Source organism: Thiothrix lacustris DSM 21227 (assembly GCF_000621325.1).
Taxonomy (GTDB): Bacteria; Pseudomonadota; Gammaproteobacteria; order Thiotrichales; family Thiotrichaceae; genus Thiothrix; species Thiothrix lacustris.
Genome location: NZ_JHYQ01000001.1, coordinates 57,672 through 173,014 on the forward strand (window position 1 = coordinate 57,672; position 115,343 = coordinate 173,014).

At 50.4% G+C, this 115,343-nt stretch carries 119 protein-coding genes (2 of these 119 cut by a window edge); 41 read left to right on the plus strand and 78 right to left on the minus strand.

The features are described from left to right. The 27 genes from Q394_RS0100245 to Q394_RS0100375 all read right to left on the minus strand — a co-directional run. On the minus strand, positions 1-502 hold the beginning of the coding sequence (locus Q394_RS0100245) for a phosphorothioated DNA-binding restriction endonuclease family protein (protein WP_156946702.1). The gene continues 1,913 nt to the left of window position 1, outside the view; the window shows 502 of its 2,415 coding nt (coding positions 1-502); its start codon is at positions 500-502; its stop codon lies beyond the left edge, outside the window. A gap of 6 nt (positions 503-508) precedes the next feature. Continuing rightward, positions 509-1,324 (minus strand): phosphoadenosine phosphosulfate reductase domain-containing protein, encoded by an 816-nt coding sequence (locus Q394_RS0100250; protein ID WP_028487506.1) that lies wholly within the window; start codon positions 1,322-1,324, stop codon positions 509-511. Next, complete coding sequence (locus Q394_RS0100255) at positions 1,321-4,767, minus strand: hypothetical protein (RefSeq protein WP_028487507.1); 3,447 nt, start codon at positions 4,765-4,767, stop codon at positions 1,321-1,323. Before Q394_RS0100255 ends, Q394_RS0100250 begins: the two co-directional genes overlap by 4 nt. Beyond that, on the minus strand, positions 4,764-5,690 hold the full coding sequence (locus Q394_RS0100260; RefSeq protein WP_028487508.1) for a DUF4007 family protein: 927 nt from the start codon (positions 5,688-5,690) through the stop codon (positions 4,764-4,766). The genes Q394_RS0100255 and Q394_RS0100260 overlap by 4 nt, the downstream gene beginning before the upstream one ends. Further along, positions 5,691-6,851 carry a cysteine desulfurase family protein gene (locus Q394_RS0100265; protein WP_028487509.1) on the minus strand — a complete coding sequence of 387 codons (1,161 nt, stop codon included), beginning with the start codon at positions 6,849-6,851 and terminating at the stop codon, positions 5,691-5,693. A 745-nt stretch (positions 6,852-7,596) separates the two neighbouring features. Continuing rightward, positions 7,597-7,899, minus strand: coding sequence for a hypothetical protein (locus Q394_RS0100270; protein WP_028487510.1), 303 nt, complete (start codon positions 7,897-7,899; stop codon positions 7,597-7,599). A gap of 134 nt (positions 7,900-8,033) precedes the next feature. Further along, positions 8,034-9,884 (minus strand): hypothetical protein, encoded by a 1,851-nt coding sequence (locus Q394_RS0100275; RefSeq protein WP_028487511.1) that lies wholly within the window; start codon positions 9,882-9,884, stop codon positions 8,034-8,036. 11 nt (positions 9,885-9,895) lie between these two features. Beyond that, complete coding sequence (locus Q394_RS0100280) at positions 9,896-10,243, minus strand: hypothetical protein (RefSeq protein ID WP_028487512.1); 348 nt, start codon at positions 10,241-10,243, stop codon at positions 9,896-9,898. Beyond that, complete coding sequence (locus tag Q394_RS0100285) at positions 10,240-10,440, minus strand: hypothetical protein (protein WP_028487513.1); 201 nt, start codon at positions 10,438-10,440, stop codon at positions 10,240-10,242. Before Q394_RS0100285 ends, Q394_RS0100280 begins: the two co-directional genes overlap by 4 nt. Further along, positions 10,437-12,122: a replication endonuclease gene (locus Q394_RS18530; RefSeq protein ID WP_051542543.1), complete on the minus strand. Its 1,686-nt coding sequence runs from the start codon at positions 12,120-12,122 to the stop codon at positions 10,437-10,439. Before Q394_RS18530 ends, Q394_RS0100285 begins: the two co-directional genes overlap by 4 nt. Beyond that, positions 12,119-12,310, minus strand: coding sequence for a hypothetical protein (locus Q394_RS0100295; RefSeq protein ID WP_028487514.1), 192 nt, complete (start codon positions 12,308-12,310; stop codon positions 12,119-12,121). Before Q394_RS0100295 ends, Q394_RS18530 begins: the two co-directional genes overlap by 4 nt. Next, on the minus strand, positions 12,307-12,513 hold the full coding sequence (locus tag Q394_RS0100300; protein WP_028487515.1) for a hypothetical protein: 207 nt from the start codon (positions 12,511-12,513) through the stop codon (positions 12,307-12,309). Before Q394_RS0100300 ends, Q394_RS0100295 begins: the two co-directional genes overlap by 4 nt. Further along, positions 12,510-12,815, minus strand: coding sequence for a helix-turn-helix domain-containing protein (locus Q394_RS0100305; RefSeq protein ID WP_051542545.1), 306 nt, complete (start codon positions 12,813-12,815; stop codon positions 12,510-12,512). The genes Q394_RS0100300 and Q394_RS0100305 overlap by 4 nt, the downstream gene beginning before the upstream one ends. After that, positions 12,812-13,048 (minus strand): hypothetical protein, encoded by a 237-nt coding sequence (locus Q394_RS0100310; RefSeq protein ID WP_028487517.1) that lies wholly within the window; start codon positions 13,046-13,048, stop codon positions 12,812-12,814. The genes Q394_RS0100305 and Q394_RS0100310 overlap by 4 nt, the downstream gene beginning before the upstream one ends. Then, positions 13,045-13,443, minus strand: a complete 399-nt coding sequence (locus tag Q394_RS22215; RefSeq protein WP_156946703.1) for a hypothetical protein — start codon at positions 13,441-13,443, stop codon at positions 13,045-13,047. Before Q394_RS22215 ends, Q394_RS0100310 begins: the two co-directional genes overlap by 4 nt. A 486-nt stretch (positions 13,444-13,929) precedes the next feature. Next, on the minus strand, positions 13,930-14,370 hold the full coding sequence (locus tag Q394_RS0100320) for a hypothetical protein (RefSeq protein WP_028487519.1): 441 nt from the start codon (positions 14,368-14,370) through the stop codon (positions 13,930-13,932). 128 nt (positions 14,371-14,498) lie between these two features. Further along, entirely contained in the window at positions 14,499-14,708 is a 210-nt protein-coding gene (locus Q394_RS0100325; protein ID WP_028487520.1) for a hypothetical protein, read from the minus strand. Further along, entirely contained in the window at positions 14,687-15,346 is a 660-nt protein-coding gene (gene gpM / locus Q394_RS0100330) for a phage terminase small subunit (protein ID WP_169735864.1), read from the minus strand. Before gpM ends, Q394_RS0100325 begins: the two co-directional genes overlap by 22 nt. Next, on the minus strand, positions 15,343-16,386 hold the full coding sequence (locus Q394_RS0100335) for a phage major capsid protein, P2 family (RefSeq protein WP_028487522.1): 1,044 nt from the start codon (positions 16,384-16,386) through the stop codon (positions 15,343-15,345). Before Q394_RS0100335 ends, gpM begins: the two co-directional genes overlap by 4 nt. Positions 16,387-16,412: 26 nt before the next feature. After that, positions 16,413-17,108 (minus strand): GPO family capsid scaffolding protein, encoded by a 696-nt coding sequence (locus Q394_RS18535; protein ID WP_169735865.1) that lies wholly within the window; start codon positions 17,106-17,108, stop codon positions 16,413-16,415. 381 nt (positions 17,109-17,489) lie between these two features. Continuing rightward, positions 17,490-17,792, minus strand: a complete 303-nt coding sequence (locus Q394_RS0100345) for an addiction module antidote protein (RefSeq protein ID WP_028487523.1) — start codon at positions 17,790-17,792, stop codon at positions 17,490-17,492. A 9-nt stretch (positions 17,793-17,801) separates the two neighbouring features. Next, complete coding sequence (locus Q394_RS21805) at positions 17,802-17,993, minus strand: Txe/YoeB family addiction module toxin (protein WP_084260288.1); 192 nt, start codon at positions 17,991-17,993, stop codon at positions 17,802-17,804. After that, a complete protein-coding gene (locus Q394_RS0100355) occupies positions 17,986-18,339 on the minus strand; it encodes a type II toxin-antitoxin system ChpB family toxin (protein ID WP_028487524.1) in 354 nt (117 codons plus the stop codon). The genes Q394_RS21805 and Q394_RS0100355 overlap by 8 nt, the downstream gene beginning before the upstream one ends. Continuing rightward, entirely contained in the window at positions 18,333-18,599 is a 267-nt protein-coding gene (locus Q394_RS0100360; RefSeq protein WP_028487525.1) for an AbrB/MazE/SpoVT family DNA-binding domain-containing protein, read from the minus strand. Before Q394_RS0100360 ends, Q394_RS0100355 begins: the two co-directional genes overlap by 7 nt. Before the next feature lie 68 nt (positions 18,600-18,667). Next, the gene (locus Q394_RS0100365; protein WP_028487526.1) at positions 18,668-19,201 is read right to left on the minus strand and encodes a ProQ/FINO family protein; all 534 of its coding nucleotides are present in this window, start codon (positions 19,199-19,201) and stop codon (positions 18,668-18,670) included. Positions 19,202-19,219: 18 nt separating this feature from the next. Continuing rightward, complete coding sequence (locus Q394_RS18540; protein ID WP_051542550.1) at positions 19,220-20,479, minus strand: tyrosine-type recombinase/integrase; 1,260 nt, start codon at positions 20,477-20,479, stop codon at positions 19,220-19,222. Between the two features lie 285 nt (positions 20,480-20,764). Further along, the gene (locus Q394_RS0100375; protein WP_156946704.1) at positions 20,765-22,282 is read right to left on the minus strand and encodes a class I SAM-dependent methyltransferase; all 1,518 of its coding nucleotides are present in this window, start codon (positions 22,280-22,282) and stop codon (positions 20,765-20,767) included. Between the two features lie 104 nt (positions 22,283-22,386). Here Q394_RS0100375 and Q394_RS0100380 point away from each other — a divergent pair, with 104 nt between their 5' ends. Then, entirely contained in the window at positions 22,387-23,958 is a 1,572-nt protein-coding gene (locus tag Q394_RS0100380) for an ATP-binding cassette domain-containing protein (protein ID WP_028487528.1), read from the plus strand. Between the two features lie 12 nt (positions 23,959-23,970). Here the strand turns inward: Q394_RS0100380 and hrpB are convergent, their stop codons facing one another. Beyond that, a complete protein-coding gene (hrpB, locus tag Q394_RS0100385) occupies positions 23,971-26,562 on the minus strand; it encodes an ATP-dependent helicase HrpB (protein ID WP_245606707.1) in 2,592 nt (863 codons plus the stop codon). A 103-nt stretch (positions 26,563-26,665) separates the two neighbouring features. Between hrpB and Q394_RS0100390 the strand changes: the two genes are divergently transcribed. After that, a complete protein-coding gene (locus Q394_RS0100390) occupies positions 26,666-27,487 on the plus strand; it encodes an SHOCT domain-containing protein (RefSeq protein ID WP_028487530.1) in 822 nt (273 codons plus the stop codon). Between the two features lie 14 nt (positions 27,488-27,501). Here Q394_RS0100390 and Q394_RS0100395 read toward each other — a convergent pair whose 3' ends face one another. Continuing rightward, positions 27,502-28,062 carry a protoglobin domain-containing protein gene (locus Q394_RS0100395; RefSeq protein WP_028487531.1) on the minus strand — a complete coding sequence of 187 codons (561 nt, stop codon included), beginning with the start codon at positions 28,060-28,062 and terminating at the stop codon, positions 27,502-27,504. Positions 28,063-28,256: 194 nt separating this feature from the next. On the opposite strand from Q394_RS0100395, the gene dbpA reads away from it, so the two are divergent. Genes dbpA through ssb form a run of 3 tightly spaced genes read left to right on the plus strand, consistent with a single transcriptional unit; the run spans position 28,257 to position 31,544 of the window. Beyond that, entirely contained in the window at positions 28,257-29,633 is a 1,377-nt protein-coding gene (gene dbpA, locus Q394_RS0100400; RefSeq protein WP_028487532.1) for an ATP-dependent RNA helicase DbpA, read from the plus strand. Positions 29,634-29,645: 12 nt separating this feature from the next. Beyond that, positions 29,646-31,010, plus strand: a complete 1,365-nt coding sequence (locus tag Q394_RS0100405; RefSeq protein ID WP_028487533.1) for an MFS transporter — start codon at positions 29,646-29,648, stop codon at positions 31,008-31,010. 33 nt (positions 31,011-31,043) lie between these two features. Next, positions 31,044-31,544 (plus strand): single-stranded DNA-binding protein, encoded by a 501-nt coding sequence (gene ssb, locus Q394_RS0100410; protein WP_028487534.1) that lies wholly within the window; start codon positions 31,044-31,046, stop codon positions 31,542-31,544. Positions 31,545-31,772: 228 nt separating this feature from the next. Here the strand turns inward: ssb and Q394_RS0100415 are convergent, their stop codons facing one another. Further along, the gene (locus Q394_RS0100415; protein ID WP_028487535.1) at positions 31,773-32,489 is read right to left on the minus strand and encodes a hypothetical protein; all 717 of its coding nucleotides are present in this window, start codon (positions 32,487-32,489) and stop codon (positions 31,773-31,775) included. Positions 32,490-32,595: 106 nt separating this feature from the next. Further along, positions 32,596-33,267: a RadC family protein gene (radC, locus tag Q394_RS0100420; protein WP_028487536.1), complete on the minus strand. Its 672-nt coding sequence runs from the start codon at positions 33,265-33,267 to the stop codon at positions 32,596-32,598. Between the two features lie 52 nt (positions 33,268-33,319). On the opposite strand from radC, the gene coaBC reads away from it, so the two are divergent. Genes coaBC through Q394_RS0100440 form a run of 4 tightly spaced genes read left to right on the plus strand, consistent with a single transcriptional unit; the run spans position 33,320 to position 36,759 of the window. Next, entirely contained in the window at positions 33,320-34,525 is a 1,206-nt protein-coding gene (gene coaBC / locus Q394_RS0100425) for a bifunctional phosphopantothenoylcysteine decarboxylase/phosphopantothenate--cysteine ligase CoaBC (RefSeq protein ID WP_028487537.1), read from the plus strand. Positions 34,526-34,538: 13 nt separating this feature from the next. Continuing rightward, the gene (gene dut / locus Q394_RS0100430; protein WP_028487538.1) at positions 34,539-34,994 is read left to right on the plus strand and encodes a dUTP diphosphatase; all 456 of its coding nucleotides are present in this window, start codon (positions 34,539-34,541) and stop codon (positions 34,992-34,994) included. 3 nt (positions 34,995-34,997) lie between these two features. Continuing rightward, on the plus strand, positions 34,998-36,398 hold the full coding sequence (locus Q394_RS0100435; protein WP_028487539.1) for a phosphomannomutase/phosphoglucomutase: 1,401 nt from the start codon (positions 34,998-35,000) through the stop codon (positions 36,396-36,398). Positions 36,399-36,432: 34 nt separating this feature from the next. Next, positions 36,433-36,759, plus strand: coding sequence for a DUF3144 domain-containing protein (locus tag Q394_RS0100440; RefSeq protein ID WP_028487540.1), 327 nt, complete (start codon positions 36,433-36,435; stop codon positions 36,757-36,759). 52 nt (positions 36,760-36,811) lie between these two features. Here the strand turns inward: Q394_RS0100440 and Q394_RS0100445 are convergent, their stop codons facing one another. Then, positions 36,812-37,993 carry an acetyl-CoA C-acyltransferase family protein gene (locus Q394_RS0100445; protein WP_028487541.1) on the minus strand — a complete coding sequence of 394 codons (1,182 nt, stop codon included), beginning with the start codon at positions 37,991-37,993 and terminating at the stop codon, positions 36,812-36,814. Positions 37,994-38,126: 133 nt separating this feature from the next. On the opposite strand from Q394_RS0100445, the gene argB reads away from it, so the two are divergent. Continuing rightward, positions 38,127-39,011, plus strand: coding sequence for an acetylglutamate kinase (gene argB, locus Q394_RS0100450; protein ID WP_028487542.1), 885 nt, complete (start codon positions 38,127-38,129; stop codon positions 39,009-39,011). On the opposite strand, the gene Q394_RS21810 is transcribed toward argB, so the two are convergent. The 3 genes from Q394_RS21810 to thiL all read right to left on the minus strand — a co-directional run bounded on the left by Q394_RS21810 (position 38,932) and on the right by thiL (position 41,362). Further along, positions 38,932-39,612 (minus strand): DUF4124 domain-containing protein, encoded by a 681-nt coding sequence (locus Q394_RS21810; protein ID WP_169735866.1) that lies wholly within the window; start codon positions 39,610-39,612, stop codon positions 38,932-38,934. The genes argB and Q394_RS21810 overlap by 80 nt on opposite strands. A 163-nt stretch (positions 39,613-39,775) precedes the next feature. Beyond that, complete coding sequence (locus Q394_RS0100460; RefSeq protein WP_084260290.1) at positions 39,776-40,339, minus strand: SPOR domain-containing protein; 564 nt, start codon at positions 40,337-40,339, stop codon at positions 39,776-39,778. 75 nt (positions 40,340-40,414) lie between these two features. Continuing rightward, on the minus strand, positions 40,415-41,362 hold the full coding sequence (thiL, locus tag Q394_RS0100465; protein WP_028487544.1) for a thiamine-phosphate kinase: 948 nt from the start codon (positions 41,360-41,362) through the stop codon (positions 40,415-40,417). Between the two features lie 141 nt (positions 41,363-41,503). Here thiL and Q394_RS0100470 point away from each other — a divergent pair, with 141 nt between their 5' ends. Continuing rightward, the gene (locus Q394_RS0100470; protein ID WP_028487545.1) at positions 41,504-42,160 is read left to right on the plus strand and encodes a hypothetical protein; all 657 of its coding nucleotides are present in this window, start codon (positions 41,504-41,506) and stop codon (positions 42,158-42,160) included. Positions 42,161-42,177: 17 nt separating this feature from the next. Here the strand turns inward: Q394_RS0100470 and nagZ are convergent, their stop codons facing one another. Both nagZ and Q394_RS0100480 read right to left on the minus strand, forming a co-directional pair. Next, positions 42,178-43,260 carry a beta-N-acetylhexosaminidase gene (gene nagZ / locus Q394_RS0100475; protein WP_028487546.1) on the minus strand — a complete coding sequence of 361 codons (1,083 nt, stop codon included), beginning with the start codon at positions 43,258-43,260 and terminating at the stop codon, positions 42,178-42,180. Positions 43,261-43,288: 28 nt separating this feature from the next. Next, on the minus strand, positions 43,289-43,927 hold the full coding sequence (locus Q394_RS0100480) for a class II aldolase/adducin family protein (RefSeq protein ID WP_028487547.1): 639 nt from the start codon (positions 43,925-43,927) through the stop codon (positions 43,289-43,291). Between the two features lie 32 nt (positions 43,928-43,959). On the opposite strand from Q394_RS0100480, the gene Q394_RS0100485 reads away from it, so the two are divergent. Genes Q394_RS0100485 through Q394_RS18545 form a run of 3 tightly spaced genes read left to right on the plus strand, consistent with a single transcriptional unit; the run spans position 43,960 to position 48,370 of the window. Beyond that, the gene (locus Q394_RS0100485) at positions 43,960-44,709 is read left to right on the plus strand and encodes a spermidine synthase (RefSeq protein WP_038139984.1); all 750 of its coding nucleotides are present in this window, start codon (positions 43,960-43,962) and stop codon (positions 44,707-44,709) included. 42 nt (positions 44,710-44,751) lie between these two features. Continuing rightward, the gene (locus Q394_RS0100490; RefSeq protein WP_028487549.1) at positions 44,752-46,329 is read left to right on the plus strand and encodes a peptide ABC transporter substrate-binding protein; all 1,578 of its coding nucleotides are present in this window, start codon (positions 44,752-44,754) and stop codon (positions 46,327-46,329) included. Between the two features lie 55 nt (positions 46,330-46,384). Continuing rightward, a complete protein-coding gene (locus Q394_RS18545) occupies positions 46,385-48,370 on the plus strand; it encodes a PHA/PHB synthase family protein (RefSeq protein WP_084260291.1) in 1,986 nt (661 codons plus the stop codon). A 22-nt stretch (positions 48,371-48,392) separates the two neighbouring features. Here Q394_RS18545 and Q394_RS0100500 read toward each other — a convergent pair whose 3' ends face one another. Next, a complete protein-coding gene (locus Q394_RS0100500) occupies positions 48,393-49,301 on the minus strand; it encodes a CPBP family intramembrane glutamic endopeptidase (RefSeq protein ID WP_028487550.1) in 909 nt (302 codons plus the stop codon). A 137-nt stretch (positions 49,302-49,438) separates the two neighbouring features. Next, positions 49,439-49,753, minus strand: coding sequence for an ArsR/SmtB family transcription factor (locus tag Q394_RS18550; protein WP_051542552.1), 315 nt, complete (start codon positions 49,751-49,753; stop codon positions 49,439-49,441). 137 nt (positions 49,754-49,890) lie between these two features. Here Q394_RS18550 and oppB point away from each other — a divergent pair, with 137 nt between their 5' ends. From oppB to Q394_RS0100520, 3 genes are all read left to right on the plus strand, one after another. Further along, a complete protein-coding gene (gene oppB / locus Q394_RS0100510) occupies positions 49,891-50,811 on the plus strand; it encodes an oligopeptide ABC transporter permease OppB (protein WP_028487551.1) in 921 nt (306 codons plus the stop codon). After that, complete coding sequence (locus tag Q394_RS0100515) at positions 50,804-51,649, plus strand: ABC transporter permease subunit (protein WP_028487552.1); 846 nt, start codon at positions 50,804-50,806, stop codon at positions 51,647-51,649. The genes oppB and Q394_RS0100515 overlap by 8 nt, the downstream gene beginning before the upstream one ends. A gap of 64 nt (positions 51,650-51,713) precedes the next feature. After that, positions 51,714-52,460 (plus strand): hypothetical protein, encoded by a 747-nt coding sequence (locus Q394_RS0100520; protein ID WP_084260293.1) that lies wholly within the window; start codon positions 51,714-51,716, stop codon positions 52,458-52,460. 12 nt (positions 52,461-52,472) lie between these two features. On the opposite strand, the gene Q394_RS0100525 is transcribed toward Q394_RS0100520, so the two are convergent. After that, positions 52,473-53,111, minus strand: a complete 639-nt coding sequence (locus Q394_RS0100525) for a TRADD-N-associated membrane domain-containing protein (protein ID WP_028487554.1) — start codon at positions 53,109-53,111, stop codon at positions 52,473-52,475. A 58-nt stretch (positions 53,112-53,169) separates the two neighbouring features. On the opposite strand from Q394_RS0100525, the gene Q394_RS18555 reads away from it, so the two are divergent. From Q394_RS18555 to Q394_RS0100540, 3 genes are all read left to right on the plus strand, one after another. After that, complete coding sequence (locus tag Q394_RS18555) at positions 53,170-53,940, plus strand: ATP-binding cassette domain-containing protein (RefSeq protein ID WP_051542554.1); 771 nt, start codon at positions 53,170-53,172, stop codon at positions 53,938-53,940. A gap of 64 nt (positions 53,941-54,004) precedes the next feature. Beyond that, positions 54,005-54,751, plus strand: coding sequence for a hypothetical protein (locus Q394_RS0100535; RefSeq protein WP_028487555.1), 747 nt, complete (start codon positions 54,005-54,007; stop codon positions 54,749-54,751). A 43-nt stretch (positions 54,752-54,794) separates the two neighbouring features. Continuing rightward, on the plus strand, positions 54,795-55,535 hold the full coding sequence (locus Q394_RS0100540; protein WP_028487556.1) for a TSUP family transporter: 741 nt from the start codon (positions 54,795-54,797) through the stop codon (positions 55,533-55,535). Here Q394_RS0100540 and Q394_RS0100545 read toward each other — a convergent pair. From Q394_RS0100545 to Q394_RS18560, 4 genes are all read right to left on the minus strand, one after another. Further along, positions 55,524-57,080, minus strand: a complete 1,557-nt coding sequence (locus tag Q394_RS0100545) for a methyltransferase regulatory domain-containing protein (RefSeq protein ID WP_028487557.1) — start codon at positions 57,078-57,080, stop codon at positions 55,524-55,526. The genes Q394_RS0100540 and Q394_RS0100545 overlap by 12 nt on opposite strands. Before the next feature lie 27 nt (positions 57,081-57,107). Then, positions 57,108-57,596 carry a hypothetical protein gene (locus Q394_RS0100550; protein WP_028487558.1) on the minus strand — a complete coding sequence of 163 codons (489 nt, stop codon included), beginning with the start codon at positions 57,594-57,596 and terminating at the stop codon, positions 57,108-57,110. 95 nt (positions 57,597-57,691) lie between these two features. After that, the gene (locus Q394_RS0100555; protein ID WP_028487559.1) at positions 57,692-59,065 is read right to left on the minus strand and encodes a leucyl aminopeptidase family protein; all 1,374 of its coding nucleotides are present in this window, start codon (positions 59,063-59,065) and stop codon (positions 57,692-57,694) included. A gap of 11 nt (positions 59,066-59,076) precedes the next feature. Beyond that, the gene (locus Q394_RS18560) at positions 59,077-60,759 is read right to left on the minus strand and encodes a hypothetical protein (RefSeq protein WP_038139985.1); all 1,683 of its coding nucleotides are present in this window, start codon (positions 60,757-60,759) and stop codon (positions 59,077-59,079) included. Between the two features lie 159 nt (positions 60,760-60,918). Here Q394_RS18560 and ndk point away from each other — a divergent pair, with 159 nt between their 5' ends. Genes ndk through bamB form a run of 7 tightly spaced genes read left to right on the plus strand, consistent with a single transcriptional unit; the run spans position 60,919 to position 67,499 of the window. After that, complete coding sequence (ndk, locus tag Q394_RS0100565) at positions 60,919-61,350, plus strand: nucleoside-diphosphate kinase (protein WP_028487560.1); 432 nt, start codon at positions 60,919-60,921, stop codon at positions 61,348-61,350. Between the two features lie 31 nt (positions 61,351-61,381). After that, on the plus strand, positions 61,382-62,485 hold the full coding sequence (gene rlmN / locus Q394_RS0100570) for a dual-specificity RNA methyltransferase RlmN (protein ID WP_028487561.1): 1,104 nt from the start codon (positions 61,382-61,384) through the stop codon (positions 62,483-62,485). Positions 62,486-62,491: 6 nt separating this feature from the next. Beyond that, positions 62,492-63,226, plus strand: a complete 735-nt coding sequence (gene pilW / locus Q394_RS0100575) for a type IV pilus biogenesis/stability protein PilW (protein ID WP_028487562.1) — start codon at positions 62,492-62,494, stop codon at positions 63,224-63,226. Between the two features lie 18 nt (positions 63,227-63,244). Continuing rightward, positions 63,245-64,381: a helix-turn-helix domain-containing protein gene (locus Q394_RS0100580; RefSeq protein WP_028487563.1), complete on the plus strand. Its 1,137-nt coding sequence runs from the start codon at positions 63,245-63,247 to the stop codon at positions 64,379-64,381. Between the two features lie 2 nt (positions 64,382-64,383). After that, positions 64,384-65,670 (plus strand): histidine--tRNA ligase, encoded by a 1,287-nt coding sequence (gene hisS / locus Q394_RS0100585; RefSeq protein WP_028487564.1) that lies wholly within the window; start codon positions 64,384-64,386, stop codon positions 65,668-65,670. Between the two features lie 31 nt (positions 65,671-65,701). Continuing rightward, entirely contained in the window at positions 65,702-66,328 is a 627-nt protein-coding gene (locus Q394_RS0100590; protein ID WP_028487565.1) for a YfgM family protein, read from the plus strand. Between the two features lie 10 nt (positions 66,329-66,338). Continuing rightward, entirely contained in the window at positions 66,339-67,499 is a 1,161-nt protein-coding gene (gene bamB / locus Q394_RS0100595) for an outer membrane protein assembly factor BamB (protein ID WP_028487566.1), read from the plus strand. 87 nt (positions 67,500-67,586) lie between these two features. On the opposite strand, the gene Q394_RS0100600 is transcribed toward bamB, so the two are convergent. Beyond that, the gene (locus Q394_RS0100600) at positions 67,587-68,798 is read right to left on the minus strand and encodes an iron-containing alcohol dehydrogenase (protein WP_028487567.1); all 1,212 of its coding nucleotides are present in this window, start codon (positions 68,796-68,798) and stop codon (positions 67,587-67,589) included. Positions 68,799-68,862: 64 nt separating this feature from the next. On the opposite strand from Q394_RS0100600, the gene Q394_RS0100605 reads away from it, so the two are divergent. After that, a complete protein-coding gene (locus Q394_RS0100605) occupies positions 68,863-72,492 on the plus strand; it encodes a hydantoinase B/oxoprolinase family protein (RefSeq protein WP_038139986.1) in 3,630 nt (1,209 codons plus the stop codon). Here the strand turns inward: Q394_RS0100605 and arfB are convergent. The 6 genes from arfB to Q394_RS22655 form a co-directional block, all read right to left on the minus strand. Then, complete coding sequence (arfB, locus tag Q394_RS0100610; protein ID WP_028487569.1) at positions 72,486-72,881, minus strand: alternative ribosome rescue aminoacyl-tRNA hydrolase ArfB; 396 nt, start codon at positions 72,879-72,881, stop codon at positions 72,486-72,488. The two genes, Q394_RS0100605 and arfB, sit on opposite strands and share 7 nt — an antisense overlap. 1 nt (position 72,882) lies before the next feature. Then, positions 72,883-74,487 (minus strand): AAA-like domain-containing protein, encoded by a 1,605-nt coding sequence (locus Q394_RS0100615; protein ID WP_028487570.1) that lies wholly within the window; start codon positions 74,485-74,487, stop codon positions 72,883-72,885. A 50-nt stretch (positions 74,488-74,537) separates the two neighbouring features. Continuing rightward, the gene (locus Q394_RS18565) at positions 74,538-75,710 is read right to left on the minus strand and encodes a restriction endonuclease subunit S (RefSeq protein ID WP_051542556.1); all 1,173 of its coding nucleotides are present in this window, start codon (positions 75,708-75,710) and stop codon (positions 74,538-74,540) included. Positions 75,711-75,910: 200 nt separating this feature from the next. Continuing rightward, positions 75,911-77,545: an HsdM family class I SAM-dependent methyltransferase gene (locus Q394_RS0100625; RefSeq protein ID WP_028487571.1), complete on the minus strand. Its 1,635-nt coding sequence runs from the start codon at positions 77,543-77,545 to the stop codon at positions 75,911-75,913. Next, the gene (locus tag Q394_RS0100630) at positions 77,539-80,592 is read right to left on the minus strand and encodes a type I restriction endonuclease subunit R (RefSeq protein ID WP_028487572.1); all 3,054 of its coding nucleotides are present in this window, start codon (positions 80,590-80,592) and stop codon (positions 77,539-77,541) included. The genes Q394_RS0100625 and Q394_RS0100630 overlap by 7 nt, the downstream gene beginning before the upstream one ends. A 161-nt stretch (positions 80,593-80,753) precedes the next feature. After that, positions 80,754-80,942: a hypothetical protein gene (locus Q394_RS22655; protein ID WP_211248768.1), complete on the minus strand. Its 189-nt coding sequence runs from the start codon at positions 80,940-80,942 to the stop codon at positions 80,754-80,756. A gap of 1 nt (position 80,943) precedes the next feature. On the opposite strand from Q394_RS22655, the gene Q394_RS22660 reads away from it, so the two are divergent. Beyond that, positions 80,944-81,198, plus strand: a complete 255-nt coding sequence (locus Q394_RS22660) for a hypothetical protein (protein ID WP_211248769.1) — start codon at positions 80,944-80,946, stop codon at positions 81,196-81,198. Between the two features lie 314 nt (positions 81,199-81,512). Then, complete coding sequence (locus Q394_RS18570; protein ID WP_169735867.1) at positions 81,513-83,324, plus strand: ATP-binding protein; 1,812 nt, start codon at positions 81,513-81,515, stop codon at positions 83,322-83,324. Here the strand turns inward: Q394_RS18570 and Q394_RS0100650 are convergent. The 14 genes from Q394_RS0100650 to Q394_RS0100715 form a co-directional block, all read right to left on the minus strand. Beyond that, complete coding sequence (locus tag Q394_RS0100650) at positions 83,321-84,019, minus strand: Crp/Fnr family transcriptional regulator (protein ID WP_028487575.1); 699 nt, start codon at positions 84,017-84,019, stop codon at positions 83,321-83,323. The two genes, Q394_RS18570 and Q394_RS0100650, sit on opposite strands and share 4 nt — an antisense overlap. A gap of 72 nt (positions 84,020-84,091) precedes the next feature. Continuing rightward, positions 84,092-85,849 carry a thiol reductant ABC exporter subunit CydC gene (gene cydC, locus Q394_RS0100655; protein WP_028487576.1) on the minus strand — a complete coding sequence of 586 codons (1,758 nt, stop codon included), beginning with the start codon at positions 85,847-85,849 and terminating at the stop codon, positions 84,092-84,094. Next, positions 85,846-87,624 (minus strand): thiol reductant ABC exporter subunit CydD, encoded by a 1,779-nt coding sequence (cydD, locus tag Q394_RS0100660; RefSeq protein ID WP_028487577.1) that lies wholly within the window; start codon positions 87,622-87,624, stop codon positions 85,846-85,848. Before cydD ends, cydC begins: the two co-directional genes overlap by 4 nt. 93 nt (positions 87,625-87,717) lie before the next feature. Further along, on the minus strand, positions 87,718-87,840 hold the full coding sequence (locus tag Q394_RS22945; protein WP_281169622.1) for a hypothetical protein: 123 nt from the start codon (positions 87,838-87,840) through the stop codon (positions 87,718-87,720). Between the two features lie 130 nt (positions 87,841-87,970). Continuing rightward, a complete protein-coding gene (locus tag Q394_RS0100670; protein WP_028487578.1) occupies positions 87,971-88,471 on the minus strand; it encodes an AAA family ATPase in 501 nt (166 codons plus the stop codon). Between the two features lie 502 nt (positions 88,472-88,973). Continuing rightward, positions 88,974-89,702: a hypothetical protein gene (locus Q394_RS0100675; protein ID WP_028487579.1), complete on the minus strand. Its 729-nt coding sequence runs from the start codon at positions 89,700-89,702 to the stop codon at positions 88,974-88,976. A 92-nt stretch (positions 89,703-89,794) separates the two neighbouring features. After that, on the minus strand, positions 89,795-90,007 hold the full coding sequence (locus tag Q394_RS0100680) for a hypothetical protein (protein WP_028487580.1): 213 nt from the start codon (positions 90,005-90,007) through the stop codon (positions 89,795-89,797). Positions 90,008-90,320: 313 nt separating this feature from the next. Further along, positions 90,321-91,004: a hypothetical protein gene (locus Q394_RS0100685; protein ID WP_028487581.1), complete on the minus strand. Its 684-nt coding sequence runs from the start codon at positions 91,002-91,004 to the stop codon at positions 90,321-90,323. Positions 91,005-91,974: 970 nt separating this feature from the next. Next, positions 91,975-93,135, minus strand: coding sequence for a phage/plasmid replication protein, II/X family (locus tag Q394_RS0100690; RefSeq protein ID WP_156946705.1), 1,161 nt, complete (start codon positions 93,133-93,135; stop codon positions 91,975-91,977). A gap of 110 nt (positions 93,136-93,245) precedes the next feature. After that, entirely contained in the window at positions 93,246-93,698 is a 453-nt protein-coding gene (locus Q394_RS0100695; RefSeq protein ID WP_028487583.1) for a hypothetical protein, read from the minus strand. A 121-nt stretch (positions 93,699-93,819) separates the two neighbouring features. Continuing rightward, positions 93,820-94,146 (minus strand): hypothetical protein, encoded by a 327-nt coding sequence (locus Q394_RS0100700; protein WP_028487584.1) that lies wholly within the window; start codon positions 94,144-94,146, stop codon positions 93,820-93,822. Next, entirely contained in the window at positions 94,143-94,385 is a 243-nt protein-coding gene (locus Q394_RS0100705) for a hypothetical protein (protein WP_028487585.1), read from the minus strand. The genes Q394_RS0100700 and Q394_RS0100705 overlap by 4 nt, the downstream gene beginning before the upstream one ends. Continuing rightward, the gene (locus Q394_RS0100710) at positions 94,382-94,882 is read right to left on the minus strand and encodes a hypothetical protein (protein ID WP_028487586.1); all 501 of its coding nucleotides are present in this window, start codon (positions 94,880-94,882) and stop codon (positions 94,382-94,384) included. The genes Q394_RS0100705 and Q394_RS0100710 overlap by 4 nt, the downstream gene beginning before the upstream one ends. A gap of 11 nt (positions 94,883-94,893) precedes the next feature. Continuing rightward, positions 94,894-95,073 (minus strand): hypothetical protein, encoded by a 180-nt coding sequence (locus tag Q394_RS0100715; protein ID WP_028487587.1) that lies wholly within the window; start codon positions 95,071-95,073, stop codon positions 94,894-94,896. A gap of 550 nt (positions 95,074-95,623) precedes the next feature. Here Q394_RS0100715 and Q394_RS0100720 point away from each other — a divergent pair. Further along, entirely contained in the window at positions 95,624-95,860 is a 237-nt protein-coding gene (locus tag Q394_RS0100720; protein ID WP_028487588.1) for a hypothetical protein, read from the plus strand. 328 nt (positions 95,861-96,188) lie between these two features. Here the strand turns inward: Q394_RS0100720 and Q394_RS0100725 are convergent, their stop codons facing one another. Next, positions 96,189-96,650 (minus strand): hypothetical protein, encoded by a 462-nt coding sequence (locus tag Q394_RS0100725; RefSeq protein WP_028487589.1) that lies wholly within the window; start codon positions 96,648-96,650, stop codon positions 96,189-96,191. A gap of 291 nt (positions 96,651-96,941) precedes the next feature. On the opposite strand from Q394_RS0100725, the gene Q394_RS0100730 reads away from it, so the two are divergent. From Q394_RS0100730 to Q394_RS0100745, 4 genes are all read left to right on the plus strand, one after another. Next, positions 96,942-97,397: a hypothetical protein gene (locus Q394_RS0100730; protein WP_028487590.1), complete on the plus strand. Its 456-nt coding sequence runs from the start codon at positions 96,942-96,944 to the stop codon at positions 97,395-97,397. Positions 97,398-97,474: 77 nt separating this feature from the next. Continuing rightward, positions 97,475-98,779: an integron integrase gene (locus Q394_RS0100735; protein ID WP_051542563.1), complete on the plus strand. Its 1,305-nt coding sequence runs from the start codon at positions 97,475-97,477 to the stop codon at positions 98,777-98,779. Between the two features lie 115 nt (positions 98,780-98,894). After that, positions 98,895-99,404 carry a hypothetical protein gene (locus tag Q394_RS0100740; protein WP_028487592.1) on the plus strand — a complete coding sequence of 170 codons (510 nt, stop codon included), beginning with the start codon at positions 98,895-98,897 and terminating at the stop codon, positions 99,402-99,404. Positions 99,405-99,819: 415 nt separating this feature from the next. Next, positions 99,820-100,170, plus strand: coding sequence for a hypothetical protein (locus Q394_RS0100745; protein ID WP_028487593.1), 351 nt, complete (start codon positions 99,820-99,822; stop codon positions 100,168-100,170). 131 nt (positions 100,171-100,301) lie between these two features. Here Q394_RS0100745 and Q394_RS18580 read toward each other — a convergent pair whose 3' ends face one another. After that, positions 100,302-101,738: an AAA family ATPase gene (locus Q394_RS18580; protein ID WP_342665147.1), complete on the minus strand. Its 1,437-nt coding sequence runs from the start codon at positions 101,736-101,738 to the stop codon at positions 100,302-100,304. A gap of 95 nt (positions 101,739-101,833) precedes the next feature. On the opposite strand from Q394_RS18580, the gene Q394_RS0100755 reads away from it, so the two are divergent. The 5 genes from Q394_RS0100755 (at position 101,834) to Q394_RS0100775 (ending at position 104,367) form a co-directional block, all read left to right on the plus strand. After that, positions 101,834-102,121, plus strand: coding sequence for a BrnT family toxin (locus Q394_RS0100755; protein ID WP_028487594.1), 288 nt, complete (start codon positions 101,834-101,836; stop codon positions 102,119-102,121). Beyond that, positions 102,118-102,345, plus strand: coding sequence for a BrnA antitoxin family protein (locus Q394_RS0100760; protein WP_028487595.1), 228 nt, complete (start codon positions 102,118-102,120; stop codon positions 102,343-102,345). The genes Q394_RS0100755 and Q394_RS0100760 overlap by 4 nt, the downstream gene beginning before the upstream one ends. Before the next feature lie 179 nt (positions 102,346-102,524). Further along, positions 102,525-102,836 carry an SMEK domain-containing protein gene (locus tag Q394_RS23035; RefSeq protein WP_028487596.1) on the plus strand — a complete coding sequence of 104 codons (312 nt, stop codon included), beginning with the start codon at positions 102,525-102,527 and terminating at the stop codon, positions 102,834-102,836. Then, positions 102,833-103,579 carry a hypothetical protein gene (locus tag Q394_RS0100770; RefSeq protein ID WP_028487597.1) on the plus strand — a complete coding sequence of 249 codons (747 nt, stop codon included), beginning with the start codon at positions 102,833-102,835 and terminating at the stop codon, positions 103,577-103,579. Before Q394_RS23035 ends, Q394_RS0100770 begins: the two co-directional genes overlap by 4 nt. 53 nt (positions 103,580-103,632) lie before the next feature. Next, positions 103,633-104,367 carry a sulfotransferase family protein gene (locus tag Q394_RS0100775; RefSeq protein WP_028487598.1) on the plus strand — a complete coding sequence of 245 codons (735 nt, stop codon included), beginning with the start codon at positions 103,633-103,635 and terminating at the stop codon, positions 104,365-104,367. A 52-nt stretch (positions 104,368-104,419) separates the two neighbouring features. On the opposite strand, the gene Q394_RS0100780 is transcribed toward Q394_RS0100775, so the two are convergent. The 9 genes from Q394_RS0100780 to bioH form a co-directional block, all read right to left on the minus strand. Then, positions 104,420-104,872 carry a hypothetical protein gene (locus tag Q394_RS0100780; RefSeq protein WP_028487599.1) on the minus strand — a complete coding sequence of 151 codons (453 nt, stop codon included), beginning with the start codon at positions 104,870-104,872 and terminating at the stop codon, positions 104,420-104,422. A gap of 36 nt (positions 104,873-104,908) precedes the next feature. Next, on the minus strand, positions 104,909-107,518 hold the full coding sequence (gene pepN / locus Q394_RS0100785) for an aminopeptidase N (protein WP_028487600.1): 2,610 nt from the start codon (positions 107,516-107,518) through the stop codon (positions 104,909-104,911). A 3-nt stretch (positions 107,519-107,521) separates the two neighbouring features. Continuing rightward, positions 107,522-108,388: an NUDIX hydrolase gene (locus tag Q394_RS0100790; protein ID WP_028487601.1), complete on the minus strand. Its 867-nt coding sequence runs from the start codon at positions 108,386-108,388 to the stop codon at positions 107,522-107,524. Then, entirely contained in the window at positions 108,372-108,821 is a 450-nt protein-coding gene (locus Q394_RS0100795; RefSeq protein ID WP_028487602.1) for a hypothetical protein, read from the minus strand. The genes Q394_RS0100790 and Q394_RS0100795 overlap by 17 nt, the downstream gene beginning before the upstream one ends. Before the next feature lie 57 nt (positions 108,822-108,878). Further along, the gene (locus Q394_RS0100800; protein WP_028487603.1) at positions 108,879-109,121 is read right to left on the minus strand and encodes a CDGSH iron-sulfur domain-containing protein; all 243 of its coding nucleotides are present in this window, start codon (positions 109,119-109,121) and stop codon (positions 108,879-108,881) included. Beyond that, entirely contained in the window at positions 109,118-109,990 is an 873-nt protein-coding gene (gene bioC / locus Q394_RS0100805; protein WP_028487604.1) for a malonyl-ACP O-methyltransferase BioC, read from the minus strand. Before bioC ends, Q394_RS0100800 begins: the two co-directional genes overlap by 4 nt. A 100-nt stretch (positions 109,991-110,090) precedes the next feature. Beyond that, positions 110,091-111,251 carry a hypothetical protein gene (locus Q394_RS0100810; RefSeq protein WP_028487605.1) on the minus strand — a complete coding sequence of 387 codons (1,161 nt, stop codon included), beginning with the start codon at positions 111,249-111,251 and terminating at the stop codon, positions 110,091-110,093. Positions 111,252-111,295: 44 nt separating this feature from the next. Beyond that, positions 111,296-111,841 carry a hypothetical protein gene (locus tag Q394_RS0100815; protein WP_028487606.1) on the minus strand — a complete coding sequence of 182 codons (546 nt, stop codon included), beginning with the start codon at positions 111,839-111,841 and terminating at the stop codon, positions 111,296-111,298. Between the two features lie 136 nt (positions 111,842-111,977). Next, positions 111,978-112,751, minus strand: coding sequence for a pimeloyl-ACP methyl ester esterase BioH (gene bioH, locus Q394_RS0100820; RefSeq protein ID WP_028487607.1), 774 nt, complete (start codon positions 112,749-112,751; stop codon positions 111,978-111,980). 30 nt (positions 112,752-112,781) lie between these two features. Between bioH and plsY the strand changes: the two genes are divergently transcribed. Beyond that, positions 112,782-113,405 (plus strand): glycerol-3-phosphate 1-O-acyltransferase PlsY, encoded by a 624-nt coding sequence (gene plsY, locus Q394_RS0100825; protein WP_028487608.1) that lies wholly within the window; start codon positions 112,782-112,784, stop codon positions 113,403-113,405. Here plsY and recD read toward each other — a convergent pair. Then, a complete protein-coding gene (gene recD, locus Q394_RS18585) occupies positions 113,357-114,946 on the minus strand; it encodes an exodeoxyribonuclease V subunit alpha (RefSeq protein WP_051542565.1) in 1,590 nt (529 codons plus the stop codon). The two genes, plsY and recD, sit on opposite strands and share 49 nt — an antisense overlap. Then, positions 114,946-115,343, minus strand: partial view of a UTP--glucose-1-phosphate uridylyltransferase GalU gene (gene galU / locus Q394_RS0100835; RefSeq protein WP_028487609.1) — the 3' portion only. Its footprint extends 508 nt past the window's final position; 398 of the gene's 906 nt are visible here — the last part of the coding sequence; its start codon lies off the right edge, out of view; it ends in the stop codon at positions 114,946-114,948. Before galU ends, recD begins: the two co-directional genes overlap by 1 nt.

The window sequence follows — 115,343 nt, forward strand, 5'->3', positions numbered from 1 at the left end:
CAGTCCCCATATCTTTTTTCACTCCATACAATGTATTGTGCGTCGTTGTATGACCTGCGTTTGGTAGCCCTACCGCTGCACGCAGCCCCTGATGTAATTCAGGCGCAAAATAACGCCCCAATAGCAAATCTGCCATTCTTAAAGTAAGGCCATCGTCAATCAATAAATTCCGATAAACCTCAAGAGTAAATCCACCCTTAATATTTCGCTGAATTAGCTCAGTTCTTGATATATCACCAGATGAGCTTTTAATAAGCTCATCATAATCTTCAACTTCCCACAATCCATCATTCACTAATCTTCCAAAAGGATACTGAACAGAGAAATCATCAAAATAATCTCTAAAAACAGCAAGTTCATTCTCATAAGAAAGAAAAGAAACTAACCGCTCTTTCTTATGAAAACATCTAGCCAATGCTACCAGCAGCAACAATGGCTTATGCACAGAAAAAAATCCTCCTGTTTTCTTAACTCTTAACCCATCAAAAAAACTTAAAATCATAATTCATCATAACCTACACATTAAACAACCCAAATCATCAGACTCATCAGAATCCCTATCTATAAGTTTCTTTTTTGGCTTCAGTTTTTCGAGTTCTTTTCCAAGCTGTTTGTTATTTTTTATTTCGTCAGCTCGCTTTAGCAAATCTTCTAAACTACCACCTTCAGACCAAGTATGATCACGTCCATGTGCCTTATGGAATTCTTCATAAGACATCGCTTTCTTATAAAGATCAGGATACCTTTCATGCAAACTAATCCATTCGTCTTTTCTTTGGAAAAAGCAAAAATAACAACCTGAACGACTACGCCACTGATAATAAGCTGGAAGACCCAACCCAGAACTTTCTAAAATCTCACGAATATCATTTATATCCTTACTATCTTCTACAAATGGGTAGCGTGCTGAAATATTAGGCTTTGTTGATATGTAACCTTGACGCTGAGGCTCATCCGCACGTATTCCAACATAAGTAATCGCCTCATCATTACCAACAAACTCTTCAAATGGCCTCAGTTTTAAATTAGTTGTACACCAACGCATTTTAGCGGTCGGCAGTATATTTCCATTCAGCTTAAAGTAGTGTTCAAATCCTTTCTCTGAATTAAGGCGAGTAATTTTTTTTCCAAAATATGCCTCAAGCTGATCCACAAATTCTAGCGTTTCGGGGAGTTCTGCTCCGGTATCCGAGAAGAAGTATTCCATTTTTTCGTGGATTTCGGGGTATTTATCACGAATGTAGATAGCCAAAGCCGAGCTATCTTTGCCCCCCGACAAACCCAGCAAATGCCGTACTGGTTTCTTTTCTGTTACATCATTCATGATTGAATTTCTCCATTTTGTTCTTTCTGTGATAAACGCCCAAGCAAACTGGCAATAATCGCCAATTGCTCTGATTCATTCAGATCATCCAAACCCTTAGCAATTTCCCCCACCCGTATTTCCACGGCTTGGCGCTGGGAATCCGATAATTGCACCACCCGACTCCTTTCTCCATGCGTGGTATCCACCCAGCGGATCAACACCGCATCCTGAGCCTTGTCAGGGTTAGGCACAGCCAAGCGTAATTTCATCAAGTCACGCAACTGCTGCCCGCGCTCTTCCAAGCGCAACGCTGCCTGCAAGCGGTTTTCATCCGTCCACTTTTTCGGCGGAATCCCCTCAACCAACGTAGCCATCGACTCCAGCCAAGCCTGATCAGAGTCATACCCCGCATCTCCAAGGCGACGGATAAATGCACCCAACACTTTCTGGTCAGTCGCGTACTTATCCAAGCCCTCATACCGCCGCGCCAGTTCTGCACGCAATGACGGTAAATCCGGCATAACCTCATCCAGCAATACCCGATTCAAGGTTGCCTGCCAGTGATCCAACAACACCCCATAAGCCGCGTTCAACTCACGTAACACAGCCACCAAACGCTGAATAAAGGTCTCAACGACCACGGTATCACCGGATTCAAACGCATCAGATGCCACCCCACAAGCCTGTGGCAATTCCTGAAATAACAACGCGCCCGGACTTTTCGCCTGTGTAAAAATCTTCCGTACCCGCTCTGCATCCGCACTCAACCCCGAACAACGCTTCGTGTAAGGTGGCAAGTTGGACATAAAGCGCACCAGCGGCCCCACAATATCCAACAAGGAAGCGTCGGCACGCACCTTACCCACCACCGTACTCATGTACTGGTCAAACAAGTCGCCACGCACACCTTTCAGCTCAAAGCGTTCCAACGCAAACAACTCTGGCCGACGACACAAGAGTTCTGCCTGCGCCAACGAGATCTCGTCAGAAAACACACCTTCTTGATACAAAGCCACTTCACGACGATACGTCAGGAAGTACGCAATCAAAATAATCGGCAAGATACCCAACTTGATACCAAAGGGTGGTTGACGCAGGGTGTTATAAATTTCTGTCAGCGGCACTTGCCTTGCGCCAGCATCACCCAAGGTTTTGGTAATCGTGTCCCACATGGGCTGCAAACTATTCGGGATCTGAAACAACAGCTTCCCATTATCAAACACATTGACGAGTGCGGGTTCATGAACTCCCCAACGCCCCTGTTCCTCTCGGTGCAATCCCGTCTCTTTGAGCAATGACAAATACAAGCTCATTTCCGCTGGGGTTTTCTCAATGCCAAGGTAGGGTTGGTCAGCCGAGGTGAGCATCGCATTGATCAGCCGCTTGCGCCCGGTATTGGCACTGGCTGACGGTTTATCCCAGTTAGCCAATTCGTTACGAAGCAATGGCGCTTTGTGGTAGCAATACGTCGTCATCCATTCAGACAACTTCTCTTGCAAACCACGGCGGTTACGCACCTGCCACACCTTGCCATTTGCTGACCATTGCAAAGATTCTGGTTCTTCCAATAAGCCCCGTAACAGCTTGCCTGTTTCCAGCTCGGCATTGTGTAACCAATCACGGTACTCGCGCTGTGCCACAGGGTCTTGATGCAAAGCTGCGTGATGTTTGGGTAATTCCTGCAATGCCAATTGGGTGATCACTGCTTCCCGCAAACGTTCGGTGGAAGTACACAGCGCGACCACATCGTATTCGCCAAATGTATTCACATCCGGCAATACTTCGCCCTCTTCCGCTAGGTAAAACACGATGCGGGGAGATGTTTGCTCCAACTTGGTTTTAGTGCGGGTCAGATGGGAAGCAAAATAAGGTGTAAAACTGCGTAATGTGCCCGTTTCAATCGTAGCGCGACGTGCCACTATTGACTTGAACGGCGCAAGCGCATTCAATTTGTCAGCCAATGGCAGGTTTTCAAACTCCACCAAGGCTTGTTGCAGGTTGCCAGCCAAATCGAAATCGCTGCCCTGCCAGACGCGATATTCTTTATTGAAACTGCGGAAATGGATAATGGAAGCATCCGCCAAACGCTGGCTGTGGGGCACAAAGGTTTCACCAAAAGCCAAACCCAAAATCGCCTGACTGGCTTTCAGACCACGTTGCCCACCCACCAGATTGAGCAGACCAATAGTTTTCAGCAAACTAACAGCGGGGTCATCAGGGGCAACATCAAAACGTTCTAATGCTGTCACCACCTCAACCCAACGGTGATAAGTCAGCGGGTCAGAGAAACCACCGGGATGATTCAGCATGAAGTAATCATACAAATCAGCAGGCATCACCCACTCACCCAAGCGCAATTGAGCAAGCCGGAAACGTAGCCCAAACGGTTCCTGGCTGCTGAGATAGGAAAACAGGGTGCGTTCGTTTTGGGCAACCTTCTGGCACAGTACCGGCAATATCAGCGTCGTCAGGGGGTGCAGCGGGTAACATTCCGCAAACAAGTCCTGGGCATTGTGCTTATCCATGCCATGTGGGAGCGCCCCTTCTGCGGCAAGTACCGCAACCCATGCTTCCAATTGCGCCTGAGTGTCAGGCGGTAACGCACAGCGACTATCAAACGCGGCAGCAACAAGCCGCAAGGATTGTTCAGCAGGTTCGAGGAAGGCTAGCGTATTGAAACGCCCTTGTATTTTCTGCCATTCATCGCGCAGGTGCTTGCCCAAACGCTGGGTATAATGCTCAAACGATTGGTGCAACATCACCATGATATGCAGCGGGGCATCACCGCCTTGGTGAGCATGTTCCGCCAACAATTGCAGCAAATGGATTTCACGGTTTTGCGGATGGTAGGCTTCGTATTCGAGGAACTTGCCTAGCTCGTCAATTTCAAGCAATACCCCGCTGCCATCCAGCACCGCCCATTCCAATTGAATCTCTTCGATCAGCGCCATGACGCGATTCATAGCCGGTGGCGTGGCTTCTTGGGAAGCCTTATGGATTTTTTGGCACAGCTTTTCATCCATGCCTTGCTGTGCCATCGCTTCGGCAAAAGCTGCCAGCAATTGCTTGCTCAACGATGCCGGAATCCCGTTAACCACGACACGCAGGAAGCCGCGCTTACCCGTCGTTGCTTGAGAAAAATGGGGCAGTAACGCTTTAACAGCTTCATGTTGCCCCAGCACCGCCATCGCCGCCCTGTGCATCGGGTCATCTGCCGCAGCCAGCAACGCCGAAAGGAATAAAGCAAAAGCGGATTTGCCCGAGCCATAGGGGCCAACCAAAGCCAAGGCGCGGTCGGCTGGTGCACCACCCAAGCTGAGAGCCACTTGCTCCAATGCCTGCAATGATTTGGCGGTCGGCAAATAAGCCTTTACCAATTCCAGATTGCCCACATCACGCTGCAAATTGACGGAACGGGTATAGCCTGCCCGAATACGGATTTGTTCGCTTAAACCACTCATGCAGCAGTCCCCTTGTAGTAATGGCTCAACACATCGTCAGGTTGCTGAGGTGGGGTTAAGCGGTATAGCTGGTTTAAGCCTGCGGTATCACGTAAATCATACATACGCGGGTAGTGTTCCATCACTTGGTATAAACACGTCATCAGCCCTTCTTCTGTCAAACGGAATACTGCCCCAGGTGCTGCCCAACCCGTTCCGCCGTAGAGCAATTCACGCACCGGAATCGCCGCTTCTTGAGTATTATTTTTTTGCCCTGCTTGCTCAGCAAAGCGTTGCTGCAAAGCAAAGTGGAGTGCCACAGGCGGTAAAAACGGGCGGGAAGTCCGCAAACTGCTGTAGCCATAGCCCTCTTCTGTATTCACCAATTGCAGCGATGCCAAGGGCGAATCCAGGTGTTCTTCCCCGCCTCGACCCGCCACGGGGGAATACATGCGTAACAGTGTGGAAAGATCCGATTTCAGGGTGGTATGCGCCCGCTTCAGACCTAACTCCTGTTCCACAAATTCTTCCAAGGCTTGCAAGGCATCCTTATCGCGGAAGCGTGGTGCAGAATAGTGATTGAAGAACCAGAAAAACCCCGTAGCCATTTCTGCATTGGATGCAATTAACCAATGCACAATCCACAGCGTGGCTTCATCTTCCAGATAAGGGTCGCCATCTTTACCCAGCAAAGCCTTGCCTAAGGGGGAAACGATGCCATCACCGTTCGTAAACGTGACCAAGCCTGTTACTTGTAACCAGTAATACAAGGCATTGACCATGTTGCGTCCAATACCTAACTGGGTCATGGCTTTCTCATGTTCACGCTCATGAAAAATGCTCTGATGTTTGCCCACAACGTCAACACCTTTGGTTAGCCAGCCATACCGCAAGGGGAAGGTCTCATGGCGTCCAAACGTCGTTTTGTTTTTATTCAATTTCATTCAGTCCAGTTCCTGCATCCGGCGTACAGCGGCAATGATGTGCTCTACCGCCTGTGAAATATCTGTCATTGTGTGATAACGGCTAAAGCTTGCTCTAACAGCCCCGTATAAGGCATCGCCCTCCACTCCCATTGCCCGTAATACATAGGAGGGGTCGATTGTCCCTGATGAACAAGCAGAGCCGGAAGACAAGGCTACTGTTGTTGCAAGTTGGTTGATCAGTGCATCACTGCTTATACCGTTGATGGAAAAGTTGACAATGTAAGCTGAACTTCGTTCCGTATCGCCGTTTATTTTTATAGCAGAACTTTGTTCGAGTTGCTTAATAAATTGCTTTTTGAGTGCGCTAACGTGTACGTAATCTTGTGATTGAGAGTGTGCCGCAAGCTGCAAAGCGGCAGTCATGCCAGCAATTTGGTGTGTAGCCAACGTGCCAGAACGCAGACCAAACTCCTGTCCACCCCCCGTCAACATCGGTTGCAAGCGCAACTGCCGCCGGTTACGGATGACCAAACAACCAATACCTTTAGGCCCGTGAAACTTATGTGCAGAAAGCGAGAGAAAATCAATCGGCGTTTCGTTGAGATTGAGAGGAAACTTGCCTGCGGCTTGGGCTGCATCAACGTGAAACAGCACACCTGCCTCCGCCAATACAGCGGCGATTTCGTCAATGGGCTGACAAACACCTGTTTCGTTATTGGTGTGGAGCAAAGAGACGAGGAGCGTTTCGGGGCGTAGTGCAGCTTTGACTGCTTCGGGTTCAATCCAGCCCCCAGCATTAGGCTTTAAATACGTGACTTCAAAACCTTCCTGCTCTAGGGCGTGACAGGTTTCCAAGACTGCTTTATGTTCAATCTGTGAGGTGATCAAGTGACGCCCATGACTCGCGTGTGCATGTGCAATTCCGCGCAATGCCAAGTTATTGGACTCGGTAGCACCAGAGGTGAAGATGATTTCTTGCGGTTCGCAACCCAGAATACCAGCGATAGTCGTGCGGCATCCACTCATGGCATCCGCAGCCACTTGCCCTGAACGATGCCCAGCCGAAGAGGGGTTGTAGTAGCAGCCGTCAGCACCCAAATAACGTAGCATTGCCGTTATTGCTTCTGGCGCAACAGGGGTTGTGGACGCCATATCTAAGTACAAAGGGGTATCTGACATTGCTTATCAACTTCCAAATTATAATACACAAGGTTTATAAAACGCGCAGCAAATAAGGCTTCATATGGCGCTGCACACACTGACAAGCTTGATTTTCTTGGCACTATGCAGGTAGGTAGACCATTACCGTATCGTAAACGTTCAACCCTTGTCTTACCAAAGGTTAGCAGTCATGCATCATCAATTTAGATAAAAAATATAGCAGCCCGTTGCCCACCCGAAGCCTACAATACATCCGCACCCTGTTAAAGTAGCGTTCATAATAGTATCAGATTAACAAATATTATTGGAAGAAAAATAACAATAGATCTTACTGATCTCTGCTTATTTCACAATCGCTTGACCCTAAACACATGAAACATATAGTATAAAAAACACGCTATTCATAGGCACAGAGGTTAGGAAAAAGAAACGCTACGTTATTGATTGATATAGGCCGTTTTAACGATCTTTAGGAAAAATGAACCAACTTAAATTATTGATTTAAATGATTTTTCAAACCGACTTAAAATCCCTCGGTGGCGACACCGTGCCGGTTCGATTCCGGCTCCGGGCACCAAATTTTTCAAGCACTTGCTAGATTTCGCCCTTCCCTGTTTTTTGCCCGTTTCGGTCGGGGTCATGTTGGGGTCATGCTTGCCCTGTTTTCGGGGTCAAAGTTCAAGGGACTACTGCCCTACCCCATCGGCACAAAAAAGCCGCAACGGGTGCGGCTCTGTCTTGATCGGGTGCTGGTGCTGGTTGGTCACAGTAGCGACATAAACCACGCTGCTGCTGATATGAACATACCTATAACCAATTGCTTGAAATCGCTGGTTGTCCTGCCATCGGGGTGTAATATTTCCAATCGCTTACTTTTTGGGAATATCAGGCCGATGGAAACGATATAAAACGTTAATTGTGTTAATGGTATCCATGCACCTGCATTTAATCCGTTAGCCCACCTTAAAAACTGTTCTATTTGTGCAGGTTGCACTAAGTAATAAACCACAATGGCATTAAATATCGAATAAATAAAACGTGCCCACTGGTTTTTATCTTCATACATAAATATTCATCTCTTTTTAAATCCTCTGCTAAATAGTCCAATTCTCTCACAACATAAAAGACAAAGCCGGGAACTTGCCCCGGCTTCGTTGTTTACTGGTGGCGGTCAGGTGCTACCCTTCCCGCCCGGTTCGATCAGGCCACCTTCAAGTATTTCAGCTTACGATTGCCGTCCTGATATTCGGGATTCAGCACCAGATAGCCTTCACGGGTAGCACGTTCACCGAATCCATCCCAAACGGGTTTTAATGCCCGTGCGCTGATTCCGTCCAAGTCGGTGTACTCACGCGCCAACTGTTGAAACGGTCTTTCCGCCGTGGTGATTTTGCCGCTAATGACCGCCGCCCGCCATACTTTATACAGACTTTCAATCGACTGCTTCACCGCTGCTTCACTGCCCTTTTGGTAGTCTGTCGCAGTGCCTGAAGCAGTCGTTGCAGCAGTCTGCTTCACCGCTGCTTCACCACCCTTTTGGTAGTCTGTCGCAGTGCCTGAAGCAGTACGGGGCAGTGATAGCGCGTAGTGCTCCTCAGCCGTCCCCAATACCGGGTTATGAATGCCCGTTGCACCTGATTTTTGATGGAACGGTGCGGCTGGTACAGTGGTCGGAATGGTGGCCTTGCTTGCCAACTTTTCCGCCATGCGTTCCAGTATCACATCATTGAGTGGGGCAGGGTTTGCCATGCCTGCATACGCATCAAATACCGCCGCCTGAATCGCCGTTGGTGAGTTCGCGCCGGATGCCTTCACACTGGCTTGTATTTGTTTAACGGTCGCTTCTACGCTCATTTGATTAGCTGGACGGGTATTTATAACGGGTTCATCTAATCCACCTGTCGATACTATTTTTTCACCTGCATTTAATGATTCACGCCATGTTTTAACAGGAGTAGGGTTTTTTAATTCCGATGCTTGGTTTAAACCGGTTTGAATACCGTCCAGTTTATTAGCCGCCACCGTGTAAACATTTTCACGGGCATTTTGAGCGCGTGCATATTCGTTGGCGATTATTTCAGGTGAAGATTTTAAACCCTGTTCAACTTTTGCCGCGAATTCTCCAACGGTTTGCCGTGCTGAATTAGCATTACTGTTGAATGAAGATACTGGCGCGGATTCATTGGCTTCATTGGAATAAGTGGTAACACTTCCATCATGCTTGCGGGGTGGCTGGCGTAGCTTGCGGGTCACGTCGTATCCATGCGCCATTAAATATTCACGGGATGCAGCAAATTGACCACCCAAGTAATGAAACGCATATTCGAAGAAGCTGATCAAGGTCAGGCTTAACAAAAAACTAGCCGCCGTTCCAGACGCGCCAAACACTTCGCGGATGAACTTTACCAGTGGGTGGTAATTGTTTTCGTCACGCTCCATCGTTTTGGCGGTGGTTGCCAGTGCTAAGGCTTTCGCCTGACTGGATTGGTCAGCCCCGGCTATCATCTTGTTGACCGCATCAACACGCGCTTTGCTACCTTCACAATGTTTTTCCTTGCCACGTGCCAAACGCTCTTCACACTGTGCCAACTTCATTTCAGCCGCCTGTAAATCGGCAGAGTAGGGGTTATAACTTGCGCCAGCCCCTGCACCAATGGCTTGCACAATGGCTTTGTATGTCGGTGATTCTTGGCTTTTTGACTCCATGCGGATGTTATCCCGCTCCATGCCTTGCCCGATCTCAGAGAGCAAACTAAATGCCACTGCGACAGATACCGCGATAATCGTAGCTTTCTTGCCGCCTTCGGTGTCCCCCTTGGAATAGAGGAAGTACTGATATGCAGTCATGACCGCAACCAGCCCCAAAGAGGGGATAGCTTGCGCCCACTGCGAGCCGTCCCACTCCATGATTCGCAGATGCCCGGCAAAGTAGCCCACGACAAAGTAAGCACTCATCAGAAAAGCCGTGATTGCCGCCACGGTGTAAGCAAGTTGACGCTGTTTGAATTCGGCATACGCCAGACCTGCGTTGAATGGTTTTTTGTTGTCCATGATTATTTTCCTCAGAACCAGTAAGCCAAAAGAAGTACGGAAAAGGTGAAGGCGATAGCCCTAACCCCGTGTTGTGATTGTGCTGCGACAGTTGCCGCCAGACAGAGGGTCAGCCCCATCAGGGTGTAGGCTACGTTGTTCATGGCGGGCATCATCCCGGCATAGTGCAGGCCGAACACTGAGGGAATCAGCAGGAAGAGTGCCCACCATAACCATGCCGCTAACACTGCCAGCCACGGAATCAGGGCATGGATTACACGCCAGTCGATACCGCTGCTTTGATTAGCTTCACCGCCACGTTGAAGACTGCCAGCGCCGATATAATCCTGCTCTTCGTGTGTCAGCGTGTGATTACTCATGACTTGCCCCCGAATATGGCTTTAATCCAGTGAACCATTGAAATGCATACCAACGCCATACCGACCGACAGTAGTACCAGTGCCAGCGGTGCGGATTCTGGCGACTGTTGCGCGAGTTCTGCCCACGGGGTCAGGATCATGGCTAACAATGCCGCCGGTGTAGCAACAATTGTCCATTTAGGAATAATGTGTTTCATCCCCAAACCTCCCGTTCGTCGGTTTGCGTACAGTTATTTACAGGACTCCAAGGGGCAGAGGAGGAGGAAGAGGAAGAGGGAGAAGGGGTCAGGATGTTGAAGCCTTCCACGTACTCCACCGCCGCATTGAATGCGTTTTCTGGTGCGGTTGCCCCGGCCTTGGCTTGGATGCGCCAGACGTGCAAGCGGGTTTTGATTTGCTGGATACCTGCCAGCAGTTCCACGCCGTCGGTCTTGGCGACGATTTCGCCGTATTGGTTGCTGATGATTTCCCCGGTGTCTTCGTTGATGCGCTCCACGGTGTACACCTTGAGGGGTTGATCTTTGCGCAATGCCAGCACACCGCCTTGCAGTTCTAGGTATGCGCACCAGTCGCCTGTATCAGCGGCTTGTCGTGCGGCTTCCAGCAGTCCATCGGGCAGGGTGTCACGCACGCGCCGCAATTCGCGCCACACGCCTACAGGTGCGCCGCCGATTTGTTGGAATTGGCGGATACCCCACAGTGACGCCCACGCACGGACGCGCTGCGAGCTGTCAGCAGAATCAACGCCGCCTTCAAAGTCTTCATCAACTGCATAGCCGTTGATGTTCTTTGAAACATACTTGGCTATATACCCGGTGGCACTGCCTTTGCTGGCGTCGATCTCCACGGCCTTGAAGCGGTATTTTTCCGCGCCGCGTTCGTCGCCGTCTTCGAGTAGGGCATAGTGTTGGATGATGGCGGTGACGGCTTCACGTTGCGCCGGATCAACAAAAAGCAGCATATGCCAGTGGGGGCAAGCGTCATGATGTGGTTCTGCTACGCGGAAACCGTAGGCGGTTAGGCTGTCACGCTTGAACTTTGAGCGCATACGCGCCCATAGTGCGGTGAGGTAGGCTTGTGCTTCCCGTGGGGTTGCCCCGGTGTACTTGGGGTTGGTGTCACTACCTGCTGTGTAGCGGTGAAACTTTGAGGGACACGTCAGGGTGTAGAACATGCCTACATGCCCGGCCTTGGTTGCTGCGTCTTCAAAGCCGCGCATTCTTACCATGAGTTCTACGCGCCGCACTTCGGGATTGGATACGCCAGACTTGAGCACTTGCAGCATATCCACGGTTTCGCCGGTGTCTTCGTTGATGGCTTCGAGTGCTGAAAGTGCACGTATGCTGGACTGGATACGCGCTTGCATGGTCATGAATAGGGATTCAGACACGTACAGGCCACGCCCACGACGAACCACGCCCAAATGGATGGCAAAGGCTTCCTGCTGGCGGTCTTGCCGCCGGGTCAACTTGCGCTTCCAGAATTCTGCATCAGACAGACGCCCGATAATGCCGGGTGCGTCATAGATTGCCATGCTTTGCGGGTCAAATCCGGCGGCCTCATAGAAGCCCATGCCAGTGGTGACGGCTTGCGCCGGGTCACGGGCAAGCCTGAACAGTTTGCGGCATTCGAGCGCCAGACGGTCGGCCTTGCGCCTGATTTCTTCATCGGACAGAGTGAAGACGTTTTGTGGGGCATGGTCTGCCAAGTCCATCAGGTACAAGTTAGCGTTGCGCCGTTTTTCGCCGTCGTGTTGGCCTGCTGTCTGGTACAGGTTGGCATATTCGCGCTGTATCGCGGCATGGTGCTGGAAGGGCAGGCAGGCAAGGCGGGATTGAATCCATCCTGCGTCTTGTGGGTTGTGGGTGGCTTGCATCATGGTTGCACCTCCATTGCGTCAAGTGCTTGGTGCAGGTCGTGCAACTCTGCCAGCAGCACCTTGCATTCAAGGCGCATTTTTTCGCGGTTGACAGGGTTAAGGTCAGCACTGACGGCACGCAGGGCAAACACTGACAAGCTGTCAGCACGGCGATAAATATCATTCAGCAGTTGGGTTAGGTCGTTCATGCTGTCTCTCCCTGATCTATCCAGCGGTTCCACTGGTTTGAAGCAAATTCATAGTGATTGCCGGGGTTGGCGGCCTGTTTGCGCCGCTGGATGTTGGCGGCAGTCAGTGCCAGACGCTCAAAAAATGATGCATCATCAACCAGATCAAACAGGTGAGGCGGCAGGTTCAACAAGGCTTTTGTGTTGGTGTTGGGGTGGCTCATTTTCTCACCCCGCGCCCGTCGGTGACGGTGTTGGCGTTGAGGTGGCTATCGAGCACTGAGCGGCGATAACGTACAGCCCAGCCGCCTACCTTGACGAATGCCAGACGGTCGGGGTGTGTTGATCTCCAACGGCTCAAGGTGGCAGGTGAGAGCGACAGATAAGCCGCTGCTTCTGCTTCGTTTAGCAGTGGGTCGCCGTTGATGGTGTATGCAGGGATGGCCTGCACGATTTGCGCCCGACGGATAGCATCACGGTTGCGCCGAAATTTGCGCTGCTTGGTGGTGGTGAGTGAGGTACTCATTTTGCACCTCCGTTTTCGATCAGAGTGGCGAGCTTAATATCATTGGAAAACACGAGCGTTTGTAGGGTGTCGTGGAGTGCTTCTAAGCGTTTTTCCAGCGTTTCAAACAGGTGGGCTAACTCGGTGACTTCTGCATCATCACTGAATGCAGCTTTCCGACCAATGGCAGACAAGTTAAACAATGCCCATGCTTCGATGGATGCGGTATGGATTTGTTCTTGTACCTTACTCATGCTGCACCTCCGTTAGTGGATGCTGCATAGCCTAACTCAGTGGAAAAACCACCTGCGTCATCTGTACGCTCAAAAATGGCACGTAGGGCATGTTGTGCTTGTTCGAGGGTGTCACAATCGAAGGTTTCTAGGTTGATGCCGTGGCGGGTTTTGCGGTGGTAGGCAACGTCCACAAAGCGGATGTGTGCAGGTTCATTGCCTATCTTGCCGACGTGGTGTCCTTCGACAATCCACGCGACGGGTGAGGCGTAACGGTAGGCGATTAACCCGGTTCTGGACGCCTTGAACACAAGGGTGTCGGGGGTTTTTCTTTTGGGGTGTGCAGGTGCAAACGGGATGTGTGGCATACGTGCCAAGGGAGAGCGGGCAGTGTTGCCCATAGTGATTGCTGTCATGATGACGGCTCCAAGTTGAGTTTTTACTTTGGGCAAAAGTTGCCGGGTACAGTAATCGCTCTCTTGGAACACGACGCGCTTATTTCGGTTTACACCGTTTTGTAGTCCACGCATACCCGGCATAAAGCCGCTTGCGCATTCTACAGACGTAAAAAAACCGCCTGCGTCGTGGTGGCGGTGTTGCCGCCAAGTGAGGGGATTACTGTCCCAGAATTTTGCTGTTTGTTGGTGATTTGCACCAACAGATTCAGTATGCCCATGAATCGCGGGCAAGGTCAACTTATGGGCGCATAAGTTGTTTTCTGTTTTTTGGGATGATTTCGAGAAATCATTCGATTTGTGGAAATGTTGGGTGGTTTTGGCTATCATATCGGCTGAACTTTTTTTCTAAGGCCAGCGGTATTGCTGGCCTTTTTTTATTGTGCCTTATGATTTCCTAATAATAGGGAAGATGCCCCAACATGCCCTAAGATGCCCTAAAACTGTTTATTTTTTAATCCCGATTGCCCTTTTTATTGAATCCACACTACACCCCGCCCTTTTCGCAGCTTCATCCAATAACACGCCCCTCTGAGCATACCGCCCAAACTCTTGAACAACCTCTTCATAGATTTTTAGGCGTTCGGCGTTTTTGTCGAGGGTTGATTGATGCTTTTCTGAGGGTGGTTTTGGTGTAACGGTGGGTGGTTTTGATTGTTGGGGTAGTAAACTTTTTTCCGGCACTGGCACGCAGTTTGCTTTGTAATTGGCGTGCCTATAGGGTGCTATTGCCATGAATGGCTGTAAGGCTAGCGTAAGCCGTCTTGATGGTTCAGTAATACGCTCAATCCGTTCACTGAGTTCGCGGAATGGCTTTAGCTTTTCACTAATACGATCAATCTGCTCACTGAGTTCTCGGTATGGCTTTCCGCGCTGGCTATCATCCATTCACACGCCCTTTGTGCTTGCCACCCTTGCAAAAAAATTGCCGGGAAGTCTGCAAAGGGCTTACAGATGTTCGGTGATCAGCCTATCCCGGCTAGGTGAATGTAACCTGATGTGGTGCTATTTTCCAGTTATGCCCCCACTTCGTTTACTGCGTGTTTCATGTTGGCCTGCACGTATGCCTTTACCGCTGATTCCTGATAGCGTCTTAACACGCGGTCACGCCGCTGTATTTCGATGTGAGGCAGTGGCAGTTCAATCAAGGTTCTTCGGCAAATTCCCAGCATACGCGCCGCTTTATAGGAACTGATAAGGCGGTCTACCCGCTGTTCGTTTTGCATAGTTGTTTCTCCAATCGGCTGATAGCCTGTTTTACTTTTGCGCCGTACTTTTGCGCGAGCTGGTAGCCCTGTAACGCCGCTTGCGGGTTACTGCGTTGGAGTGCCAGCCCTTGCGCCTTGTAAAATTTCGCGGTGATTTCATCGGCAATAGCACACTTATCCTTGTTGGTGAGTTCGCCTAAATGCTGCAACCTGTCGAGCATTTCACTAGGCTTTTCATAATCCAGCACGTAACCGCTGAATTCTTCCATTAGCAATTCCGGCAAGGTGCGCTTGAACCCTTGGGGTGAGTTCATGCGGTGTTGCAGTGCGTATTCTGCCAACGTCATGAAGTATTCCACCTGCATGGTATCCAATGCCCACAGGCAAATGGTCACGAGGGTTTCATTGTGTTTAGCGTCTCCGCTGTTAATGACGGTGGTTAGGTAGTCGGCATATTCAAACAATATCTCTAACTTTCTCACCTGCCTCTGAAACTGGCTTTTGATAGCACGTAAGTCGTGCTTGTCCTTATCCAGCTTCACGAGCATTAGTTTGTGATGGTTTGCCGAATGCTGGCTTGATGCGAGAGCGCGAGGCGCAACGCGCCCCGCCTCCACGTCCAGCCGATGCTTTGCAGCATAGCTTTGCAGGATCACACCCATTCACCCGCCGCGTTTTTGAGTTTGATAGAACCCGCACGTACCGCGCCGAATTTGCCGTAATCTTCCACGACATAGGCATCATTTGAGGAAAGATATTCTTCCACGCGGTCACGTTTGGGGTTGTCGATGATTGCCCGACGTACCGCGCCGGTTTGGAAGTAAATGCTCAAGTTGTCGTATGAGGTGACAACCAGACCACGCGCCGGGAAGAATGGGATGGTAACGGTAGGCAATCCGGCAATGGCTTCTTTAGCAAACCAGACTTGCAAGGCGTTTTTGTCGGTTGCGCTGCGGTTGTCGTTGTACAGGGTCAGCCCATGATTCACCCACAGTTCACGCCCGATAATCAGTACCAGGTCATCACCGCCAACGTGCCACGGGTCGAGTAAGCTGCTCATTACGTCGAATGCCAGCGCGTCCAGCGTGCCATACATGCCACCTTCACCAATGGTGAATTCGTCGGTGGTTTCCGTTCCGTCTGATGCGTACCCCATAAAGTTACCGGGTGCTGCCAGTCGGACTTTTTCAAGCCAGCCGATATTCACGTCTTGCAGCAATGGGTTAGCGGTGCGGTCGGTTTCGGTTGCCGCGCTTGTGCCATTCCACCCGACCATGATTCGATCAAGGGAAACGCGCTGCAATACTGCCTTACGATAGCGGCCTTGGAAGTCATCCAGCGCCGCCCATGCGTCCAGCGTGCGGTAACTGATATGTGTATCGAAGTTGGTTTGCTTGCATTCGTATGTGTCGGCATCCAGTGACCCCACGTAGGCGGTCGCCCGCTCTTTGGTGTCGGTGTTGGTACGGCTGGCAATGGGTGCGCCCACGCCTAACCCCAGTTTCTGCCCTTTCTGTTCGGTCACTGGGAAAATGTTGATGTTGTCGAGAAAGGCGGATGATTCGCCCATTCTGTCCACGATGGTCTGTTCAACTGAGGGTAACAGGGTGAATTTTTCGGAAACGTTGCCCACGTCGTTTGCGCCCGCAACCTCTTCTTTCATGCGGTTGAACCGTTCGCGTGTCTTGCCTTTCATAATTAATCCTTATGGTTTGGTGGTTTTTAGTAATCGTTTCTTTTGCGTTCTGAATCACCGCCGTTGTGCGGTTCGCGGTACTGTCGCGGATTTCCCTGTATTGGCGTTGCCAGCAGGATGATTTCGTCTTGCTTGCTTTCCATCGTTGAATAGTGGCTTTCCAGCTTTTCAAGCCTTGCCTCCATTGGCTTCATTGCCTCAGCTAGCAGTTGCTTGAAGTCTTCGCGGTTCATGTCGCGCTCCTTGGGTAAGTTGATGGGTGTCAGTTGTGGGGTAGAAAAAAGATTCGTTTGCCGTTCGGCTGTACTAAATTTCATGATGCCCGTGCCAAGGCTTGCCGGTGAGTCGGTCACACCCACGCCCACAAGGTAGGCTTTGCCCGTGCCTGCAAAGTCTGGCTGTATCTCAACTGATAGGTGCACTTTCTGACCATTGCGCACCATTGCGATTAGGTCTTGATGGGGTGCTATGCGGATGAATAAGGCCATACGCCCGGCAAGGCTTCCACCTTGGATGCGTTCGGCCTTGGCTTCCACCACGTCGCCCAATGCCTTGAACATGCCGTCTGGCATAACGCCCCGGATATGTTCAGGCCAGATTCTGGCGTTGTAGGTTTCTGGGTTGTAGGCATCAGCAATATCAACAATGGATTGTTCGGGAATGTCGCGCCCGTCGATGGTCTTACCTGCGACGGCTGCGCGTATCGGGTCAGTGATAAGCATGTTGTTTTGTTCCTTTTGGTCATCTAATTCAGATGTGGGAATCATTGCTTAGGGTTGTGCTTGGCTTCCACTGGTTGGGGTTAGGCCACGCGCTCACCTAACGCGCCCTGCCCGTGGCTTGAAAGAATGCGCTCAACTCCACGCCTGCCGGAAAATAAGTGCACTACTAATAAATGCACGCCAAAACGCACGGAAAGCCCGCGCCGCTTATGTTTCAGAGGGTTGGTAAGTGCAGAGTGCTGCACCAGATTTGCACTAGAAAAATGCAGTGTTGTGCAAAAGGTCTTTAGGCTGGCGTTCAGGTTTCGACTGAATGGCGGAATGGCAGGCACAAAAAAGCCGCAACGGGTGTGCGGCTGGTGTGTGATGTTGGTGTGGTGGCTAGGCCGCTTGCAAGTCGCTGCTATCCCGCTGGATAGAAAAGCGGAAACCTAGCCCATGAACAATGGCTGCCACGGTGTCGTATTGTGGGTTGCCCTGTTCTGACAAGGTTTTATAAAGGCTTTCCCGGTTTAGCCCTGTAATTTCTGCCATTTTTGCAATGCCGCCTTTAGCTATCGCGGCATTACGCAAGGCCAACAGTAATACGCGGCTGTCTCCGTCTTCCATTGCTGCATCAAGATAGTCGATGATGTCTTCATCGGTTTGCAGATAGTCGCTGCTACTGTAGGGTAGTGTCGGCATTCCACGCGCTCAGTAATGAAAACGGCATTGCAAAATAACAACTTCACCATTCTGCACGGTGTAAACAATCCGGTGCGTTTCGGTAATGCGCCTTGACCAACACCCCGAAAGATTGTGCCTCAGTGGTTCGGGCTTGCCTATGCCGTCGAATGGGTCACGCTGAATATCTTTGATCAACTCATTATTGCAGGGGTTATTCAATGATGCCCGCGAGTATTTCTAGGACTTCATCGACAATGCTATCAGGGGCGGTTTCTATGCGCCTTGCCCCCCTGCCCACTAGGTCAAGTGTCCGCACTGCACTAACCAGAACAACGCCCTGCGTTTCTGTGCCGCTGCCCATCAATGGCACGGCGAAACCCGCCACCCGCGCAAGGTTGCCGCCTTGGGTAATCGGTGCTACCAATGCAGTGCCGACAGTATTATTGAATTCACGGGTGGAAAGTACCAGTGCAGGGCGCATGTCGCCTTGCATCTCACGCCCCACTGTCGGGTTAAAGCTGACTCTCACAATGTCGCCGCGTTCAAATCCGCCACGCTTTACCATACTTCATTACCTGCCGCTGGCATGTTGTCCCATTCGGTTACTGCTGTTGGTATCGGTGCGGATGGGTCACACTTAGCTAACAGGTCGGCTAGTTTGTATTTTTTGCGCCTAGCCGCTGCTTTTGGCTGTAGGGTGAGTTTGCCGCCTTCGACACTTAGCTCTACTTTCGCGCCTGCTTCCAGCCCCAGCATAGACAACCATTGTCTAGGGATTACCACAGCGACGGAATTACCGACGGTGCGTAGTGTTGCGGTGGTCATTCGAGTTACTCCTTTCTGTATTGGTCGCTTCCATTATAGTGAAGTTTTCCATAAAGAAAACTCTATTTTCAGCCCTTACCCTGCAAGCGTTTTGCCAGCACTTCACCTGCATACTGTTGCTGGTACTCGGTCACGTCGCCCGCCTCTGCCCCGTCGAGGGTGTAGCGAGCGCCGCCGCGTTGGATGGCTTGCAGGTATAAAGCATGGTTGGTGTGCATCCTTAGCACTTTCTGCACGACCTTTTTCGATGCGCCGGGAAAGTGTTCATCATTCACCAGTTTGAACAACTCCTTTTCAATGCCGACGGCGAGCGGTTGGAACATTATCCAGATGTGGAAGGCGTTCAGGCGGTCGTTCAATTCGCGGGCTTTCAGGTCTGACGGTGGTGTGACCTGCTTTTTTGGTGCGGCTGGTTTGCGCGGTGGTTTTTTGGCTTTGGGTTTGGGTGGCTTGGGTGCTGGCACGCGCTGCACTTGGGGCAGTTCGTCACGCCTGATGATGCGCTTCCCGGTGCGTTGGATTGTGCCAACGGGTGAATTTACCGGGCCAGTGTTGGCAGGTTTGCGGGTAATGCTTAAGGTTTTCTTGGGTGTGTCGTTCATGTGTCCAAACTCCCTGTATCAGGTATTGCTTGCCGCTGGTGCGGTCTTGGATGTGGGCAGTTTACCCGATGTGAGGTTCAACAGCCTATCGGTGATGGTTTGCATAGGGTCACGCAGGCTTTCGAGGTCGGTGACGATGTAACCGCCGGTCACGTCCGCCGCGCCTGTTTTGTGGTTGATCAAGCGTTTCAGGGTGTAGCCCCGCACGCCGATATTTTCCGCCGTGGTGGTGAATGTTCGTCTCAGGTCGTGCATTGCCCATTGTATCCCGGTTTTTTCGCGGATGGCGTTTATGACGGCCTCCACGTTGGATAGTGGCGACTGGTTGTCGGTTGCCCGGAATACCAGCCCGCTGCCCTGCCCCGTCCATGTTTGCCACTCTGCCAGCAAGTTATGGGTAAAGGTGGTTAGCGGTAGTTCATGACTTAGGTGGTTCTTGGTGTCTTCGAGCCGTGCCACGCGGGTTTTCAGGTCGACATTTTCCCACAGCAGGCCGCTGCACTCGCTGCGACGGTAGCCGTTGAAGAGGGTCAGCAGGAAGTAAGTGCGGGCTTTGTGTGCCAGCCCGCCGCCGTACCATTCTGGCAGGGTGTCGACTGCCTGAAACCATGCTGGTAAGTTTTCATTGCTGATAATCGTCTTTTTGCGCTCCACTCTATTCCATGCCCGACTGTGTGAGAGTCGCTTGACCGGGTTGGTGGTAATGATCGGTTTGCCTGCCTTATCCAAATATTCCTCAGAGGCATAGTTGAATATGCACCTAAGCACGCGCATTTCATTATTAGCCCGTGCCTCAGAATGTTGGCTGCGTTCCCGGTGGCGAGTTTCCACCATTTCGCGGCTGATTTTGGAAAGTGGCAACTCTTGCCAGTCGGGGAACCCTACCCTAACTGAGCGTTCGTAATCCTTGATGGTGGTCTGCTTCAAATTCTTGTGTGATCGGGTGTAGTCCTGAAAGGCTTTCCCCAATGTCAGGTTATCGAACTGGCGAACCTCTGCCCTTTTTTGGTTGCTGGTCTGGTGCGTGCTGGCAATCTGCGAGAGTTCCGCCAATGCCTTTTCACGCGCTTGCACAACGGTCATAGCAGGAAACCTTCCCAACGTGACCCGCGCCGCCTTGCCGTCAATATGCTTGCGCACCTGAAACGAACGTGCGCCGGGTGGTGTGACCATGATCAGCAGGCCGCTGATTTTGGTGTCGTACACGTAGCGCCGCCCGGTGTTGGGTGGCTCAAGTGCTTCTAACACGGCTTTGGTGAAGTTGATTTTTTCCGGCATGGCTTGCCCCTTAGTGGTTCGGTCTGTGTTCGGTTTTGAGCATAGCAGAACGTTCGGGCGGGGTCATGTTGGCGCTGTTTACGGGGTCATGACTAAAATCAAGGGTCTGCTAAGGTCTGCTAGGGTTTGGCGGTTTGTGGGTGCGTGCAGGTTGTTTTTCATGCGGTTTTGCGCGTTATCTTGGGTTTATGAATCCCCGGCTCTTAAAATCCCTCGGTGGCGACACCGTGCCGGTTCGAGTCCGGCTCCGGGCACCAAATTTTTCAAGCACTTGCTGATAAATCGTTAGACAGGCTTCACTGCCATAAACGTCACAAACGCGGTATTAGCGTTAATCACCTCAATCTTTTCCAAGCCTAAGTTAGCCAGCACATTCAAATACCAAGTGAATGGATAAGTCACCAACACCCCCTCGATCTGCTGACGCTTCCTATCAATTTCTTCCTCTGTCACACCATTGGCTCGCTTATAGTCATAATACAGATCATGGACACAAGCACTGCTTGATACCTTATCAGACAGAATCAAAGTACCGCCGGGCGCTAATGAACGCTTAATCGCCTCCAAATACTCAAGCGGATTGCGGATAAAATGTAACGTCCAATTATTCAGTACATAGTCAAACGGACCCTGTATTTCCGGGAAACTGTCCGAATGAATGAGCGTTGCTTCTTGAAAAGACTTAGCCAACATATCTGCCGAGGCATCCACCCCATAGAGATTCCGGTAACCTGCTTGATACAATTGCCTTAATGTCTCACCAGTGGCACTCCCCACATCAATGATTTTGGGCTGCTTCAGCTTTCCCTTGCCAATCACACGCACACACAAATCGATAACCCGCAAATAGTCGGGAATTTCTCGTCGAGCAATACCATCAAAAACTTCCGCAACTTGCGCATCAAACCTCCATTCGCCCGGAGCAGCCGTGCTTGCCAACAAAATTGCTTGCTGTTGGTATTCAAGGGTTCTGGCAGCAGACACGGGATCATGTTCCCAAGAACGCTTCTGGCCGGACTGCTGGGGTAAATGGCTTTCCAAGGTCGTCAGCTTTTGCTGTTCATCACGGCCATAACGCACTGCAAAACGAATCGGCAAATCACTACTTCCCAGAGCACTTTCATCATAAATCACGGTATCGGGATTCAAGGGAAACGCCAGCTTATTTTCCTGATTGGTAAAACCATTCAGACGAAACAAAATATCCAATGCTGACAAAGAGGTAGTGGCGGAAATGCCCAGCATCGACTGATTACCGTGATCAAGGTTAACCTCTTGATCGGTGACGTACTCTGTAATCGCCATATCCAGCGGTAATTTCCCGGCACGCATACTGGGTGGGTAATTGGTTTCCACCACCACTTGCTGACTCGCTACGCGGCAAGCCTGATCAATAATTTGCTTGGTATCGACGAAGTGATACAACATACCCGCCAGCAAGACCAAGTCGAATGCCTGATCATCGGTTGCTAATAGATAGCTACGGACATCCTGATGAATGATTTCAACGCGATCCTGCCAATGCGCTAACAAGCGACGGGATTCACTCACGTAGTTTTGCTGCACCTCAACGCCCGTGTAACGCGCCGCGCCGTTGAACAACGCCCATTGCCCTGCCGCGCCATAACAGGAACCTAAATCAAGCACCGTCTTGCCTTGGAGTAGGTGCGCTGGCAGCAATGTGCCGAATTTAGCCTCCAAAAAGGCCTTGCTGGTTGGGTTAAAGCCTCGGTGACGGCGATTATCCTCTTGATAAAAAGCCGGGTAATCATCGTAGGCCAGTGTTTTGCACAGATTTGCCATCTCTTCTTTCACCGCATATCCAGTTGTTTATAACGCATCACCGACTTTGGTATATTCACCGGTGAGCGTCAACACCGCAAACAACGCACAGTCAGGAGTTTCTTATGACCCATGTGGTCTGCCAATTTTCCCAATTAACCCAACAATTTGATACCAAGACGGTATTTACCGGGCTTTCCTCCACCCTGACAGGCGGATTGACCGGGCTGGTCGGGCGTAACGGGCAAGGCAAATCGGTATTACTCGCCCTACTCGCGCAAGACCTCCCGCCCACGAGCGGCAACATCCGCTGGCTTGTGCCATTTTATTGGGTGCCGCAACTGCAACGCTTGCAAGGTTTGCGTTTGGCGGACGCTTTGGGCGTTGGCGTGTTATATGACAGTTTCGAGCGCATCCAGTCCGGTGAAGCCAGCGCAGAAGATTTCACACAAGTTGAAGACCGTTGGCATCTGCCCTCTCTGTGGGAACAGGAACTGCACCAAGCGGGTCTGGATTTGCCCTTGTCTACGCCCGTCCAACAGTTGAGTGGCGGCGAACAAACCCGGCTGGCATTGTGCCGGGCATTTTTACAACCTGACCATTACTTGTTATTGGACGAACCCAGCAACCATCTGGATACGGAAGGTCGTCAGTGGCTGTTGGCAAAGCTGACCCAACACCCGGCTGGCGCATTGGTTTCCACCCATGACCGCGAACTACTGCAACAGGTGGAACGGATACTGGAACTAAATCAGCATGGTTTGAACGAATACGGCGGTAATTACGCCATCTACCAATCTATCCGTGATGCCCAAGTTTCTGCCACAGAACAGCAACTCGCGACCCTCAAACGTAACCGCCAGCAACAGAAACTGGAACAGCAAGCTGCTTTGGAAAAATCCGCCCATCGCCGCAAACAGGGTGAACGCCAACGCCATTCCGGTTCGCAAAGCAAACTGCTGATGGATGCTCAACAGGATCGCTCCGAAAGCACCCTAGCCAAACTCAAGCAACAACACCAGCAACGCACCGAACAATTGACCGCCGAATTGGGCGCTACTCAAACCCGGTTGGAGATCATTAAACCGCAAACGCTACGCTCTGCCCCGGAAGCAGCACATCACAGCCTGTGCCTGCATTTGTCCGAACTGGTGTTGCCTTATGTAAAAAATGTCCCGCTTACCCTCACGGTACATCAGGGCGAACGCTGGCATATCCAGGGTAGGAATGGTTCTGGCAAATCTACCCTGCTGCGCGTGATTGCCGGGCTGGAACAGCCGATTGCAGGTAACTGCGAAGTGCATGGACGTTGTGTGTATCTAGATCAGCACTTCAGCCTGCTGGATGAAAACGAATCCGCCCTAGGCAACCTGCAACGCCTGCACCCTGACAGCAGCGAAACCAGCCTGCGTACCGAACTGGCGGGGTTACGGATGCGCGGCGACAAGGCATTACAACCCCTGAAGGAACTGAGCGGCGGTGAACGCCTGAAAGTAGCCTTGCTAGCGGTACTTATCGGCGAAAATGCCCCGACCTTGCTGTTGTTGGATGAACCCGACAACCATCTAGATCTGGACTCGCGCTTATTGCTGGAACAAACACTGGCCGATTACCCCGGCGCACTGCTAGTGGTTTCACACGACCCAGCGTTTATTACCGCCCTAGGTATCTCGGCGAGCCTAACATTAAACGCCTGAAACCTTGAGCCATTACATCAGCCGCTTAACCTTACGCGTCGCCAGCGCCTGCAACGGGTCATCCGGCCACGGATGCTTGGGGTAACGCCCCTTCATATCCTTTTTCACATCATGGTAAGACGTGCGCCAAAATCCCGCCAAATCCTGCGTAATCTGCAACGGCCTGCCCGCTGGCGAAAGCAGATGCACCAGCAGCGCCACCCTGCCATTGGCAATGGTCGGGGTTTGTTCGCACCCAAACATTTCCTGCAATTTCACCGCGAGTACCGGCGGCGCTTGGCTGTAGTCGATGGCAATGGAACTCCCGGAGGGAACTTCCAGCCGTTTGGGGGCAAGCTGTTCAAGGCGCTGTTGCCTGTCCCACGGCAACAAGGTGCTGAGAATCGCGCTTAAATCCAGCTTTCTGAAATCACCCAGCACATTGACCGTATCCAAATACGGAGCAAGCCAGTTTTCCAGTGTTGCCAACAGGTTAGCCCGGCTCACATCAGGCCAATGCTGCTCAGGCTCGACGCGGTGCAACAGATTGACCCTTGCGCACCATTGCTCGTGTTCCGCCTGCCACGGCAACACATCTAACCCTTGCTTGCGGATGAAACCGATTAGGGCGGCACTTTTAGCCTCGGCTGGCACGGCTTGCAGGGCTTTACGTTGCAATACCAGTGCGCCAATTTTGTGCTGTGCTTCGGCGATGAAGCGCCCGGCTTTAGTATCCCATTCCACCACGGTTTGCGTGCGTACCTGATCTGCCAAAGCGCTGGTAAACAGCTTGTCATCCAGTGCGGCAGCGGCACGGATCGTGTCGCTTTTCGCACCGCCCGTGCTGCTGACTTCGGCAATCGCCAGCCACGCCTGATTGCCAAGCGCATGTTTGCTGGGCAAGTCGGCACTACGCCCATTGGCAAGCTGGTAGCCGCCGGAATGCCGCCGTCTAGCAATACGATCCGGGTAGGCGCAGGCCAGCAAATAGCCGTGAATTTGCGGGGCGGGGAGCAAAAAGCTCACACCACTTTCTGGCAATGTCTGGGCGCGAACTTGCTCAACAAACTGATTTGCCAGTTGGCGGGTACGTTGCAGCCAGCCTTGCTGTGGGTACGGGCACTTGGCTGTGCCTGCCAGTATTTCCAGCGGCTGGCTAATGTCGGGATTGTCTTGGCTGAACGGGTTACGCTCAGAAAGCAGGCTGGCAAGGTTGGCGGCGGCGCTCAAGTGTCCGGCTTGTGCGCCACAAATCAGCAGGTGGGCAAGGCGCGGATGCACCGGCAGATTGCACATCACTTGCCCGTGTGCAGTCAGTACCGTGGCTTTGCCCTTGCGTTGAATCGCACCGAGCGTTTCCAGCAAATCCAGCGCCTGTTGCCAAAGGCCAGCAGGCGGTACATCCAACCAGCGTAATTCCGCTGGGTCATCAACACCCCATTGCAGCAGCTGCAAGGCCAGTGGGGCGAGATCGGCACGCAAAATTTCCGGGGTATTGTGCGCTGCTAATTGTTCTTGCTGACTTTCCGTCCAAAGTCGATAGCACACACCGGGGGCAAGTCGGCCTGCCCGCCCGGCTCGTTGGGTGCTGGAGGCGCGGGAAATACGCGTGGTATGCAAACCCGTCATGCCTGTCCCGGGGTCAAAACGGGCTTCGCGCACCAGCCCTGAATCCACGACCACATCCACACCTTCGATGGTCAGGCTGGTTTCGGCGATATTGGTTGCCAGCACGACTTTGCGTTCGTCGGGGTTGGCAAGGGGCGCGATGGCTTGTTGCTGTTCGTCCAGCGTGAGGTTGCCGTACATCGGGCGCAAATGCACGCCACGCATCCGGCGTTCCACCAGCCATTCGCCGAGTGCTTGGGTGGTGCGGTGAATTTCCCCCTGTCCGGGCAGAAAGGCGAGGATGCTGCTGGCGGGGTTGTCGCTCAAGGCTTGCCGCAGGGTGACAAGCATACGTTCGACAATGCGTTCGCCGGGTTTGGCTGCTTGCCCATAGCGAATGTCTACCGGGTAAGTACGGCCTTCACTGCGCACCACCGGCGCGTCATCCAGCAGACTGGCGATAGCAACGCTATCCAGTGTGGCGGACATCACCAACAGTTTCAGCGGATGGCTGGCGTCACGGAACAGTTCACGCCCTTTCAAGCACAGGCTGAGGGCGAGGTCAGAATCCAGATTGCGTTCGTGGAATTCGTCGAAAATCACCAAGCCAACACCGTCCAGCGACGGGTCTTGCTGCACAAAACGGGTGAGGACGCCTTCGGTAATGACTTCAATGCGGGTCTGGCGGCTGGTTTTGTTGTCGAGCCGCATTCGGTAGCCCACGGTTTGACCTGCGCTTTCGTTCAGCAAACTGGCCATGCGATGCGCGGCATTTTTAGCGGCAATGCGGCGCGGTTCGAGCATGAGGATTTTTTTACTGGCAAGCCACGGCTCATCGAGCAATGCGAGCGGCACACGGGTGGTTTTACCTGCGCCGGGTGGCGCTTCCAACACTACTTCGTGGCGTTCACGCAGCGCTTGCTTAAGATCGTCGAGGACAGCTTCAATGGGAAGCACTTGTTCGGTAAAGGGTATTTTCATGGGCGGCATGATAACCAGTAAAACATTGCAATTCATCTTAAAGCACCGATAATGTCGTTATCGACAGAATGGTGCAAAGCACAATTATTAACTATTCATCGAGAAGCACACCACTCACCCCACCACTGGAGATTACACCGTGCAAGCATTTACCAACCATGGCCAAAACGTCATTAATGACTTGGCTCAACGTTATGGACTTTCCACAGACGCTGTTACCAACATGCTCTACGCTGTCATGAACGGCAACGGCACGATGGCGCAATTCAACATCCCCGAACTGGGCGGCGGCGGCCAGTGGATGCAAGGCGGCATGACCATGGTCGGCGACATGTTTAATTATGGTTTGAAAACAACCGTGAACAACCTGTGCGCCGAACTTTCCAACCTGCTATCCAGCCAGAACCCGGCCATGTTCCAACCCCCCGTCAGCAGCCAGTCGCAATATCAAGGCAATGGGCAGAACAGCCTGTTTGTCGCTAACCCGTCAGGCTACGGTAACTGGTGGCAGGCAGATCTCGGGCAAGCTTCTTCTTCCGGCGCACAAAACAACATTCGCTACGCCTACTTCCCGTCTACCCAGCGGCTGGCATTGGAAATCAACGGTCATGTCACCATTTATGACACGCTGGATAACCAGATTGGCGGTGTTTCCCAGCAACAAAGCGGCAGTGCATCGCTGACCTTCACCAGCCAGTACGGGTTAGTACAAGTCGAAAACCTGCCGATTATTTCCATTGATGGCGTCGCCCAACAGCCGAAAAATCAGGCTCCGATACAAAACAACGCCTATACGCCACCGGTTTTCACACCTGCACCAGAGCAAAGATTTAACAACACCAATGTCTCAGAAAGCGATATTTTCGCCCTGATTGAAAAGCTGGCTGACTTGAAACAGAAAGGTATTCTCAGCGACGAAGAATTCGCGACGAAAAAGGCCGAGTTGTTGCAACGACTGTAACAACCCGCCAATCATCATTTGTAAGCCTTAGCAAGGTTGTCGAATAATTTTCGACTCATGCCGGTGATCTGCAAGAATTTGTCTAATTCTGCTGCTAACGAGGAAGACTGGTAAGATTCCTGCATAATCAGCAGAGAAAAGCCTGTCGCTGCATTGAGTGCATCAATGGCTTTAAGCATCATTGCCTGATCATCGGCATATACTTCACCAAAAATACGAATCAGTTCAGATTGAATGATCGTCATCGCCCCTGCCACAAACTCAACCGGTAGCTTTACTTGCACATGCACATCGCCGACATGGTAAAGTTTTCGGGTGTACTCCTCACTAAAATCACTGTTAAACAACTCATGTAACCAAACAACATGAGTGCTCTTCAAGCTTTCGACACGACCCTCAAGAAAGTCACGCGTATTGGGAATTGCTAGCAGACGCTCATAAAAAACATCCGATACGTCTTCTAACCTTGTATTTATATCAGGATAAATTTTACGCAATAAAGCTGCTTTTTCATTATCCAATCCTGAGAATTGCCTAGCATACTCACAAATGGCTTGTATATTAATAGGTTGCACCGTCTAGTTCCTCATTAAAAATGCTTTTAATTAATGCATGATGACATACTGAAACAGTATAGAGGTATCTCGCTTATATCAAGATAGAATCATTACAAATCAAGGCAGACTCGTGCATCCAACCCACATAGCCACGACACCTTACCTAAAACCCGCTATGATGTACGGCTACCCCGTTACCCAAGAGCCGTCCCATGCCCAATTCCTTTGCGAATTTAAACCTGCCTACCCAACAACTCGCCAATCTCGGCAACTTGGGTTATAAACTAATGACCGGTATTCAGGCCAAAGCCCTGCCACCCGCGCTACAAGGCTCTGATTTGATTGGGCAAGCTAAAACCGGTAGCGGCAAAACCGCCGTATTCGCTATTACCTTGCTGGCCAAACTTGACCCACAAAACTTTGCCGTGCAAGCCTTGGTGATGTGCCCTACCCGCGAACTCAGTGCGCAAGTCGCCACCGAAATCCGCCGCCTTGCCCGTTACCAGCCCAATATCAAAGTCGTCACCTTAACGGGCGGACAACCTCTCGCACCGCAAGCCACCTCGCTGGAACACGGCGCACACGTCATCGTCGGCACACCGGGGCGCATCGGCGACCATATCGGCAAAAAGACGATTGACCTCAGCCAGATTCACACACTGGTGCTCGATGAAGCTGACCGGATGCTGGAAATGGGCTTCATGGAAGACATCGGCAGAATCATCAGCCTCACCCCCAAATACCGCCAAACCTTGCTGTTCTCCGCCACCTACCCGGACGACATTAAACGCCTGAGTGCGCAATTTCAGCGCAACCCCGTCGAAGTCAAAGCTGAAGCCTTGCACCACGCGGGCGTCATTAACCAGCACTCGTTCCTGTGTGAAAAGCCCCATCGTTTACAGGCACTTGAAATCCTGCTGGCGCATTTCAAACCGCGTTCTGCGGTGATTTTCTGCAATATGAAAGTCGGCGTGCGTGAAATCACCGAACACCTCGACCAACTTGGTTTCAGCGTCAAAGCCCTGCACGGTGAAATGGACCAACGTGACCGCGATGAAGTCTTCGTGCAATTCAAGCACAACAGTTTCAACATACTGGTTGCTACCGACGTCGCCGCTCGCGGGCTGGACATCGAAGACCTGCCTTGCGTCATCAACTACGAATTGCCGCACGATGCCGATGTTTACATCCACCGCGTCGGGCGTACCGGGCGAGCGGGCAAGGAAGGCATGGCGCTCAACCTGCTCACCGATGCCGAACGCCACAAACTCGCTGACATTGGTATCGCGCAAAAAACCGAACTGGACTACGAAGTCATTACCGCGCTACCTAAAGCCGCCCTCAGCCCCACCCAGCCCAACAACGTGACATTACGCATTGCTGCCGAGCGCAAGGAAAAAATTCGCCCCGGTGACATTCTCGGCGCATTGACTGGCGAAGGCGGTATCAATGGCAAATCCGTCGGCAAAATCGACGTGATGGATTACGCCGCTTACGTCGCCATCGAGCGCAGCGCTGCCAAACAAGCCCTCGCTTGCCTACTCAATGGCAAAATCAAAGGGCGCAAATTCAAGGTTACAAAGCTGTAAGGGATTGAACCGATGAATAGTCTGGAATGGCGTGTCACCGCCTCATTGGCTGCCATTTACGCTGTGCGGATGCTTGGCCTGTTCATGATCCTGCCCGTGTTTGCGCTGTATGCCGAAACCCTGCCCGACGCCACCCCGTTTCTGGCGGGCTTGGCGATTGGCATTTATGGCCTGACACAAGCCATTTTTCAGATTCCGCTGGGGGTGCTCTCGGACAAAATCGGGCGTAAACCGGTGATCATCGGCGGGCTGCTGGTGTTTGCGCTGGGCAGCGTCATTGCAGCAATGGCAAGCTCCATGTGGCTAATCATCGTCGGGCGGGCGGTGCAAGGCATGGGCGCGATTGCAGGCCCGACCATGGCCTTAGCTGCCGATTTAACCCGTGAAGAAAACCGTACCCGCATCATGGCCGTGATCGGCATGACCATTGGTTTGTCGTTCATGGGTGGGATGATCCTCGGCCCCATCATCAGCCAGTTCCACGGTGTCGGCGTGCCGGGCATTTTCTGGTTTACCATGATACTGGCCTTGTCAGGCATTGCACTGGTGATATTGGCAGTACCTACTCCCGCACGCATTACCCGTCACCGCGATGCTGGAATCATCAAAGGTTATCTGGGCACTGCACTGCGCAACATTGCCCTGTTACGCATGAATGCAGGCGTATTCATTATCCATCTGGTGATGACCGCCAACTTTCTGGTCTTGCCCGCGATTTTTGAACATGAGCTTGCCCTACCCCGCGCCGAACACTGGAAAATCTACCTACCAGTGTTTGCAGGCTCGTTTCTGATCGCCATCCCGATGATTATCCTTGCGGAAAAAAAGCAGCAAATCCGCACCTTGCTGCTGGGCAGCACCCTGCTACTGGTAATGGCAGAAGCTGGCATGGCACTAGGGCATACGCAAATCGACTGGTTACTGGCGGCGTTTTTCCTGTTTTTTGTCGGCTTCAATTTTCTGGAAGCCACCCAACCCTCGCTGGTCGCTAAATACTCCGATGTCAGCACCAAAGGCACGGCGATGGGCATTTTCAGCAGCTCACAATTCCTCGGCATTTTTGCGGGCGGTTTCCTCGGCGGCATGATCAACCATACGTGGGGGGAAACCGGCGTCTTTGTGTTCAGCGCCATCGTGGTACTGATCTGGTTTGTGATTGCCCTGCAATTACCGCAGCCAACCTTCTATACTAGTCGGATACTGAAGCTCGACCCACTGCTACTGTCTGACCCGCAACGCCTGCACAAGGAGTTGTTGGCAGTACCGGGCGTCAAGGAAGTCGCCATTGCAGCAGATGAGTGCATCGCTTATCTGAAACTCGACAAGGCCAGTCTGGACGAGGCCGCTCTGGATGCATTCTCCCCCCCTTCAGCGTAGAATCTCACGGAAATATTTACATAAGGAACGAATATGGCACGAGGTATCAACAAAGTAATTCTGGTCGGCACGGTCGGTAAAGACCCTGAAATGAAATACATGCCCAGTGGTGACGCGATGGCTAATATCAGCGTCGCCACCAATGACACGTGGAAAGACAAAAATACCGGCGAGAAAAAAGAAGCTACCGAATGGCATCGCGTTGTCTTTTTCAAACAATTAGCCGATATTGTCGGCAAATACGTGCGTAAAGGTCAGCAGATATACATTGAAGGCAGCCTGAAAACCCGTTCATGGGAAAAAGACGGTCAAAAGCACTACTCCACTGAAATCGTCGCCTCTGACATGCAAATGCTGGGCGGTCGTCCCGGTGGCGGTATGGAATCAGGTAATTACGACAATGCCCCTGCGCCACGTAGCAATCAAGGCAATTCAGGTGGTGGTTACTCAGGTGGCAGCGCACCGGCATCGAGTGGTGGTGGCGGCAACAACTCCAATCACTTTGAAGACTTCGATGACGACATCCCGTTCTAGGCGTCATCTAGGGCATACCCTTGCAAACACTGGCTTTCGCACCAGTAGGCAAGGGTGAGCCTACCTCTTATAATCCGCGCAGTGCTTGTACTGGAGGAGCTCACCGAGCCAGCTAGGAGGAATACAAGCACTGCTAAAGAGTTGTGACAACGTAGTAAAACATGACACAACCTACAGAATTAAAACAATGTTTTTAGAGCCACCATAGGTGGCTCTTTTCTTTTGTGCCTAGCTTTCGAAACCTTGACCAATCCACGCAGTCAGCGTTTCGTGGAACATCACATCGGTTAACTCTTCGGTAATAGCTTCCTGAATATCGGCGGCATCATGCGCCTGTCCTTCTTCACTTTGAGCCGTTTCCAACATTTCCGCTCGCACCTGATCCAGGTACACCAAAATTTCTTCCGCCTCTGCCCGTTCAATCGGCAACATGCCAAAGCTGAAAATAAACTGGTTATTCGGCAGGCTCAGCAAGCGCGAAGCAATGCAGATATTGGTGGGAATATTGGTAGCATCCAATTGTGCCAATACACTCGGTTCATCAGAACCCAAACGGCGCACCTCAACCTTTTTACCGACTTTGCCGACGACTTCCCAGAGCGCCAATTCAGAATGGGCAAACGCTTCCAGATACTGGCACGCGAAAGACTTTTCTTCCTGCTGTACCCGTGCACGGATAAACTCTTGCAGTACCGTTTCGCCGTCTTCATTGGTTTCGGTCGTGACAAAATGCTCAAACACATGGGAATGCAGCATTTGCCCCAGCGGCTCTTCTTCGAGGTAATCCAACACTTCATCACCGGATAGCTCTAACATCTCCGCAGCATAAGCAATGGCATCGGAGAAGACTTCAACCATCCAATCTTCCCAAGGTGGCTTGGCGATATAGGCGCTCAATAGTTCCATTGCACCGCTGACTTGTTTTTCCTGTTCCGCTGTACTCACGGCTGAATTCCTTTTGGTGGTAGTAAAACTTAAGGGTAGTAAAATAATGATAAAGGGTGTTGAAACATGTTAGCACGTCTATGGTTTTTGCTCATCCTTTCACAAATTACAGCAAACCACGCTCAGCAAACGACACCACCTCATCACCGATCACGAAGTGATCCAGCACCCGCACATCAATCAGGTGCAATGCATCTTTGAGCTTCTGGGTAATACGCTCATCCGCCTGACTCGGTTCGGCGACACCCGAGGGATGATTATGGGAGAAAATAATAGCTGCTGCATTGTGATACAACGCACGGCGCACCACTTCGCGGGGGTGTACACTGGCTCCATCGATCGTTCCGCGAAATAGCTCTTCATACTGAATCACCCGATGACGGTTATCCAGAAAAAGGCAGGCGAACACTTCGAAACGGTAGTCACGCAATTTAGAGACGAGATAAAAACGGACAGCATCTGGATCAGTCAAGGGGTCACCACGGCGCATTTTTTCGCCCAGATACCGCCGCGACATTTCCAGAACAGCTTGCAATTGCACGTATTTAGCCACGCCCATACCGTGCGTCGCACAAAAATTTTGTGCATCTGCATCAAATAATTGACGTAGACTTCCAAACGTTTGTAACAACTCCCGCGAGAGGTCAACAGCACTCTTACCCTTGACACCGACTCGCAGGAAAATAGCCAGCAATTCAGCATCGGATAAAGCTTGTGCACCCCGTGACATTAATTTCTCACGAGGTCTGTCTTCAAGCGGCCAGTCAGTAATTGCCATAATAGTTCGCTTTTTTTATGCATGATTTATAGGGATCCAGAAGTTAAATCTTATGTCACTACTCACTGGTAAAAATATTCTTTTAGGGATCAGTGGCGGTATCGCGGCCTACAAATCCGCCGAGCTGCTACGTCTGTTGGTAAAACAGGGCGCAAACGTGCGTGTCTGCATGACCGAATCCGCCCAAGCCTTTATTACACCCTTAACGATGCAAGCGCTTTCTGGCCACCCAGTACACACCCAACTACTCGACCCACAAGCCGAAATGGGCATGGGACATATCGAGCTAGCACGCTGGGCAGACATCATCCTCATAGCACCCGCCACTGCCAATACACTAGCGCGTCTAGCATGGGGCATGGCAGATGACTTGCTAAGCACAGTTTGCCTTGCTTCCACCGCAACACTGGCAGTCGCCCCTGCCATGAATCAGCAAATGTGGAAAAATCCGGCAACCCAACACAATATCCGCACTCTGAAAGAACGCGGCATCAGCGTATTCGGCCCCGCCGAAGGGGTGCAAGCCTGTGGCGATACTGGCTTCGGCCGAATGCTTGAACCCGCTGATCTCATCAGCGAACTGGAAGGGAATTGCACCACCAGTACCTTACTGCACGGCGTGCGGGTACTGATCACCGCAGGCCCCACCCGTGAAGCCATCGACCCGGTACGTTTTCTCACCAATCGCAGCTCCGGCAAGATGGGTTACGCCGTAGCACGCGCAGCCGCCAGCATGGGCGCAGAAGTCATGCTGGTTTCTGGGCATGTAGCATTGGAATGCCCTGCTGGTGTACGCCGCATTACCACCGAATCAGCGGCGGACATGCTTAACGTGACTAGCGAACAGGCTAAGCAAGCTGATTTGTTTATCGCCACGGCTGCCGTTGCTGATTACACCCCGACCGAAGTGGCTGACCGAAAAATCAAAAAAAATGCTGACACGCTTCATCTTGAAATGAAACGCACCACCGATATTCTGGCTACCATTAAACAAGAGCATCCACGATTGTTTACCGTTGGCTTTGCCGCTGAAACCCACGACCTGATGACTTACGCCCGCAGTAAACTGGAACGCAAAAACATTGACATGATTGCCGCCAATTCCGTCGCAGGCGGGAAAGCCTTCGACCAAGCCACTAATGCGCTCGAAGTTGTCTGGAAACATGGTCATACATCCTTACCAGAGATGGACAAACAACAGCTCGCCGAAGCACTGATGCAATTGATCGCAACACAATACAACCAACACAATAAGTAATGGAAACCATCTAATGGCACTAATTGAATACAAAATCCTGGATGCTCGTATTGGTAACGAATTTCCTCTACCTGAATACGCCACCAGTGGCTCTGCTGGTATGGATTTACGCGCCTGCCTCGACGAGGCCATCCCGCTAAACCCCGGTGAGACCACCCTGATTCCGACGGGCATTGCGATCCACATCGGTGATCCAAGCCTTGCAGCCGTGATCCTACCGCGCTCCGGCCTTGGGCATAAGCACGGCATTGTGCTCGGTAATCTGGTTGGCCTGATCGACTCCGATTACCAAGGGCAGTTATTCATTTCTTGCTGGAATCGCGGCAACGACAGTTTCACCATCCAGCCGGGCGAACGCATTGCCCAATTGGTATTTGTCCCCGTAGTACAAGTTGCCTTGCAGCAAGTGGAAGACTTCAATCAATCACAACGCGGCGAAGGCGGCTTCGGACACTCAGGAAGGAGCTAAGCTATGACTATCCCACACTCCCCGATTGCGCATTCATTGTTTCGTGCTTATGACGTGCGCGGTGTGTATGCCGACAACCTCACCGAACACAGCGTGCGCCTGATTGGGCAAGCCATTGGCTCACAATTACGCGACATGGGCACGCAATCTGTCGTACTCGGACGTGATGGGAGACTTTCCAGCCCAACATTAGCGCAAGCAGTCACGGAAGGTTTGTTGCAAGCGGGTTGCCACGTCACCGATCTGGGCATGTTGCCAACACCTGTGCTGTATTTTGCAGTGCAATCCGGCCTTGCCCCGCATGGCGTGATGATTACCGGCAGCCATAACCCACCCAACGAAAATGGCATCAAAATCGTCATCAATGGCGAATGCCAATACAACGAACAAATCCAGAATCTCTACGAACGCATTGTCAGAGGCGAACTCTGGCATCAACCACAAGCAGGCAAGTTACACACTGCAACTATCCTGCCCGCCTACCAGCAAGCGGTTTGCCAGCAAATCCACCTGCAACGGCGTTTACGCATCGGGGTAGACTGCGGCAATGGCGCGACAGCACTCTTGGCGGAACAACTGTTCCGGGACATCGGCTGCGAAGTATACCCCCTGTTTTGCGACGTAGACGGCAACTTCCCCAACCACTCACCCGACCCGACCCAGCCCGCCAATCTGCAAGCCCTGCAAACATTGGTGCTGGAACAAGCGCTGGACATTGGCATCGCCTTTGATGGTGATGGCGACCGCCTGATTGCGGTGGATGGTGACGGGCATATCCTTTGGCCTGACCGCATCCTGACCCTGTTGGCGCAAAGCGTCTTGCCTGAACAGCCGGGGCGCGTAGTGGCTTATGACGTGAAATGCACCTATCGGCTGGATAAAGCCATCCATGACGCAGGCGGCATTCCCGGCATGTGCATCAGCGGGCATTCCTTGCTGAAAAAATACATCCGTGAACACGACGCGGTATTGGGTGGCGAATTCAGCGGGCATATCGTGCTGCGCGACCGGGGCATGGAATACGATGACGGCGTGTACATCGCCGCCCGCTTGCTAGAAATCCTTGCACAAGAAACCGCCAGCCCGGCAGATGTCTTCGCCCGCATCCCCGAAGGCTTTAGCACCCCGGAACACAAGCTGCGCTTCGCCTCCTACGAAGCCGCCACGGCGGCCATGGCGATCTGGATGCAAGACCAGCAGTTGCAAGCGCAGCGCCTGATTACCCTCGATGGGATGCGGGCAGAATACGCCGACGGCTGGGGCTTGGCACGTGCATCCAACACCAGCCCTAGCATTACCTTACGCTTTGAGGCCGATACACCGGGGCGACTGGAAGACATCCGCGCCCTGTTCCGTGCAGATATTCAACGCCTACAATTGACCCCGGAGGCACTGCCGTTTTAATCTTGCTGCCTAACTCCCCAAGGATGTGCATCACATGAGCAAGAAACCCGCCAATCCGCAAGATAATGACCCAGAATTCTGGGATCTTGCGGAAAAATTCATTGATCTGGCCAACAGTTCTGTCGAAACCTGCGATTTAGGTAAAGTCGGCGCAGCCATGCTATATGCTGCTGCCCGTTTCAATACCTTCGGTGTCGCGGCCACCTCCCTTGACCGCAAGGAGTTCATCGCCGACGCTGATGACACCATGGACTACCTCAGCAAACAGTTCCGCCACATGCTCGGCGACAACCTGCGCGACTTCAAGGACAACTACAAGGTCTATATCAAGCATTCTGACGAAGAAAACGCTGAAAGCTAAACGAAAAAAAGCCACAAGCATTGCCTGTGGCTTTTTGTTGAGAGCTTAAGGCTTAGAGACGTTCAAAAATCGCCGCAATACCTTGACCACCACCGATACACATGGTGACCAAGGCGTACTTGCCGTTGGTACGTTGCAGTTCATATACTGCTTTGGTCGCAATGAAAGCACCAGAACAACCGACCGGATGACCTAACGCAATCGCGCCACCATTCGGATTGGTTTTATCTAGATCTAATTCCAAACCTTTAGCAACCGACAACGCTTGTGCCGCAAACGCTTCGTTGGATTCGATAACATCCATTTGATCCAGCTTTAAACCAGCTTTTTTCAGCGCCAGTTTCGAGGCAGGAATCGGGCCCTCACCCATGAGGTCATTCGGAACGCCCGCAAGTGCATAAGAAACCAAACGCGCAATGGGCTTGTGACCGGCATTAAGTGCCACATCCGCCGCCGCCAATACGAAGAATGCCGCACCATCATTAATACCAGAAGCGTTACCTGCGGTTACCGTACCGTCTTTTTTGAACGCCGGGCGCATTTTCGCCAACGATTCCAGCGTAGTGCTCGGCTTGAGGTGTTCGTCAGCATCAAAGATTACCTCACCTTTGCGGGTTTTCTTCACGATGGGCACAATTTGTGACGCAAAACGACCCTCTGCTTGCGCCGCCGCCGCACGACGTTGGGATTCCAGCGCGAAAGCATCTTGGTCTTCACGGCTAATATTCCACTTGGTCGCCAAGTTTTCAGCCGTAATACCCATGTGACCGACACCAAACGGGTCAGTCAGCACAGCAACCATGCTATCAATCGCGGTGGTATCGCCCATCCGTGCCCCAGAACGCAGTGCTGGCAACATGTAAGTGCCTTTGGACATCACCTCAACACCGCCGCCGATACCGTAATCGGCATCACCCAGCATGATGTTTTGCGCGGTAGTCACAATGCCCTGCAAACCCGAGGAACACAAACGGCTCACTTGCATTGCCACAGATTCCATCGGCAAACCCGCCTGAATGGACGCTACCCGTGAGACATAGGCGTAACGGGAATCGGTCGGGATACAGTTACCCACGGTCACATAGCTAATTTCCTGAGGATCAACGCCGGAACGGGCAATGGATTCTTTCATGACAACGCCCGCCAGTTCACTGGCATCCATGTCTGCCAATGAACCACCAAAAGCACCAATGGCAGAACGCACTGCACTTAACACGACAACATCTCTACTCATAATTATCTCCTCCAAAGCAAAAAGAACGCTGGCTTGCCAGGCACTTCTACGTGAACCCAGCAATTTCCAAATGAAACAAGCAACGCTAACTGAGATATAATGATTAATTTTTCTAACTGACAGAGCACAAACCATGAGCAGTGATTCTCACAGTACCGCGTCTATCCTAATGGAAGCGCTGCCCTATATCCAGAAATACGCCGGTAAAACCATCGTAGTCAAATACGGTGGCAATGCCATGACCGACCCGGCTTTGCAACAGAGTTTCGCCCGCGACATCGTGCTATTGAAACAGGTCGGTATCAACCCGGTGGTGATCCACGGCGGTGGCCCTCAAATCGGCAACTTGCTGAAACAGATTGGCAAGGAAAGTCATTTCGTTGACGGGATGCGCGTCACCGATGCCGAAACCATGGATGTGGTGCAAATGGTGCTGGGCGGGCTGGTCAACAAACAAATCGTCAGCATGATCAATCAGGCAGGCGGACGCGCCATCGGCTTGACCGGTAAAGACGGCAATATGATCATTGCCCGCAAATTGGTACTGGAACGCAAAGCTCAGGAAAACCAGCCCTCCGAAATCATCGACCTCGGTCACGTGGGTGAAATCACCAACATTGATGCTAGCGTCGTCAGGATGCTGGAAGAAGACCGCTTTATCCCGGTCATTGCCCCGATTGGTGTAGGTGAAGATGGTACCAGCTACAATATTAACGCTGACATTGTGGCCGGGAAAATGGCTGAAGTGCTGAATGCCGAACGCTTGCTACTGCTGACCAATACACCGGGCGTCCTCAATAAGGAAGGGACTTTGCTGGAAGTCTTGAGCCAGCAAGATATTCAGGATCTCATCGCCGATGGTACGATTCAGGGTGGTATGTTACCCAAACTCGCGTGCGCCACGGATGCGATTGCTGCTGGCGCGAAAAGTGCCAGTATTATTGACGGTCGAGTGCCGCACGCAGTACTGCTGGAGTTGTTGACGGATCAAGGTGTTGGGACGATGGTGACACGTTGAGCAATTGACTCAAACGTTCATGATCTTTTTGATAGCGTTGGCGCAGACGATCTTGCTCAGTTTGGTTTTCTTCTAGAGCATCCTCGTAAGCGGCCAACGTACTTTCTGCTTCCGAAATGTAATGATTAAGTTTCTCACGCTGGGCAGCGTCCTCAACCTTACCCAATTGTGTTTTAACTGTCGCCAGCTTGGTCTCCAGTGACTGGCGACGTTCCACAATCGAACGGGTATTCTTGTCCAATACGGCAAGCTTGCTATTAAATACTGCCTCGAGTTCAAGCGTATCCGCATAATTTGCGAGCAAGTGATCATCCTGCTCTTGCTGCTTATTATCCAAAGCATCGCGAAGCTGCGCCAGTGTTTCACTGCGTTTCACGGCGGCAAGGTCTTCAGGAGTAGGAACACCAGGAACTGTTTTAAGCGTAAAACCTTGCCTGTTGAGTTCGCTATGCCCATGTTTTTCAACAGTAGCAGGTACAACATCTGAATAATGAACACCACCGGCATCATCAACCCAACGGTATAAACCCGCCTGCACAGTGCCACTCATCAACAACAGCAAGGCAACGTATATGGCATATAATGTAGCGATCCTAGGCATGACTGATAAAAATCTCATATGATTTAATCCATAATAACTTTTAACATTTATTTAGATAAAAAGCAGAGTCTCCATAGAAGAACGGAGTCATTAGTGCTACAAAATGCAAAATGCCCCCATCGCTGGAGGCATTCTGAGAAGGCATTAATGCTTAAACGACCACTCAGCGCATGGTGTAAAAGGCATCCGGTGCACCACTGGAGCGGATACGCCCCAAATTGGATTTCGCTTCATTTTCACTACTGAACGGCACACGCACCTTGTAAAAGCCGCCAACCTGATCAACTACAGCATTAAACCCCATGGATTGCATTTGGCTACGCATGGATTCAGCCGTACCGCTGCTCTGACTTGCCAATACCTGTACTGCGTAAGATCCTCCTACCGAATTGCTGGCACTACCACCTGAACTTGGCGCATTATAGTCATAGTAACTACCACCAGTATTACTGACAGGTGCAGCCCCGTAACCAGAAGTCGTACCGCCAGTCGGTGCACCGCCCGAACTATAATCATAATAAGAAGGATTAGAGGTTGTAGTAGTATTAGCTGCTGTCCCGGTATTATAACCAGTAGCCGCACCAGCGGTATTGCCACCGTAGGAGTTATAATCACCACCGGTAGTGGCACCTGCCTGAGGCGTAGTGGTCTGTGTAGTAGGTGCGCAACCTGACATCAATGCTACCAACGTTAGCGAGGCAGCGCCCAATTTCATTCTATTTTTCATCGTTAAAGCCCTAAGTAATTATTGTTGTGATAGACAATGGTATGTTTGCAAAGGTTCCAACACAAGAGACCATTATCAAGAAAAATGTTCATAACCACGCCGCTTGTCGGGAAAAGCATAATCTAACCGCAAATCAGACTGCTGTGCGTCAATGTTTCCAATGACTGTCACCCCAATTTGCTGCTTGGAAGCCTCTTCCTGAACCTCAGCTAACAAAGCTGGGGGCAAGGTAAATAACACCTCATAATCATCCCCTCCTCTCAACGCAAAGTCTAGTCTTTGATCAAATGCGACCGTGTTTAGTGCTGAAGAAATTGGCAATAAAGCATGATACAAACAAGCACCAACCCCCGATGCCTGTAACAAATGCCCCAAATCAGCCAACAAACCATCTGAAATATCCATACAAGCGGTTGCCCGACCCCGTAATATAGCACCCAAGGCCAAACGGGGAGTTGGGTAATACAGACGCTGGACGCAGTATTCCGCCGCCGATGCCGTTAATTCCAAACGATTTTGCACAACCGCCAGTCCTGCTGCGGCATCGCCAAGCGTACCCGATACACACACTAGATCACCCGCTTGCGCCCCACTGCGCAACAACGCCACGCCCCGCGCTGCTAGCCCCATCACTTGAATCGTAATGCTCAAAGCCCCACGCGTCGTATCGCCACCTATCAATGAGATATTGTGCTCCTGCGCCAACTCTCTCATTCCACGTGTAAACTCACTAACCCAGCCCCTATCAGCAACAGGCATCGACAAGGCCAAGGTAAACCACGCAGGTTCCGCCCCCATTGCCGCAAGATCACTAAGATTGACAGCCAGTGCTTTGTAACCGACAGCATGTGCTGGGGTTTCCACTGGAAAGTGAATACCCTCATTAAATGTATCTACCGAAATAATCAGCTCATTATTCAGCGGTATATCCAACACCGCCGCATCATCACCAACACCGACACGAACTGTATTTATGGCATCACCCCACAAAAAATATTCGCGAATGAGATCAAATTCCGACATACTACCGACCGTTAATCGTCAAATAATGGACTCTGGCAGATTTTCACAACTCCAGCCAGACGTTTTTAGTCTACATGCTAAACAATGACAATGACACAGCCCCCCCCTATAGGCTCGTACATTATTTTTGCCGGAGCATCAATGAACACAAGTTCAGAACATAAAATTGGGTGTTTACACATAGTAGGGTTGGTATTACTGACGGCATTTATTTCCGTCAGTGTCACGTTGTGGGTAATGCAATATTTTCTGTTCCCCAAACCGTTCAAGCCTGTCACGTTGAATACTCAAGAAACCGCCGTACTGGAACAAAAACTCCAGCGCATTGGCTTGCCTGACCTAATGGAAAAAGCAACTACCGGCAACACAGATTTGACGCCAGAACCCTATACCGAAGTCGGGGCAAAACGTGAAATTGCCCTCACCGAAAAAGAGCTGAATGCTTTACTGGCAAAAAATACCGACATGGGCGAGAAAGCCGTGGTCGACCTTGCCGACAATCTCGCCAGCGCCAAAATCCTACTGCCACTCGACCCAGACTTCCCGTTTATCGGCGGCAAAACCCTCAAAGTGAACGCTGGCATAGAACTCGCCTATGCCAATGCCCAACCCATTGTCAAACTCAAAGGCGTCAGCGTCTGGGGAGTCCCCGTACCTAACGCTTGGCTAGGCAACCTAAAAAACGTTGATCTGGTCAATGAGTTTGGCAGCAATGCTGGTTTCTGGCAGTCATTCGCCGCTGGCGTGGAAGACATCCACGTCCAGGAAGGCAACTTACTCATCAAACTCAAAGAGTAAGCTTCACCTCTTCCTACCTACAACACCGTTCCGCCGCGTGTTGTAGGGTCATACGCCAAGGTCACACCGGACACACTGTAAGCCGCAAACTGTTCCAACAGCGTTTCAGCTTCCGCCCAATACGGGTGCTGTTGCACCTGCGCCAGCGGGGTGAAATGGCGGCTATACAAACGCGCCAAGCGTGCCTGTGCTGCCGGGTCACGGTAATCCGCCAACGCGTCTACCACCGTCACGGCTGCCGCACGGTTATTGCACATCAGTAACTGGTCACAGCCTGCTGCCAAAGCTGCTTGCGCCCGCCCAACAAAATCCCCGGCTGCCGCCGCTGCGGCCATATCCAGCGCATCGCTGAAAATCGCCCCCTGAAACCCCATCTTCCCGCGCAAAATCGTCTGTAACCACGCGCTGGAAAATCCCGCTGGTGCGTCATCCACACAAGGGTAAACCACGTGGGAGGGCATCACCGCTTCCAAGCCCTGAGCGATCAAATGCCCAAACGGCAACATATCTTCCTGCCACAATGTTTCAAAACTGCGCTCGTCACACGGCAAAGCCTCGTGCGAATCGGCCGTCACCCCACCATGACCGGGGAAATGTTTACCGACCGACACCATGCCCGCCAACCGCACACCCTGCATCCACGCCCCGGTCAAATCGCTCACCGTTTGCGCGTGCTCACCAAAGGCACGGTCGCCGATGACCCGACTTAAACCCCGGTCAATATCCAGCACTGGGGCAAAACTGAAATCCACCCCCACCGCCTGCAACTCGGCGGCCATTAACCAGCCCATACGTTGCGCAACCTGACGTGCCGCCACAGGTGACTGTTGGTACAAAGCCGCGTAATACCCCGCTGGTGGCAAACGCTTGAAACCTTCACGGAAACGTTGCACCCGCCCACCTTCTTGATCCACTGCCACCAGCAAATGTGGCTCACGTAGCGCCCGGATACTCGCCGTCAACGCCGCAAGCTGTGCCGGGTTCTGGTAATTACGCGCAAACAGGATCACGCCCCCCACTGCCGGGTGCTGCAATAATTCACGATCTTCGGCACTCAATTCAGTCCCTGCCACATCCAGCATCACTGGCCCCAATGACATCACGCACGCTCCTTTTGTTGAGTATTCATTAATCTGCCGCATCCTGTAACAACTGGCGCACCAGTGCAACTGCCTCGGCAAGATTATCACCCCACGTGATCAAGCCATCCTCATGCCCCAGCATCACAATCGTCTGGCGCGATGGCGACACATCGCGCAGCACTGCCTGCATTGCCTGCGCCATTTGTGGCGTGCCATAGGGAATATCAGCAGACGTACACACCAAACCCAACGCCTGAGCCTGTCGCCAGATCGCCGGGTGATGCCCGTGGATAATCGCTTGCGCTGCTGGCACACACTGATAAAGCGCCGCATGGGTCATGGCTTCGGAAGACGGCTTGCTTGCCCCGCTCGCGTGCAGGTCGTGGCGACCAAGATCGTAAGCCAGCACCTGCGCGTAATGTTGTGCCGTTAAGATGGGCAAATGCCCGGTCTGAGTCCCAGTAATCATAAAAGCATCCGGGTACATCGCCATCACGGTACGCATACTGAGATTGCCATACCCCAGCCCCGCGTAACGGTCAGCATCCTGCCCAATCACGCCCCATTGCCACAGACTCTGACGGCATTGGTTAAGTATCTGCAACCCCGGAAAATCAACGTCAACAATGCTGGGCGTATAGGACAAGGTGAATTTGATGACACCTTCGGCTTCTGGTGTATACATGCGTATTCCTGTTTTGTGGTACTTTCGCGATTATGCAAGCAAACATCCAAACCTTACACCACAGCGAAGACGAATTCGGCTCCATCACCGTCATGGACGATGGCGAATGCCGCTTCCTCTCGTTTGCCCCCAACGACGAACAAAGCCGTTGTTTGAAAGCCACCCCCCACGTACTGCAATACGAATACACCCAAGCCATGTTGCTGGTGCTACTATTTTGCCAACCGAAACGGGTACTGATTCTGGGTCTGGGCGGCGGCAGTCTGGTCACAGCTTTACACCGCCACATTCCCGGCATCCACATCACCGCCGTGGAATTACGCGCCACCGTGATCGAATTGGCACACCGCTATTTCCAGATGCCGCGCAGCAAACGCCTGCAAATCATCCAGCAAGATGCCGACGAATTCTTAAACAGCAATGAGCTGCGCAAGGTCGACGTGGTATTTGCCGACCTTTACCACGGCGACGGCGTGGATCAGGTGCAATTACGCACCGACTTCATCGCCCGCTGTGCCGATGCACTCAAGGAAGATGGCTGGTTGGTGCTGAATTGCTGGACAGAACACCGCGAAGACCCCTTACTGCGCGACGCCTTGCGCCTGCACTTTGCTGACATCCGCACCGTACTCACCGGTAGCAAAAACTGGGTGATTCTGGCGGGCAAAGTACCCGATTTCCAAACCACCCGTTCCTTAAAAGACACTGCCGAACGCCTCACCGCCTCGCTGGGCTTTCCGCTAATGCGTTCACTGATGCGCTCACGGGCATTAGGGGAATAGCCTGTGTTATAGTGTTTGCTCCCTCAACGACAGGAAAAATTCATGCGCAAATTGCCACGCTTGTTACTTACCCTCTGCTTGCTCTACAGCCCGTTTGTACTGGCTGAAACCGTGCTGAAACGCGGTAATGGCACTGAACCGGAAACCCTCGACATCCATAAATCCTCCGGGGTTTCCGAAGCGAATATCCAGCGTGACATGTTTGAAGGACTCGTGACCGAAGACGCATTCGGCAAACTCCAGCCCGGAGTCGCCGAAAAATGGGAAATCAGCGCCGACGGCAAACGCTACACCTTCCACCTGCGTAACGACAGCCAATGGTCAGATGGCACACCCGTCACCGCTGACGATTTCGTCTACGCCTACCGCCGTGCCCTTGACCCGGCAACAGCTTCCGACTACGCCTTCATCCTCTGGTCAATTGCAGGCGCGGAAGCTTTCAGCAAAGGCGAGCAAAAAGACCCAGCACAAATCGGCGTCAAAGCCATTGACCCGCACACGCTGGAAATCAACCTCAAAGCGCCCACGCCCTATTTCCTCGGCATGTTGATGCACCCAATGGCCTACCCCGCCCCCAAGCAAGCCATTGAAAAATCAGGCAAGGACTGGATCAAGCCGGAAAATATCCGCTGCAACGGCGCTTACTGCCTAAGCGAATGGATTCCGCAAGACCACATCAAACTGGTGAAAAACCCGCATTACCGCCGTGCCGCCGAGGTAAATATCGACAGCGTGTACTACATCCCTACCGAAGACCAAAGCAGCGAACTCAAACGTTACCGTGCTGGGGAAATCGACATCACCTACGACGTGCCCGCCGACCAAATCAAAACCGTGGAAAAAGATTTCCCCGCTGAATTCCGCAGCACACCTTACATTGGCACGTATTACTACGCGCTCAATCTGGAAAATCCCGCGTTCAAGGGCAACCCCAAATTGCGCCGCGCCCTGTCACTGGCACTGGATCGCGACATCCTCACCGACAAAATCACCCAATCGGGCGAAATTCCGGCATGGGGCTGGGTTCCACCCGTTGACCACTACACCCAGCAAAACATGGAAGAAAAATCGCTGGATAAAGCCGCCCGCACCCAACTGGCGCAATCGCTGTACGCCGAAAGTGGCTATGGCGCGGACAAACCGCTGGAGCTAGAAATCCTCTACAACACCAGCGACAACAACAAAAAACTCGCCATTGCCATCGCTGCCATGTGGAAACAGGTACTCGGCGTCAAAACCAGCCTGCGTAACGAAGAATGGAAAGTCTACCTCAGCTCACGCAAGCAAAAGCAGTTTCAGGTCGTGCGTTCAAGCTGGGTCGGCGATTACAACGATGCCCACACCTTCCTCAGCCTGTTCAAATCTGATGTGGGTGAAATGAACACCTCCGGTTACAACAACCCCGAATACGACCGCCTGATGCAGGAAGCCGAAACCCAAAGCGACACAAACAAGCGCCGCGAAGCGCTGGAACAGGCCGAACGCATCCTGCTAGCCGATACACCCATCATTCCTATCTACTACAATACCACTCAGCACTTGATCAGCCCAAAACTGAGCGGCTGGGAAAACAACGTGATGGATGTCCATCAAACCCAGTATTTACGATTAAAACCATAACATAACATCGCAGCACCACAATCAAAACCAGAGACCACTACCAAAGGAGACACACATGGCCGACAACAAACAGGCTGCGGATAACCAAGCCGATATCGGTGCGCTAGGCTATGCCTCAGTGACCAAAGAAATGCAGGACAATTTCAAGCAGGTTGAAGAAATCATGTCGGGTTTCAGCAAAGCCCACGAAAACATGAACCTTGACCCCTTCAACCTGAAAACAGCTTACAGTGACTGGGCAGAAGCCATCGCCAAAAACCCGGAAAAGCTCATCGAAACCAATATGGCTTTCTGGCAAAAGTCGATGGAACTGACCCAACAAGCCATGCAAAGCTTCATGAGCGGTCAAGCCGCGCCTAAAGTCATGGAAACAGCCAAATCAGACCGCCGCTTTAGCCATGAAGACTGGGAAAATAAACCCGCCTTCGACATGATCAAACAGTCTTACTTGCTGATGTCCGATTGGACGCGCAAGCTGGTAGCCTCTGCCGAAGGGCTGGATGAGCGTACCGCCGAACGGGTAAAATTTTTCACCGAACGCGGTTTGGATGCTATGTCCCCCACCAATTTCGCCCTGACTAACCCAGCCGTGCTGGAAAAAATCCGCACCACCAAAGGCGCGAATCTGGTACACGGTCTGAAAAACATGCTGGAAGACCTCGAAGCCGGGAATGGCCAACTCCGCATCCGCATGACCGACACCAAAGCCTTCAAACTGGGGGAAAACGTTGCAGCCACACCGGGCAAAGTGGTGTTCCAAAACCGCATGTTCCAGTTGATCCAATACACGCCGAGCACCGAAAAAGTCCTCAAGCGCCCCTTGATGATCGTGCCACCGTGGATCAACAAGTTCTACATTCTCGACCTGCAACCCAAAAACTCCATGCTCAAATGGCTGGTAGATCAAGGCCATACCGTTTACGTGATGTCATGGGTCAACCCGGACGAAACCTACGCTGACACCGGCTTTGAAGACTACCTACAAGCCGTTATCACCGCGATGGATGCGGTGGAGTGCGATACCGGTGAAGCCGATATGAACCTCATCGGCTACTGCATCGGCGGAACCTTGCTGTCTTCCACCCTCGCTTACCTGAAAGCCAAAGGTGATAACCGCGTCAAAAGCGCGACCTTCTTCACCACCATGTTGGACTTTTCCGAACCCGGCGAACTGGGACTGTTCATTGATGAAATCCAAATCAGCAACATCGAAGCCCAAATGAACGAACAGGGTTATCTGGATGGCAGCACTATGTCAGGTGCCTTCAACCTGTTACGTGCTAATGACCTGATCTGGTCGTTCTACGTCAATAACTACCTGTTGGGGAATGACCCGCGCCCGTTTGACTTGCTGTATTGGAACTCAGACTCCACCCGGATGCCTGCCAAAATGCATTCCTGGTATTTGCGCAACCTCTACAAAGACAACAAGCTTTGCCAACCTAAAGCCCTGAGCGTGGAAGGTGTAGAACTAGACCTGAGCACCATTGACGTCCCCGCCTGCTTCATTTCTACCATCGAAGACCACATTGCTCCGTGGAAATCCACCTACGCCGGTGCTCGCTTGTTTGGTGGTGATGTACGTTTCATCCTGGGTGGTTCCGGTCACATTGCGGGTATCGTTAACCCGCCTGCCGCCAACAAGTACAACTACCGTGTCAGCAACGAGCTGCCAGAAAACCCAGATGCTTGGTTAGCAAACACCCAAATCAACGCAGGTTCCTGGTGGCCAGAATGGGATGGCTGGGTACGCACCCTCGCCAACAATGAACAAGTTGATGCCCGTCAACCGGGGTCTGGCAAACTAGCTGTCATTGAAAACGCACCAGGGACTTATGTCAAATCCCGTTTGGGTGAAGCAACTCCTGTATTAGAAGCGACTATCCTGCCGGAGAAAACAGCCCCGGTGGTTGCCACACCACCACAGGCAAGCGTTGCTGAAGCACCTCAAGCCGCTGCTCCTAAAGCAGCACCACAACAAACGGTAGCCAAGAAACCGGTTGCCAAAAAGCCCGCGACACCTAAAAAACCTAAGGTTTAACGTGCAAACCGGGGCAATTCATTTAATGTGATTGCCCCACTGGGTTTGGTTTACGCCACACAAACACCACCCAATAGAACAACGCAGCTACCACCACAAAACTCACCAGACTGGACAGTGGATCAATATTGTCAGCCATGAACAGTGACGGCGCGGGCAACGCTGAATTAGCATAATTCATAATTAACACCGTAAACAGATTATTGGCCGCATGTACCCCAATAGCCAATTCTAACGAATTACTTTTCACCGTAATAATAGCCAGAAATAAGCCCATTAAGAGGTATAACAGAGGAATAAGATACATATCCTCTCCTACTTCAGGGTTAGTCAAGTGCGCAGCCATAAACAGCAAAGAAGAACCCAAGACCGGCACAAAAGCGCGGCGACTCAGTAAACCCAACCCTTGCATGAGGTAACCACGGAACAGTAACTCCTCTGCCGCCGCTTGAAGGGGTGTAATGATCAACGCTATTGGCAAGAAGATCAGGAATTGCTTAGGATCAAAGGTCACTTGATATGCCCCTGGCTTGAACCATGCTTCCCCAGCCGTTGCAATAGCAATCAACACAAAGAAGACCGTAAAACCTTCTAGCATTCGCCTCCAATCGACATTGGCCAAAGGCGTCAGCAAACTGACAAATTGCCGCTGGTGCAGAAAGCGCACGGTTAGGAGCACGCCCACTAGCATGGTCAACAAGGTAAAATTAATGGCTAGGTAGGGCCAAAGACTATCAACACCCGTAAAATGCAACGTATTCAAATCCACGTCAGTGGCGGGGTCATCATCCCCCATCAACATAACCACCATGATTCCCAAAGGAATCGCCCCCAGAATCTGCCAGAAAACGGCAATCAGTAACAAACCTAATACGTAACGCCACCAATGATTTTTACCAAGACCAGCTAGGGTCAGATACTGCGTATTCATTATTTTTCCTTGATTATGCACAAACATGTAACATGTAACATGTATTTGTCTAAGTGTAGTGCATATTCTGGATAGAATGAGCCATTCCAAACAACCATCATTAGGATGAATTGATTAGAAAAGTTGATAAGGTGAATCTATTTAAGGGAGGAACAAGCCCTCAGCAGGGCGCGGCGGGATTCAGCAAGACGATAGTAAACCCGGTTGGCAACCCGATGTGAAGACAACAATCCCTTGTCACGCATTAACCCAAGGTGCTGGGAAATGTTACTCTGTGTTGTGCCGACGCTATCGACAATTTCCTGCACGGTCATTTCGGTGTTTTCCAGTAAACACATGATTTTTAAGCGCAGGGGATGAGAGGCCGCTTTCAGGGAACGGCTCGCGTATTCGATGTCTTCATCTTGTATGGGGACGCCGTTAATAGTGATGCTATGATCTTGATTTTTCATGATTAACCCTACATAAGTTATGTTCCAGAATCTTGGCTAGCGGGTCAAAATTTTGTAGATTAGAATATTAGAATAAACTTAAGTTTAGGTGCTTTCAGGCAATTTGTCACTTTTAATTCGGAAAAGATCATCATTGTATGTTGCAGTATGTCGTCAAACGCTTGCTGGGTGCGCTTCCCACCCTGCTAGTCATCATCACCTTAGCGTTCTTTTTAATCAGAATGGCACCGGGTGGACCATTTGACCGGGAGCGGGCGATTCCGCCGGAAATTGCCGCCAATATTGAACGCGCCTACCACCTCGACCAGCCGCTGGTGGTGCAATACGGCTATTACCTGCTGAATGTGGTGCAGGGGGATTTTGGCCCCTCCTTCAAATACAAGGATCACACGGTCAGCAGCTTAATTGCGCAAGGCTTTCCGGTATCGCTGCAACTGGGGCTGTTTGCCATGCTGCTGGCCTTGCTGGTGGGGATTCCGGCGGGAATGTTGGCGGCATTGCACCAGAACCGCCCGCTGGATCATGCGGTGATGGCGGTGGCAATGACCGGGATCACCATCCCCAACTTTGTAATGGCACCGCTGCTGGCGTTGGTGTTTGGGGTATTCCTGCACTGGCTGCCGGTGGCGGGTTGGGATGCTGGCTGGAAATCGGCCGTGCTGCCGGTGATTGCGCTGGCCTTGCCGCAGATTGCTTACGCCGCACGGATGATGCGTGCCAGTATGCTGGAAACGTTATCCAGCCCGCATATCCGCACCGCGTTTGCCAAGGGTTTGCCGATGCGCCTGATTCTGTGGCGGCATGTGCTGAAAGGTGCGTTGCTGCCGGTGATTTCCTGGCTGGGGCCTGCGACGGCGGCCATTATTACCGGGTCGGTGGTCATCGAACAGATTTTCGGGATTCCGGGTATCGGGCGGCATTTTGTGCAAGGGGCGTTGAACCGCGATTATACGCTGGTGATGGGCGTGGTGGTGTTCTACGGGGCGTTGATTATCCTGATGAATTTGCTAGTGGATGTGATTTACGGGCTGATTGACCCAAGGGTGCGTTATGAATAGTTGGTGGGGCAAGGCGTGGCGGCGGTTGTTGCGCAATAAAATGGCGGTTGGCAGTGCGTTGGTGTTAATGGCGATTGCGTTATTGTGCCTGTTGGGACCCTTGTTCAGCCCGCACCCGTTTGATGAAATTTACTGGGATAGCATGGGCATTCCGCCAAACTGGAGCGCAGGCTTTTATTTCGGCACGGATGCGAACGGGCGTGATTTATTTGTGCGCACCTTGGTCGGGGGACAAATTTCGTTAATGGTGGGGTTGGCGGCGACTTCGGTGAGCTTGCTGATTGGGGTGTTGTACGGGGCAACGGCGGGTTATCTAGGCGGGCGCACCGATGCCTTGATGATGCGTTTTGTGGATGTGTTGTATGCCCTGCCCTTCATGTTTTTTGTGATTTTGCTGATGGTGTATTTCGGGCGCAGTATTTTCCTGATCTTCGTGGCGATTGGTGCGGTGGAATGGCTGACGATGGCGCGGATCGTGCGCGGGCAAGCTTTGTCGCTGAAAGGCCGTTCATTTGTGGAAGCGGCACGGGTCAGCGGGGTGAGCCATTTCGGGATTATTCGCCGCCATATTGTGCCGAATACGCTGGGGTCGGTGATTGTGTATGCGACGCTGACCGTGCCACAGGTGATTTTGTTTGAGTCGTTTTTGAGCTTTTTGGGGCTGGGGGTGCAGGAGCCGCTGACCAGTTGGGGCGTGTTGATTGCGGAAGGCGCTGCGCAGATGGAAACCGCGCCGTGGATGTTGCTGTTTCCGGCAGGATTTCTGGCAATAACCTTGTTCTGTCTCAACTTTTTGGGGGATGGGTTGCGGGATGCATTAGACCCGAAAAGTATTTGAGTATCCAGCGCGAGCCGCTTGCCCTATAATTTTCGCCCCATGACCCAATAAGGATTCCCCCGTGATGCTCTACCCTGCCAGCACCCAAAGCCTACTTGACGAAGCAACTGCCTTTACCGGACGTGGTTTCGACATTGTGTTTGATGACAGTTTGCCCGTTGATTCCAGTGTGCGTATCGGCGGGCGCGAAGGCCGTGACAACCATGAAATCGTGCTGCGTCGGCCGGGAGATGAAAATAACTACCTGATCGCGTGGCAAGCCGCTTTCGTGCTGCACCAATATCGCACTCCAGAAACCGAGCACGCCAACTTGAAACCGAATGCGGCTTACCTCGCCAGCATCAAGAATGAACTGCTGTCGATGCACCCCAGCATTCCCCTGTCGCAACGCGAAGCCTTCACCGATCACGTCATCGGCGGGGTGCTAACACAGTTGCGCTCGGTACCCACCGGAATGCTGATTGATTTCCAACTGCACCGCGACTATGCGGAACTGCACGCTGTTCAACAACACTCTCTCACCCAGCAAGTCGTGGAACATATCGCTTGTTTGCAACTGACGCCGGAGATGTTCCCACGTACCTTGGTTCGTGCCAATCAGGTGATGAATGCGGCGCAAGCGCTGATGGTCGCTGAGTTATTCGACATCCCCGGTCTGTTTGAGCCTTACCGCACCGTCGGCATGGAAGCCGCTGCCGCTCTGTTACTGGAACCGTGTATGCAACAGATTTTCGACGGCACCACTGACCGTGAGCTGGTTGACTCTTGGAGCAGAACACTGGGACTGGAGAAGTGGTATCGGTGGGTTTAGAAGCACCGGCGGTTACATAGGACGCCCCGCCACGTCGTTATGGTGATCACCGTCACGGCGATCCCCTTCCTGTGGCGGTAGATCCTGTGGTGGCTCAAATACCGGCGGTGGATTTTGTCCCAAATCCACCCCGTCACTCACTAAATCCTTGGTAATATCACTGCCAGTCACCCCAGCCAATGTCCCGATCAGGCGAGCACGCGTGTAATCCTTGAGCTTTCCACCCAGGCTTTCACACAGGCTGTTGGCGAGCAGGAAACGTTGAGTCGCCTCCAGCTTGCCGTGGAACAGCTCAAGTTGAGCTTGAGTCTTGCCGTACAACATGAAGTTGACCCCACCAATAAATCCGGACACCGCACCACCCACCCCGCAGACGAGCGCCTGATCAACAGCCGTACCATTGGTGAAAATCAGAAACCCAATCGCTAACAAGAAAAAAATCAGCCCAATCACACTGGCAATCAAGGCCCAGCGAAAACTACGGTTTGCCTGAGACAGGGATAGCTGATAGTAGCTGGATAGTAAGTCCAACTGACTAATGGCGATTTCCTTGACATCATCTTTGTCGGCATCGGACAAGCGCTTCAGGATCTGCTCCTGCTTGACACTGATGACGCTCTCATTGATGGCGTTACTGTTGGAAGTGTTCATATGATGGCAGCCTCTAGGTTATCATGCTTAGCATTATAGCTTAATCAAGGTGATCACTGTGTTACTCATCGAATCACTGTCCATTTGCTTCAACACCCCGGAAGGCCAAGTCGAGGCCGTGCGCGGGGTAGATTTGCAACTCGCCGCAGGTGAAACACTTGCTATCGTGGGTGAATCTGGGGCGGGAAAAAGCCAGTGCTTCCACGCAGTGATGGGGTTATTACCACGCAATGCCCACGCCAGCGGCAGTGTAACCTTTGCCGGAACAGCATTGCTCAACCAGCCAGCGCGTGTGTTGAATCAGTACCGGGGTAAGCGTATGGCGATGATATTTCAAGACCCAATGACCGCACTCAACCCACTGCTCACCATCGGGCGGCAACTCACCGAAGTGCTGGAAGTGCACCAAGGCATGAACGCGAAGCAAGCACAGCATCACACCATCGCCATGCTGGAGCAGGTACGCATTCCCGATGCCTCTCGGCGTTTCCACAGCTATCCACACGAACTTTCCGGCGGAATGCGCCAACGGGTGATGATAGCCATGGCATTGCTGTGCGAGCCGGAACTGCTGATTGCCGACGAGCCGACTACTGCGCTGGATGTAACGGTACAATCAGAAATCATGGCACTACTGCGCGACATCCGCGCCCAACATGAAATGGCGGTAGTGCTGATTACCCATGACCTGCCACTGGCAGGCGGTCTGTGTGATCGGGTAGCGGTGATGCGCCACGGGCAGGTAGTGGAAACCGGCGAAGTCAACGCCCTGTTCCAGCAGCCGCAACACCCTTACACTCGCACCCTGTTGCAAGCCGCACGGCACTGAACATTTCACCTAGATAACAGTCTGATAGTAGGGCTATACCAGATATAACAAAGGGGGCTACCTTATGAGTACATCAACTTACCGCACATCGGCATGGCTATTGTTTATTGCCAGCCTATTTCCTGCCAGTGGCTGTGCCGCTACAACATCTGCCAATGTATTCGCGGCACTCTGGCAACCGGGCTGGACGTGTGGGCAGGCGGCCAGCGTCAACAAAGCCTTCCTGCGCTCCCTGACCGAGCGTAATGCCTTACATGGTTATGCTTTGAATGGCATTCCCGTACCTATTTTACTGGGGCAGAATCCCGAACAGTCGGGCGCTATCCTGTTCGTCAAACACGAGGGGAAGTGGCAAGCTTACCCAATTGCCGACGGCAGCGTGGTATTGGCAGCGTACAGCACCCCAGCATTTAACCGCCTGATGCTGTTTGCCACCGGTGGACGTGAAGGGCCAGGCAACGACTATCTGCTGTTGTATGGCAAAAACCAACTCAGTGAATTTGGCTGTGCCAACGCTCCCTTCCCAGCAGAATTGAGCCGCCCTGATTGGGGCAATGCTTACCCAGGTCTACACGATTTCAATATGAACACCCAAGGCGTAGGCACCTTGATCACTGCCGCGAATATTGTAGAAGGCAAAACTGAGCACAAACACTGGTATCAATACACTACGCGTGATTGGGGGAGGAGCTGGGGCGAGCCACTCAACCTACAATCCATGCCGCCACCCAAGCAAGGCATATTCCTGCCGCTTCAGGAAGTTCCTGCATCACCGTGGTTGTTGAATAGCTTGATGAACAGCAAGCCATAACGGTTTTTGCTACTATGCGCCTTTTCCACGGCGACTCTTCACCATGCTACTGGATTTCAGCGTATCCCAGACTTTGATTGTGTGCCTGTTGTTTGTATGGGCAGGTTTTGTACGGACTGGCTTAGGCTTCGGCGGGGCGGCGCTGGGCTTGCCCTTAATGCTGTTTCTCAATCATGACCCGCTATTGTGGCTGCCCATTATTGGCACGCACCTGTTGTTCTTTTCAGGCTTAACCCTCAGCCAGCGGCTGCACAATGTCGATTGGGCTTATTTGCGGCATTCGGCGGTTTACATTATTCCGCCTGCTATTATCGGGGTGTTTGGTCTGGTGAGCCTGCCGACTTTGTGGCTGAATGTGTTCATTTATTCGGTCAGCCTATTCTACGGCATTATCTGGATGTTAAACCGCAGCATCGAGAGCCACGGGGGGTGGGTCGATAAACTGTTGCTGATGTTGGGTGGCTACGTGGCGGGCACATCGCTGACCGGTGCGCCCTTGATGGTGGCGGTTTACATGCGTCATGTTGCCAAGGAAAAGCTGCGGGATACGCTGTTCGTGCTGTGGTTTGTACTGGTCAGCCTCAAGATGACCACCTTCCTTGCCCTGTCGGTTGAGATGCATTTCATCACGGCATTATGGCTGATCCCGGTGGCGGCTATCGGGCATGTGTTAGGCTTGAAAACACACGCGGCCATTACCCGTAACGACATTACCTTCAAGCGCTGGATAGGTGGCGGGCTGGCTATTGTCAGCACATTGGGGCTGCTGGATTTAGTGTATTAAACCCTGTTGTGCAAACACATTGAGTAAGTGCTTAACGTTATTACTGATTTCCTTTTCCAGCCCCTTACCACTGGTTTGCGCCTGCTTGCCACCGGGGATGGGCAAGTTTCCGGCGATTACCTCAGCAATCAGGTAACTGACCAATTCCGGGACAGTGCGGCTACCATCCAGCTCCTGTAACAAGCGACTCGAAAAGTTGTCCAGGCTCAACGCCTGATGGCGGATACTCGCCACACTTTCCCAACCTTGCGCCGCCTGTAAACGTGCCAACGCAGTCGCTTGCGGGTATTCAGGCCATTCGGGGTGCTGCAAACAGGGTATTACCTGCGCGTATACTGCCCGGTAACTATACAGGCTGAACAACTCACTCACCAACTCGCTACGCGCTGCGGCAAATGCCTTACCCCCTGCTTCCCGTACCTTGGTGGCGGCATTGACGTACAATTCATCAAAATCCGGGGTGTATGGGTGTACGTCCTGTAAATACAATAACGCCGCCTTACTCAACGGATGAGTGACGCTCAATTCAGTATTATCTGAGGTTAGGAAGGTGCTGGGCTTGGTATTATTGAGGTTTTCCTTACCCTTGAGACGTAAATTCGCGCTGTAAAAATACGCAGTAAACACGTCAATATCAATAGCACGTTCCAGCGGTAAATCGGCACGACACAACACACTCTTGCGGAAAGCACGCATTTGCACAAAATCCATCCACTGCTCATGCTGCAAGGGGTCTTCAATATCGGCAAGGGCTGTTTGAGCAGGCTGACTCAGCGTGGTATCGAACAGGGTATGCAGGTCGGTTTCACACACGTATTGCAACTCATGCCGCCCAGCATCCGCGAGGAATTCACTGAACAGGAAAGCATTGTTTTCACCCGCCAAATACTCGTGCAACAAGTAACTGGGGTGAGCCGCCAATAAATAGGTAATTTCTTTTTGCACATAACGCTGGCTGTCAGCTTCCGCCGCTTGCAAAGCCTGTTGCAAGCGTTCCAGCGCAGCAATGGCGGTGTTGTACTTAGCTGCTGCACCCGTTACCTCACGAGTAGCGTGCAGCAACAGGTCACGCAAACTGCCACGCATTCGCCAGCCGGGGAGTACGTTGTAACTGATGTAGGCAAGCCCATGCGGTGTCAGGCAATCCCGCACCAATTGCAGAATTTTTTCGCGTACAACCGGTGGAACCCACGAATACACGCCATGTGCAATGATGTAATCGAACTGACCGATCCGAGCTGGGTCGAGTTCGAGAATGTCACCCACTTCCAGCCGGATATTGGGCAAAACCAGCGTGCTGACAATTCGTTGACCAATCTCCACTTGGGCAGCGGAAAGCTCTACGCCCACAAATGCACTTTGCGGCAAATGCCAAGCCATTGGGATAAGGTTGCCGCCGGTTGCAGAACCCAATTCCAGCACCCGACACTGCTGCGGGGATGCGGTCTGGATGCCAAACAAACGCCCTAATGCCGCCAGATTACCGGGATGCGTTTCGGGGAATGGGTTGGTTTCGTAAGTCAGTTCGTCGTAAAAATCGACCATGCAAGCAAATCCCCGTTATTCATCTCATCAGCGCACAGGCAATGCCACGACCATCCTAAACTCCAGACGCGCATTACCAGCATCTTTTAACCAAAAATTCTGCACCGCCAGTTGATGCGTTGCTGTATGGGTAAATTGCATCACATAGCTATCATTCACACCAGACTCATCAACACGCGTGGGGGTTGATGATGCACTCCACGCCGTAGCACCATTGCCCAGATTAACGATATACGCCATACCATCATGACCATTCAGACGGTTATCAATCAGCAATTCTGCCAATTTTTTCTGCATGACAGGATCATCAACGCTATCAAAATAACCATCAGCACCGTACTCCAGATTCCCCAATACATCATAAAGCAGCTCCCCCTGTACCTCTGGATTAGCCGCTAACTTGTACGGGAACACCAATAAGGTTGCCGCTAAAAATGTTAGCATTAAGCCTGTCAGTGCAATCCCCAAAGCAAAATGACGGGCAATGTGAGGCTTAACCGTTAGCCGTCTTTGCATGTTATTCCAACCTTTTTCTAAACACTCGAATCTTTTGATTATAGATCAGAATAAGAAAAATGAATTGAAACTGAACGAGATCACCCTGTCAAAGTTCACTGACTCCGATAAACGGCATCTAAATAGTGATAAACGGCAAATATTCCCATCGCCTCCCCCCCTAATGGGCGTCCAGCACGGTCACGATTATTCCAGGCCATCACATCAAAATGCGCCCATAGAATATTTTTAGGCACGAATTCATTCAAAAACAAGGCCGCTGTAATCGCACCACCGTAACTACCACCACTATTGGTAAAATCAGCACAACGGCTTTTCAGTTGCTCAAAGTAAGCTTTATGGAGAGGCAAATTCCAGATTAACTCTTCAGACGTTTCTGATACCGCTTGCAGCTTTTCCGTCAATGCCTTGTTATTGCTGAAGAAAACTGGGATTTCCGTGCCAAGCGCCACCCGCGCTGCCCCCGTCAGGGTCGCAAAGTCCAGCAGCAAATCAGGTTTATGGCTCACCGCATCCGCTAAAGCATCGCACAGCACCAAACGCCCTTCGGCATCGGTATTATCCACCTCGACCGACTTACCCGCACGAGTAGCCAAAATATCACCGGGACGGAAAGCATCGCCACCAATGGCATTATCAACCGCAGGAATCAGCACCCGCAGCTGCACAGGCAATTGCAGCTGCATAATCAATTGTGCCAAACCTAGGACATGGGCTGCACCACCCATATCCTTTTTCATAAAACGCATGTATTGCGAAGGTTTAATATCCAACCCACCCGTATCGAAACATACACCCTTACCCACCAGCGTTACTGCCGGATGCTCAGGGTTTCCCCAGCGCAAGCTCAGCAAGCGCGGGGCATGTTTACTGGCACGTCCTACCGCGTGGATGGCAGGGTAGTTTTGCACCAGCAAATCATCACCCACTACTTCACGGAAATCTGCTCCAAAGGCCTTTGCCAACTGCGCGGTGGCGGCTGACAAATGCTCCGGCATCATGTGATTAGCAGGCTGGTTGATCAGATCACGTACCAACGTCACCGCTTGCACAAACGCTTTTGCACGCTCCTGCTGAGCACTTACCACGTACAGCACAGGTCTGGCCTTATTATCCGGCTTGGTGTACTGCTCAAAGCGGTAATAACCCAAGCCCCAACCAATACTGGCCTGCAACGTTTCAGCTTCTGACCAATCAGCAACCAAATGGTAATGCCCACGTGGCAACTTGCCAGGCAGTGCCGCCACGGCCCAACGCACACCTTCCTCGGCATCATAGCCAGCCAACACCTTGCTGATGCCGCCTTTCCCGTCGGGTAACATACAAAACTGCCCCGATTTCGCATTAAAATCATGCAACATCGCCCACTGGTATTCGGTGGCTGGCAGCGAATCTGCCAGCACCCGCCACTGCTGTGGGGTTAAGGGATACAGCGCTATTGAATCCGCCGGTTTTTCTTGTGTATACATTAACATCCCCCTTAACGCTTACAACCATCCCACCAGCACGGCGTGCTACGGATAAAGTCCAGCAATGCTTGGTACTTCGGCGCTTGGCTAGTCGGTTGAGTAATGTACTCTTTGGTTCCCCACGGGCCATGCTTGGTAAACATACGTGGTGCGGTGTAGTGCATGAATAATGTACCACCTTCAGCTTTCCAGCCACTCAACAAACGCGCATAAACATCACGCATACGCGGGTCACGGTTAGCCGCAAACAGCATTGGGTTCGGCATTTCATCATCGGTTTTGGTTTTGAAATCGGCCAAACCTTGCCCTGCCTCATACGCAACCAACTGCAAACCGTATTTATCGGTAATGGCTTTCTGCATCCGCACATAACCCAGTTCTTTTTCGAGGGAGTGGCGATATACCGGGTTATTCATCAGGTCGAAGGCTTGATCCACACTTCTGACATCACGAATTTCAGCATGACCACCAAATACATAAGGGCCAATCGCAAATGCATCAGCATGTTTGTAAGCATCTTTGTGGGTCAACACTACTTCCGTCAATTTATCATTCACCGTCCAGCCCGAGAGGATGCGCACCAAACGTTGTGGCCCACCATAAACACTTTCCCAGATATTGAAGATCTCAACCGAACGTTGCGAATAATAGCGATAGCCTGCCCGTACTGCATTGGTATCCAGCCCCAATCTCATGCCCATGTCGATCATATAACCGCCCTGAGAAAAGATTGTGTTCCACGTTTCGTTGCTGTATTCGATGTGCGGCTTGAGGTTGCTGTTCAAATGCTGCTTCACGTAGGTGGCAAACTCACGCACATAATTATCATCGGCTGCATGAGGAATCGTAAACCACGGATCAGCATTTAAACGATTCGCCAGCTCCACTTGAATTTCCAGTGGTGCACCGCGTGAACCTTCTTTACCACCCCAGACGGCTTTGCTAGGGGTATGACGGTCAGACCATGCACGCTCGGTACTGCGGGTAACACCACTAAAATTCATGAAACGAATCGAGCGGAAATCTTTCATGAAGTTCATGAAATCAGGGTTGAAAATAATGCTGTTTGCATTTTCAACAAACGACTGATAATTCCCACCACAAGCTGCGGCTGAAGCAACCCGCTGGAACGGGTTACTCGCACAAATACCACCCGGTGGCAGAATGCGAATATTACGCACATAATTCTGTGGGTTACTGCGGGTAATCAAGAGCGAAGCATTCAGGATACCGTCACTGCCAGCGTCGAGGTTAATCAGGTCAACACCCGGTTTATGTTCTGTTAAGGTGGCATCATTCATGTATTGAATGTCACCTTCACCGTCATACAATACGGTGTAAGTTCCGCCCGGAATAACCGCAGCAGGCAAATTGGAGAGAAAACGTGTGCCAGCCTGCCCACCGTTCAGATTCGCAGGCCAACCATTAACATCATAAGTAACATTCCCTTTAGTCAACCACGGGCTGGCCTCAGCAAATGGCATCGCTGCTCGCATGAGATCAAGGAAAGGCATACTGGCATCACTCTCCATGACCTCGTTGGTATTCATACCCAACGGCGAAGCTGAATTTCCAGTAGACAGTGCACCTTTAGCGCCTGCAAATGAGGTTGTTGAGGGTGTAGTACCACAACCTGTTAGGCTCAGTGACAAAACGCCACTCATGATCATCCATTTGCTCAATTTGGCCAGCATAGATAGTCCTTTCATCAATTATTACTTGTGATTTCACAGTGTGTTCAGAGTCTAGCACGGGGTTTGCGCTAGATGCGACGAATATGCTTTGCCTGTGTGGGGCACACCCATTACAATTGCGCCCTCATTACAGCTTTAACCTTTTATTGGAGTATCCACATGGCTATCGAACAAACCATTTCCATTATCAAACCTGATGCCGTTGCTAAAAACGTGATCGGTCAAATCTACAGCCGCTTTGAAAATGCTGGCCTGAAAATCGTTGCTGCCAAAATGGTACACCTGAGCCAAGAACGCGCTGAAGGTTTCTACGCTGTCCATAAAGAGCGTCCTTTCTTTGCTGATCTGGTTGCATTCATGACGTCAGGCCCTGTCATGGTTCAAGTATTGGAAGGCGAAAATGCTGTCACTAAAAACCGTGAACTAATGGGTGCTACTAACCCTAAGAATGCAGACGCTGGTACAATCCGTGCAGACTTCGCTGATTCCATTGACGAAAATGCTGTTCACGGCTCAGATAGCCTGGAAAATGCGCAAATCGAAATTGCTTACTTCTTCGGTGCAGAAGGTCTGTGCCCACGCACTCGTTAAAATAGTACTTATTTCAAGGTAGACGTCATCTGTGTCTGACACTGTTAAAAAAGTTAATCTGCTGGATTTTAGCCATGAAGGGCTGAAAGCGTATTTCACTTCTATGGGTGAAAAGCCTTTTCGTGCCACTCAAATCATCAAATGGCTGCATCAGCTTAATGTTGATAGTGTTGACCAGATGACCAACATCAGCAAACCGTTGCGCCAATTTTTGACAGACAATACGGTCATTCGCGCCCCGGAAATCGTGATGGAACAACAATCCAGCGATGGAACCTACAAATGGTTGCTGAGACTGGACGATGGCAATGCTATCGAAACGGTGTTCATCCCGGAAGACGACCGGGGGACGCTATGCGTTTCCTCGCAAGTCGGCTGTGCACTGGACTGCACCTTCTGCTCCACCGCCCGCCAAGGTTTCAACCGCAACCTGACAACTGCCGAAATCATCGGACAATTGTGGGTAGCGAAGCGTGCACTGCAAGCTGATCCCAAAGGTGCGCGTGTCGTCAGCAACGTGGTAATGATGGGCATGGGTGAACCCTTGCTAAACTTCGAGAATGTCATCAGTGCCTTACGCTTAATGATGGATGACAATGCTTACGGCTTAAGTAAACGGCGCGTCACCCTCAGCACCTCTGGCGTATTGCCTGCGCTGGATCGTTTAGCGGATACATTAGATGTCTCGTTAGCCGTTTCCTTACACGCCCCTAATGATGAACTGCGTGACCAACTGGTTCCCTTGAACCGCAAATACCCAATCAAGGACTTGCTCGCCATGTGCCGCCAGTTCCTGAACAAAAAAACCACCGAACGTAATCATATTACGTGGGAATACGTGATGTTGGATGGCATCAACGACAGCGATGAAAACGCCCATCAACTGGCGAAAATCCTCAAAGGCATTCCCTCAAAAATCAATCTCATTCCGTTTAATCCCTTCCCGGAAACACGTTACAAGCGCTCCAGCAACAACCGGATACACCGCTTCCGTGATATTTTAGCTGAAGCAGGTTATACTGTAATCACCCGGAAAACACGTGGTGATGATATTGACGCAGCCTGTGGGCAATTGGCTGGTCAAGTCAACGACAAAAGCCGCAGAGAGATACATTTCGCCCGCATCGAACGGTAATGAGCAATGAAAATAATAAGATATGCTTTTTTTCTTCTGTTAATCAGCAGCACACATGGCTGCTCCAATAACTCAGCATCATCTGAAAGTGACAAGGCTGGTAGCTACTATACCCAACTCGGCGTAGGTTACCTCCAAAAAGGCCGTATGGATTTAGCCAGCATGAATCTGGAAAAAGCCCTTACACAAGAGCCAAACTCCGCCCCTGCCAACCATTATTACGCCTTACTTCAGGAACGACTCGGAGCTGATGACAAAGCAGGGAAACACTTTCAAAAAGCCTTGAGAGTGACACCCAAAGATTCAAGCTTACTCAATAACTACGGCTCTTACTTGTGCCGCACGGGTCAATATGCAGCAGCCGAACGTGCATTTTTGGAATCACTGAAAGACCCACTCTATAAAACACCAGAATTTGCCTATACAAATGCAGGGATTTGCATCAAAAAGGCCGGAAATCCCACACAAGCTGAAACATACTTCAGAAAAGCATTGGAGAAAAACAACCGCTTCTCGGAAGCCCTTTACCAGCTAGCCAGACTACACTACGAAAAAGGCGAGTCTGCCAAAGCAGAAGCATTCCTTTACCGCTATAATGACAGTGCGCCAGCAAGCCCTGATAGTTTGTTACTCTGTTATCAGATACAAACTCGCTTAAATGAAGTAGATAAGGCCAATACTTGCGCAACCGAGCTGCGGGAAAAATTCCCAGATAGCGTAGCTGCCAGCCATATTGATTGATAAAAAATTGGAGGACACGTGACAGAGACAGCCACCTCAGTCGGAGAAAGGACATTTGCTACCGTACAGCCCGGCGACCTGACCAGCAAATTGGTAGAATGTCGTGAGAAAGCTGGCCTTGACATCGAACAGGCAGCTGAAGAGTTACACCTGTCCACTCATATCTTACGGGCATTAGAGGCAGAAGATTTCGCTCACTTGCCAGAACCACCGTATGTGCGCGGCTACTTACGTGGTTACTCCAAACTGACGGATGTAGATGCAAAGGAACTGATCCGTACTTATGAAGCCTTACGCGGCGCCAAGCCTGATGAAATTGCTCATCACTTTGCCCCTGCTCGTCCGTTGAACAAAGTGGCACAGCCCGCCATATCAACATCTACGTTGAAATTTATCGGGTTTGGAGCACTGGTATTATTACTAGGACTGTTTTCCACGATTCCGGGGGTACGTGACTGGGCCAACCATACATGGTCATCCTTTTCCGCTCAAACCAACCCACCTGACGTACCACGCCCTCCCTCAGCGATGGAAGCCTACGTTGCCCAAAAAGCAGCAATGGAACAGGAAAAAGACAAAGCAGCGGCACAAGAGGCACAACAGCAAGCAGCAGCGAAAAACACAACTGAGGCAAGTATTGCAACAACTGTAACCCCAGTCGAACCAGTACCAGCCAGCAGCACCCAAGATACCATAGCGACTGCAACTACCGTTGACACAACCTCAGTGACACCAGAAGCACCTATTGCACCACCAACCACCACTCAGACAATCTCCCCCGCCACACCGCCTGCCGACACCGCCGCAGCAACAACCGCAGCAACAACCGCAGCAACAACCCCAGCTACTGAGGGAGTTACTCCGAGCACTGCCGCGACCGCAGCAGCCGATGCCGCTGCAACAGCACTTGCACCCGGTGAAATCAGCATCAAAATGGAATTCGCTCAAGAAGTGTGGATGCAAATCAAGGGAGACGACAAAAAAACCTTGTTCGAGTCGCTTAACACCGCTGGCAATATCAAGGAATTCAAAGCAACACCACCACTGAATGTCAAAATCGGCAATGCCCCTGGCGTCAAAATTTTCGTCAACGGCCAACCGTTCGATTTGGCACCACACACCAAAGGCAGTGTTGCCCGTTTCAGAGTCGAGTAAGCATGAGCAAAAATATTCAGTCTATTCGGGGTATGAACGATATTCTCCCGGATGCCACCCCCGTATGGCAGTACCTTGAAAGTACTGCTCGGCAATTGCTGAAGCGCTATGGCTACAGTGAAATCCGTATGCCCATCGTGGAACAAACCGACCTGTTCTCGCGGGCTGTGGGCGAAGTCACCGACATCGTTGAAAAGGAAATGTACACCTTCGCCGACCGTAACGATGACAGCCTGAGTTTGCGCCCGGAAGGCACCGCAGGCTGCATCCGCGCCGGTATCCAAAACGGTCTGTTACACAACCAGCAACAACGCCTATGGTATACCGGCCCGATGTTCCGCCACGAACGCCCGCAAAAAGGCCGCTACCGCCAGTTTCACCAGATCGGTGTGGAAGCCTTCGGAATGCCGGGGCCAGACATTGACGCCGAACTGATTGCCCTGACCGCCCGTTTGTGGAAAACCCTCGGCCTGCGCAACCTACGGCTGGAAATCAACACACTCGGCACGCCTGCCTCACGTCACGCTTACCGCGATTTGCTGGTCGAGTACTTTTCCGCGCATCACGATAAGCTGGATGAAGATTCCAAACGCCGCTTGCACACCAACCCGCTGCGCATTCTGGACACCAAAAATCCCGACCTGAAAGACATCGTAGCCGCCGCACCCAGCCTCCACGACCATTTGGATGACGTTTCCCGTGAGCACTTCGCCATGCTGTGCGCCTTGCTGGATAACATGGGCATTGTCTACGAAGTCAACCCACGGCTGGTACGCGGGCTGGATTACTACACCCACATGGTATTTGAATGGGTAACGGACGACCTCGGCGCACAAAGCACCGTGTGTGCAGGCGGGCGTTATGACGGTCTGGTCGAACAACTGGGCGGCAAACCCACCCCCGGCGTCGGCTTCGGCATGGGCATGGAGCGCCTGATCCTGCTGCTGGAAACCCAAGGCATTGCCACACCCGTCACCGCGCCGGATGTATTCCTCATTATGGCAGGCAAAACCGCCATTCAAACCGGGCTAGCCTTGGCAGAAACCCTGCGCGATGACTTGCCAACGCTATGCCTAACCAGCAATGGCGGTGAAGGCAGCTTCAAAACCCAAATGAAACGTGCTGACAAATCCAACGCCCGTTTCGCGCTGATTTTGGGCGAAAACGAAGTGGAACGTGGTGAAATCGGCCTCAAACCCTTGCGCGACGGTGGGGAGCAGATTACCCTTCCGCTCAGCCAAGTGGCACAACAACTTTCCGTTTTTCTTGAAAAAACACAACAAAACTAACCGTAAATAAGCTAAATTCAGGGGCAAACTGATGTCTGATTACAAAACTGACGACGAAAAAGTCGAAGACCTTAAAAATTGGTGGAAAGAGAACGGCACGTCCGTCATTGCCGGGATTACCCTCGCCATCGGTGGTATGTTTGGCTGGCAGTACTGGAAAGACTATCAGATAAACACCGCTGCTGAAGCCTCTGCACTGTATGCCAAAGTCGATAAAGCCAGTGAAACATCGTTAGAACAGGCACAACCCGATATTCAAACACTACAGAACAACTATGCTTCCACCCCGTATGCCGCGATTGCCACCATGAAAGCCGCTCAGTACTACGCTGAAAAAGGTGAATACCAACCGGCAGTCACTGCACTACGTTGGGTCATCGACAACAGCAAAGAAACTGACTTCAAAAATCTTGCCAGCATTCGTCTTGCACGGGTATTCATCGCCATGAAAATAGTCGATGAAGCGCTGAAACTCACTAACCAAACTTACCCCGTAGCCTACCAGCCACTGATCGATGAACTCAAAGGCGATATATACGTCGTCCAAAACAAACCCATCGAAGCGCGTGCAGCTTACGATAAAGCGATGTTAAGTGCCGGTGGTAACGCCAACGAACTCATCAAGCTGAAACGTGACAATCTGGGTAAAGGAAGCTAAAAAGGACGCCATGAAACACACTACTGCCGCTTTGCTGATTGCTGTTGCTCTATCGGGTTGCAGCACATTCTCACAAATGACTTCAGCCGTCATGCCAGCCAACACTGGCACACCGCCCAAAGCCTTGAAAGAACTCAAGCCGACGGCAAATGTGCGCACTTTATGGCAAGTCAGCACTGGCAGTGGCGCTGGCAAAGACTACGTGCGGATTCACCCGCAAGTCGATGAAAGCGCCGTGCTGGTAGCCGGTGGCAGTTCAGCCAGTGCATGGAGCAAAGTCAATGGCGGGCGCATCTGGCAAACCACCGTGGATGGCACAGTCACCGGCGGTGTCAGCAGCGGCGAAGGCGGCGTGTTCCTCGGCACTGACAAAGGCAATGCCATCGCGCTGGATCGACAAACCGGCAAAGTCCTCTGGAGCACCCCGCTAGGCAGCGAAGTCCTTGCGGTATCCCCTGCCAAAAACGGCATCGTCGCCTTCCGTACCGGCGACGGCAACCTGCAAGGGTTAGCGGTAAAAACAGGTCAGCGTCTCTGGCAGCAGGAACGTAAAAGCCCAACGCTGTCCCTACGCGGTGCAAGCGCACCACTGGTAGTGGGCGGCATGGTCATTGCGGGGTTCGACAATGGTGTCGTCACTGCTTTCGACATGCAATCCGGCAAAGGCTTGTGGGAAGTTACCCTTTCCGTGCCACGCGGCAGCAGCGACCTCGACCGCATGACCGACGTGGATGGCGAAATGAAAGCCCTCGGTGAAGCACTGTTTGCCGCCAGCTACAACGGACGCATTGCCGGAATCAATATGCGCGACGGCAACGTAGCGTGGGCAGCCCCCTACTCCAGTTATACTGGTGTAGATGCTGATCCTAATGGCCTGTACACCAGTAATGATGCCGGTGATGTCTGGAAGCTCGAACCACTCAGTGGCAACCCAGTCTGGAAACTGGACGACCTCGAACGCCGCCAACCCACTGCCCCAACCTTACTGGGTCAATTCCTCGTGGTTGGCGACTACCAAGGCTATTTGCACTGGGTCAACACCAGCAACGGGCAAATCGCCGCCCGCGTACAAGGTGATAAATCAGGCTATACCGTCGCCCCTGTAAAAGACGGCAATACGGTCTACACACTGGGTAAATCCGGGTTACTCTCGGCTTTCAACATCCAGTAAACTAAGCCAAGCGGGGTGTGCTGCCATGACTTGCAGCGCATCCTGCAACAGCGTTTTACCCGGCTCCATCCAAAATTCGCTGTGTACTCATAAGCAGGCTCGAATCAGGTTGGCAATATCACTGTCCGTCAGCTCAACCGGGTTGGTTTTCATGCTGGAACCGCGTGAATTCGCCACGAGTTTTGGAATATCCGCCTCCGTCACCCCGAAGTCGGACAAGCGTGGCAGATGAAGTTGTTTCGCCCACGTTTCCAGCGTGTGAATGAGGGGAGCCACCTCTTGTTCCTCCCCTGATAAGGGGAGGCTAGGAGGGGTTTCTTCAAAGAGTTTGCCAATAACAACATATTTCGCCAATGCCGGGCTATCCGCATCGCGTGCTTCCAGCAGATCAATATTCAGGCGAGTGGCCTCTGTGACCAACATGCCGCAGCCGACGCCGTGCCCAATTGGGTGGAATGCGCCCAACGGGGCAACCACACCATGCACCGAGCCAAGACCCGTTTGCGCCAGACAAATCCCCGACAGCAGCGAGGCGTAAGCCATTTTGCCACGCGCAACGCTATCCGCCGGATCACGGTAAAACGCCAGCAAGCTATCGCGCACCGCCTCCATCCCCGCCAGCGCCAACGCATCAGTCAACGGGTTGGAGCGGGTAGAAACGTAGGCTTCCATCAGTTGCGTGAAAGCATCCATGCCATTGGCGGCAATCTGCGCGGGCGGGCAACTGGCCAGCAAATCCGGGTCGATGATGGCATATTCCGCCACCAGCTTGTCGGCGCGGAAGGATTTCTTGAAACCGTGTTCGCCCGACACGGACAGCACCGCGTTTTTGGTCGCCTCGGAACCCGTTCCCGCCGTCGTCGGCACGGCAATGAATGGCGTGGAGGAGCCTTGATAGGGCAATTCAGGGCCAACGCCTTCGAGATGATCCATTACCGAATTGCCCGGTTTGAGCAATCCGGCGACAGCTTTGGCAGCATCCAGCGGACTACCGCCGCCAATACCGATCACGGCATCGAAGCTATCGCCTTGCAGACCTGCCACGGTTTCATCCACCCAGTGCGGGGAAGGCTCATGCGTTACGCGGCGAATTTCCCAGGTAAAACCTGCCGCTTGCAATGCGTTAAACAGGGTTTTGCCCGCGTCAGAAGCGGTGAAAGAACTTGTGCCCGTAATAATCAGCAAACGTTTGCCGTACTGAGCAGCAATCGCGGGCAGTTTACGGAGAACACCTGCACCGAATTCGATGCGAGGCAAGCGGGCGATGGCAAAGGCAGGGAAGCCGGGCTGTGATGACATATTTGCGTCCTTGTTTTGGGCTGTGCAAAGATGGGTAGTTTATCGCATTGGAGCAGCAGACAGTATGACCAACCCGCGCTGGCAATTCTGGATCGACCGTGGTGGCACGTTCACCGACATCGTGGCACGCACCCCCGAGGGTGAATGGCGCACCCACAAGCTGCTCTCGGAAAACCCGGAACGTTACCCCGATGCCGCGCTGCAAGGTATCCGCGATTTGCTGGGAGTGAAGGCGGGGCAAACGATTCCCACCGAACGCATCGACACGGTACGCATGGGCACAACCGTCGCCACTAATGCGCTGCTGGAACACAAGGGCGAAGCTGTGTTGCTGGTAACGACACTTGGTTTCGGCGATGCCTTGCGCATTGGCTACCAGCAACGCCCCCACCTGTTTGCGCTCGACATCGAACTGCCGCAAATGCTCTACACCAACGTGCTGGAGGTGGAGGAACGCATCGCGGCCGACGGTGAAATCCTGCAAGCGCCGGATGCGGCGGTTATCCGACCTGCCCTGCAAGCCGCTTACGCCAAGGGTTTGCGCTCGGTGGCGATCCTGTTCATGCACGCTTATCGCTACCCGCAGCACGAAACGCTGGTGGCGGCGATTGCCCGTGAAGTCGGTTTCACCCAGATTTCTACCAGCCATGCGGTTAGCCCGTTGATCAAGTTTGTCGGGCGGGGGGATACCACGGTGGTGGATGCTTACCTTTCACCCGTGCTGCGCCGTTATGTGGAGCAGGTGGCGCGGGAATTGCCGAACACCAAGCTGTTTTTCATGCAATCCAACGGCGGGTTGACGCACGCGGATCACTTTCAGGGCAAGGATGCGATTCTGTCGGGGCCTGCCGGTGGCGTGGTCGGCATGGTGCAAACCGCACAGGCAGCCGGTTTCGACAAGCTGATCGGCTTTGACATGGGCGGTACGTCGACGGACGTGTGCCACTTTGCGGGCGAGTACGAACGCACGCTGGAAAGCCATATCGCCGGGGCGCGGATTCGTGCGCCGATGATGCAGATTCATACCGTGGCGGCGGGCGGTGGCTCGATTTTGCATTTCGATGGGCAACGCTTTCGGGTCGGGCCCGACTCTGCCGGGGCGAATCCGGGGCCTGCGGCGTACCGGCGCGGTGGCGAACTCACCATTACCGATTGCAATGTGATGTTGGGGAAATTGCAGGCGGCGTATTTTCCGCAAATTTTCGGGGCGGAAGGCAAGGAAGCGCTGGATGTCGATACGGTTTGTGCGAAGTTCGCAGAGTTGGCTTCGACTCCGCTCAGCCAACGAAGAGCGTCCCCGTTGGCTGAGCGGAGTCGAAGCCTAAGTCCCGAGCAGGTGGCGGAGGGGTTTCTGGCGATTGCTGTTGAGAATATGGCGAATGCGATCAAGAAGATTTCGGTGCAGCGCGGCTATGATGTGAGTGAGTATGCGCTGTGTTGCTTTGGCGGGGCGAGCGGGCAACATGCTTGCTTGGTGGCGGAAGCGTTGGGGATGCGTAAGGTGTTTTTGCATCCATTCGCGGGGGTGCTGTCGGCGTATGGGATGGGGCTGGCGGATGTGCGGCAGATTTTGACGCGCAGTGTGGAAGTGGAGCTGAGTGAAACCATGTTGGTGGGTTTGCAGCAACAGCGGGCAGCACTCGCGGCGGAAACGGCGTCGCATATCCGTGAGCAAGGCGTCAGCACTGAATCTTTGCGGCATGAGGCGCGGCTGCATTGCCGCTATGCGGGGTCGGATTCGAGTTTGCTGGTGGCTTGGGATGGCGAGGATACAGCAGCGATTCGGGCGGCGTTTGAGGAGGCACATCGGCAGCGGTTTGGGTTTGTGGCGGCGGAGAAGGCGGTGGTTGTGGCTAGTTTGGAGGTTGAAGCCATTGCGGGGAAAGAAAATCCCCCCCAGCCCCCCTTTTGCAAAGGGGGGAGTGAAGAGCGGGAGACTTGGCATTCTGTGTTTATGCGGGGGGAATGGCGGGATACGCCGTTTTACCAACGGGATGCTTTGACGGTGGGACAAACAATTACTGGCCCTGCGGTTATTTTGGAAAGCACCGGCACTATCATCATCGAACCCGGTTGGTCTGCCAACCTAACCGCCCAAAATAACCTCGTCCTCAATTCCATCACCCCCCTTTGCAAAAGGGGGGACGGGGGGGATTTCTCTTCCGCCCCCGACCCCATCCGCCTAGAAATCTTCAACAACCTGTTCATGTCCATCGCCGAGCAGATGGGTTTTGTGCTGGAACAAACCGCTGTGTCGGTGAATATCAAGGAGCGGCTGGACTTTTCCTGCGCGATCTTCGACCCGGCTGGCAATCTGGTGGCGAATGCGCCGCATATGCCGGTGCATCTGGGCAGCATGAGCGAGAGCATCAAAGCGGTGATCAGCGCCAATGCAGGGGCAATGCAGCCGGGCGATGTGTTCGTGCTCAATGACCCTTACCACGGCGGCACGCATTTGCCCGACATTACCGTGGTCAAGCCAGTGTTTGAGGAAAGCGGTAATGCGATTATTTTCTACGTCGCCACCCGTGGGCATCATGCCGATGTGGGCGGGATTACCCCCGGTTCGATTCCGCCACAAAGCCGCACGATTGATGAGGAAGGCATCCTGCTGACCAATGTCAAGCTGGTGAAGCAAGGCCGTTTCCGTGAGGAAGAAATCCGCGCCCTGCTCGCTTCCGGCGCTTTCCCTGCCCGCAATATCGACTACAACATTGCCGACTTGAAGGCGCAACTGGCGGCCTGCGCACGCGGTGAAACCGAACTGCTGCGCATCATCGGGCAGATGGGGCTGGAGACGGTGCAGGCCTACATGAACCATGTGCAGGATAATGCGGAAGCCTCAGTACGGCGCGTGATCGGCAGCTTGCGCGATGGCAGTTTCCAGTATGACATGGACGATGGCAGCCGCATTTGCGTGCAGATTACGGTGGATGCAACAAACCGTTGCGCCACGCTGGATTTCACCGGAACCAGCCCGCAACACCCCGGCAATTTGAATGCGCCGACCGCGATTACCCGCGCGGCGGTGCTGTACGTGTTCCGCTGTTTGGTGGCTGACAATATCCCGCTCAACGAAGGTTGCCTCAAGCCGCTTAATATCATTATTCCGCCCGGCTCGATGTTGAACCCGCAATACCCGGCGGCGGTGGTGGCGGGCAATGTGGAAACCTCGCAATACGTGGTGGATGCGCTATTCGGCGCACTCGGCATCATGGGCGCGGCGCAAGGCACGATGAACAACGTCACCTGGGGCAACGCCCGCCACCAGTATTACGAAACCTTGTGCGGCGGCGCGGGGGCAACGGCGAATGCGGCTGGGGCGAGTGCGGTGCATACCCACATGACCAATTCGCGCCTGACTGACCCGGAAATCCTTGAAACGCGCTTTCCGGTACGGCTGGAAGCGTTTCACATTCGCCCGCATTCTGGCGGCAGGGGCTTGCAGCGCGGTGGCGATGGCGTGGTGCGCAAGACCCGCTTTCTGGAACCGATGACGGTGAGCCTTGTGTCGGGGCATCGTAAGGTCGCGCCGTATGGCATGGCAGGCGGCAGGAACGGGCAGTGCGGTGTTAACCGGGTGCTGCGGGTGGATGGCTATTTGGAAACGCTGGAGGGGATTGCGCAGGTGGAGGTGGAGGCGGGTGATGTGCTGACGGTGGCTACGCCGGGTGGGGGTGGATATGGTCAGTAATCCACCTTGCCGCGCCCGGCCTTGGTCTGGCTGTGCTTTTTCTTGCTATCCAACCGCCTGGTTTGGGAGCTGCGGGTTGGGCGGGTCGCTTTGCGCTTTTTCTGCACTTTGGTAGCATCGAGGATGAGTTGGCGCAGGCGTTCCAGCGCATCCGCACGGTTTTTTTCCTGACTGTTGTGGGTTTGCGCTTTGATGACGATCACGCCTTCGCTGGAAATGCGCTGGTCGGCGTAGGCTAGCAGCTTTTCCTTGTAGGCTTCGGGCAGGGATGAGGCGCGGATGTCGAAACGCAGGTGAATCGCGGTCGACACCTTGTTGACGTTCTGCCCGCCGGAGCCTTGGGCACGGATGGGCTGGAGGTCGATTTCTTCGGGGGGGATTTGCAACATCCTAACTGCCCCACACACTGACGGGTAAATCACCATCCTTGAAATCCGCATTCTCCCAGATTTTTGCATCCCAGCTCACTACCGGGTCGCGATTGAAGATCAACAGGAAAGCCTCCTCACTGCCGCAACGCCGGGCGTAATCGGCGACCTGTTGCACCCCGTCAGTAATGGTTTTATCCAGATTGCTGTACAGGATTTTCAACTCCAGCACCACCCGCTGTACCTGACCGTAATAGCCCTGCTTTTTATCCAGCGGCCATTCCAGCAACAAGTCGGTGTATTTGCGCCCCAGTGCGTATTCGCGGTTAATACGACCGCCACCATTCACAATACGCTGCAAAAACGCTTGCAGGATCAATTGTGGCCCGGCTTCCTTGAACGGCAGACCTTGCAGCCAGATGTCGGAGTTTTCGCGGAAAAATTGCTGGAAAGCGCGTAACAGTGCCGGTATGTCCAGACGTCCGTCCGGCAATACATACCATGCCGTTTCCTGATTGGTGATGGTAGATTGCCAAGCCCAGGTGACTTCACGGGGAATGATTTCCTGATAGATACGGTTGCTGATGGCAATGGAAGGTCGGGTGGTAATCAGCCCCAAATCTTCGACATATTGCAGGTCATCGTCACGGATATTTTCGATACGTTCTTGACCCGCCAGAATCGCAGCGATCACCTGATGTACACGCGGTTCACGCAGCTTGTCGGTCAGTTGATCCAGATGCGTTTGCCGTGAACGGATCAAACGTTCCCGTGCCGCCTGATAACGTTCCTTCGTAATCGGCAGGCTACGGTCACGCGCTTCCCGGTCTTCCCACGTCATTTCGTAACCCAAGGCATTGACCAGCCAAGGCTGACCACGGGTGTCTTCCCACAACACAGGGAAAATGCTGTCAGCGAAAGTTTGCCCTGTGGCGTCAGTGTGTTGCTGGTACAGCGTGCGGATTTCAGCCGGAGTGAAATTGCCCATCACCAGCGAGGTTGCCTTGATATTGAAGGCACTGCCGCCAGTGATGATTTCCTTGTCAGATGTGTGAATGCGGTAGTCGCGCACATCGCGCACCCCACACAGGATGATGCTTTGCGGGAACGCTTGTGGGCGTTGCGCATAACCAGCGCGGATTTGCCGCAACAGGGAAATCAGGGTGTCGCCCACCAGTGCATCGACCTCATCCAGCATCAGCACGATGGGTTTGTCGCTCATTTCAGCCCAACGGGTTAACTGAAGCGTTAGCGCCCCTTCAGGGAATTGCCCTTCGCTGAAAAGCTGCCGGGTCAAGGATTCCAGTTGCGGTTCTACGTTATAAACACGGGCGCTGGAAGCCAGCGCCTGACAGATAACGGTGATGGCGCGGTTCACATCGTGACGCAAGGCTTGTGCGGCTTCAATATTGACATACAGAGCCTTGTATTTTCCGGCATGGTTGAGCGCTTGCGCCATCGCTAACAAGGTGCTGGTTTTGCCGGTCTGGCGCGGCGCGTGCAGCACGAAATACTTCTTGCTGGCGATCATGTGCTGGATTTCTTCCCAGTCCAGACGGTGCAACAGGTCAATGTGGTAATGGTCTTCAGGGATAATCGGCCCTGCGGTGTTGAAGAATTTTTCCATGGGTTAGCAGACCGTTTTATAGTGGCTGATGCCGTAGGGGAGTTTCAGTTTCATGCTTGCCTCATTCCTGCGTCGTGCTGTTGTGAGTATAGATCATCCGCCGCGCTCTCCACCCGCACCTGCCCATTCATCAACATCGGCAACAACCAATCCCGCAACGCCACCAACCGCTGATTTTCAAAAAAGTTCTGCTTTATTTTCAGATAACAAGACTTCGCAAATAAATTGTAATTCTTGGCACTTTGTTTCGTCGGTAGCAAAATCAATGATTGTTTCAGAAATTTAAAATGACGAGCATATCCATAACTTGATAAGTCGATTTCAGAAAGAGCTTGATAGAACAAATGAGGCGGCATTCTTAAATCATTGGAAATAAGAATTTGTGTACCATCTGCACCGCGTGCAAAATCGAAATTCACAAACTTGAGAATGCGAGTATGATCACCAAACACTATACAAGGTGAATCTAATCCACCAATCCATGTATCTTCTTGATTGGTGTATCCACAAATGAAATCTGTACTTTGATCAATGACTGGAATATCACCAGATATTTGAAAATCCCTTGATAAAACGCTCTTTGTTTTTGGTGCCGAAGCGAGAATTTTTTCTACAGAAGAAACTTCCCACCCTACTGGAATCTCCCGCTTCAACGCCTTGCTATACAGCATCTTCCCGCCCGACGACTTATACGGCTTGCCGTTTTCATCGGGGAAATCGAACTGCACAAACCAGTAGTCGTAGAGGGTTTTCGCCATTGCTTCGAGTTCGGCGTTAATGCGGTTGTTGACTTCGATTTTTTGGTCGATGACTGACAAAATATCTGCAATAGCAACCTGTCCCTCCTCAACGTAGGGTACAAAAAGCTCGTGCAAATCATTACGGTTGATACCCGGAACTGTACTTTTATCTGAAGTTTTAAGATTACCTAAACACTTCAAAAGGTAATAAACATACTTTGGGTCATTACCTTTAAAATCGGTAACATACAAGGCTGTGTTGTGTGGCCAATACTTCCCATTAACGTAGTGCATTTCCCCAAGTGTGCCATATCGACCAGTTACAATGCCCTCACCATCGGCTTTGTATTCAGAGTGATAGCCAGAAATACCACCAGAACTTACAACAGGATATTGACCAGCTTTACGCTGATGAGCTGGAAGATCGTAACCCCGCTTAAAATTAACAATATCTCCCAGCCGTTTAACAGGTTGCTTACTCATAACAGAGACTCGTTAGTTGGGTGTTGACAGTGTGGGATTCGGCATACGCCGAAGAAGAAACCCCTCCTAACCTCCCCTTGTCAGGGGAGGAACAAGAAAATCGGGCGTCTTCACCCCTCCCCTGATAAGGGGAGGATGGGAGGGGTTTCTTAATTGTCCAACAGGCTGTTGGACAATTGGTATAAGTCAATCGGTCAAAACTACTCATAGCGGAGGCTCGCTAGTTGGGTTTTGATCTCGGTTTCGAGGGTGCGGGATTCGGCGAAAAGGGTGTCGAGGTTGTCGGTGAAGCCTTGCATTTTGGCGGCGAATTCGGCGGCGGTGATGTCGGTGTATTCGATTTTTACGTCGAAGTATTGCCCTGCACTGAAGGAGTAGTTTTTGGCTTTGATCTGGTCGTAAGTGACCGCAACTGAAAAATCATCGACCGCCGTTTTGGTGTTGAAAGTGTCGATGATGTGTTGTTCTTCGGCAGCCGTCAGCACGGTTTTCTGGTTTTTACCGTCTTTGACCGTTTCACCCAGATTCGAGGCATCAATCAGGATTACCTTGTCCCGGTTGCCCTTGTCGATGAACAGGATAGAGACATTCGTACCCGTAGTAGCGAAAATATTGCTCGGCATCGACACCACGCCCGCCAGCATTTTCTGGTCGACCAGCTTTTCACGGATTTTCTTGTCAATGCCCGACTGAGCAGTAATAAACCCGGTAGGAACGACGATGGCAGCCTTACCGCCCGGTTTCAGCGAAAACATGATGTGCTGGATAAACAGCAGGTAAATCGCCATTTTATCCTTGGCCTTGCCCGGCACATTGGGAAGCCCCGCAAAGAAGCGTTCCTTGTTTTCCTTGGTATCCAGATCGTTGCGGAAATCGCTGAAATCCATCTTGAACGGTGGGTTGGAAACAATATAGTCAAACTTTGCCAGCGACGCCCCATCCTTGTGGTAAGGCGACAAAATGGTATTGCCCTGAATCACATTAGGGATGGAATGCACCAGATTGTTGAGGATCAGGTTCAGCCGCAACAACCCGGACGACTTTTGCGAAATATCCTGCGAATAGATACTGCACCGATTTTCCCCAATCGCATGAGCCAGATTCATCAGCAACGTCCCCGACCCCGCCGATGGATCGTAGCACTTGACGTTCATCACCTTACCCCGGCTTTCAGCAGGGACAAGAATCGCCGCCATGATCTTGGCGACCGCGTGAGGCGTGTAATATTCCGCATACTTGCCGCCGCTGTCCTTGTTGTAGTCCTTAATCAGGTACTCAAAGATGTCGGCAAAGAAATCAAAGCCCTGTGTAAAAATATGCTCAAAGCTGAAATTCACCAGTTTGTTGATTATTGCCTTGCAAAAGTTGTCGCGCTCACCGGGGTCAGAAATGAACTGGCTGATCTCATCAAACAAGCGGATTTGCGCCCCGCCCCCAGTTTTGACCGAGAAAATATCACTGTTGACGATGGCAATCTGGCGTAAGGTATCATCAAACAGCTTGGCGAAATTATCCTCATTTTGCCGCGCAAACAGGCTGGCAAGCAGGTGTTCCGGGCGCAAATAAGCTGTGCCTTCGGGAAGCATCATGACCAACATCTCGTAAGCGTCGATGTCCATATTGGCGATGTGCTGTTCCCAGTTTTCCGCCTTGGCAGTGGCTTTATCGGCTTTTTTCAGCTCATACGCCAGCTTGTCGCACAGGAACTTGTACAGGAATACCTGCGTAATGATTTTGAACTCATTACCATCATTACCCAGCCCGTAAGCGGCGCAGATGTTTTTCAGGTTGTCGATCAGTTCGGTGGTGCTTTTCTTGAAATCGAGGGCTACCAAGGGGTTACTCCATTAAATTCATCCAGATACTCTTTAACGACAAGCTGGTTGATGTAGCGCGTGCTATCGGGGGTTAGCTTGATGTTTTGCGCCAGATGGAACTGTTGTACCACGCTCCGCTGTATCATGCGCTCAAAATAGCTTTCGTTATCGAGGATGTTCCTGTTCTGCATCACACTCTCGTCGGCTTGCTGTTTGACCTGATGCAATGCCTCGAAAATGCGCCGCTCATTATCAGAGATCGAGCCATTCTCTACCAGCCGTTTATGCACTCTGGTGAACTTTATGTCACCGCTGTATTTGCTCTGGAGCAGGCGGTTCTTGCGATTGATTTCCCGCACCTTGTCCTGAATTTTGTTCAGGGTGAGCATATTGTGCTTCATCTCATCCTGAGTGACCTCTTTGAGGTTACGGTTCTTGAACAGGCGTTCCAGCTCCTCTTTGAGTTGGATGAACTCCGGGTCTTTGGGGTCAACATTGCTGGTCATGGATTCGCGGGCGCGACGCAGGGCGTCTTTCAACTCATCCGCCAACTTGAGTTCTTCCTCGCCAATCTTGACGAACTTGAACAGCACTTCCTCCAGCGCCATGTTCAATAAGCCACTGGTGTCGGCCTGATTTTCAAGACGGTCTTTGAGGTTAAGCATCGCCAAGTGGTTATCGACTTCGTTGTACAAAGCGTTAATCTGGGCGAATGGCAGCCGTTGCAACAAATCGTCGTACCCGAATAATCGGCACAAGTTGTACAAGCTGCGGGCATCCGCCAAGGCTTTTTTCAACGCCAACACTTGCGCCCGATCCTGCATTTCCGTGACTTGCCGCGAGAAGATTTCCTTGTTCAGCGTGTCATATTGGAACAGCACATTCTTAACCGCTTCAAATTCTTCCTTGATTTCCTCGGCGGATTTAAAGAGCTTGGAATAATGTTCCATCTCATCGCCTAATTCATTCTGTAGCTCGTCGAAATAAGCTTTATTGGTCTTGTCGAATTCACTGCGAATATCGGCAAAATCCACCACATAGCCATAGCGGTGTTTGCCGTAGGTACGATTGACGCGGGTCAGGGCTTGCAGCAGGTTATGGTCTTTAATCACCCGCCCCAGATAGAGCTTCTTCAGACGTTTGGCATCAAAACCCGTCAACAACATATTGTACACAAACAGCAGGTCAATGTTGCCCGCCTTGAAATCTTCCACCCAGTCGTCACGCTCTTCCTTGGAGCCAACATCATGCAGAATCAGTGCGGCTATCTTTGCCTTGTTTGCCAGCGGCACACCTGCGCCATAACCACCCGGCATTTCTGCCACAGGCTTAAACGCATAATTCGCCTGAAACTGCGCAAACATTTCCTTGGCTTGCGCGGAGCTGTCGCAAATCACCATCCCGCCGATGCTATTGTCATTCAGGGTAGTACGGCTTTTTTCAAAATCGCGCACGATATAGGCCAGCATCGGTTTCACAAAGGTGTGGTGGGCAACAACCTCCTTCATCGACAGTTTGCCTTTTTCCACCTCAAGCTTTGCCAAGACTTCTTGTAAAACAATCTGATAGTTATTTTCAATCGCCTCACGAATCAGCCGCAAGGTGTAACCATCAGCAATCGACTTGTTGTAGTAATACTTGTGGATGTAATCGCCAAACAGGATTTTGGAATTGTAATCCTTACCCAGTAATGGCGTGCCCGTCAGACCAATTTTGATGGCATTTTTATCCGACTGTTCAAGGTTCGCCAGAAAGCTGCCTTGCGGGTTATAGCTGCGGTGAACCTCATCCAGAAAGTAAATCCGCTGGATACTGACATCATAGTCCTTGATGCTCATCACATTCGGGTCATCCTGAAATTTCTGGATGTTGACCACGGTGATTTCCAGCTTGCCCGTGTCATTGTGAATCGCGGTCGTTTGCTTGATGTCCTGCGCGAATGCTTCCCGCGAGTTAATCGCATGAACCGTCAGCCCCCGGTTGATGAATTCGCGGGAAGCCTGCTTGAGCAGGTCGAGCCGATCCACAATAAAGTAGAACTTCGGAATGACCTTCTGCTTCTGAAAATAATCCACCAGATAACGCACACTGTAATAGGCCAGCGCCGTTTTTCCGCTGCCTTGCGTGTGCCAGATGATGCCCTTGCGCACCCCCGCTGCCAGCTTGTTTTCAATCGCCTTGGTAGCGAACAGTTGCGGGTAGCGCATCACATGCTGTTCCCAACCGTCCTTCTCTTTCACATAGGCAATAGCATAACGCAGAATGAAGCGCAGCCGTTCACGGCTCAACAACGAGGTACACAAACGGTTAGTCGGTGTATCCGGGTCTTTATTGGTCATGAACTCAGGGCTATTCTGGATAATCAGGCTGTTGTTGTCCTTAAGTACGGCTGTTTCCGTGGTTTCATTTTCCGGCTTCAACAAAGCCGCAATATTCAGCGGCTCTTCTTCACGAAAATAGTTGAACATCGCCCGCTGATAGGAGGTTGAGGCATAAAATGCCCCCTCAATCGGTTCAGGCGACTCATTGTCATATTCCATATTATTGGAAAACAGCATCAACTGGGTGATGTTGATAAAGCGCCGGAATTTCTTGTTCTGAAAGCGGGCATTGATACGGCTACGCTCAGCCAGAACACCATCGCGGTTATTCGGCTTTTTGACCTCAATAAACACCAGCGGCATCCCGTTAATCAACAGGGTAATATCAGGGCGGAACTCGTCATCGCCATTCTTGCAGGGCAGCTCGGTAACAACATGGAAGCTGTTATTATCGAAGTTCTCAAAATCAATTAGACGTGTACCCGAACGCCGTGTTAGTTGCTCGTAAAACGCTTTTCCCAAGTCCTCATTGTCCAACAAAAGGCTGACATCTTCCCGCAAACGCCCGATTTCATCGGGGTCAAGATCAGAATTGATACGACTGATGCCTTCACGAAACAAGGCTGGGAAAATATTGGTGTTTTCATCACATTGCGCCTCTTTCAGAGAAAGATAGCCATAACCCAAACGTGTCAGGTGCAGAATAGTGGGTATTTTTACCCGTGTATCTTCATTAAAGCGCATTTGTTATCAGCCCCTACAAAAACCCAGCCCCATAAAACTGTTTATATTATGCCCTCTACCACCGCATTCTGATACAGAAACAGCCTACACTCTCCTATGCTAAACTCCCACCCCTGCTCACCCAAAGGAACTCTCACATCGACACCCACCTCGTCCGCCCCCTACAACGCCTGTTCACCTACGCCCGCCAATACCGCCCGGACATGATCAAGGCGACGATCTACTCCATCCTCAACAAATTTTTCGACGTATTGCCGGAAGTGCTGATCGGGGTAGCGGTCGATGTGGTGGTCAACAAACAGGATTCCTTCCTCGCCAAGGTGGGCATTGCCGCAACTGGCCGGATTCACCGTGACCCTGTTGTACGGCGGCTTCATGACGCTGAATAGTGAAATAGGCGTAGGGAGTTACTCGGTACTGGTCTACCTGACCCAGCGCCTGTTGTGGCCACTGACCCGACTAGCCGATATGACCGACCTGTATCAGCGTTCGATGGCCTCCATCCAACGCGTACTGGACTTACTGAATACCCCGATTGAAATCACAGTTAAGCAGGAATTTGACAGCAAACTTGATGATGTTCAAGTTTGTATAAGTTCAAAGTAACGGTGAGAGGTAAAACGACTTAACTAGCCCGTTAATTAAAAAAATTACAAGCGCACCCAAAAATCTTATAAACTATAAGCGTGGATAAATCATTCAAACAATAACAATAAGGTATAGACATGCTGGAGCTAGTCGGTCACTCATTCATAAAAAACTGGAAAGATGAAGCCGATTATTTATTCGGCTCGAATCGCAAGTCTGTCGCCAATTTGACAACACAGGGAATTTACACAGAGCGTGTTAGCCTTCTCTATCGAAATGGCAAATTTTCAACTAGCTCCTTGTTAGTGCTTTGCATACTGCTATCGTCCCTCATGTATGGCAATGTATCCAACACCGCCAATTTCACTTGGCTCGCCGGATTTTTTCTTGCTGCAAGTATTCGCCTCGGCGTCATCATTCGCTACCTTAATTCACCAACATCTGCAACATCCCAAATTTGGGCAAAACGCTACATGCTGACCACAATACCCGTCAGTATAGGCTGGGCTTGGTTTGTACTCACTGCCTTTGGAAAGGATGACTGGCTGAATGTTATCGTCGTATTAATCAGTATAGGCATGGGCTCGATAGCTGTACCCGTACTAGCTGGATTTCCGCTCATATTATTGATTTACTGCGCACCCGCCATACTACTGACAATCCTACTGTATTTCATGCAGTTAAGCTTGGATTACACCGTATTAGCCTTAGGCACAATCATCTACTCTTTCCTGATCATTCGCACGGCCAACAATTTCTTTGAAACCCTGATGACATCCCTGCACCTACGCTTTGAAAAAGAGGCACTCGCCGCCGATTTAAACCAACAAAAAGAAAATGCCGAACAACTCAACAAACAACTGAAGCAGGAAGTGCTGACACGTCGTGAAGTACAACGCTCATTAGAAGAATACCAGCAGAATCTCGAAAAACAGGTAGAACAACGCACCACTGAACTACAAGAGGCCAAAGAAGCTGCCGAAGCAGGTAGCCGAGCAAAAAGCGAGTTTCTCGCCAATATGAGTCACGAAATACGCACACCACTGAATGGCGTTATTGGCGCAACCCAACTGCTATTCACCGCAAAAATGGAGCCTAAACAGCAGCATTACCTACAAATCGTGCATGAATCGGCTACTAATCTATTACGCTTAATCAATGATCTCCTCGATTTTGCCAAAATCGAAAGCGGCCAATTAGTGCTAGAAAACGAAGACTTTGACCTCATCAAACTCTGCAACAACACCTTGCACTCTATCGAGCCGCAGCTACACAGCAAGGGTTTAACGCTGGTCTTCGATCCCTCCAATGAACTGCCCGTGACCTTACGTGGTGATGCGTTCCGTTTGCGCCAGATTCTGCTTAACCTGCTAGGGAATGCCATTAAATTTACCGAACAGGGCAAAGTAGAACTCATCATCACAGCCCGTAAGCGAGAAGATAATCACTACTTAGTTGGCTTTACCGTGCGTGACTCGGGTATCGGCATCGAAGCTAACGCACAAGAAAGTATTTTCAGCCCCTTTACCCAAGAAGATGGCTCTATCACCCGACGCTTTGGTGGTAGCGGTTTAGGGCTATCCATTACCCATAATTTGGTAGACGTCATGGGCGGCATCATCAGGATGGAAAGCACCAAAGGCGTTGGCTCCACGTTTTATGTTGAACTGCCATTCAGCGCCATCGAACAGCAGAATACGACCGCCAACGTGCAAAATGACGCGCTCACCACGCTCCAAACTCGCTTCAGCGGACGCATACTGCTAGCAGAGGATAACCCCATCAACCAACTGATTGCGCGTGACAATCTGGAGACCTTAGGATTTGAGGTCGATAGCGTCGATGATGGTCTTCAAGCCCAAATAGCCTGTCAACAAAAGGACTATCGCCTGATTCTAATGGACTGCCACATGCCAGAAATGGATGGCTTCGACGCCACTCGCGCCATTCGGCAAGATGAGCAAAGGAATGGACGGGCGCGTATTCCGATTATTGCCCTGACGGCGGATACACAACAAGGAACGCGAGCACGCTGCGAAATGGCTGGTATGGATGACTACATGACCAAGCCCTTTACCCTCGACCTACTAACGGCAAAAATCCAGAACGCCCTTAGGAGCAACTGTCTTGCTAATCCGTGTTAAACGTTGCTATCCGCCACTTGTTTCATTTTATGCCTATCCAAAATCTGAATGGCTTGCTGCTTTTCTTCCAGCAGCCCCTCACGTTTCCATTGTGCAAACAAGCGGCTAATGGTCTCGATCGTTAACCCCAGCAACTGGGCGATTTCTAGACGGGATAGTATCAACGGTGTCCAACGGTTAGCCGCGTTACACCATCCCAATAAGAACGAAGCCAAACGTTCGTCTGAGCGTTTGGCTCCCAGTTCAAGCAAACGCTCATCAGCGTGCTGCAACTCCTTGATACAGCGCACCATGATCAAGCGCTCTACTTCAGGGCGACGCGCCCCCAGCATATCGAGATTATCGACCGCAATACGGCACACGGTGGCATGTTTCAGCGGCATAGCACTGTGGTTGTAACGGATATCGACTAGCCCATCAAAACCGAAAATCTCACCGGCCTTCACAACCCGAATAATCTGATCCTTACCGCTGACCGTGGTTTTGAACAACTTGACGTAGCCATCCCGCAGCAGATAGATGTGCTGTGCACTCACACCCGCTGAATAAATAGTGTCTGTCGCCGCATACTCAACGCTATCGCTCGGCACCACTTTTAGTGCGTCACTGAAGGTATCACCCAACGTCGCAAACAACGCAAAATCGTGCACCGGACAGGGTTTCGACTGTCCAACACTGTACTGTACATTCATCATAGCAATCCTTTCTATATCAGCTACCAGTATTAGAGATTGCTGATGCAGTCGCATTGCGCTTTATCAAAAAAATCAGGTTTTTATTTTCTCAACCAACAACTTGCCACTAACCGATAATTGTTGGTAATAACCCTTGGCTGCCAGCAATTGCGCGTGCGTGCCGGACTCGATGATGCGCCCTGCGTCCATGACGTGGATGTTATCCATCTGTTCCAACCCGTGCAAACGGTGGGTAATCAGTAACAGGCTTTGGCGCTGGGCAGTGGCGTGGGCAACAAGATTTGCCATCACTTGTTGCGCGGTTTCCGGGTCAAGCCCTTCGGTGGGTTCATCGAGAATCAGCACCGCAGCGTTTTTCAGCACGGCGCGAGCAATCGCGATGCGTTTCGCCTGCCCACCCGACAAACGCACCCCGGTTTCACCCGCCCAAGTATCGTAACCTTGCGGTTGACTGCTGATGAAATCGTGGATCAACACCAATTGGCAGGCGGCATCGAGTGCTTCTTGATCCGCATCCGGGCGTGCTAACAACAGATTTTCACGCAGGGTGGTGTTGAATAAATGGGTTTGCTGCGACACGACTGCAATGTGTTGGCGTAAAGCTTCACCGTGATACTGCTGAAGCGGCTGCCCATCCAGCAGGATTTCGCCACTAACAGGTTCGCGAAAACGCAGCAACAAGCTGGCGAGGGTACTTTTGCCCGACCCGGTAGCCCCAACGATGGCCAACTTGTGCGCCGGGGGAAGGTCGAGCGAGATATTGTGGAGAACGTCAGTTCCCTCAGGCTGATACCGGAAATCCACATCCCGAAATGCAAAATGCAGCGTTTCCGGCACAGGCAACGGCTGTTCTGGCTCGGCCACCGCTGGCGGCATATCAGCCAGACTAAAAATACGCCGCGCCGCCGCGAGGGTTTCACCCAGCGTCTGGAAAGCCAGTGGCAACGGCATCACCGCCTCAAAACTCGCCAACGCAAACAGCGCCAGCATCGCCAATTGCGGCGGCAACAGCTTACCTTCCGACACCAACGGAATCGCCACCAGCAACATGCCCCACATCGCCAGATTGGCGCACAACCCCAAAGCACCTTGCGCAATACCTTGCAAGCCACTCATTTTTTGCTGTTGCGCCGCCAAATCCTGCGACAGTTGGCGAATGTGTGCCGCATGAGCATCTGCCGCGCCATACACCAGCAGTTCGCCCATGCCCTGCAAGTCGTTGACCAACGCCGAACGCATCTGTGCGGCCGTCGTCACCATCTGCTGCCCGGTGCTTGCCCCCCAACGGTTCATCAACCACGGCACCATGACCCCGGCAACCATCAGCAACGTGAATTCCACCAGCGCCAGCAACGGGTCGTAAAACCACAGCACCAGCACAAACACCAGCGTTGCCAACATTGCCACGACCACCGGCACTAACAGACGCAAGTAAACATTATCGAGCTTGTCGATGTCAGCACGAATACGGCTGAGCAAATCACCGCTGCGGTAAGCTTCCAGCCGTGCCGGGGCAAGCGGTTCCAGCTTCTGGTAAAACCACACCCGCAATTCGGAAAGGATGCGGAAGGTGGCTTCGTGCGTCACCAGCCGTTCCCCATAGCGCCCGGCAGTGCGGGCAATCGCCGCAAAACGGATAAGCCCCGCCGGGGTGAAATAATTCATGCTGACACCGGCAACGCCCGCCATCGCCATCGCCGTGATGAACCAGCCGGACACCGCCATCAGCAAAACATTCGCCATCAGGGTAACAAACGCCAGTAACATGCCCAGCAACATCCAGCCCTGATACGGTTTGAACAGGCGCAGTAAGCGGATCAGGTCTTTCATGCTTCACCTCCGTAGGCGTTCACCATCTGCTGGTAGACTGGCGAGGTTTGCAGCAATTCGGCGTGCGTGCCGGTTTGCACCACTTGCCCATCATCCATGACGGCGATGCGGTCGGCATCCTGCACCGTGCGCAAGCGGTGGGCAATCATAATCAGGGTACGGCCGACCGCGAGTTTTTGCACGGCTGCTTGCACCAGGGTTTCGCTTTCGCGATCCAGATTCGCGGTGGCTTCGTCGAGAATGACCAGCGGCGCATCCTTGAGGAAAGCGCGTGCCAAGGCAATCCGCTGGATTTGCCCGCCTGACAAGCCTTGCCCCGCTTCGCCGATTACCGTGTCGTAACCTTGCGGCAAGGCACGGATGAAGGTGTGTGCCTGTGCCTGTTCCGCCGCTGCTTGCACTGCGTCAAGGCTGGCTTGCGGCTGACCGAGACGGATATTGTCAGCCACCGTGCCGGGGAACAGTTGCGGCTTTTGCGGCAACCATGCGAACTGCTTGCGCCATGTTTCCGGTGCAATGGTGTTCAAGGGTGTATCGCCCAGCAGGATTTGCCCGCTTTGTGCTTGCAAAAAGCCCATCAGCAAGTTGATCAGCGTGGTCTTGCCCGCACCGCTGAGACCGACCAGCGCGAGGGTTTCACCGGGGTGAATCGTTAGGTTCAAGTCCTTCACGCCTTGGCGACCGTCGGGGTAAGTGAAGGTGAGATTTTGCAAGTGAATAGGGGTATGGGTGTTGGCAGATATGACATCCCGCGTCCCATCCCGCGTCTCGACCGTTTCCCCCAATATCGCCACAATCCGTTCTGTCGCGCCGATGGCTTGCATCCGCGCGTGGTATTGCGTGCCCATATTGCGTAACGGTAAATAGAATTCAGGGGCAAGTAACAGCACGAAAAAGCCGTAGAAGAAGTCCATTTCCCCCCAAAACAGGCGGAAACCGATCAACACCGCGACAATCGCAATGCTCACGGTGGAAAAGAATTCCAGCACAAAAGACGACAGGAACGCGACCCGCAGCACCGACATGGTAGCCAGCCGGTGTTGGTCGGAAATTTGCGCCACCATCCGCGCTTCACGACGGCTAGCGTTAAATAGCTTGAGGGTGGTCAAGCCCTGAATCACGTCGAGGAAATGGGCGCTCATGCGTGCCAGCGCTTGCCATTGCTGCTGGTTGCGCTTCTCCGTGCCTTTGCCGATCAGAATCATGAACAGCGGAATCAGCGGCGCAGTGCCGAGCATAATCAAGCCAGAAATCCAGTCATTGGCAAACACAAACACCAGTAAAGCCATCGGAATCAAGGCCATCAACGCCATCGCAGGCACATAGCGGGCGTAATAGGCTTCCAGCGCCTCCACCCCGTCACTGAGGGAATTGATAATGTCGCCGGAACGTTCGCCACTCAGCCACGCCGGGCCCAGTTGCTGCACCTTCTGGTAAAGCTGTTCGCGAATGGCGAGTTTCACCTGAACCGCCGCATGAAACGCGGCCTGTTCCGATGCCCACGCCAACCCGACACGGCATAGAAAAATGGCCAGCATTCCCCATAGCCACGGCATCACATCGGGCAACGTGGCCTTGCTGAAAACGACAGCGTTGACGGTTTTTGCCAATAGCCATGCTTGCCCAATCAGTAATAGGCCGGAAACAAGGCCAATGGCAACCGCCGCTTTTAGCCAGAAACCAGAGTGGGTTTTCCAGCTTTTCAGGGCATTGGTGATGGCGGGGTCGGGTTTGTGGGGTTTGTGGGGTTTGTGGGGTTTGTCTTGTGTGCTCATGGCGGGGAGTGTAGCAGTTACGAAAAGCTTATTGAATTTCCATAAAAAAGGCTGCGTGAACAGCCTTTTTGTATCAAGTGAACCGCGAGAATATTACATATTCGTCGTCAACAAACCCTTGGTCTCTTTCTTTGACTGCTTGGCGACTTTCTTTTCCTTCGCTGTCATGACCGGTTGTTTTTTCGTTTCTTTATTACTTTTCGGTGCTTTGCTCATGATCGTATGCTCCTGGTAATTTGTGGGTATTCCTGCTCAGTAAGGTACTGATGGTACGTAAAAATTACTGGATCCTGATAAAATAGCGATTTCTCATTCTACCACAAAAAACCCTTTGCTTATTGAACTTTCACCACGTAGTGCCTGTTGTAATGAGTTCATCCAGCACTTGGTAGTTGGCTTCACGGTCACCGCCTTTGCCCATCACGCTTTGAAACAGCTTCGGGTCATCCGCCAGCATTGAATTGGCGAAATGGTCGTATTCGTCGATCAACAGGAATATTTTTTGCCCACGGGTCGCACTAAAAAAGGCTTCCATTTTTTCGTAGGAAGAATAGCTTTTATCAACACTGGTGATGGCTGCGGCTGGGTAAGCGTAGCGTTCCAGCGTGCTTTTCAACGCCACATCGACTTTATGCGTAAACGAACGCTCGACCGACTCCGCGCTATCCGTCGCAATCCCGCTGAACTCCATGAACAGCACCTGATAGCTGCTGCGCGTCGCGGTGGGGTGTTGCCCGATGTAGAGTTGGGAAAAGATTGCGTCGAAATCGGCTTGGTACTTTACGTCGTAGACAAAGCCTTCGGTGATGACTTTCTTGAAATTGCTCAAGCCGTAGGGGATTTTCATGGCACGTCCTGCACGGTGGTGAGAGTGACAGATGATACCATATTGCAGTGGGGCGGGCGGCTCTGCCACCAACGAAGACCATGCTCATAAAAAATAATGCACCTACCGTTAGTCGACTGTATAATCCTGCATAATTGATTACCAAATGGAAAAATTCGCTATGATGACAACACGTTATTGTATCGCCCAGGTCGATTCATATCCTGATAGGCTGCTCCGCATAGCCTGTTATACATGGCTTCCGTCTAATAAACTGTTAATTGCTTTCGCTCCTCCCTCTGTTCTCCCTCCTCTGATACGTTCTGTATCGTACTATTCCAAAATCTTTATTGAAGTTTTGTATTTCGCTATATACCTTTAGGGGTTTGTTTATGGCGCATTTTTTCTAATAGCGTCGGGTCGACGGAGTTAATACATTGAATCTATGTAGTTAGAATCCCACCCTGTTGTCCAGGGTGAGACTGTTCCTGAAAGTGTGAGCTTCCAAAAGCGAACTATAAGATTATATCAATTCGCCCTCAATAACTTTTGTATTTACAAATTCTTTTACTTCTTGATAAGAGTTTAAGAATCCATACTTAGTAAGAGTGGCTAACTCTTCTGTAATCTGTTTACGTTTTTCAAGTGTTTCAACTGGAATATCATTAATGTTCGTATACTCAAGGTGATTTTTAACTACTTTGTTTACATTACAATAGACATGCTGATTCTTAGGAAACGCTTGGTTCTGTTCAATGGCATCACCTAATAGCTTATGTGCAGAACTGAACTTATTACGTGTTCCAAATACATCATGTTCTATTAGAATATTCTGAACCTTATTGGCAATGAAGCCATCTATACCGGATAGTAGAACTAATACAAGGCGCTTGTGCATCCATGTTCCTTTATTAGCTCCTCTGCTTTTGGTTTTGATAACTGTAGGACACAGTTCAGAGATATTTGCAATACGACCTTTGTTATCTTTAGTAGCTTCAGATAAAATCATGTCCGGGAAATTCCCGGTCAAGTCTGCTTCAAGTGCTATAGCTGATTCAGTAAATAATTTATTCCTCATATGGTCATCAAGACGGATAGTCTTTTTACGCTTTCTAATGGAAACGTAATACTCGTTTATCTGTTTTATGAAATCAGTTATATAGACTAAATTTGATTTACTATCACCCAAAAAAGAAATGAGTGCATTATTGTTATTGTCTTCTAAAACTGGAACGTTTATTATTAATGACATAGTGATATGCCTCCTTGTGGTTTTAGTTATCGTAGAGACCACATTGAACTCTTGATTAGCCCTATTTGCGTTAGGGCTTTTCTATATGTGGCTTATAGTGCCACTTCTTGTTTTTCGATACGACGTTTAGTTATATCAATACCGAATAATTCCTTAAGTAGTTTTTTATATTTGAACTTGGTGCTATGAGCTATATTCATTTCATCTGCTTTGAGATTTAGTAATCTCCAATATAAGTAGATGCCACCTGCATATACATCTAACTCTTTTAAGATTTCTATTTCTGTTTGATCTAATTGTTCCATACTATTAACCCCTTATTGATTGTTTTAACTATTGTTTCGTATTCTATATATACTAAGTTATATGCAATACAGAATATGTCAATAGGTATTTATAGTAATAACTAAAATAATTTCTAACCTTTAGGGTATTAAGGGGAAACTAAGGGCGCATTTTTTTTAGGCGAGCACTTGCATGAGTGCAAGCGTCCCCAACCACAGGCTTGGGTAATACACTGGAATCCAGCAGGTTAGAATTACCTTTATTTTCGGAAGTCTTAACAATAAAAAAGGGCGGACTATACCACCCTTATGAATTATGTTCAGATGTGAACAGTTAAGTAAGAATAATAGGATTAATAATATTGACTGCGGTATGAATAATTGTAGTAGGTTCAACAATAGCTACACCTACAGCAACACCTACAACAGCGACTGTTGCAACTGCCGCAACTGCTACAGGATTGTTTTTAATTATATTTACAATCCAATTCCACAGATCACACAATTTACCCCAAAGGTATTTGCTCCCATCACGTAGAATCGCCCACACATGAGACACACTATCTTTGACAAAGACCCAAGAGAGTTGTACTAACTCCTTGGTCTCGATCCAGATCTTACCCACTAAGGTCTCTGTTGACTCAACAGTAACCTCCAAGGATGTAGTGTATAGGTTCACACTAGCCACGTCAGTAAAACGTACAGCATCCTTAAGAAGTTCGCCGTACTGTGTACCATAGAACACCTTAGTCCCTTCAGACCAATTCATCATGGCCACAGAATAACCAGATGTATCAGTCAAGGTAAGACCATTGGCCTCACACACTACGCAAATAGAACGAATCATATTCTCCAAGGATACCAAACGTGCCTCTTGACGAGGCGTAAGAGTACCGCATTGTTTACGAATAGACAGCTTGTCATAACCCAGAATAGTAGACTCCAGATAAACAACAAGTGCCTTACGTGCATCTTCTGACATAGTAGTAGAAGATGCAGCAGTGTTGATAGTAGTCATGAGAGTTACTCCTTTATGAGAATAATGGATTTCTGGAGCAATCCCCAATGACCTATTTTTACAAATGACACTATTCAGTATATTTTCATAAATGCCCTATACAGACAACTTAACCAGACAAACGGATATGTGGGTTACTGTCATAATGGAATCCAATCTGTCCGGCTTCAGCGTAAACGCACAAGCCTAGACCCTACTCCGAACTGAAGAATGGGAAGTGGTGAACCACATCCCTGAAGATACTGCACGGTAGGCTCGTCAGAGACTCCCCGCCTGTACGGTAAAAGACATATGCATCCACCTGAAACCCTTATCCAGTATAGCTTTGAGCTGCACGGAAGTGTCCGGTTGCATCCACTTTTGTTTGAGCTTGTGGTTGCAATTATCGTTATTATCACATATAGGCTATTGAATCTATTAACATTATGGTGGTTGCAAATAGTGTAGCATTTGTTCATGGTGAAGATTTCCATCATCTGCAAGTTATTGATTATTTCGAAAAAACCAAATCTGGTTTGTTCGCTTGTCATCGCTGCTTTTGTTTTTGTTTGGGTCAGCCCTGTGCGGGCTTCCATTCCTGCTTCTCTTGTCATAGCTGCTTGATTATATTGACCTAACAATTTTGTTAACTGGTAACTGCTGCTTCTGTCGGCATTGGCTCTTTCCCTTCGCCCTGTGCGGGCTTGGTCAACTTGTTTCTGTTGCTTTTGTTGGTTGAGTGACTGGGGTTATCACGCTTTGACACTCGACTATGGGAATATCCCATAATAAACAAAACGGCAGAATCTGCCTGTTAACGAGTATCTGTAAGGCGGTGAGTCTCTGACGAGCCTACCTGAGAGCTGGTGCAATCTGTCTCTGTTTGGTCTGGGGGATTTGCCAGTGGAGAACGCACAATACCAGAATCTGGGATGAAACGAGAACCTAAGAGCAAGTGCCAAATTGGCAGGTTAACGAGAACCTGACAGATTCAGCCCATGAGCATGGATAAAGGGATGTTAGCTTTTGTATCCGTATCAGTATCAGACACTTCTATACGGGCTACCGTCTTCTCAATTTCTGATAGTGGTATACCTGACATCCTCATGTGCCTAGGTTCAACCATCTGCAATAATGGGTTCATTCCCTCTCCATTGTAAGGACGAGCAAGGTCTACACCTATCTTATCCTTTACAGACTTTCTGTATCTTACTCGTGTTCGTTCTGCTGGAATGATTACCTCTAATGGGTCTCCAACATACTTCCATCTACAGTAGTATCCTGCTTCTACTGAATCCAATAAACTTAAATCTTCTGATACTGCTTTCATAAGTTTCAATTTCTCTCTGTATTTTTTATAAATAATTTCCGCTGTATCTGTAGACCACTGGGCTATATCACTAAGCTCAAGTTTATCTAACTCTCTTGGCTTTAGTATAAGCTCTATACGTAGCTTGTCTGACATCCATTCTTGGTTTTCGTTAGATAGGTATTGTAGCATCTTTTTATTATTGCGCTCTACCCATTTATCGTAAATACGAAAAGCTGAATCACTATGAATATGATTGCCAACATATACGGTATTATCTTTAGCCGTTATTGTTGAGTTAGTATCCAGCCGATTAGGTAATAGACTTAGATACTGTGAAGGTCTTGGAGCAATACACATAGAGTTTATATCTACACCGAGTATTTTAATCTCTGTGGATTCAACAACATTAGGGAGTATGTCTATACGGTTTATTTCTGTTAGCGCCTTACGGACTGTCTCAGTAATCAGAAACCGTATGTCTGAACTACCATAGAGGTTATGACCGTAAATATATTTATTAGGGCTGGTAATAACTTCAATAGCGGTATTGTCATATACTGACCTGATATATGAAGCTGTCTCATCTGTAGCATCCGTTTTAAGTTTTATACTTTTATTGGTAGCTTTTATTACCTCACCGTTATCATCCAGTTCAAGCAGATATGTTTCTGCTATAGGGCTATGTTCTCCTATGGAAATGATGAAATGTAATCTGTCTATCATTACAGGTGAAAGAATATCATGGCTGCTTAGGTCATAGTATCTTGTATGGTATAGATACTTTTTAATGATTTTAGATAAATGTTCTGGACATAATCGGGTGTCGTTATTATAATTCAATTATTGAATCTCCTAATTTGTTCAACTTCTTTTTATTATGAGATTTAATGTTTCCACACTGTAAACCTTAATACCCAATAGTCTGAATCACTACTGGGTATTTTTTTGTATCAATCTATACAGGCTAACATAGCCATTTTGTATTTATCTGGTTCATACTTTTGTAGTAGCTTGGTGTAGTTATTTAGTAACATATCGTTCTCCATCTGAAGTTCACTAGGTACTTGCGTCCCGCCTGCGGTACTGTCTTGTGCTGTTCCAAGTGTCATTCTGTATCCAGCATCTTCAAGGTTTTTGACCAACGTTCCTGCGACTTCTTTAGTCTTCCTACAATATTCAGTTATTGTTAAACCTGATTTAATGTATTCGTTTACTACTTCCTTTAGTTGGGCTTCAGTACGACGGGTTTGTGTTGCCTTTTTTGTATCAGCTACAGCTACTGTCTTTGTCTTAGCTTCATCTACCACAGGCGGCAAGTCGCTAGACGCGCCTACCTCTACTGTCTCTGCTATAGGCACTTCATTTACAACTACATAATCATCTACATCTATTGTCTCTGCCATAGGTACTACCTCGTGTTAAAATCTTGAAGGTAGCACTTATGATAGTGCTGTAGCAAAAGTGTCTGATAGGCGAGCATTCGCAAGAATGCGAACGTCCCCAACCACAGGCTTGGGTAGGTGGTCAAGAGATAAGTTTGCCGCTAAACTTTTTGACCTCTCTTACTTCTTTGATAGCTTGGTAAAGCTGGTTAAGTTTGTAATCCAGTTCTGAGCTAATAGTAGCTGCTGCATTTCCGTTTGAACCAAGCATGAGTGGAACATTGATAGCACTACAGTCATTGAGTAGCTTTTTGATAGTTGCTAACTGAGCGTTTACAGAAACTACTGCTACTGGTGCTTTGTCATTCCTGAATAGTGAGGCTAATTGTTCCTGTTCTGCACGGTATTCTGCTAACTGCTGTTCTCTAATGGAATAATATTGTTCGATTGTTTTGACGTTTGGGTTCATTGTATTGCTCCTCTTAGGTATTCTTTTAATGATTCATCTTTAACTAAATTTATTGCACTTGTGATTCTGATAATCTCAAAAGGATTACAACCAGTTGCAGTAAGTTCAAAAGTTTGGAATATCTCCCCTTCATCCGGTCTATCTTTCAATCTCAGTGAAGATAGGGATACGTAATCCACGTTATTAATAGTAACGAAATTGAAAGGGGTATGTTTAAAATATGATACTCGTCTATTCATGCTGGCATCTCCAATAATCTCATAACATCTTCCAGCCATAGTAGGATGGCATAGGTATCTCTGTTCTCACGTTTAGCGTAATCAATACCTGCTGATGTTCTGAAGTAGGTCTTATTATATTTACTATGGTTAACCTGCTTTTGTAGACCCGCTTTACATAGCATCTGGTTCAATGTAGGGGCATCAAGACCATACATTGTTGCTAACTCTGACACCTTGTAGTAAAGCTTATCACCTATCTTTTCTAATGGTTCTGCTGCTGCTAGGCCAAGAGGCCAGAGCCTCGCAGCCTTGACGGCTTGCTCGTTTACTGCTGAGGCTGGCAATGTCTGTTCGATTCGCTCTAACATTGTTGCTAACTCTGGCAGGTCATTCTCATTACAATATTCTTTGAGTAGTAGAACCGTAGTGCTTTTATCTAATCCTATAATATCGTTTAGTGCTGAAACTGTTTTAGCTGTAGCTAATAGTTTTTCTATTTGATTCAATGTTTCCATAACTGCTCCTGTTATATCTGCTTTCTTGGATAGTAAATATCTATTCCTGCTTTTTCTTTTAATGATTTTCTATACTTGGCTCTTGTAGTTTGGTTTTGAATCCAGTCTTTAACGTTTTGCCCAGCGTGCCAAGCTACAAATAAACTCTTCTCAATGAAGGTCATATTTGAATTTTCTAAAATATCGTTCATGTTTTATCACCTTTAGGGGGTTGAGTGCGTTTAAATTTAAAGTATGTTAAGTGTCGTCTGTTCCGTCTCATAAACTGCCTTAGATAATATGCTATATGGATATAATGATACCGTCTTAGGGCGGAATCTTGTCTTACTTGAATGGGCTTTATAAACAGGAATCCCATTTTCCTTACATAACTTCCTACATAAGTTGGATACTGTAAGGATATTGCTTCTGGTTAAGGCTTCATTGGTAAGTTTCTTAAGGCTGATTTCCTTTTGTAGGAAATTCCTAACGCTGTAATAATTCGCTATATCACATAGCTCTCGTGTTCCAGAGTCCTTCATTATTGTTATGCTCCTTTAATATCTATTCTTGTATCTATAAAATCTATAGTATACGATAGTTTATACAAGTCAATGAATAGAACTCTATTATTTGTAGTTTTTTATTTGAGATTTTTAGGCTAACATCTGGGTATCAGTATTTATAAAATGTTGGACTTCAATAATATAAAGGGATAGAGGATATACAATTGTGTAAATTGTAAACATAGAGGATATGTATATGAATAATAATTTTGGAACAGGTATCTGGAATAATCTGAAGAATCCTTATGTCTATAGTTCTGCTGCTATAGGCTTAGGTATTGGCATCTATGAGGCTTCTACTATTAAAGGTATCCAAGGTAATGAAATTGAATTGGGCGCGTTAGGCGCAATCACAGGAGCTGTAATAGGCAAAGGGCTTAAGCATATATCAGAACGACCTGATGGCTTACCGTTCTGGAGACAATATAGATAATAGGTGAGCGTTCTTAGCGAACGTCCCCAACCACAAGTTTGGGTAGGGGAATTAAACTTTCCCCTTATTCCTGCCACTAAAGTCTATACCTAAATACCTATCGACTCTGGAATTAAGTAAATACTCTAATGATTCTCCTGAATCTATTCTATTCCTTGGTATGTTAGGCTTATATTTTCCATACTTAGATTGGATAGATTGTAGTGAATCTGAATATCTACTTACAGCAAGACTGGGATTACTGTAGCTTTTAGTATTAAAGATAAAATGTTCTCTGCCTTTTATGTGGCAATTTAGGTAGAACTTTTCTGCAAGCGATAGCATTTTGTTATTCATCTTCTTGTTTCTTATACCCTGAATATAATCCTACCGTCAGAGCTGCTGTTGTTGCTGTTCCTGCTGCTACCATATGTTTCCAGCTCCATGCTGAAAATTTTGCACCTAAGAATCCACCTGCTACCGTAGAGAATTTATTTACTGTTTTATCAAAACTTTTTTTAACTGTTGAACTTAGTTCTTCTGCTATTGATGGGTTTGTCTTTGGCGCGTTTTTTCTTGCTGTTGCTGTAGCCGTTATTTTTGATTCCTGATGTACTTCATCCATAGCAATACTATTATTCATTTGACGTACCCTTTCTGACCCAGCTCTACCATGACGCTTCATATAGTTGGCTAAATGATCGTCATAGTTAAATTTAGTATGCTCCATTTCCATACTGTATCTATTAGAACTATTATATGTATCGTTTAACGTTTTGGGGTTTTTCTGTTGCTGTTTTCTCTTCTTCATTACTTTCAACTCCTTATAGTATTTTTAAAAATTTATATATTATATTTTTAGACTAAGGCTTTTAAGTAAAAAAGTGAAGTGAAATCCGTAGCCCCCACCCTATATATATAAACTCATTATCCTTTGAATACGAACCTGGTGTGTGATTAGGGGTGTCTGTGGGAATGCGGGGAGTATCGCGGTCGATGCCCCCTCCGGTCTTTCCACAGTCCTTATCTCAAGCCAACTTGAGCGGTTACGGAATCACATCAAACTGTTCATCAAATTCAAATAACCTTAGGAGGTTATATCATGTTTAGTAAAATCAAAAACTTCTTTGTTTCTATTTATGAAACCATGAAGAGAAAAATTATTGGTACTTATGTTCGTTGTAAGAACTGGTTAGTAGACACACTAACAGGTGAAATCATGGATGACCTAGGCAACATGGATGTTAACCCAACCTTTTGGGATGCTGTCTGTAGAGCAAGCAACAATGTTGTATTAGGCAAGCGTGATACAGAAACAACCAAGAAGCGTGTTATAGGAGCTGTGATAAGAAATGCAACCATTGGTATTGGTGCTACTGGTGTTGCTGCTATAGCTACTTTGTTTGGAGCGACCTTTATTGGTGCATTCTGGACAACTGTCATTACCTTCTATGGTGTTGCCTTTGTTTCCAATCTGGCATTGGAACTGTTCAAGAATCACATGCTTACCCAAATTGGTGCAGTGATGGGAAACTTAGCAGACTTTTCTGCTGAATAAAATCCAACTGCCTCTATCAATGTAGCCCTGTGGGAGAAATCTCATGGGGCTTTTTTTTGCCTAAAGGAATCTTAATTATGAAAACCATTTGTCCTGTATCTGTATGGAATACACTATCATCTGAAGTATTCTTCTATTCTGAATTTAATCTAACTGGACTCAAGTTAGATAAAGCTAATCGGTATCTTGCTTCACTGAAGCGTAGGATTATGACTATCTCTAATGGTAGTTCTGATTTTGATACTGCTGTATCTGAATCCCGTATAGTTGTAGCTGGATATAATAAGGCTATGAACGACCTATTGGCTGAAGTATATGAACCGATACGTACAGATTTTGAATTAAATATGAATGTATCAAATCTTGTTCCTGTTGCCCCTGTTCCTGTAAGTGAGAGGCTCTCAGAGAGCCGAGCTAAGGTCGAATCTATTGAAGCTCTACTTGTGAGGGTTCAAGAATTTATGAGGACTAAGGGCTATTCTCGTAAGACAGAGCAGGCTTATCTGATATGGATTAAGAGATACATATCCTTTAATAATAATAGACATCCTTCAAAACTGAATCATCTGAATATTGAGGCATTCATTAATCATCTGGTAAATGTTGATAAGGTTGCTATAGCGACTCAGCGGCAGGCGTTTAACGGTGTAATGTTTCTGTATCTGAAATTTCTTCAGGTGAAATTAGACCCAATGAGTTCTATGAAGCTGTCATCTAAGCAAGTTAAGTTGCCTACTGTCCTGAATAAGGATGAAGTAGCTAAACTATTTACTGAATTATCTGGGACACAGCTACTTATAGGTAAGTTGCTATATGGAACAGGTATGAGACTTATGGAGTGTGCGACACTCCGTATTAGAGACATAGACTTTCAACGTGGTGAGATTCATATACACTCTGGTAAGGGTGGTAAGGATAGGATTCTTATGTTACCTAAAACTCTTACTGCTGAAATGAAGGAACATGTTAACTCCGTAGCTGATATACACGCTAAGGATTTAGCTAATGGTTGGGGTAAAGTTGTTATACCTTGGCTTAAGGGTAATAAACTTAAGGCTCGTCAATCTGAATTAGGCTATCAGTTCTTGTTCCCTGCTTCTAAGATTTATGTTGATAAGGATTCTAATGAGTGCTTTAGGCATCATATCCATGAGACGTATATACAGAAGACTTTACGCAGTGCTGGCCTGAAGGCTGGTATCACTAAGGGCGTGTATCCCCACTGTCTCAGACATTCATTTGCCACAGCTCTACTTGAAGCGGGCTATGACATTAGGTCTCTACAGGAACTTATGGGACATTCCGATATTAGCACGACATCTGTATATCTCCATGTAGCTAACATAAGTGCTAACGGTTGCAGGTCTCCACTGGACTTGTGATAACGGTTTCTTCATCCGGGGTTTGCTGGTAACATTCCCTAGTAGCATTTAACAAGATGTTGCAGGCAGACCTACGGCTGCTGAACTAAAACGTTATCCCACTTAAGGAAAAGACATGTCTAGCAAAATCAAAGACTGGATATTAACCAAGCAATTTTCGGCCGATGGATACTTCTCTCCAAGGGGCTTTGCACGCGAAGTCACCCTCTACCAGACCCAACTCGATCATTCCTTCTTTCTCTCTATGTTCAATGGAATTGCAAAGGCTTCGTCATTTGCTGATGGGACTGATCGCTCGCAATATCGTCAATTAATCTCTGCTATTCAATCCGTCACTAACAAACAACAGGCATATTGGTTCTACGGTATTGATCCCGATAATGCTTTATCCCTGCTGTCGTGGGTGCGTGAAAATAACTATGATTACAACACCGAGTGGCTTCTCAATAGCTTCGAGAGTTCACCTGCACCACAAGGTGGCGTATCATGGCTTGGTCTTGTCGCAACCGATAAACAATGGCTACTCCTGTTTGAACACAATCCAGGCAACGTGTTTAGGATAACGCTTCATGGCTCGCATGATTTATGCTCAGCGGTCATGCAAATACTAAACATCGGGGAATAACACATCGTACCGATCTGATAGACTGATGGTGATAAATTTATCCCCTACTGATAAAAAGTGCGGCTACGGTTCAATTGCTAAAAATATGTTCATTTGCTAAAAAGCTGCCTAGCTAATTTTCATGATGATTTGATACGTGATATAACGTTGGCTCAATTAAGAAGGTTAGGGTAGGTGTTCTCATAACAATAAGCAGTCGATTCTTTGCATATTCAAAATCATAGGATAACAAGGCTCTCGACGACGGACGCGGTGACAGCCCGCGACTCCGTTTTGATTACTTCCCGCCGCGCCCGTCAATTCGGACGTTGAGGCTGTAGAAAAACCTCCAAACCACTTTTTCGATTTTTTGGAATTGAACGAAAAACAAACAATCGTGCAATTCTACGTAGATCTTTGAGGAGTTTTCAGTGAAATGAGCCAAACTATGATCATTTCTTTTGGTGATAATGTCAGGGTGCTTTCATCCTCAGAAACAGACAGATTAGGTCTCTCTGGGAAGGTTGGCCAAGTGTACGGTGAAACCACCCCTTCCGTAACAAACGTGGAAGTAATTGGCGAGTTAAGGGAAGACTATGCTATCAATGTTTCCTTGGATGATGCAGGTTCAGATTTTTGGTTTGCATCTCAATTGTTAGAGTTCGTAGATCATGCTGACGGTACAGAAATCGTTATTGGCAACCATCGTGCAGTGCGCAAAGCCGATGGGAGCTGGGAAGAGTCAGAGGTTTCCCAGAACAAAAAATGGTGGCAATTTTGGAAATGAATACTCATAAAAAGAGATGAAACAGTTGATGCGGTTTTATCCACATAAACAAAACCTTCAGTGATAACTTTCCTGAAATTGCTCAAGCCGTAGGGAATTTTCATTGTATTTTCACCACATTCAGTTGTTCACTATCGGTCAGCACCACCCACGCGCTGAGTTTGGGCAATGTGGCGATTTCGGGCACAGACAGATAGCCCTGCACTTGCGTAATACCCTCTTCCCGCTTGGCTTCCCAGCCATTCACACCTTCGGATTTTTTGGCGTATTTCAGTTCGATCAGATGCTGATGCTGATGCCACTGCCGATGCTAAGCCACGATTGGGAATCTCAATCTGGTTACGGCGCTCCAGTTCCGCTTTGAAATACTGGAAATACATCTCTTGCATCACATGGTTGGGGATAGCAAACACCTCACCAGCCAACTCTTCGCGTTGCAGCGACACAAACCCCATATAGGCTAACAAGCTGATGAAATCATCCCGAAAAAAGCCTTTGTCGAAATCAAATTTTTCCGCCTGTCGTGCGATGACTTCGCCCATGTTGAGCAACTCATCCAGCACCTTGTAATTGTCTTCACGGTCGCCGATGCCGAACAGCCCCATTAACTTGCCATAGTCGGAGGCAATATTCGCATCCAGCATTTTTTTCGGATAAGCACAGCGTTTTGTGTCGAAATTATCCAGAAAATACAGCACCATATTGGCGTTATAAACCGTTTCAGGGGCATCCGCGTGGAAGCGGTAGCCGTTGTACCAACGGGTCACATCCTCCAGCAACACTGAGGCATCCAGATGGCAATCGACCGCTAAAGGCTGGAGTAAACCCGCTACTTCATCCTTGGTAAAACCAACTGCGGCATTGAAGTCTTCTTGTAGCGACAGGTTTTTGCCGATATTAAACCCACTGGTCAGGCTATCCAGCATGATCGGCGTAACCCCCGTGATGAACAAACGGTCTACAGTGCCGCGCTGGGTAGCTGCCTTGATGGTTTCGTAAAAACTGCGCACGAAACCGCCCTTGCCGACGATAGCTTTGAACAGTGGCATATTCTCCGCCAGTATCGAATTGGCGAAATGGTCGTATTCGTCGATCAATAAAAAGACTTTTTGCCCTTCAGCCGCCTTGAAAAACGATTCCATTTTTTCGTAGGGGGACAGGCTTTGCGCAACACTGGTGATGGCTTCAGGCGGATAGTGGTAACGTTCAAGGGTGCGTTGCAAAGCCAAGTCGACTTTGTGGGTAAACGCACGGTAAACCGATTCCGCGCTATCCGTGGCAATCCCGCTGAACTCCATAAACAGCACCTGATAGCTGCTACGCGTCGGGGTGGGGTGTTGCCCGATGTGGAGTTTGGAAAAGATTGCGTCGAAATCCCCTTGGTGCTTTACGTCGTAGTAATACTCCAGTGCCGAGATGAACAGGCTTTTACCGAAACGGCGCGGGCGCAACAGAAAGTGGTACTGCCCATCGGCTTCTAACGCGGCGATGTAGGCGGTTTTGTCCACATAGACAAAACCTTCGGTGATGACTTTCTTGAAATTGCTCAAGCCGTAGGGGATTTTCATGGCACGTCCTGCACGGTGGTGATGTGGCAGATGATAGCATATAGCCATGTAGCGTTTACGCTTGACACATCAAATCTCGTACATACAATGTAACTATGATGAAATTCGAGTGGGATACAGCAAAAGCTGCTTCAAATCAGCGTAAACATGGCATTTCTTTTGAGGAAGCCAAGTCGGTTTTCTTTGATGAATTTGCTGTGCAATTTTACGATGAGGGACATTCGGATGTGGAAGACCGTTTTTTGATGCTCGGTCTTAGTGATGAATCCAAAATCCTGCTTGTTTGCCACTGTGAGCGTGATTCAGGCACTACCATCAGAATCATCTCAGCTCGCAAAGCAACCAAAAATGAACGTCAACACTACAAAGGTAGCGTGCCATGAAAGCGGAATATGACCTGTCTCAAATGAAATCTCGCAAAAATCCCTACGCCTCAAAGCTGAAGAAGTCCGTCACTATTCGGCTGGGTGAAGATGTGGTGGGATATTTCAAAGAAATGGCTGAAAATACGGGTGTACCTTACCAAAGTCTCATCAATTTGTACTTGCGTGACTGTGTACGCCAGCACCGAACAATTGACATTTCGTGGTTATCGAATCCGGCATAAAAAATAATGCGCATACCGTTCGTCGGCAGTATACTCCTGCGAAATTGATTAGCAAACGGGGAAATGCGCCATGAGACGATAATGGCTCGCGACTCCGATCAATCAGTTTACCGCCAATTCCATCAATTCGAATGTTATATTTACCAGGAGAAAATATGCATCTATGAAAAAGTATAATAATGAATTCGATTACTAAGAAGCCAATGAAATTATCAGGATTTTATTTAATAAATAACACTCTTGTTCAGACAGATATTAATAAAAATTCTGAAGACTTCCTTTGTCAGCTTTTAAACAAAATTTACAATTTAAAATTGATTTATGCCAATAGGTTAGTCAGCAATTATCCAGTAATTGACCTTGGAGATGAAGATTCTCGCATATGCTTCCCAAGTCACATCAGAAAACAGGTCATGTATCAAAAGCACGCATCAAAAGGGTTGGACTCCTGTTTTTACACTTTCGTTAAGACCATAGGAGCTATTCGATGAACTACAAAACATTTTGTGATCAAATTTATATGACTTGGAGAACCTCTCCTAATCAATTCACAGACTTCTCAAAAGATTTTGACATTAGCCATCTGCCAGAGCCATATTATCCAATTAAAAAAGGCAGAAATCCTTTAATTGTTTTAAATAACAATCCCGGTGGAGTTTTATCATTTCAAGAACACTCTTCAATATTAAAAGAATTCCCCGCCACTGTTAGTTATAGCGATATTTCAGACTGGTTAAAAGATAAATACACTAACGATGATACAATCATTAATGGTACAGCAAAAACAAGAATTTCCCGCATTATTCAAATAGAAAAAATTATTGACTGTGATGGCATTGAAAATGTTGAGGCTTTTTTCTTGCATAGCAATAGTTTTAATAAAACACAATTCCTAAAAAATCACTTAAAGAATGAGATAACCAAAAAATATGCTGCTTTGTTAAAAAATTACTTAATAGACAAGTCAGTATTAATTGTCTCAGCAATAAGCAGCAGGAATTCACTAAACTTAAAGGAAATATCAAATAATAGTTGGCTTAAACATCAAGCAGAGATAGCTGGACTTTGCTTCGATACTGCAAGTTTTCATGAGATAACAGTTAAAAACAAAAAAATCACATCTTGTTTAGTTGCTAACAGTAATAAGTTTTTAATTTGCACAATGGGGAGCAATACTATTCCCAAAAACACTTACTCAATAATTGAGCAAATGCACACCAAAAGTCAAACTTGATAGAAAAACCTTAAATATTATTATGACCAGCGACCAAATAGGAAGCCCAACCCATGACACACCCCTATTCCCGAATCTTCCTACTCAGCCACATGCGAGCCTACAGCAGTTTGCTGGGGCATATTATCGGCTCACACCCGCGTATCAATGGCTATTACGAAATGCACCAAAGCTACCTCAGCGACGCTGATCTAGCCCAGCAAATCGCGGATTACAGCCAACACGACAGCTTAAAACCCGACAGTCACTATCAGTTTGATAAACTGCTGCACAACGATTACCGGCTGAATGTAAGCCTGCCCGCGTTGCAAGATGCCGTCATTTTTATTGCATTACGCCAACCTGAGCCAACCATTAAAAGCATCATCAAATTATTCCAGCAAAAATCCAGCGATGACTTGTATGCACAACCCACTGGCGCAACCGACTATTACCTCGAACGGCTGCAAACCCTTACCGACTTCGCCCAGCAACACCCACAACGTTATTACTATTTTGATACCGAAAAAGTCTGTACAGACACTGACCGCTTATTAAGCCAGTTACAGCAATGGATAGGGATGGCCGAACCGTTATCGCCTGAATACGGTAGCTTTGCCAAAACGGGCGTAGCCGGTGCGGGGGATACCTCCCCCCTCATTCACACCGGCAAAATATTACCAGATTTTCAGGAAGCGCTGGATGATGTGGCGTTGGATGCGACCTTATTGCAACAAGCCACACAAGCTTACCAAAGCTGCCGCCAGCAACTAATCCATAACGCCAAGGATTCTTTAGCATCCACATAAAAACCCCCTCCTTTGCAAAAGGAGGGGGTTAGGGGAGGATTTTCTTCGGGGTTTATTTCTTCGCAGGTGCGGGTGCAGCAACCGCTTCGCCAACGGCTGGCGTTGCTTCGATCTTCACGGACTCAGCCGCGCCATCACAATAGCTCCACGTCGCTTCCCAACGGGCAGGGAAACCTTTATCGAGGAACTTGATCTGGTAACGCCCCCAGTACTTGGTCATATTGCCATAAATGCCTGGGCGTTCCGTAGTACATTCCACCTTGGCCTTGTTTTTTGCCCAGTAACCATCATACGTGCCACGATTCTGGTAGACCTTGGCAAGACCCAAGACATACACCACACCAGGATCTTCTGCCGGGCCATACGCGAACACGGCTGTTGGACCGATCTCATCCGCGTACACAATCCGGCCTACGTTGGTGTTCCAGACTTCATCAGCAACCGCGTTACCGCCAGTCATCAACAATACTGCCAACCCTAGCGCTTTCAAGCTATTCAATTTCATTTCATGCCCTCTCTCATTAAGTACAAGTCGCGGCTATCATACCAGACTCTTGCTCACGATTTCATTCACATCCCCAGACAAGCCGCTGTGTGCCTGAATGCGTTCCAGTTGGGCTTTCATCAGCGCACTGCGCACCGGCTCGTACTGCCGCCAGTTCATCAGCGGGCGTACCATGCGGGAAGCAATCTGCGGGTTCATCGCATCCAGTTCCAGTACCCGTTCGGTGAGGAAAACGTAACCACTGCCGTCTTGCGCGTGGAAATGCAACGGGTTGCGCATCGCGAAACTGCCAACCAAAGCACGTACCTTGTTGGGGTTACGCATATCGAACAGCTTGTGCTGCATCAAGGCTTGCACTTGTTCCAAGGTATCCGGCAAGGAAGACGTGGCTTGCAGCGCAAACCATTTATCCATCACCAACGAATCATGCTGCCAGCGGTCGTGGAAATGCTGTAAGGCTTGCTCACGTTGTGGGCATTCAATACTGCTCAGCACTGCCAAAGCCGCCATCGCATCGGTCATATTGCCTGCCGCAAGGTACTGTTGCAAACAGGCTTCATGGATACCATCATCCTGAATCCGCCCCAGATACGCCAAACAAACGTTTTTCAGGCTGCGGCGGCCAATGCTGGTCGCATCCGGCGAGTATTCACCCTCCTCGTGCAATTCCGCATACAGACGTTCCAGATCCAGCCACAACGCTTTTGCCAGCGTGGTGTAGATAAATTCGCGCACGGCATGAATGGCTTCCGGGTCAGAAGGCCGCGCCACTTCAGCAATATCCGCTTCGGACGGCAATTGCAAGGCTGCGGCACGCAAGGCACGATCCAACGCATCGTCGGTGAGAATAGCCTGATAAGCGCTGATGAAATCGTGCTCCAGTCCGAAGGCTTCCTGTTGCTGGTGTGCTGCCAACAGCTTCAGGGTGGTTTGCATCGCCAGCCGTTGCCCGGCATCCCAACGGTTGAAAGCATCGCTGTCGTGCTTCATCAGGAACACCAGATCCGCTTCCGCATACGGGTAGTTGAGCTTCACCGGCGCAGAAAAATCACGCAGCAAAGAGGGCACTGGCTGTTCCGGCACCTTGTCAAACGTGAACGACTGCTCCGTATCGGTCAGACGTAACACTTGCGTGCCGATCAGGTCTTGCCCCTTACCATCCAGCAAACCGACCGCAACCGGAATCAGGAATGGCAGCTTGTTATCGGCTTCCGGGGTTGCCGGGCAGCTTTGGCTGAAATGCAGGGTGCAACGTTGTGCCGCTGCATCATAATCCATGCGCACGGCCACTTGCGGCGTGCCAGCCTGATCGTACCAACGCTGGAATTGGCTTAAATCCGCTTCATTGGCATCTGCCATCGCAGCGAGGAAATTTTCGGTGGCAACCGCCTGCCCGTCATGGCGCTGGAAGTACAAGTCCATGCCCTTGCGGAAACCGTCACGCCCCAACAGCGTCTGATACATGCGCACCACTTCCGCGCCTTTTTCGTAAACGGTCACGGTGTAGAAATTGTTGATTTCCATGTAGGAAGCCGGGCGGATCGGGTGCGCCATCGGGCTGGCATCTTCGGCGAACTGGAAGGTACGCAATGCCCGCACATCCTCAATGCGCTTGACTGGGCGCGAATGCAAATCGGAAGTGAATTCCTGATCGCGGAACACCGTCAAGCCCTCCTTGAGCGACAACTGGAACCAGTCACGGCAAGTCACGCGGTTGCCTGTCCAGTTGTGGAAATATTCGTGGCCAATCACCGCTTCAATATTGACGTAATCCATATCCGTAGCGGTGGCGGGGCTGGCGAATACCAACTTGGAATTGAACACGTTCAAGCCCTTGTTTTCCATCGCCCCCATATTGAAGTCATCGACCGCCACAACCATGTAAATATCGAGGTCGTATTCCAGCCCGAAACGCTGTTCATCCCAAGACATCGCCCGCTTCAGCGACTGCATCGCGTGGTCACATTTGTCGATATTGTGCGCTTCGGTGTAGATGCGCAAGGTCACGTCACGCCCGGAAAGCGTGGTGTAATGGTCTTCCACATGCTGCAAATTGCCTGCCACCAGCGCAAACAAATACGCCGGTTTGTGGAACGGGTCTTCCCAACGCGCCCAGTGACGCCCATCCGGTAAATCACCGCTGCCAGTAAGGTTGCCGTTGGACAGCAGTACCGGGTACTTTTGCTTATCCGCCAGAATCTGGGTGGTGAACACCGTCATCACATCCGGGCGATCGGGGTAATAGGTAATTTTGCGGAAACCCTGCGCCTCACATTGGGTGCAGAAATTACCGCTGGTCTGGTACAAGCCTTCCAGCGAGGTATTTTTCTGCGGGTAAATGCGCGTGACGATTTCCAGCGTACACAGCGCGGATACGTTGTGGACACTCATGCCAGTATCGCTGATGCTGTAATCCGTCTCGCTGAGTGGCAAACCATTCAGGCGAACTTCCAGCAATTCGAGGGCTTCACCGTACAATTCCAACGGCGTATCGGCAGCTACCCCCGGCTCGCGGCGGTAATTGGCAACACTGGTAACGCGGGTAGATGCTTCGCCCAATTCAAATACTAGGGACACAGCATCCACGCGGTAAGCGGGTGCAGCATAGTCCTGCAAATAAATCGTTGTCGGTTGGCCTTCTTTCATTATTTAACTCTTTGTATTATCAGCAGTGTATAAAGTCTTGAGGATAGCAGCATGTTGGGGGTGTTGTGGCGTAATCATTCCATTGCGCAATAAGAGATCAATATTAACTAGGTTGCAATTGTCTTTGAATGCCTCTGTGGTTTCGGTCAAGCGGGCTATTTCTGCCAAAGGCATCCGCTCAAACGCAATCACTTCACCATCGGTATTTTCTGGCACAAAGTCTTCCGGCAACCACAAGTCATACACATAAATGGTGGAATTATCCAAGCCACGCCAACCTTGTTGACGGTAAGGAATCGTGCCAATCGCTTGCGCCTGTTGCGCCAATTCCACGGGAATATTAGCTTCTTCCTGTGATTCTTTGATGACATTTTCCAGCAAGCCCAAACCAACCGGCTGACCGCCTGCCACCATCTGATCCAGCTTGCCCGGCCAGAAAGGTTTATCCAGTGAGCGCGTCGCCACCCATACCTCCACCCCTTTTGCGGTTTGCACCAAACCATTAACATGGATGCCAAACGTTTTCACACCCATGAAATTAGTCGCTGCCCGCTCAATTTCCAGCTCGGCATAACCACCAAAGCTATGGGTAATCGGGTAAGCTTCTGCCACCCAACTGTCAATCACCCCTTGCTGGTGCAAGGCACGAAACACCGGGGCAACAGCCGCAGTACGGGACGTATAATCGACTAATTCAGGGTTCAAGGTCACGGTTGTGGCCGTCACCGTAAACACCTCCGGCCAATGCGCCAGATGCTGGGCAAAATCAGGCTGAACTTGCCCATACACTTTACCAGCGATCAGGAGGGCTAAATAATGGGTAGCCTCAAAATTATTACAGGCGTTAATACGATCAAGGTAACTGCTCATGATGAATTAAGGGTTGTTGTTGGGAAAATTTAGTCATGCTGCTATTCAGCATCCAGACTAAGGAGAGTATAACCAGCAGCGCCATCACAGCAAGTACCCGCCATAATTTGCCGACCATGCAGGACAAGCGTTCGCATTTCTGCATGTTGGCGTACATTTCCCGGTTAATATAACCCTGAGCCTGATTGAAGTCGCTAAAGTCGATACTGAAAGTGTCACCTTCCTGACACAGTAGCAACTCCTCCACCAAGGGCGCTTCACGGGTGTAGATCGAGCGTACTGATTCTATCAGACCATTTTTATCCAAGGTACTGATTCCACTGACTTTACGCAAGCGCTCATCGGCATTATCACGCAATTGCCAAGCCATCGAACCTTTGCCGGGGGAAATCTCAGTACAAACAATTGACTGGATAGTGTAGGTTTTTTTCATTGTTGTTAGCCAAATACCCAAAGAATTGGCTTAACTCTACCATACCCGTGTCAGACTTCAGTCCAGATTACGATGAGTTGCATCACAAAAAGGTGCGGTTTTGGTGTACTTGCAAGCACACAGACCGTATTTCTTGCTTTCCGGCACAGTAAATTCCATCGGGGTAAAATCCGTGCCTTTATGAGAACCGTCGCAAAATGGCTGGTTGGCGGAACGCCCGCAGGTACACCACCAATAGCTAGTTCCAGCTTCCAGCTCTACCACACACGGTTTTTTCTGCGCGATTACGGGGTCAGTCATGTTGTGCTCCTCATGATGGGGATAAATTTTTCGGGCAATTTACTGGGCAACAGGGTCGGTGCCCACGCGTGACCATACACTACTTCATAGGTGGCGGGATACAAACCACCCTCTTGGCGAAAGTATTCGTAAGCCTGTAAGAAGGCTTGTAAGCGTGCTTTACCCGTCAGCCCGTGATTACGTCCGTGCGTGGCATTGTTCGCCCCTATCCCCTTGAGGTCACGCAACAGGCCGCGCACGTCGGCATAGGTCAGGGTAATCGTTTCCATATCCATCACCGGGTCACGGAATCCAGCTTGCAGCAAGGCATCGCCCACGTCATGCATGTCCACGAACTGACTAGCGTGGGTAAAGCCATCCACCTGCCCCCAGCTTGCCCGCAATTCCTTGAGGGTATCGGGGCCGAAGGTGGCAAACATCAGCAAGCCGTTGGGCTTGAGCACCTGCACCCATTCCCCGAATACCGCTGGCAAATCATTGCACCATTGCAGCATCAGGTTAGAAATCAGCATATCGGCACATTGCGGCAGGAATGGCAGGCTGGCGGCATCGGCACACACGCCTTGCGGCTTACGGAACCAACCGCCGCGCTGCCGGGTTTTTTTCACCATATTCAGCGCGAGATCGACGCCGATGACACGCGCTTTTTTGTAACGCTTGAGCACGTGTTCGCTGACCATGCCCGTGCCGCAGCCCAGATCGAGCACGGTTTCTGGCTGCATCTTAATCAGATCCAACCGTTCCAGCAGGCGTGCGCCGATTTCACGCTGCAACAAGGCATTGGCGTCATAGGTTTCTGCTGCCCGTTCAAAGCCTTGGCGGGTTTTGTGTTTGTCCAGCAAGTAGGGGTTAGCAGTATTAGAGCGCATCCAGAAATGCCCCGCGATGTTCCATGAAAGTCTCCGGGTGGGTAACAAGCGGATGGAGTATACAATGTCAGGGTAAAGCAGGAATGCCTAATCAGCCAGCTTAAGCATTGGCGACAAAGATATAGCAGCCTTCAACACTGTCATCAGCAGGAATGCTATCCATGAAATGTTGGACAGTAGACGGCTTTTGCCTTATCTGTGCCAGGTATTTCAGTTGATCAGCATAGCCTTGGAGTATCTTATTTCTGGCAATAATTTTCCTTGAAACCTCAAGGTTTAACTTTTCTTCATTGTCTATTCCCTTGAGCATAGACCACCCAAAACTCATTTTCTGTGGCTCTCCCCTCAAGCGGTCAAGAATGCCCATGCCATCTGAGGTGGACTCAGCGAAGTCAACCCACTCAATCACTTCGGCAGAACCGATGTGTTTCACGTAATCTTTTGTCAGAAATCTTTGCGCATTATCGTTAATGACATGGTGTTTAACAAAAGCTCTGGATGAGCTTTGCCACACAGCTTGCGCATCATTCAAATCGTTCACGGCCTGATCGTACATATCCAGTTCGGCCGAACACAACGAATGCCCAATCGCCGTAATGGTGAAATATTCTTCTGCTGCCATGAAAGAATATTCATTGCTACTGTCGGTCAGTAACATTTTATATTTTTCGTGTATTTCCCCGATAGTTTGCCTGCTACTGATTAGCATCTGAAGTTTGGCTGAACTATCTTCCACTTTATTTAATTCTCTAATGACCTTTAGGGCTGCTATCAACCTGGATCTTTCTTGTAGCTCAAGAAACGATTTGATGTACTTCACATCAGAGGCAACTTGCTGCAATCTTTCATCAATTTTATTTATCTTATTACTTAAAAACAGGAAACCGGCAGAGCTAACAGCAAGCGTTAAACCAGACAAAAGCATGGACGCTTGAGCGAACTGAAGCAATTGAGTGACATTAGCGCCTATGTGACTCACTTCAGCACCCACGCGACCAACTTCAGCACCAATAACACCAACATCCCCACCGATACGATGGAGTTGATAGGTATTAACGCCTGAAAGGAGTGTGTTCAGCGGCGAAGTAAAGGCTGATAAAATGTTGCTTGGGGTAGAACTATTCACAAGATGTGCCAAGATTTGGCCTTGTTCATTACGGACAACACCACCGTACACTTTATTAACACCAGCCAACACCCCAAGCATCAAGTTGTCGGGAATGGAACGGCTTAAAGCGAAACCTGCCAATTCTGAAATCATGATTCCTCCCAAAAAGGAAATCCATTAAATTTTATTAAAAATAATTACTTACAATATTCATCTGGGTTCTTTTCGAGACTAACTGCCAAACTTTTGCAGCTGTCTGAAAGCTGTTGTAATGCGACTGCCTTCAGTTTTTCGACTTTTCCGGGTTTAGCGGCTTCTTCTTCAAGGGCTTTCCTCTGGTCATACTCAACTTTTAGGGCAACCGCACTACTCACAATAGCCAGCCCAACCAAAGCTATTACGCTTTTCTTAGACCACTCTGGGTTAAACTTCGCTACCAATAATGTTATTAGCCTTCCGACGGCAAACGCGATGCAGACAGGGATAACGAACTGATACAGAACCAGTGTATCGCATTGTTCCAACATAAAGCTTGGCAGGTAACTGCGCAGGGCGAAGTAGATGATCGCCACCCAGAACCCCAGCGTGTCGAGCAATACAGCAAGGATTATTCCCCAGATTGAGAACCCGGCCGAGATAGCCAAGACCAACCACGTCACCGCAGCGCTTAAGATCATGCTGATAACAGCAACGGGCTTATTGCCAGTATGCCAATAATACCAGTAGCTTTTTGGAATCCTCATAACCCAGCCCTCAAATAAGCAAAACCGATCAATCAAAAAACTATTTGTTTAATTTGATCCTGAATACGCTAAAACTAAATCAATTGATTATTTTTTGATGTGACTGGCATCACCCCTTAAACATATTCATGAAAAATCAGTAGATTTTGACATCAGACGCATCCAGAAAGGCTGCAATATGCTCCATAAAACTCTCCGGGTGGGTCACAAAGGGCACATGCGCGGCGCTATTGAGCATTGCCACATGCTGATACCCCATGTCCGGCAGCACCTCCGCCAATGACGCCGGAATCAGCTTATCGAGCTTGCCCAACATCCACAGCGTCGGCTGCTTGATGGGTGTTTGGGAAAAGTCGGCGGTTTGCAGGATAGCCAAGCCATCTTCCAGCGCCGCCACACTCGCCGGGTGCTGCATGATGGTGTCACGCAAGGCATTGACCACGCGGGTATCGGTTTTGGTACTGAGGAATTGCAGGGCAAAAAAGCGTTTCACCGTGCCAAGGTAATCGGTTTGCAAACTTCTGCCAAACAGAGCGAGCAAGTCGGGGGAAACCCCGTGCGACCAGTCGCCTTCCGCAACGAATTTGGGCGTGCTGGCAATCAGGATCAGGGCAGTTACCCGCTCCGGTAGTGCGTGCGCCAGCGCTTGCGCAATCAGGCCACCGAGTGACCAACCCATGATGATGGCATCGTCGGGAATGTGTGGGGCAAGTTGTTTTACCGCTTCCGCCACGGTTCCCAGCGGCAAGTGGCTGTTCGCGCCATGCCCCGGCAAGTCGATGCAGATCACTTGGGCGTATTGTGCCAGTTCGGGCAACAACGGTTGCCAGACGTGGCTATTCATTCCCCAGCCGTGGAGGAGGACAAGGGGTCTGCCTTGTCCAGTAATGTTGGTATACAATGCGGTCACGTTTAACTCTCAATAATAAATGGATATGCCATGCCTTACCTGCTGATCATACTCGCCTATCTGCTCGGTTCAATTTCCGCCGCCATCATCACCTGCAAATTGATGGGGCTGCCCGACCCGCGCACGGTGGGTTCCAACAACCCCGGCGCGACCAATGTACTGCGCCACGGTGGCAAAAAAGCAGCCGCGATTACCCTGTTGGGTGACGGTCTGAAAGGCTTGATTCCCGTACTGGTAGGCCACGCTTTCGGGCTGGAAGCCAACTGGCTAATCCTCATCGGTATCGCCGCGTTTCTGGGGCATTTGTACCCGGTATTCTACGGTTTCAAAGGCGGCAAAGGCGTAGCAACCGCTATTGGCGTATTCCTCGGCGTGAATCTTTGGGGTGGGCTGGCATTCGTAGCAACATGGCTGGTGATGGCGAAAGGCTTCAAGATTTCCTCGCTGGCGGCACTGATTGCGACGGCACTTTCCCCGGTGTATTTCTGGGTACTCAGCGATGGTAACGGCTGGCTGACGCTAGGCGTGCTATTTATGGCACTCATGATTTTCTGGCGGCATGAATCCAATATCCGCAACCTGCTATCAGGCAAAGAAGACAAGATTCAATCCAAAGAAGGCGCGGATGGCGAAGCAATAACGGACGAAGAATAAGCAGCCAGCCGTTCCTGCAACTGCGACGCAGGCGGCGCCACCTGCCGCAAGGCTTTGCCCAGCATCGCTCGACTGGCGAGGATGTGAATCCCGGTCTTCGCCCGCGTCACGGCGGTATACAGCAATTCCCGCCCCAGCAACGGCAAGTCTTCCGCTTCCGGCAAGATCAGCAATACCCGCGTAAATTCCGACCCTTGGCTCTTGTGGATGGTCATCGCCCACGCGGTTTCGTGCGCAGGCAAACGGATCGGTGCAACCGCTCGGTATTCTCCCGCCTCCCCGGTTGGAAACCACACCCGCAATTCACCTTTTTCGTTCGGCAAGGCAATGCCGATGTCGCCGTTGAACAGGTTCTGGCGGTAATCATTCTGCGTCACCATCACCGGCCTACCCACGTACCACGGGCGTTGCGCCCCTTCGTGCGCAGGCAGCAGGCGTTGCATGACACCATCCACCCACACATTCAGCGCTTCCACGCCCAGACGCCCTTGCCGCAACGGTGTCAGGATGCGCAAGGCATTGAAGGCGCGGAAAATAGCGTCCTGCTCCCCTACCCTGACCGCCGCCACGTAATCTTGCCAACCTTCACGCAGCCAATTAGCATTCAGCCCCGCCTGCGATTCATCCAGCGTCACCGTGGCGAAATCGGGGGAAGCCAGCACATCCAGCAAACGTTCCTCATCAGCCTCACGGATAGCTTGTGCCAGTTGCCCGACACCATCCGCATCACTGAAACGGTAACTGGTTTGCAACAATAGCATCTGTTTAGCCAACGCATCACCACTGCATAAATCGCGGAAAATCGAGCCAGTTTCCACCGAGGCCAACTGATCCTTGTCACCCAACAAAATCAGCTTGGCTTGCGGCGGCACGGCCTCAAACAAATGCGTCATCAGGGAAATGTCGATCATCGAGGCTTCGTCGACAATCACCACATCAGCAGGCAACGGATTGTTGGCATGATGGCGAAAGCCTACCCGATTGGGGATAAAACCCAGCAAGCGGTGCAAGGTGCTGGATTGCTCAGGCATGGGGCAAGTAATGTTTTCACGTTGGCGGGTATCGCGGATGGATTCCTGCATACGCATCGCCGCTTTCCCGGTCGGTGCTGCTAGCAGAATGCGGGCAGGTTCCATCCCATCCGCAATCAAATCAGCCAAAATACGGGTAACTTTGGTGGTTTTACCCGTGCCGGGCCCACCGGAAATAATCAGCAGCTTGTCATCAGGCAAGCGTGAGCGGATGCATTTTGCCAGCCGGTCTTCATAGTGCCAATAGCGATACAGCCACGCATGGGTATCGCTTAAAATCAGTGGCTTATAATCACCTTCACGCCCCACCACCGGCGAATCAAACAGTTCCGCCAGCGGAGTTTCTGCCAAAGGCACTGCAATCACGCCCTCACGGGTACGCGCACTGACCTCACGGATCAGGGCAACCAACCCCCGCTGACTCACCCCGCCATCCAGCCGTTTCAGCAAGTTAGCAAGCTGGTCATCGAGTGGGTGGACAGGATGAACGGGGTGAATTGCAGACGGCATTACAGCGTTTTCACATACTCTTTCAGGAACGCATTGAAACGCTTGCCAATTTCACCGTGGCGCGAAGCGTATTCGATATTGGCCATCATGTAGCCCATCTTGGAACCGCAGTCATGGCTTTTGCCCGTCACATGGAATGCATTTACCTGATATTCGCGCATCAGCAAACCAATGGTGTCAGTGAGCTGGATTTCATCGCCTGCACCCAATGGCGTGCGCTGCAACCAACCCCACGTGTGCGGAGCCAACACATAACGCCCAACCACGGCAAGGTTAGAAGGTGCCTCATTGACCGGTGGTTTTTCGACAATTGCGGTCATCGGTACTGACTGACCTGCTTCCAGCGCATGACCGTTGATGTCGACCACACCGTAAGACGAGACTTTATTCATCGGCA

Excerpts from the sequence above, each read along its gene's own strand:
- nagZ (WP_028487546.1), bottom strand. The coding sequence starts at position 43,260 with ATGTCATTGGGGCCAGTGATGCTGGATGTGGCAGGGACTGAATTGAGT.
- Q394_RS0100285 (WP_028487513.1), bottom strand. The coding sequence starts at position 10,440 with ATGAAACACATTATTCCTAAATGGACAATTGTTGCTACACCGGCGGCA.
- Q394_RS0100685 (WP_028487581.1), bottom strand. The coding sequence starts at position 91,004 with ATGACTACTATCAACACTGCTGCATCTTCTACTACTATGTCAGAAGAT.
- Q394_RS0100305 (WP_051542545.1), bottom strand. The coding sequence starts at position 12,815 with ATGAGTACCTCACTCACCACCACCAAGCAGCGCAAATTTCGGCGCAAC.
- recD (WP_051542565.1), bottom strand. The coding sequence starts at position 114,946 with ATGCCGTCTGCAATTCACCCCGTTCATCCTGTCCACCCACTCGATGAC.
- Q394_RS18545 (WP_084260291.1), top strand. The coding sequence starts at position 46,385 with ATGGCCGACAACAAACAGGCTGCGGATAACCAAGCCGATATCGGTGCG.
- ssb (WP_028487534.1), top strand. The coding sequence starts at position 31,044 with ATGGCACGAGGTATCAACAAAGTAATTCTGGTCGGCACGGTCGGTAAA.
- Q394_RS0100490 (WP_028487549.1), top strand. The coding sequence starts at position 44,752 with ATGCGCAAATTGCCACGCTTGTTACTTACCCTCTGCTTGCTCTACAGC.
- Q394_RS0100755 (WP_028487594.1), top strand. The coding sequence starts at position 101,834 with ATGATGAAATTCGAGTGGGATACAGCAAAAGCTGCTTCAAATCAGCGT.
- pilW (WP_028487562.1), top strand. The coding sequence starts at position 62,492 with ATGAAAATAATAAGATATGCTTTTTTTCTTCTGTTAATCAGCAGCACA.
- Q394_RS0100260 (WP_028487508.1), bottom strand. The coding sequence starts at position 5,690 with ATGAAATTGAATAAAAACAAAACGACGTTTGGACGCCATGAGACCTTC.
- Q394_RS0100380 (WP_028487528.1), top strand. The coding sequence starts at position 22,387 with ATGACCCATGTGGTCTGCCAATTTTCCCAATTAACCCAACAATTTGAT.
- Q394_RS0100630 (WP_028487572.1), bottom strand. The coding sequence starts at position 80,592 with ATGCGCTTTAATGAAGATACACGGGTAAAAATACCCACTATTCTGCAC.
- Q394_RS18550 (WP_051542552.1), bottom strand. The coding sequence starts at position 49,753 with ATGAAAAATCAAGATCATAGCATCACTATTAACGGCGTCCCCATACAA.
- plsY (WP_028487608.1), top strand. The coding sequence starts at position 112,782 with ATGCCTTACCTGCTGATCATACTCGCCTATCTGCTCGGTTCAATTTCC.
- Q394_RS0100745 (WP_028487593.1), top strand. The coding sequence starts at position 99,820 with ATGAGCCAAACTATGATCATTTCTTTTGGTGATAATGTCAGGGTGCTT.
- Q394_RS0100795 (WP_028487602.1), bottom strand. The coding sequence starts at position 108,821 with ATGAAAAAAACCTACACTATCCAGTCAATTGTTTGTACTGAGATTTCC.
- Q394_RS0100270 (WP_028487510.1), bottom strand. The coding sequence starts at position 7,899 with ATGTATGAAGATAAAAACCAGTGGGCACGTTTTATTTATTCGATATTT.
- Q394_RS0100295 (WP_028487514.1), bottom strand. The coding sequence starts at position 12,310 with ATGAACGACCTAACCCAACTGCTGAATGATATTTATCGCCGTGCTGAC.
- hisS (WP_028487564.1), top strand. The coding sequence starts at position 64,384 with ATGAGCAAAAATATTCAGTCTATTCGGGGTATGAACGATATTCTCCCG.
- Q394_RS0100435 (WP_028487539.1), top strand. The coding sequence starts at position 34,998 with ATGACTATCCCACACTCCCCGATTGCGCATTCATTGTTTCGTGCTTAT.
- Q394_RS0100375 (WP_156946704.1), bottom strand. The coding sequence starts at position 22,282 with ATGGCAAATCTGTGCAAAACACTGGCCTACGATGATTACCCGGCTTTT.
- argB (WP_028487542.1), top strand. The coding sequence starts at position 38,127 with ATGAGCAGTGATTCTCACAGTACCGCGTCTATCCTAATGGAAGCGCTG.
- Q394_RS0100590 (WP_028487565.1), top strand. The coding sequence starts at position 65,702 with ATGTCTGATTACAAAACTGACGACGAAAAAGTCGAAGACCTTAAAAAT.
- Q394_RS0100605 (WP_038139986.1), top strand. The coding sequence starts at position 68,863 with ATGACCAACCCGCGCTGGCAATTCTGGATCGACCGTGGTGGCACGTTC.
- Q394_RS0100555 (WP_028487559.1), bottom strand. The coding sequence starts at position 59,065 with ATGTATACACAAGAAAAACCGGCGGATTCAATAGCGCTGTATCCCTTA.
- Q394_RS0100790 (WP_028487601.1), bottom strand. The coding sequence starts at position 108,388 with ATGAGCAGTTACCTTGATCGTATTAACGCCTGTAATAATTTTGAGGCT.
- Q394_RS0100675 (WP_028487579.1), bottom strand. The coding sequence starts at position 89,702 with ATGTCATTAATAATAAACGTTCCAGTTTTAGAAGACAATAACAATAAT.
- Q394_RS0100325 (WP_028487520.1), bottom strand. The coding sequence starts at position 14,708 with ATGCAAAACGAACAGCGGGTAGACCGCCTTATCAGTTCCTATAAAGCG.
- oppB (WP_028487551.1), top strand. The coding sequence starts at position 49,891 with ATGTTGCAGTATGTCGTCAAACGCTTGCTGGGTGCGCTTCCCACCCTG.
- Q394_RS22215 (WP_156946703.1), bottom strand. The coding sequence starts at position 13,443 with ATGACAGCAATCACTATGGGCAACACTGCCCGCTCTCCCTTGGCACGT.
- Q394_RS0100300 (WP_028487515.1), bottom strand. The coding sequence starts at position 12,513 with ATGAGCCACCCCAACACCAACACAAAAGCCTTGTTGAACCTGCCGCCT.
- cydC (WP_028487576.1), bottom strand. The coding sequence starts at position 85,849 with ATGAAAGACCTGATCCGCTTACTGCGCCTGTTCAAACCGTATCAGGGC.
- Q394_RS0100815 (WP_028487606.1), bottom strand. The coding sequence starts at position 111,841 with ATGAGGATTCCAAAAAGCTACTGGTATTATTGGCATACTGGCAATAAG.
- pepN (WP_028487600.1), bottom strand. The coding sequence starts at position 107,518 with ATGAAAGAAGGCCAACCGACAACGATTTATTTGCAGGACTATGCTGCA.
- Q394_RS0100775 (WP_028487598.1), top strand. The coding sequence starts at position 103,633 with ATGACACACCCCTATTCCCGAATCTTCCTACTCAGCCACATGCGAGCC.
- coaBC (WP_028487537.1), top strand. The coding sequence starts at position 33,320 with ATGTCACTACTCACTGGTAAAAATATTCTTTTAGGGATCAGTGGCGGT.
- Q394_RS0100770 (WP_028487597.1), top strand. The coding sequence starts at position 102,833 with ATGAACTACAAAACATTTTGTGATCAAATTTATATGACTTGGAGAACC.
- Q394_RS0100650 (WP_028487575.1), bottom strand. The coding sequence starts at position 84,019 with ATGATGAATGTACAGTACAGTGTTGGACAGTCGAAACCCTGTCCGGTG.
- Q394_RS0100480 (WP_028487547.1), bottom strand. The coding sequence starts at position 43,927 with ATGTATACACCAGAAGCCGAAGGTGTCATCAAATTCACCTTGTCCTAT.
- Q394_RS18570 (WP_169735867.1), top strand. The coding sequence starts at position 81,513 with ATGTATGGCAATGTATCCAACACCGCCAATTTCACTTGGCTCGCCGGA.
- Q394_RS21810 (WP_169735866.1), bottom strand. The coding sequence starts at position 39,612 with ATGCCTAGGATCGCTACATTATATGCCATATACGTTGCCTTGCTGTTG.
- Q394_RS0100800 (WP_028487603.1), bottom strand. The coding sequence starts at position 109,121 with ATGACTGACCCCGTAATCGCGCAGAAAAAACCGTGTGTGGTAGAGCTG.
- Q394_RS0100485 (WP_038139984.1), top strand. The coding sequence starts at position 43,960 with ATGCAAGCAAACATCCAAACCTTACACCACAGCGAAGACGAATTCGGC.
- Q394_RS0100275 (WP_028487511.1), bottom strand. The coding sequence starts at position 9,884 with ATGGACAACAAAAAACCATTCAACGCAGGTCTGGCGTATGCCGAATTC.
- Q394_RS0100265 (WP_028487509.1), bottom strand. The coding sequence starts at position 6,851 with ATGTCAGATACCCCTTTGTACTTAGATATGGCGTCCACAACCCCTGTT.
- Q394_RS0100470 (WP_028487545.1), top strand. The coding sequence starts at position 41,504 with ATGAACACAAGTTCAGAACATAAAATTGGGTGTTTACACATAGTAGGG.
- Q394_RS18565 (WP_051542556.1), bottom strand. The coding sequence starts at position 75,710 with ATGAGTAAGCAACCTGTTAAACGGCTGGGAGATATTGTTAATTTTAAG.
- Q394_RS0100445 (WP_028487541.1), bottom strand. The coding sequence starts at position 37,993 with ATGAGTAGAGATGTTGTCGTGTTAAGTGCAGTGCGTTCTGCCATTGGT.
- Q394_RS0100735 (WP_051542563.1), top strand. The coding sequence starts at position 97,475 with ATGAAAACCATTTGTCCTGTATCTGTATGGAATACACTATCATCTGAA.
- Q394_RS0100345 (WP_028487523.1), bottom strand. The coding sequence starts at position 17,792 with ATGCCGACACTACCCTACAGTAGCAGCGACTATCTGCAAACCGATGAA.
- Q394_RS0100710 (WP_028487586.1), bottom strand. The coding sequence starts at position 94,882 with ATGGAAACATTGAATCAAATAGAAAAACTATTAGCTACAGCTAAAACA.
- Q394_RS0100780 (WP_028487599.1), bottom strand. The coding sequence starts at position 104,872 with ATGAAATTGAATAGCTTGAAAGCGCTAGGGTTGGCAGTATTGTTGATG.
- Q394_RS0100600 (WP_028487567.1), bottom strand. The coding sequence starts at position 68,798 with ATGTCATCACAGCCCGGCTTCCCTGCCTTTGCCATCGCCCGCTTGCCT.
- Q394_RS0100365 (WP_028487526.1), bottom strand. The coding sequence starts at position 19,201 with ATGAACGACACACCCAAGAAAACCTTAAGCATTACCCGCAAACCTGCC.
- Q394_RS0100360 (WP_028487525.1), bottom strand. The coding sequence starts at position 18,599 with ATGACCACCGCAACACTACGCACCGTCGGTAATTCCGTCGCTGTGGTA.
- thiL (WP_028487544.1), bottom strand. The coding sequence starts at position 41,362 with ATGTCGGAATTTGATCTCATTCGCGAATATTTTTTGTGGGGTGATGCC.
- Q394_RS0100725 (WP_028487589.1), bottom strand. The coding sequence starts at position 96,650 with ATGAAGAAGAGAAAACAGCAACAGAAAAACCCCAAAACGTTAAACGAT.
- Q394_RS0100460 (WP_084260290.1), bottom strand. The coding sequence starts at position 40,339 with ATGAAAAATAGAATGAAATTGGGCGCTGCCTCGCTAACGTTGGTAGCA.
- Q394_RS0100535 (WP_028487555.1), top strand. The coding sequence starts at position 54,005 with ATGAGTACATCAACTTACCGCACATCGGCATGGCTATTGTTTATTGCC.
- dbpA (WP_028487532.1), top strand. The coding sequence starts at position 28,257 with ATGCCCAATTCCTTTGCGAATTTAAACCTGCCTACCCAACAACTCGCC.
- ndk (WP_028487560.1), top strand. The coding sequence starts at position 60,919 with ATGGCTATCGAACAAACCATTTCCATTATCAAACCTGATGCCGTTGCT.
- Q394_RS0100730 (WP_028487590.1), top strand. The coding sequence starts at position 96,942 with ATGTTTAGTAAAATCAAAAACTTCTTTGTTTCTATTTATGAAACCATG.
- cydD (WP_028487577.1), bottom strand. The coding sequence starts at position 87,624 with ATGAGCACACAAGACAAACCCCACAAACCCCACAAACCCCACAAACCC.
- bioC (WP_028487604.1), bottom strand. The coding sequence starts at position 109,990 with ATGCGCTCTAATACTGCTAACCCCTACTTGCTGGACAAACACAAAACC.
- Q394_RS18580 (WP_342665147.1), bottom strand. The coding sequence starts at position 101,738 with ATGAAAATCCCCTACGGCTTGAGCAATTTCAAGAAAGTCATCACCGAA.
- Q394_RS18535 (WP_169735865.1), bottom strand. The coding sequence starts at position 17,108 with ATGCTTATCACTGACCCGATACGCGCAGCCGTCGCAGGTAAGACCATC.
- Q394_RS18540 (WP_051542550.1), bottom strand. The coding sequence starts at position 20,479 with ATGCCGGAAAAAATCAACTTCACCAAAGCCGTGTTAGAAGCACTTGAG.
- Q394_RS0100740 (WP_028487592.1), top strand. The coding sequence starts at position 98,895 with ATGTCTAGCAAAATCAAAGACTGGATATTAACCAAGCAATTTTCGGCC.
- Q394_RS0100540 (WP_028487556.1), top strand. The coding sequence starts at position 54,795 with ATGCTACTGGATTTCAGCGTATCCCAGACTTTGATTGTGTGCCTGTTG.
- Q394_RS0100500 (WP_028487550.1), bottom strand. The coding sequence starts at position 49,301 with ATGAATACGCAGTATCTGACCCTAGCTGGTCTTGGTAAAAATCATTGG.
- Q394_RS0100550 (WP_028487558.1), bottom strand. The coding sequence starts at position 57,596 with ATGCAAAGACGGCTAACGGTTAAGCCTCACATTGCCCGTCATTTTGCT.
- Q394_RS18560 (WP_038139985.1), bottom strand. The coding sequence starts at position 60,759 with ATGCTGGCCAAATTGAGCAAATGGATGATCATGAGTGGCGTTTTGTCA.
- Q394_RS18530 (WP_051542543.1), bottom strand. The coding sequence starts at position 12,122 with ATGATGCAAGCCACCCACAACCCACAAGACGCAGGATGGATTCAATCC.
- Q394_RS22945 (WP_281169622.1), bottom strand. The coding sequence starts at position 87,840 with ATGAGCAAAGCACCGAAAAGTAATAAAGAAACGAAAAAACAACCGGTC.
- Q394_RS0100670 (WP_028487578.1), bottom strand. The coding sequence starts at position 88,471 with ATGAAAATCCCCTACGGCTTGAGCAATTTCAAGAAAGTCATCACCGAA.
- Q394_RS0100695 (WP_028487583.1), bottom strand. The coding sequence starts at position 93,698 with ATGGCAGAGACAATAGATGTAGATGATTATGTAGTTGTAAATGAAGTG.
- dut (WP_028487538.1), top strand. The coding sequence starts at position 34,539 with ATGGCACTAATTGAATACAAAATCCTGGATGCTCGTATTGGTAACGAA.
- Q394_RS0100440 (WP_028487540.1), top strand. The coding sequence starts at position 36,433 with ATGAGCAAGAAACCCGCCAATCCGCAAGATAATGACCCAGAATTCTGG.
- Q394_RS0100310 (WP_028487517.1), bottom strand. The coding sequence starts at position 13,048 with ATGAGTAAGGTACAAGAACAAATCCATACCGCATCCATCGAAGCATGG.
- Q394_RS0100715 (WP_028487587.1), bottom strand. The coding sequence starts at position 95,073 with ATGAACGATATTTTAGAAAATTCAAATATGACCTTCATTGAGAAGAGT.
- Q394_RS0100255 (WP_028487507.1), bottom strand. The coding sequence starts at position 4,767 with ATGAGTGGTTTAAGCGAACAAATCCGTATTCGGGCAGGCTATACCCGT.
- Q394_RS0100250 (WP_028487506.1), bottom strand. The coding sequence starts at position 1,324 with ATGAATGATGTAACAGAAAAGAAACCAGTACGGCATTTGCTGGGTTTG.
- hrpB (WP_245606707.1), bottom strand. The coding sequence starts at position 26,562 with ATGAATTGCAATGTTTTACTGGTTATCATGCCGCCCATGAAAATACCC.
- Q394_RS0100615 (WP_028487570.1), bottom strand. The coding sequence starts at position 74,487 with ATGGAAAAATTCTTCAACACCGCAGGGCCGATTATCCCTGAAGACCAT.
- Q394_RS0100760 (WP_028487595.1), top strand. The coding sequence starts at position 102,118 with ATGAAAGCGGAATATGACCTGTCTCAAATGAAATCTCGCAAAAATCCC.
- Q394_RS0100545 (WP_028487557.1), bottom strand. The coding sequence starts at position 57,080 with ATGGTCGATTTTTACGACGAACTGACTTACGAAACCAACCCATTCCCC.
- Q394_RS0100320 (WP_028487519.1), bottom strand. The coding sequence starts at position 14,370 with ATGGATGATAGCCAGCGCGGAAAGCCATACCGAGAACTCAGTGAGCAG.
- Q394_RS0100810 (WP_028487605.1), bottom strand. The coding sequence starts at position 111,251 with ATGATTTCAGAATTGGCAGGTTTCGCTTTAAGCCGTTCCATTCCCGAC.
- Q394_RS23035 (WP_028487596.1), top strand. The coding sequence starts at position 102,525 with ATGAATTCGATTACTAAGAAGCCAATGAAATTATCAGGATTTTATTTA.
- bamB (WP_028487566.1), top strand. The coding sequence starts at position 66,339 with ATGAAACACACTACTGCCGCTTTGCTGATTGCTGTTGCTCTATCGGGT.
- arfB (WP_028487569.1), bottom strand. The coding sequence starts at position 72,881 with ATGTTGCAAATCCCCCCCGAAGAAATCGACCTCCAGCCCATCCGTGCC.
- Q394_RS0100700 (WP_028487584.1), bottom strand. The coding sequence starts at position 94,146 with ATGAACCCAAACGTCAAAACAATCGAACAATATTATTCCATTAGAGAA.
- Q394_RS0100680 (WP_028487580.1), bottom strand. The coding sequence starts at position 90,007 with ATGGAACAATTAGATCAAACAGAAATAGAAATCTTAAAAGAGTTAGAT.
- Q394_RS0100705 (WP_028487585.1), bottom strand. The coding sequence starts at position 94,385 with ATGAATAGACGAGTATCATATTTTAAACATACCCCTTTCAATTTCGTT.
- Q394_RS0100525 (WP_028487554.1), bottom strand. The coding sequence starts at position 53,111 with ATGAACACTTCCAACAGTAACGCCATCAATGAGAGCGTCATCAGTGTC.
- radC (WP_028487536.1), bottom strand. The coding sequence starts at position 33,267 with ATGGCAATTACTGACTGGCCGCTTGAAGACAGACCTCGTGAGAAATTA.
- Q394_RS0100515 (WP_028487552.1), top strand. The coding sequence starts at position 50,804 with ATGAATAGTTGGTGGGGCAAGGCGTGGCGGCGGTTGTTGCGCAATAAA.
- Q394_RS0100405 (WP_028487533.1), top strand. The coding sequence starts at position 29,646 with ATGAATAGTCTGGAATGGCGTGTCACCGCCTCATTGGCTGCCATTTAC.
- Q394_RS0100520 (WP_084260293.1), top strand. The coding sequence starts at position 51,714 with ATGCTCTACCCTGCCAGCACCCAAAGCCTACTTGACGAAGCAACTGCC.
- Q394_RS0100720 (WP_028487588.1), top strand. The coding sequence starts at position 95,624 with ATGAATAATAATTTTGGAACAGGTATCTGGAATAATCTGAAGAATCCT.
- Q394_RS0100280 (WP_028487512.1), bottom strand. The coding sequence starts at position 10,243 with ATGAGTAATCACACGCTGACACACGAAGAGCAGGATTATATCGGCGCT.
- Q394_RS0100355 (WP_028487524.1), bottom strand. The coding sequence starts at position 18,339 with ATGGTAAAGCGTGGCGGATTTGAACGCGGCGACATTGTGAGAGTCAGC.
- Q394_RS0100335 (WP_028487522.1), bottom strand. The coding sequence starts at position 16,386 with ATGAAAGGCAAGACACGCGAACGGTTCAACCGCATGAAAGAAGAGGTT.